We start from the raw sequence: 105,404 nt of genomic DNA on the forward strand, positions 1-105,404 counted from the left end.
CGCGGACAAGGTGCGCGAGGCGATCGCCACCGAGCTGCTGGTGCGCCAGGTCGAGGTGCCATTCTCGGTGGCCTCGAACCCCGAGTTCCTGAAGGAAGGCGATGCCGTCGCGGACTGCATGCGTCCAGACCGGATCGTCATTGGCGCATCCGAGCCGGGTGCGGTCGAGAAGCTCAAGCGCCTCTATGCGCCCTTCAACCGCAACCACGAACGCATCGTGGTCATGGACGTGCGCTCCGCGGAGCTGACCAAGTACGCGGCCAACGCGATGCTCGCGACCAAGATCAGCTTCATGAACGAGATCGCGAACATCGCAGAACGGGTCGGTGCAGACGTGGAGATGGTGAGGCAGGGCATCGGCTCGGACCCCCGGATCGGCTGGCATTTCATCTACCCCGGGGCGGGCTACGGGGGGTCCTGTTTTCCGAAGGATGTCCAGGCACTTGCCCGCACCGCCCAGCAGCATGGCATCGACCCGCGGCTGCTCAACGCCGTCGAGTCCGTCAACGAACATCAGAAAAAGCACCTGTTCGAACTGATCGAGCGCCACTACGGTGGCAAGCTCAAGGGCAGGACGTTCGCGGTATGGGGCCTCGCCTTCAAGCCGAATACCGATGACATGCGCGAGGCCTCCAGTCGCCGCCTGCTGCAGCAGCTGTGGGACGCGGGCGCGCAGGTACGCGCGTACGATCCCGAGGCACGCCACGAGGCGCAGCGCATCTTCGGCGAGCGCGACGACCTGGTGCTGTGCGAGTCGGCCAATGCCGCACTCATCGACGCCGACGCGCTGGTGGTGGTCACCGAGTGGAAGCCGTTCCGGAGCCCTGATTTCAGCCGCATCAAGCGGGCCCTCCGGGATGCGGCGATCTTCGACGGTCGCAATCTGTACTTGCCCGAGGAAGTCGAGGCCGCGGGCATTGCCTACTACGGCATCGGCCGGGGTCGCTCCGTGGCCGGCTGGAACGGATGAACCCGAGCGCGATCGACGAGCGACTGGTCGACCTGGAAACGCGTCTCGCGTTCCAGGAGCAGGCCATGCAGGAGCTGAGCGACGCGCTCGCGGCTTCGCGTGACGAGGAGGCCCGCAATGCGCTCCTGTTGCACCGCGCGCTCGATGAACTGCGACAATTGCGCTCGACCCTGTCGTCCGGCGCCGTGAATGCGGACCCGGCGCAGGAACCGCCGCCGCCCCACTACTGACCGCAAGATCCGCACCATGAGCGATACCCTGCGCAACCAGCTGCTCGGCCTGGGATTCAAGCCCGCGCCGAAACCCGCAAAGGACGCGAGGCCGCCCCATCGGGACGGCAAGGGCGTGAAGCCGCCCCGCAAGGATGGCAAGGGCGGTCGCCGCGACGCATCCTCCCGCCCGGGACGGGGTGACGCTGGCCATGCTGCCACCGGCAAGGGCCGCGGTGCAGGCGGGAAGGCGCGGTCACAAGGTGACATCGAGCTTGCCAAGGCCTACGCCATCCGCGCCCAGCGCGAGAAAGACGAGCGGATTGCCGCCGAGCGCGCCAAACAGGAGGAAGCGCGGCTGCGCCGCGAGGCGCGGGCGAGGCTTGCCATCCTGATCGAAGGCAAGGCGCTGAACAGCGACAAGGCCGACATCGCCCGGCATTTCGAGTACGGCGGCAAGATCAAGCGGATCTATGTCACCGGTGAACAGCTGAAGGCGCTCAATGCCGGCGAGCTGGGCGTGATCCAGCAGAACGGACGGTATCTGCTGGTGACCTCCGCGCTTCTCGCGGAGGCGGAAGCGACCTTCGCGCCCTGCGTGGCGCTGAAGGTCGACCCGAACGCGCCCGTGGCGGACGACCCGTATGCCGATCCGAAGTACCAGGTGCCCGACGACCTGGTCTGGTGACCATTGGCGCTAGCCGGAGGTCCCCGCAGGGCGACTGCCCCCCACGATACGGCCCACTCCTTCCTCCTGGATATCCGCGCACAGGGCCTGCCAGGTGTCGGGGGCGAGGCGGCGCGCCTGCGCCTGCCCGATGCCGATACGGAAGTGGAGTTCGCCCTCCGGGCTGCGCGAGGAGTGGATGGAGTCGAGGTTGACGCCATGTCGCTCGAAGATGCCCAGCAGCACCCTCAGTGAGCCGGGCCGGTCTTCGGGAAGGAAGACACTGAGGTACTCGGGTGCCTCGAGGTCCGCCATCAGGTAGCCCATTCGCTCGAAGGCATGGCTGCCCGCTGCCAGCGCCTTGGCACCGAAGAAGGTCGAGCTGTCGCTCAACAGGTCCCGGCGCAGGCGGGCGCGCGCATGCGGGCCACCCTCGCGCACGCAGTCGCGCAGGGCCTCGACCGAGGCGAGGAGGCGTTCCAGCATGGGCAGCACGTGCGGATTGTCGAACTGGATGTCTTCGTAGATGCCCGGATTGCCGGCGAGCATGCGCTCGGTGACGGCGAGGTCCAGCCCGAAGCCGACCGTCCTCAGCGGATGCAGGGCCGGAAGCCCGCCGATGTCGGGCGCCAGCTCGCGCAGGACGCGGGCCTGTGCCATGTGCCCCGCATGCACGAGACCCTGCACGAGTGCCATGGCACGGTCGTGGTGCGCGGGATCGACCTCGACGCATTCGGCCTGGGTGGCGGCAAGGAAGTCGTCGAGCCAGGGGCGCCAGGACGTCACCCGGGCGGGACACACCGCCATCACGCGGCCCTTCAGTGTTTCCACTTTGGGTGGGGCCGCCATCGGATGCAGGCCGGCCACGTCCGCGCGGGACCGGAGCAATGCCTCGACAGGGGCCTGCTTGATCGAGGTCACGTCCAGCCACAGCCGGCCACGCTCGATGCCATCGGCGAGGGCCACGTAGTCATCGATCACAGAGACGGTCGACCGGATGGGAGCGGCGAACAGGAGGATGTCCGCTGCTTCGATCAGTTCCCGGGCCTCCAACCGCGTGTCGCCGACCGGATCCCGCCCGACCACCTCGAGCCCCATCGTCCGTTGGAAGAAACGGCTCAGCCAGCGTCCGTACGCCCCCCGGCTGCCGACGATGCCGACGACCGGCCGACCACGCCGGGCAGGCGGGGTGGTGTTCATTCCGGATCGTAGTCGAGGTTGGAGGCCAGCCAGCGTTCGGCCTGGGAGAGGCTGGCGCCCTTCCGGCGGGCGTAGTCCTCGACCTGCTCCTTGCCCAGGCGGCCGACCACGAAGTACTGGCTGCGGGGATGGCTGAAGTAGTAGCCGGACACCGCGGCGGTCGGGTACATCGCGAAGCTTTCCGTCAGCTGGATACCGGCATTGCGTTCTGCATCGAGCAGGCGGAAAAGCGTCGCCTTCTCGCTGTGCTCGGGGCAGGCCGGGTACCCCGGGGCCGGCCGGATGCCGACGTATCGCTCGTCGATGAGGGCCTGGTTGTCGAGCGTTTCGTCGGCGGCATACCCCCAGAATTCCCGCCGCACGCGGGCGTGCAGGTACTCCGCGCAGGCTTCCGCCAGGCGGTCGGCGAGGGCCTTCAACAGGATCGCGTTGTAGTCGTCGTGCTCCGCTTCGAAACGCGCCACGTGCGGCTCGATACCGATTCCCGCGGTCACGGCGAAGGCGCCGATCCAGTCGTCGAGCCCACTCGCTTCGGGGGCGATGAAATCCGCCAGGCAGAAATCGGGGCGCTCGACCGGCTTGTCCACCTGCTGCCGCAGGAAGTGGAGGGTGACCGGTTCGCCGTCCACGTCGACGACCACGTCATCGCCTACGGACCGGGCCGGCCACAGCCCGAACACGGCTTTTGCCTGCAGCCAGCATTCCGTGACGATGCGCTCCAGCATGGCCAGGGCGTCGCGATGGAGTTCGCGCGCCTGGGCGCCCACCACCTCATCCTCGAGGATGCGGGGAAACCGGCCGGCCAGTTCCCAGGCGCCGAAGAACGGGGTCCAGTCGATGTAGTCGAGCAGGTCGCCGAGCGGCACGTCCAGCAGGTGGAGCCCCGGTTGGCGCGGAGCCGGCGGCACATGGGCGTCCCAGCCACCCTCGAACCGCTGGCCCCGCGCCTTTTCCAGGGATACCAGCCGCTTTCCTTCCCCCCGATTGCGGTGCCGCTCGCGGATCTCGGCATAGTCGGCGTCGTTCGCCGCGACGAACGGCGCGCGCAGCTCCGGGCTGATCAGCGATTGCGCCACCCCGACCGCGCGCGAGGCATCCTTCACCCATACCGTCGGTGCGCCATAGTGCGGATGGATCTTCAGCGCGGTATGCGCGCGCGAGGTGGTCGCCCCACCGATCAGCAGGGGGGTGTCGAAGCCCTGACGCGACAGTTCCCGCGCCACGTGGCTCATTTCCTCCAGGGACGGCGTGATCAGGCCGGACAGGCCGATCAGGTCGGCCTGTACCTCGCGCGCCTTGTCCAGGATCGTCTGCGCCGGCACCATCACGCCCAGGTCGACCACCTCGAAGTTGTTGCAGGCGAGCACCACGCCCACGATGTTCTTGCCGATGTCGTGCACGTCGCCCTTGACCGTGGCCATGACGATCCGCCCGTTGGACTTGCCCGCATCGCCAGTGCGTGCCTTCTCGGCCTCGATGTAGGGCAGCAGGTAGGCGACCGCCTTCTTCATCACCCGCGCGGACTTGACAACCTGCGGCAGGAACATCTTGCCGGCGCCGAAGAGGTCGCCGACCACGTTCATGCCGTCCATCAACGGTCCTTCGATGACATCGAGCGGGCGCTTCGCCTCGCTACGTGCTTCCTCGGTATCGGCCTCGATGTACTGGTCGATCCCATGGACCAGCGAGTGCGCCAGCCGCGCGCGAACCGGCTGCTCGCGCCATGCCTTGTCCTCGACCTTCTTCTCGCCCTTGCGGCCCTTGAACCGTTCGGCGATCTCCAGCAGGCGCTCGGTGCCGTCGGCCCGCCGGTTGAGCACCACGTCCTCCACCCGCTCGCGCAGCTCAGGGTCGAGTTCGTCGTACAAGGGGAGGGCGCCGGCATTGACGATCCCCATGTCCATGCCCGCGCGGATCGCGTGGTACAGGAACACCACGTGGATCGCCTGGCGCACGACCTCGTTCCCCCGGAACGAGAACGAAACGTTCGACACGCCGCCGGAGACGTGGCTGAGCGGGAAACGCCGTTTCAGCTCGCGCGTCGCTTCGATGAAGTCGACCGCGTAGTTGTCGTGCTCCTCGATGCCCGTCGCGATCGCGAACACGTTGGGATCGAAGATGATGTCCTCGGGCGGGAAGCCCACGCGCCCGGTCAGGAGCGCGTAGGCGCGCGAACAGATCTCCACTTTCCGCTCGGCCGTGTCGGCCTGGCCGACTTCGTCGAAGGCCATCACGACGACCGCCGCGCCATAGCGACGCACCAGACGTGCCTGGCGCAGGAACTCCTCCTCGCCTTCCTTCATCGAGATCGAGTTGACGATGCCCTTGCCCTGCAGGCACTTCAGCCCGGCTTCGATCACGCTCCACCTGGAGCTGTCGACCATGACCGGGATGCGTGCGATATCCGGCTCGGCCGCGATCAGGTTGAGGTAGTCGACCATCGCCTTCTCGGAGTCGAGCAGGCCCTCGTCCATGTTGACGTCGAGCACCTGCGCGCCATTCTCGACCTGCTGGCGGGCCACCTCGACGGCTTCGTCGTAGCGATCCTCCTTGACCAGCTTGCGGAACTTGGCGCTGCCGGTGACGTTGGTCCGCTCGCCGACGTTGATGAAGTTGCTCTCGGCGGTGATCTGCAGCGGTTCCAGTCCGCTCAACCGGGTGTTACGGGGCAGCAGGCTCATGCGGCCTCCAGTGCCGGGAGGGCCCGCGGGGGATACTCGCCCACGGCACGTGCGATGGCATTGATATGCGCGGGGGAGGTCCCGCAGCAGCCTCCCACGAGATTGAGAAGTCCCGCCCGGGCGAATTCGCCGAGCACCGCCGCCATGTCCTCCGGTGTTTCGTCGTAGCCGCCGAAGGCGTTGGGAAGGCCGGCGTTCGGATGGGTGCTCACGTATGCGTCGGCGATCTGGGCAAGCACGTCCACATGGACGCGCAGATCCTTGGCACCCAGCGCGCAGTTCAGTCCGATCGACAGCGGTCGCGCGTGGCGCAGCGAGTACCAGAAGGCCTCGGCCGTCTGCCCGGAAAGCGTCCGTCCGGAGGCATCCGTGATCGTGCCGGACACCATCACCGGCAGCCGGGATCCCCGGGCGTCGAATGCCTCCTCGATCGCGAACAGGGCCGCCTTGGCGTTGAGGGTATCGAACACGGTCTCGACCATCAGCAGGTCGGCGCCGCCGTCGATGAGGCCATCGGTGGCCTCGCGGTAGGCCTCACGCAGCGCATCGAACGTGATGGCGCGAAATCCAGGGCGGTTCACGTCGGGACTCAGCGACGCGGTCCGGCTGGTGGGCCCCAGCACGCCGATGACGAAACGCGGGCGTGCCGGGTCGCGTGCTTCGGCCGCGTCGCAGGCCTCGCGTGCCAGTCGCGCTCCGGCCTCGTTGAGTTCGCGGGCGAGGTGCGACAGGCCGTAGTCGGCCAGCGAGATGGTGGTCGAGTTGAAGGTGTTCGTTTCCACCAGGTCCGCGCCCGCGTCGAGGTACTGTGCGTGGATATCGCGGATGATCTCCGGGCGGGTCAGGCTCAGCAGGTCGTTGTTGCCGCGCTGGTCATGGCTGCAGCCGCAACTGGCGCCGTGGACGTGCCCGGCCTCGGGCAGGTACGCAGCGTCGAAGCCGTCGACGAAGCGTTCGCCGCGGTAATCGCCTTCGTCCAGTCCATGCTGCTGGATCATCGTGCCCATCGCGCCGTCGATGACGAGGATGCGGGCCTGCAGCGCGTCCTGCAGGCGGGCCACGCGCTGGGGATTCAACCAGGGGAGGGTGTCCACGTCAGGACTTCCTGCGGCCAGGGCGGAGGGCCTCCGCGGGCTTGCGCGCCAGCAGGGCGATCACCGCGAAATGGGGCGGCCGCCGCTCGCGGGTGACGGTGTCGCAACTGACGATGTCAAGACCGGCCTTTTCGGCAAAGCGCGCCAGGTCCTTTTCGCCAAAGCCCAGGTTGACGTGGCCATAGCTCTCCACCGTGCTCTGGTGGGCATGGCGCGCGAGGCTGGTGAGCAGCAGGCGCCCACCAGGCCGGAGCACGCGTGCGGCCTCGGAGACGGCCCGGGCGGGCTGGTCGGCGTACGTCAGGGCATGCATCAGGACCACCAGGTCGAAGGTCCCCGCCTCGAAGGGCAGCGCGTGCATGTCGCCTTCCTGGACCTCGACGTTGCGCAGCCGGCGGAGCCGTTCGCTGGCGGCATTCACCACCTTGCTGCTGGCGTCCAGGCATACGTACCGTTGCGCGTGCGGCGCCAGCAGCTCCGCAAGGACGCCATCGCCCGAGGCGATGTCGAGCACGTCCCCCGGTTCGAGCAGGGGCAGCGCGGAACGCGCCATCGCCTCCCAGGTGCGCCCTGGGGAATAATGGCGCTCCATGTCGCCGGCCACGGAGTCCGCCCAGTTCTGGTCGGCGGCGCGGGCCGCAAGCACATCGGGGAGGCGTCCGGCGTCCTGCTTCAGCAGCGGATCGTCGCTGCCGCTGCGCAGCGTATGCCACAGTGCGCGCTGTGCCGGGTCCAGCGCCTCTTCCTCGAAGCGGTAATACGCGGACACCCCCGAGCGCCGATCCCGCACCAGGCCCGCCTCCTTCAACCGGGCGAGGTGGGTGGAGACGCGCGGCTGCGCAAGTCGCGTCACGGCGGACAGCTCCGCGACGGTCAGCTCCTCCTGCTCGAGCAGGGCGAGGAGGCGTACGCGGGTGGCGTCTGCGAACACCTTCAGTCGGGACGACCAGCCTTCGAGGTCCATCGGTACTCCTGGTGCGCCGGGCGAGGCGGCGGCGCTTAATTCATCAAATTATCGCGATATAGAGATAAGTCTGATTTGCCGATCCCGCCGGGTCAAGTCCGGCGGGCGAAACCGCCGATTCAGGCTGGGGTTCGGGGGCGGGGCTGGCTACAATTGCGGGATCGGTTTGTCCATCCGGACAAAAGTAGAGGTGCAGACGTGGATTTCAGCTTTACCGAAGAGCAGTTGATGATCCAGGACGTTGCCAGGCGCATCGCCCAGGAAAAGATCGCCCCCAGCGCGGAGCACCACGACCAGACGGGCGAGTTCCCCCTGGAGAACATCCGCACCCTCGGCGAGAACGGCCTGATGGGCATCGAAGTGCCCGCCGAGTACGGTGGGGCCGGCATGGACCCCATCAGCTACGTGCTGGCAATGGTGGAGATCGCTGCCGGCGACGCCGCCCACTCCACCATCGTGTCGGTGAACAACTCGCTGTTCTGCAACGGCATCCTGAAGTTCGGTACCGAGGACCAGAAGCAGACCTACGTGCGCGCGATCGCCGAGGGCAAGGAAATCGGCGCGTTCGCGCTGACGGAACCGCAGTCCGGCTCCGACGCCACCGCCATGCGCTGCAAGGCGGTGAAGCAGGCCGACGGCAGCTTCGTCATCAATGGCAAGAAGAGCTGGATCACCTCCGGCCCGGTGGCGCGCTATATCGTGCTGTTCGCGATGACCGACCCCGACAAGGGTGCGCGCGGCATCACCGCCTTCATGGTGGACACCCAGCGCGAGGGCTTCCACCGCGGCAAGACCGAACCCAAGCTCGGCATCCGCGCGTCGGCGACCTGCGAGATCGAGTTCACCGATTACGTCGCCCGCGCCGAGGACGTGCTGGGCGACGAGGGGCACGGCTTCAAGATCGCCATGGGCGTGCTCGATGCGGGCCGCATCGGCATCGCCAGCCAGGCCATCGGCATCGCCCGTGCCGCCTACGAGGCCACCCTGGAGTACGTCCGCGAGCGCAAGGCCTTCGGCCAGCCGATCGGCGCCTTCCAGATGACCCAGGCCAAGATCGCCGACATGAAGTGCAAGCTGGACGCGGCCCTGCTGCTCACCCTGCGCGCGGCCTGGACCAAGGGCGAGACCGAGAGGAACGGTGGCCGCTTCAGCAACGAGGCCGCGATCGCCAAGCTCACCGCGTCCGAGGCGGCGATGTGGATCACCCACCAGGCCGTGCAGATCCATGGCGGCATGGGGTACTCCAAGGAAATGCCGCTGGAGCGTTACTTCCGCGACGCCAAGATCACCGAGATCTACGAGGGCACCAGCGAGATCCAGCGCCTGGTGATCGCCCGCAACGAGACCGGCCTGCGCTGACACCGCCATGGACGTCCCGACGGTCTCTGCCGCACGCCCCTCCGGGGGTGTGTGCCGCCGGCAAACCGTGCGGATGCGAATGGTCCGCGGCGAATCGCGCATCACCCGCCGTTCATCCACGCGGGCGTGCAATAGCAATGCCTTCATCCGAATCTTCCACGGCCTGCGCGCGAGCGCGGGCCTTCCTGCATTGGATCCCCTGTTTCCATGAGCACTGCAGACAAAAAGTCGTCGAAATCCCGTAAAGCGAACCGCGGCAATGCGGCAGGCCCGTCCCGCGCCGCGCGTCCCCGCAAGGCATTGAGCGCGCCCGTCGTCGGCGCGGTCTCGCATCCGGTCTCGCTGGCCCCGGTGATCGCGGAGATGCGCAAGGACCTGCCGAAGGCGCGGCACGCCGAAGTGGAGACGTTCGCGCACGCGTTCTACCAACGCATGGGCGACGATGAATTCCCGCAGCACTCGGTCGAGGGCTGGGCCGCGCTGGCGGGCGACTTCCTCGATTTCGCGCGGACCCGCAAGCCTGGGGCGGCGGGCATCCGCCTGTTCAACCCCACGGCCGGCAAGCATGGCTGGGAGTCCCCCCATACCGTCCTGCAGATCGTCAACGATGACATGCCGTTCCTGGTCGATTCGGTGACCATGCGCCTGGCCGAACTCGGCATCGGCGTGCACGTACTGGGCCATCCGGTGGTCGAATGCAGCCGCGACCGCAAGGGCAAGCTGCTGGCGATCGGCGAGGGGCAGCCGGAATCCCTGATGCACCTGGAGATCGACCGCCAGGCGGCGGACGAGATGCCCCGGGTGGAACAGGCCATCGCATCGGTGTTGGACGACGTGCGCGCGATCGTGGACGACTGGCAGGCCATGCGCGCGAAGATGCTGGATATCGCCGAGGGCTTCGACCGCCGCACGGTCCCGGCCGATCCGGCCGGGCGCGAAGAAGCGCAGGCGTTCCTGCGCTGGGCGGCGGACAATCATTTCACGCTGCTGGGCTACCGCGAGTACGAAGTGGTTCGCCAGAAGGGCGTGGAAGTGTTGCGCGCGGTCGCCGACAGCGGACTTGGCCTGCTGCGCGGCGGCGACCTGGGCAAGCCCCGCCTGCTGACATCGCTCGCTGCGCATTACATGCCGCAATCCGGTGCCGTCGATGCCCTGATCCTGACCAAGACGAATGCCCGCGCCACCGTGCACCGTCCGGGCTACATGGATTACATCGGGGTTCTGGATTTCGATGCATCCGGGAAGCCGGTACGGGAACAGCGGTTCCTGGGGCTGTACACCTCCAGTGCCTACACCAGCCGCCCGTGGACCATCCCGCTGGTGCGCGAGCGCCACGACCACGTGATGCGCCGTTCGGGCCTCGCGCCCGACAGCCACAACGGAAAGGCACTGCGCCACATCCTCGAAACCCTGCCTCGCGACGAACTGTTCCAGTCCACCGGCGACGAATTGCTGCATACCTCGATGGCGATCCTTGGCCTGCAGGAGCGCGTACGCAGCAAGCTGTTCCTGCGGCGCGATCGCTACGGCCGCTATTTCTCGGGGCTGGCCTACATCCCGCGCGATCGCTTCAACACCGAGGTGCGGCATCGCATCGAAGCCATGCTCAAGCGGATGTTGCACGGCGAGCACATCGATACCAACGTCCAGCTCAGCGAATCGCCACTGGCCCAGCTGCACATGATCGTGCGCCCGAAGTCCGGCGAGGCGATCCAGATCGACCATGCCGCGATCGAGAGCGAGCTGGCGCAGATCGTCCGCAACTGGCAGGACGACCTGCGCGACGCGCTGGTGCGCCGGCATGGCGAACAGGCCGGGCTGCACCTGGCCCAGCGGTATGGCCGTGCGCTGCCAGCCGGCTACATCGAACATTCCGGCGTGGGTGCCGCGGTGAACGATGTCGAGCACCTGGCGGGGCTGGAAGGCCCGGACGACCTCAGCCTGAGCCTGTGCCGCTCCCATCCGGGCGAGGGGGGTCTGCGCTTCAAGTTCTATCGACAGCTCGATGACATCCCGCTGTCCGACGCGCTCCCGATGATGGAGAACATGGGCCTGCGGGTGATCGCGGAGCACCCGTTCCGCATCGTTCCGGACGAAACGCCGCTGTACATCCAGGACTTTGAGGTGGAGACGCTGGCGGGCGACATCGACGTCAGTGACCTCGATGAAGCGTTCGAGGAAGCCTTCGCCCACATCTGGCGCGGCAATGCCGAGAACGACGGCTTCAACCGCCTGATCCTCGCAGCCGGCCTGTCCTGGCGGCAGGTCGCGATGCTGCGCGCTTATTGCAAGTACCTGCTGCAGGTCGGCGTGCCGTTCTCCCAGGCCTATGTCGAGCAGACCTTCGCACGCTATCCGCTGCTCGCGCGCCTGATGGTCGAACTGTTCGAAGCGCGCTTCCATCCGCATACCGGTGGCGAGAGCAAGGCCGAGATCAAGGCCGGGATGGAGCGCTTCAGGGCCCAGCTCGAACGCCTGGCCCAGGGCGATGCCGCGACGCTGACGGCGCTCGAGCCGGTGATCGACGCCCGGACGGGGAAGCGCGAGCGGCAGCTCGAGGCGACGCGCAAGGCGCTGCTGGCCCTGCTGGATCGCGTCTCCAGCCTCGACGAGGACCGGATCCTGCGCAGCTACATGGGCGTCATCGAAGCGACCCTCAGGACCAGTTACTACCAGGCGGGTGCCGGTGGGGCCGAGAAGGGCTATGTCAGCTACAAGTTCGACTCCACCCAGGTCCCGGACCTGCCCAAGCCCCGTCCGTATCGCGAGATCTTCGTCTGCGGGCCGCGCGTGGAGGGCATCCACCTGCGGTTCGGCCCCGTGGCACGCGGTGGCCTGCGCTGGTCCGACCGCCGTGAAGACTTCCGCACCGAGGTCCTGGGCCTGGTCAAGGCGCAGATGGTGAAGAACACCGTCATCGTGCCGGTGGGCTCCAAGGGCGGCTTCATCTGCAAGCGTCCGCCGCCCAATGGCGACCGCGATGCCGTGTTCGCCGAGGGCGTGGCCTGCTACAAAATGTTCATCAACGGCCTGCTGGACATCACCGACAACCTGGTCGACGGCGACGTCGTGCCGCCGGTCGACGTCGTGCGGCATGACCAGGACGATCCCTACCTGGTGGTCGCGGCGGACAAGGGCACGGCGACGTTCTCGGACATCGCCAACGGCATCGCGCGCGAGCACGGCTTCTGGCTGGACGACGCGTTCGCATCGGGCGGTTCGGTCGGTTACGACCACAAGGGCATGGGCATCACCGCCAAGGGCGCGTGGGAGTCGGTCAAGCGCCACTTCCGCGCGCTGGGCCGTGACAGCCAGAAGGACGACTTCACCGCGGTCGGCATCGGCGACATGTCGGGCGACGTGTTCGGCAACGGCATGCTGCTGTCGAAGCACATCCGCCTGGTGGCCGCGTTCGACCATCGCCACATCTTCATCGATCCGGATCCGGACGCGGCGCGTTCGTACAAGGAACGCGAGCGGATGTTCAAGCTGCCGCGCTCGAGCTGGGAGGACTACGATGCCAGCCTGATCAGCAAGGGCGGTGGCGTGTGGGCCCGAAGCGCCAAGTCGATCCCGTTGTCGAAGCAGGCGCGCGAAGCGCTCGGGATCGAAGGGGACGTTGAGGCGTTGAGTCCGCCGGAACTCATGAGCGCGATCCTCCGTGCCCCGGTGGATCTGTTGTGGAACGGTGGCATCGGCACCTACGTCAAGGGATCCGGAGAGAGCCATGCGGACGTCGGCGACCGCGCGAACAATGCGCTGCGCGTCAACGGCCGGGATCTCCGCTGCAAGGTGGTGGGCGAGGGCGGCAACCTGGGCGTGACCCAGCTCGGCCGCATCGAGGCCGCGCACCACGGGGTACTGTTGAACACGGACTTCATCGACAACTCGGCCGGCGTGGACACGTCGGACCACGAGGTCAACATCAAGATCCTGCTCAACGGCCTGGTCAAGGCGAAGAAGATGACCGTGCCCGCGCGCAACAAGCTCCTGGCCGCGATGACGGGCGAGGTGGAGACGCTGGTGCTGGTCGACAATTATCGCCAGAACCAGGCCATCAGCCTGATGGAGCGGATGAGCGTCCCGCGCCTGGGCTCCAAGCAGCATTTCATCCGGACGCTGGAATCGCAGGGCCTGCTGGACCGCCAGATCGAGTTCCTGCCCAGCGACGCCGAACTGGCCGAGCGCAAGGCCCGTGGCCAGGGCCTGACGCGCCCGGAACTGTCGGTCCTCCTGTCCTACGCGAAGCTGGTGATCTACGACCAGTTGCTGGCGTCCGACGTGCCCGAGGATCCCTACCTGTCGAAGGAACTCGTGCGCTACTTCCCGCAGCCCCTGCAGAAGAAGTACGCCGCGGCCATGGAAGACCACCGCCTCAAGCGCGAGATCATCGCCACCGCCGTGACGAACTCCATGGTCAACCGCATGGGTGCCACCTTCACCCTGCGCATGACCGAAGACACCGGTCGGAGCGCGGGCGAGGTGGCGAAGGCGTACACGATCGCGCGTGAGGTGATCGATGCGCGCGCGCTGTGGGCGGAGATCGACGCGCTCGATGGCAAGGTGTCCGAATCCGACCAGATCGACGCCCTGCAAGTGATCTGGCACCTGCTGCGGACCCTGTCGCGCTGGCTGCTCTCCCGCGCCGGTGCGATCCCGGAGATCACCGACGCCATGGCACGCTACGGCGATGGGCTCGATGCGGTTCGCGCGGCATTGCCAGCCACCCTGTCGGACGTACGCCGCGACGGCTACGAACAGCGTCGCGCGGAATGGCGTGGCAAGGGGTTCCCCGCCGCGCTGGCCGACCAGCTCGCCGCGCTCCCGCTGCTCGAGTTTGCCTGCGACATCGTCGAGATCGCCCATGCGCGCCGCATGCCGCCCGCAGAAGTGGCGCACGCCTACTTCGCGCTGGGCGCGGCGCTCGACATGCCCTGGCTGTACGAGCAGATCGATGCGCTGGAAGTCGACGGACGCTGGCAGGCCCTGGCCCGCGGCACCCTGCGCGACGAGCTTGGACAGCAACAGCGGCTGCTGGTCGGACAGATCCTGGCAGCGGGCGGGCGACGCCCGGCGCGCGAGAAGGTCGACGCCTGGCTGCAACGCGACGATCCTTCGCTGCGTTTCACCCAGGCCATGCTCGCGGAGCTGATGAACCAGAAGACGGTGGATTACCCGACCATGTCGGTCGCGGTGAGGCGCCTCGCGCAGATTGCCGGCACGGCGGGCTGACCGCCCCCGCGGTCCCGCTGCACCCCCGGGTGTGGCGGACCGCGGCGCTCGCGGCCATCGCGTTATGCTGGAGGCTGTCTCCAGGAGCCGCCCATGACCGACTCGCCCCGGATCGCTTTCCTCGCCAGTCCCGTGGACGACGCGCGCGTCGCGCTGGAGCGTCTGGTCGGGGAGCATGGGCAGGCCCAGCCGGAGGAGGCCGACATCCTCGTCGCCCTCGGCGGCGACGGTTTCATGCTCCAGACGTTGCACCGGCATGGCACCCTCGGCAAGCCGGTATACGGAATGAAGCATGGCTCGGTCGGCTTCCTGATGAACCAGTACCGGGTGGACGGCCTGCTCGAACGCCTGCATGCCGCCGAACCCGCCGTGCTGCGGCCGCTTGAGATGGTCGCGACCACCGAGTCCGGCGCCACGGTCGGGTCGCTTGCCTACAACGAGGTGTCCTTGCTGCGGCAGACGCGCCAGGCGGCCCACCTCGCGATCGAGCTCAACGGGCAGACCCGGCTCGACGAACTCATCAGCGACGGCGTCATGCTGGCCACGCCGGCCGGCAGTACCGCGTACAACTTCTCGGCCCATGGCCCCATCCTGCCGCTGGACGGCAAGGTGATCGCGCTGACGCCGATCGCCCCGTTCCGCCCCCGGCGCTGGCGCGGAGCGGTCCTGAAAGCCGACACCGAGGTCCGCTTCCGCGTGCTCGATCCCTACAAGCGCCCGGTCAGCGCGACTGCCGATTCGCATGAGGTGCGCGACGTCGTGGAGGTCACCATCCGCGAATCGCAGGACCGCACGGTGACCCTCCTGTTCGATCCCGAGCACAACCTGGAGGAGCGGATGCTGGCGGAACAGTTCACCAGCTGAAGCCGTCTCGGCCAGGGAGACGGCGTCAGGGCACAATACCCCCATGCCAGACCGTGATGCCGACCCGCTGATCGTCGCGATCTCTTCGCGCACCCTGTTCGACCTCGAGGACAGCCATGCCCTGTTCGAAGCCGAGGGGCTCGACGCCTACGCGTCGTTCCAGCGGGACCATGAGGACGACGTGCTGTCCCCCGGCATCGCATTTCCCCTGGTCCGGAAGCTGCTCGGCCTGAACGACGGGGCCCCGCCGGAGGCACCGCGGGTGGAGGTGATCCTCATCTCGCGCAACTCGGCGGACACCGGCCTGCGTATTTTCAACTCGATTGCCCACCACGGCCTGTCGATCAAGCGTGCCGCGTTCAGCAACGGCGCGGCCCCCTTTCCGTACATCCGGCCGTTCGGCGCCGACCTGTTCCTGTCCACCCATGCGGAGGACGTGCGAAGCGCGCTGGAGGCCGGCGTGGCCGCGGCCACGCTGTTGCCGGCCCGGGCGCCGATGGACCGGCACCACCAGCAGTTGCGCATCGCGTTCGACGGCGACGCGGTGATCTTCGGCGACGAAAGCGAACGCGTCTCGCGAGAGGGCGGTTTGGCGGCCTTTACCGAGCACGAGCGGGTGCGGGCAGGCGAGCCGCTTTCGGGTGGACCGTTCCGCGGCTTCCTGGATGCGCTGCATCGCCTGCAGGCGGCGTTTCCGATGGGGCAGGATGCGCCTATCCGCACGGCCCTGGTCACCGCGCGTTCCATCCCCGCGCACGAACGGGTGATCCGCACCCTGCGCGAATGGGGCATTCGCCTCGACGAAGCGCTGTTTCTCGGCGGGCGAGCAAAGGGCCCGTTCCTGGAGGCATTCGGAGCGGACATCTTCTTCGATGACTCGGCCCACAACATCGAATCGGCGCGCGGCCTCGTCGCCGCCGGCCATGTACCCCACGGGGTCGCGAATCCCCCTTGAGCGGGGATCGGGTCAGCGCGTCCGCGTGGCGTCCGTCTCGTCCAGATCGATGTCGGTCAGCTTCCAGCGGAGGCCCTGCCGCTCCAGGATCACGTTCACGGCCAACGTTCCGGAGTCTGCCTCCGGATCACCCGCGAACGTGACGCGGAACCTGGACAGGGACTCCAGCCGGTAGCGGGCATTCACGAACGGATCGGCAACCGGCTCCCCCGAGAATGGTGCGTCCAGCGACAGGCCGGACGCGGTGCCCTGGCGCCAGGCCACCCGGCCTGCCATGAGCGTCTTCACGCCCGTGGGTGTTGCCAGGGATTCGACGAGACCGCCGGCCACGCGACCGGCGACGTCCACCGCGAACGCACCGAACACGTTGCCCCGCACGCTGGCGCCTGCCCGTCGCGCCACGTAGTCCTCTGCGTGGGCCCGCAGGTTGCGCCCGAGGGCGTCGTAATCGACATGGCGCGAGAGGGCGACATCGTCGTCCTCTCGCAGCGCATCGCGGATGCCCCTCACGGCAGGCAGGGGGGAGAGGGCGTACAGCAGCCCGGCAAGCACCACCAGGACGGCCAGGATGAGCAGCGGCTTCTTCATCGATCCGGCAGGCATGCCAATGGTGGAGGAACCCACAGTCTAAAGGGGAACACCGGAGCGGTATCCGGTGTTCCCGTGGGAGGGCTCAGAAGCGTATCGCTCGGCCGCGGGATTCCAGCGGCGCCATGCGCGCCTGGTCCAGCAACTCCAGGTGACGCACCTCGAACGGTGCACGATGTCCCCTGGGCAACAGGGACTTGTCGAACACCAGGTCGAGGCGCCGATCGCCAGGCTCGAGCCAGTCGGCTGAGTGGGCTTGCACGACCGGCGCCAGCAGGCCATCCGGCCCGGTGGCATACAGGGTGCCGCGCACCTCGTAGCGTCCGGGCGACGCCACCTCGACGGGTAGCTGGACCGCGAATGCGGCCGGATCCAGCGTCCATTGGCCGGTCAAACGGGCCGTGGGGGCGACGATGGCGAACGCGGTACGCGCGTCGCGCGCGATGCGCCCGTCGTCAGACAACACCTGCAGTTCCCAAAGGCCGGGCGGCTGCCCCGATACGTCCGCAACCCGTACCCGCGCCGTTCCCTGTCCGCGGTCGTCAAGCCTCAGGGTGACGTCCCGCGTTTCGCCGTCCGGCGCGACCAGCAGGGCTTCGGCCTTGGTCGCCGCGCCGCGTCCGGCCCGTTGGAAGGCCACCTCGACCTCGAGCGTGCGCCCGGCCTGAACCACATCCGCCCGGGGACGGGCCTTGAGCACCACGTCGCTGTTGGGGTCGAAGACGTGGACCACATAGCGGCCACGTGCGCCATCGACCCTGAGCTGGTATCGCCCCGCACCGGCCGATGCAGCGAGTCCTGCGATCGCGGCGCCGGGCTCGACCTGCATCCCCGCTGCCCGCAGCGATTCGCCGTCTGCCAGGGAGCGGGCCGCGACGCGCTGTCCACCCTGGTGTATCTGCAGTGCGCCGTCACGGACCGCGGCGGCACCGGTGGCGGGGCTGACCCGCAGCAGGGCTCCTGGCGCGGTCACGTCCACGTCCACGCCACGGGCCAACGATGCGCCATCGACGGTGAACCAGTATTCCCGGCTTTCCGCCATGAAGGGTGCGGGCGTCGAGAGGGGGGCTGCAGGGTCCAGCGGCCACGCGAAGTGGACCGGGCTGCGCTCCACGCCGGCGGCGGGGGCGGGCAACCGTACGAGCCGGTCCGCTGTCCGGTCCGACGGTCCGGCGGGAAGCAGCGGCGTCGCGGCCTGGACGGACACCGCAGCGGCGGAAAGAACGAAACTCGCGAACATCCTGATAGGCAGTTCCATGGCGGTCACCTCACTGTTGCAGGTCGGCACGAAGGATCTGGTCGAGCCTGAAACAGGCCCGCCGGCTCTGGTTGTGGCTCAGCGGCTCACGACCTGCGGTGCGACTCTTGTCAACGAACCACACCGTGCCGGCCGCGGACTGGCTGCTGCATTCCAGGAACCCGTCGGAGCAGTCGTCCAGCCAGTTCTGGGTCGTCTCCAGACCCACGTTCTCGGCATAGCCGCCGCAGTAGCTGTCCGAGTCGAAGGGCGACGACTCGACGTCGCTGCCGACCACGCTGCGGAACGTCCGCGCCAGAGCCGGGCGCCCCGACGTGCCGTAGAGGTACTGCGCGTTGTAGTGCGCCATCCAGCTTTCCTGTTGCTGGCGTACCGCATCCGATTTGTAGCCGAGCAACCACCCCAGCGATTGTTCGAACACATTGCCATTCATCACGGCATCGGCGAGCGGGGTGCCGGCGGACGAAGGTGCCAGCGCATTGACCCGCACGAGTCGCTGCAGGATGGGCGGGTAACGGCTGTCCCACGTCGGGTTGGACATGATCCAGCGCATGACATTGCCGCCGTTCGAGTGCGTGACGACGACCAGTCGGGTGATGCCGCGTTGCTGGATGAAGTCGGTGAGCTGGCCGGCGAGGCAGCCCGCCGCACGGTCGTCCCACATGTACTGCTCGAAATCGCAGTTGATGACGGTGTAGTTCTGGCTGCCTTGAGGCAGGCCCTGGCGCACCGAGTCCACCATCGCCGGCTTCCAGTAGTCCTGGTAGGCGTTGGTCTGCTTGCCGGTGCCGTGGACGAACGCGACGCCAGTGACGTCGGCGAACGCGAGGGGTGGGAGGATGGCCAGGAGCAGGCCGATCACGAGCTTTCGCATGGTGTTTCCCCTTTCCTTGGAGCGGCGGGCAGCCTGCACGGCCTCCTGCCGCGGATCGAAGTGCATCGGGTGACTGCGCGCCCCCTCGCGCATCACCCCGAAGCGTACCCATGCGTACGGGTATGTCATGACGCAGCGCATCGCCCGGCCGGTCCTGCGTCACAGAAATGGAACGTCCAGTAACGGGGCTAGAACTCCAGGTCGAGCGCCGCGCAGAGGTAGTCGACGAATGGCGCGAGGGCTTGGAGGTCCTTCTCCAACGTCTGCCTGAGGCGCGGCCCCAGCACGGTGGCGTCCGTCAACGGGCGCGAGGCCACGAAGTTGCGGTGCCGCAGGTCGGCGGCGTGCACGAACTCCGGGGGGAAGCCACGCGGCATGCGGACCAGCATGTCGCTCTCGTCCAGCGGGTATCGCCGCTCGAAGGCCTTTCCATGCGCCGCGGATGCCCAGGCACCGGGGTTGTCGACGATGAACTGCCGGATCCGCCTGAGGTTGTCCGGAGACGGGTGCCAGAGTCCCGCGCCGACGAACGAGCGACCGCCCTGCACCCGGATGTAGAAACCGGGCGCCTCGACCTGGCGATTCCGCTCATGGAAGAGGCGCGCGCTCTGCCACGTTTTGTAGGGGGTCTTGTCTTTGCTGAAACGCGTGTCCCGGTGGATGCGGAACAGGGAGCCTCCAATCGCCTTCGGGTCCGCGCGGTAGTGCAGGCTCACTTCGGCCAGCGCCGGTTGCAGGTCGACCAGGAGGCGTCGGAAGGGCTCCCGGACATGGGCCTCGTACATCGGCTTGTGTGCGTGGAACCATTCCCGACTGTTGTGGCGGCCGAGTTGCTGCAGGAAGCGGAACGTCTCTTCCGTGAAGTAGCGGCTCATGCATCCTCCCCGTCGGACCCGGCCATGGGAACAGGAAGGGCGATGTCATTCCTCCATGCCTCCAGGCAGCCCAGCAGCGCCAGGCGGGACGGGTCATCCGCATGCTGCTCGCGAAGGGCGGCAAGTTCCGCATCGAAGGCGTCCAGGCCCTGCGGGCCAGCCGATCCGAACCGGGACGCGCGATAGGCCTCCCATCGGCCCGCCTCGGCCGGCGAGAGGGTGTCCGGCCAGTTCCTTGCGCGATACCTGAACAACAGTTCCCGCAAGCGCGCGTCCTCGAACGGGAAAGGACGGCTGCCCAGCTGCGCGGGCGGTGTCCCGCGGACCTCGGCGCACAGGCGCTTGTCTCCCGCGCCGATGAACCCGTCGTACAGCGCGCCATCGGCATCGACCGCCGACGCATCGCGACGGCCATCGAAAACCGTGCGCAGCTTGGCAGCCAGTGCGGGCGCATGCCGACGAAGGAGGTCGGCCCTGCGTTCCACCCGGGTGGGATCCACGCCGAGGCGATCAAAATCGGCGGGACGCAGGTGAGACCACGCGACCAGCACAGGCGAGCGGTTCAGATGCACCTCTTTGAGTGCGACCCGTGACTCCCCCTCCGGGAGGTCGCGGGTGGGCGTGTACAGACGTGCCGCGATGGCATCCGCGTCCAGCGACAGCAGCGGCTCCGGATCCTGCTCGAGGTCGAACACGATGACGCGGTTGTCGATGTGGGGATGCCGGGCGAGCGGCAGGACCGGCGCCGCGCACAGGCGTGACGCCGGGAATCGCTGTGACACATGCAGCACGGGTTGCATCGCGGCCAGGTCGAGCACGCTTGCCGCGTGGCGCTTGTCGCGGAGCTTGAGGGCGTAGTTCCACAGCCGCGGCTGGGCGACCCGGAAGCGCCGGGCCAATGCGATCAGGGCGCGGACATCGGACAAGGCTTCGTGCGCGTCGCCCTCCCGCAGCCCATTGATCCCGGCAAGGTCTTCCAGCCGGAACGATGTCGCACCGTCCGGTCGCTTCGGCCATTCGATGCCCTCCGGACGCAGCGCATGCCAGAGGCGGAAGACGTCGAGCAGATCCCAGCGGGAGTTCCCGGAACGCCACTCGCGCTCGTAGGGATCGTGGAAGTTGCGATAGAACCCGAAGCGGATGAACTCATCGTCGAAGCGCAGCGAGTTGTAGCCCAGCGTACAGGTCCGGGGGCGCGCCATTTCTTCGTGGATGCGGGCAAACGCCTCGGCCTCGGTGACGCCGTCACGCAGGGCCTGCTGGGGCGTGATGCCGGTGACCAGGGTCGCACCGGGGGAGGGCAGCAGGTCGTTCGCCGGCCGGACAAAGAAGCTGATGGGCTCATCGATGGGCTGCAGCGCCTCGTCGGTCCGGATGGCCGCGAACTGGGCGATCCGGCTGCTCCGGGGATCGGTACCAAAGGTCTCGAGGTCGTAGAACAGGAAGCTCGATTCCATCACGCGTCCTCGCGCCAGCCCTCGTCCGGGAGTGGCGGCAGGTGCGCGAGCACGGTGGCATCGACGACGTCCCAGTCGAGCGTATCGATTGATGCATGACCGCGCGTCAGCTCGACCAGCAGTTCACGCTGGCGCTTGCCGCGCTCGAATGCCATCGCATAGGGGAAGCGGTGGAAGCTGACCATCGAATACCGCGGCATGAACCGGTCCGGATGCCGCGCGGCCAACCGGTGTTCCAGCTCACGTTGCAGCAGGTAGTCGTCGTCGTCCACCCGGTCCCGCATCTCGAGATAGTTCTCAAGGGCCATCGCCTGGATGGCACGTGCGTTGGGCAGGCGCTCGGCCTGGTACGCCGAGAACGCCTCCGCGCGATCGGCCGTTGCGTCCATGCGTTCCGCGAGTGCGACACAGTCCTCGAACGCACAGTTCATGCCCTGCCCGTGGAACGGCACCATCGCATGGGCCGCATCGCCCAGCAGGACGGCACGATCTCCCAGGTGCCAGCGGTCGAGATAGAGCGTGCCCAGGATCCCGGTGGGATTGGCGTCGAAATCCCGTTCGAGCTCCGGGATCAGCGCGGACGCATCAGCGAACTCGCGTTCGAACAGGGCGCGGGCTCCCCTGCCATCGCGCACGCTGGCGAAACTGGGGCCGCGCGGCGTCCCGCCAGGTCCCGGAACGTCCTCTTTCGGCAGGAACAGGGTGACCGTGAACGTGCATTCGTCATTCGGCAGCGCAATGCACATGTAACGGCCGCGGGGCCAGATGTGCAGGGCGTTCGCCTCCATCCGGAAGCCGCCCCCGGGCGAAGGCGGGATCTCAAGCTCCTTGTAGGCGTGGTCCAGGAACTCGCTGCGTTCACCCAGGTCGCGCTCGCTGGACATGGCCTCGCGCAGGGCGGAGCCGGCGCCGTCGGCACCTACCAGGCTCTGGAACTCGAAGCGATGGGACCCGCCATCGCGCTCGTCGACCACGGTGGCGACGCGGGCATCGAAGTCCACGCCGGACAGGGTGCGATGGAAGTGGATCCGCACTCCCGCGCGTTCCGCGATGTCCAGCAGCGCGATGTTGAGTTCGCCACGATGCACGGACCAGATGACTTCGGAGTCGTCTTGGCCGTAGCGCTGCAGCGCCGTGCGGCCGTCCTCGAAATGCACCATCCGGCCGCGCATCATGACCGCCTGCGACATCACCGCCGGATCGGCGCCGGCGAGGCGGAGCGCATGCCGGCCGCGCTCGGCCAACGCCAGGTTGATCGAGCGGCCGCCCTCGTAACCCTTCAGCCGCGGGTCGCCGCGTTTCTCGTAGACGTCGACCGCCCAGCCCTTTCGCGCCAGCAGGGTCGCGAACAGCGCGCCCGCAAGACCGGCCCCGACGACGGTGATGCGGCGCTCGATCATCGCGGGATCATCGAGCGGCATCAGGCCAGGTCTCCACCGCGTGCGCGAAGCGCAGCACGTCGGCATGGGTGTTGTAGAGCGGGGCGGGAGAAATCCGGATCACATCCGGTTCGCGCCAGTCGCCCAGGACGCCGTTGCGCGCCAGGTGGTCGAACAGGGCGCGGCCCTTCTCGCGCCCACCCGCCACGCGCAGCGAAAGCTGGCATCCGCGTCGCGCGGGCTCCCCGGGCGTGATGATCTGCAGCACTTCCGACAGCCGATCGCGGATCAGCGACTCCAGATAGCCCGTCAGGCGCAGGGATTTCGCGCGCAGGGCCGGCATCCCGGCGTCGTCGAAGAGATCGAGCGAGGCGCGCAGCGGCGCCAGCCCGAGGATCGGGGGATTGCTGAGCTGCCAGCCATCGGCCCCATGCTCGGGGCGGAACTCCGGTGCCATCAGGAAGCGGGTCGAGGCCTCGTGGCCCCACCAGCCTGCGAAGCGGGGCAGGTCGGACGCGGCGTGGCGTTCATGGACGAAGCAGCCGGCGATCGCCCCGGGCCCGCTGTTGAGGTACTTGTAATGGCACCACACTGCGAAGTCGACGTTGCTGTCGTGCAGCGCCAGTTCCAGGTTGCCGACGCCGTGCGCAAGGTCGAAACCGCAACGCGCGCCCTGTGCATGTGCCAGCCGCACGATCGCCGGGAGGTCGAAGGCCTGGCCGGTCCGGTACTGCACCCCGGGCCAGAGCACCAGCGCCAGGCGCTTGCCGTGGGTCTGGATGGCGCGCTCGAGTGCGGCCATCGAGATCGTCCCGTTCGGTTCGTCCGGCGCGACTTCGATCAGGTCCGTCGCCGGATCGAAGCCATGGAATCGGATCTGCGACTCCACTGCATGCCGGTCCGAGGGGAATGCACCCGCTTCGATCAGGATCGCGGGACGCTCGACGGTCGGCCGGTAGAAGCTGACCATCATCAGGTGCAGGTTGACGGTCAGGGTATTCATCGCCACGACTTCCGAGGGCTTGGCACCCACCAGCCGTCCGAGTTGTTCGCGGACCAGGCGGTGGTAGGTCATCCACTGGGTGTCGCCGGTGAAATGGCCCTCGACCGCGATGTCCCCCCAGGTGCCCAGTACCTCGTCGACATAGCTGCGGGCCTCGCGTGGCTGCAGCCCCAGCGAGTTTCCGACGAAATAGGCCTGCTCGCCGTCGCCATGGCGCGGGACATGGAAACGGTCGCGCCGCGTCGGCAGGGGGTCGGAAGCATCGAGGCGGGCAGCGTGCCTGGGGTCGAACAGGTCGGTCATGGGGACAGGATCTCGTCGTGGTGCGTCAAGCGAAGCGGGACTGGGGCAGACCGAGCCATTCGAGCGCGGTGCCATGGTAGAGGCGGGCCTGGTCGTCGACAGGCAGGTCGAGGGCGGCGATGCCTGCGCCCGGTGCCTGCTCCCCGAGCGGAAAGGGGTAATCCGTCCCCAGCATGACCTGCGACACGCCGCAGGTCTCGAGCAGGTAGCGGAGTGCGCGCGGATCGGCGACCCAGGAATCGAAATACAGTTGCGACAGGTACTCGCGCGGATTGCGGGGGTTGTCCGTCGCGACCAGGTCCGGCCGCATGTTGAAGCCGTGCTCGATGCGACCGATGGTGTAGGGGAAGGCGCCGCCGCCGTGCGCCATGCACACCTTCAGCGACGGCAGGCGCTCGAGCACGCCGCCGAAGATCAGGCAACAGGCCGCGCGCGCCTGCTCGGCGGGCATGCCGACCAGCCAGGGCAGCCAGTACTTCGGCATGGACGGCGTCCCCATCATGTCCCACGGATGGACGAGGATCGCCGCGCCGAGTTCCGCGGCCGCCTCGAAGAACGGGAACAGCTCCGGCGCATCGAGGTTCCAGTCGCCGACATGGCTGCCGATCTGCACCCCCTGCAGGCCGAGCTGGTCGACGCAGCGCTCCAGTTCCTGCACCGCCAGGCGCGGCGACTGCATCGGTACGGTGCCGATGCCCGCGTAGTGGCGTGGGAAGTCATGGCAGGTGCGCGCCATGTGGTCGTTGAGCGACTGGTGCAGCTCCAGCGCGTGATGGGGCTTGGCCCAGTAGCTGAACATCACCGGCACCGTGCTCAGCACCTGCACCTGCACCCCATGCCGGGCGTAGTCCTCCAGTCGCTCCTGCGGGTCCCAGGTCTTGGACCAGATCTCCCGGAAGAACCTGCCGTCCTTGTAGATACGATGGCGTCCATCGTCGGTGTGGTGGATCACCGGGAACCGGTTGTCGCCGTACTTCTTGACCAGGTCCGGCCAGTCGCGGGGCAGGTAGTGCGCGTGGGTATCGATCTTCAGCATGCGGGCGTGCGCATCAGGTGATGTCCGCCAGCGAATCCGGCTCTTCGTAGCGCGCAGGCCGTGGGTTGAGATGCCCGCAGGCCGCACAGGTACGACGTTCTATGGAGCGATAGAAGCGGTCGAACACCGGCGGGAAATCCTGTTCGATGTCGCGCAGGTGGAAATACTCCTCGAACAGCAGGTGGTTGCACTGTTCGCAGTACCAGAGCAGTCCATCGTCCTCGTGCGACAGGCGCCTGCGCTCGACCACCAGGCCGACCGAACCGGCCATTCGCTGCGGGGAGTGCGGCACCCGTGGCGGAAGCAGGAAGATCTCGCCGGCGCGGATCGGGATGTCGCGCACCCGGCCGTCCTCCTGGATGCGCAGCACCATCTCGCCTTCGAGCTGGTAGAACCATTCGGGACCTTCATCCCAGTGGTAGTCGGTCCGCTGGTTGGGACCGCCCACCACCATCACGATGAAGTCGCCGTCGTAGACGCACTTGTTCCCGACCGGAGGCTTCAGCATCTCCCGGTGTTCGTCGATCCAGGCCTGGAAATTGATCGGGTTCGGCAGCATCAGGCGACTCCGGGGGCATGCGTGGGCGGGACGTGGGCCACGCACTTGAGTTCGATCGCGATGGGCGTCGGCAAGGCATCGATGCCCAGGGTCGTGCGGCAGGGCGCGACCTCGGGATCGGGGAAATACTGCGCCCAGATGGCGTTGTAGGTCGTGAAGTCACGCGCGATATCGGTCAGGTAGACGGTCACGTCGACCAGGTCCTCCCAGCGGGCACCGCTGGCGTCGAGCACGGCACGTACGTTGGCGAAGACCGCGTGGCACTGGCGCTCGATGTCGTAGGCGACCAGTCGTCCGTTCCCGTCGGTCACGTTGCCGGGTACCGCGTTCGTGGCGGCGTCACGCGGTCCGATGCCGGACAGGAACACCAGCTCGCCCACGCGCCGGGCATGGGGGTATCGTCCCACCGCCGCGGGCGCGGTGCCGGCGTGGACCGCGTCGTTCATCGCGGGGAGTCCCCCCCGGCTTCGCCCACCCGTGCCACGGCCCCTGAGTAGGCGTCCGCCAGCGCCGCCTCTCCCGGGATATCGATGCGCAGGTCGTTCACCCGGCCGTTCTTCAGGCTGTACACCCAGCCATGCACCGTCAGCGCCTGGCCGCGGCTCCACGCCTCCCGCACGATATTGGTCTGGCAGACATTCCGCACCTGGTCGATCACGTTCAGCTCGCACAGCCGGTCGTGGCGCTCGTGCTCGGCCGCCGCACCGATGCACTCGCCATGCTTCTCCGCGACGTCCGCGACGTGGCGGATCCAGTTGTCCGCCAGGCCGACCCGGGTGCCGTGCAGCGCGGCATGCACGCCACCGCAACCATAGTGGCCGACCACGAGGATGTGCTCGACCTTCAGCACATCGACCGCGAACTGGATCACCGAGAGGCAGTTCAGGTCGGTATGGACGACGACGTTGGCGATATTGCGATGGACGAACACTTCGCCCGGTGCCATGTCGACCACCTGGTTGGCGGGAACGCGGGAGTCCGAGCACCCGATCCAGAGATAGCGGGGCGCCTGCTGCCCCGAGAGGCGTTCGAAGAAGCCCGGGTCTTCGGCATTGATGCGATCGGCCCATTGCCGGTTGCGTTCGAGGAGGTCGTGGAGTCGGTTCATCGGTATTCCGCGGCGGGAGTGGAGGAGGGAATTCGGGTGCAGGGGCACGTGCACGGGTGGAGGACCGCCGGCGTCATGGGTGCATCGCCAGAGATAGCCCGACGTTGCGGGGACGGGTGAAGAACCGCATGGCCTCCATGCCTCCCTCGCTGCCCAGCCCGGACGCGCCCATGCCCCCGAAAGGGGTGCGCAGGTCACGCATCAGCCAGGTATTGACCCAGACCATGCCGGTGCGCAGGCCGTCGGCCAGGCGATGCGCACGGTCGAGGTCGCGGGTCCATATCGAGGCCGCCAGGCCGTACTCGCTGGCATTCGCCAGCGACAACGCTTCGGCTTCGTCGTCGAATGCCTGCAGCGTGACGACCGGGCCAAAGATCTCTTCCCGGTTGGTCGCGCTGTCCGGTCCCAGGCCCTCGATCACCGTGGGAGGCACGAACCAGCCCGGGCGTTCGAGTGCGTGTCCACCGCAAAGCACGGTGCCACCTTCGTCGCGTGCCCGCTGGATCGCAGCCGTCACCTTGTCGAAATGCGCCTGGGACACCAGCGGACCGATCTGGACATCGTCATCGATGGGGTCGCCCACCCTCATCGCCAGCGCGCCCTGCACGAAGGCTTCGCGGAACGCCTCGTGGATGCTGCGCTCCACCAGCAGGCGCGACCCGCACAGGCAGATCTGCCCGCTGTTCTGGAACGCGGACCGGAGCAGCGTGTCCAGTGCGTCCTGCCAGCGGCTGTCGGCGAACACGAGGGTGGGGTTCTTGCCGCCCAGCTCCAGCGAGACCTTCTTCAGCAGCGGTCCGGCAAGCCCGGCAACACGTCGTCCGGCCGCCGTGCTTCCGGTGAACGAGACGGCTTCGATACCCGGGTGGACCACCAGCGCCTCGCCTGCATCGGCGCCTTCGCCATGCAGGATATTGAGCACCCCGTCGGGCAAGCCGGCTTCACTGGCCAGTTCGGCGAAGAGCGTCGCCGTGACCGGCGTCACCTCCGAAGGCTTGGCAACGACGGTGTTGCCGGCCGCCAGCGCGGGCGCGATCTTCCAGGTCAACAGATACAGCGGGAGGTTCCATGGCGAAATGGCCGCGACCACGCCCAGCGGCGGACGCAGGGTGTAGTTCAGGCCCGCTTCGCCGTGGTGGGACTCGCTGGCGAACTGGGTCGCGGCGTGGGCGAAGAACCGCAGGTTCCTGACGGCCCGGGGTACTTCCACGTCCCGCGCGAGCGCCAGCGGCTTGCCGGCATCGCGTGCCTCTGCCCGCGCGAACGTGTCCAGGCGCCGCTCCAGGGCCGCCGCCAACCGCTCCAGGTGTCCGGCCCGCGCCGAGGCAGGCAAACGGGACCACGCAGGAAAGGCGTCGCTGGCGGCGGCTACCGCGCGGTCGGCATCCACCGCGCCGCCCGCTGCCACCTCGCCGCAACGCGCCCCGGTCGCCGGATTGGCGATGTCCAGCCATCGGCCTGTCGCGGGCTCGGTGGGGCGGCCATTGATCCAGTGGCTCAAGCGCATCGGACAAGCTTAACGCGACGCGAGGGGAGGCGAGCGCGTCATCGCCCGGGTGGAATCGCCTGCAGGTCCTGGTACTCGATGCCGATGCGATCGTCGGTCACGCGCGCGATCCGTGCCGCAACGACGGTCGCCGGGGTATCGAGCCCACTGTAGAAGAACAGTCGCACGACCTGCTCCACGTCGAGCCCGCACCCCGGCGGCGGTGCGATGCCGCAGCCGCCTTCGGAGAGGTCCAGGACCTCGGCGAACCAGGCGCGCTCGCCGTGCACGACCATCACCCGGTCACTGAAGGGCTGGCGGCCGGCGGTGCGACGATCGTCTGGAAGGGAGTCCGTCATGGCATGCAATCCTCACAGCGAACGGGTGCGTCCACCGTCCACCGGCAGGTTGATGCCGGTGATGTAGGCGGCGGCGGGGGAGCACAGGAAGGCGATCGCCGCCGCGGTCTCCCCGGGCTGGGCGAAGCGGCGCATCGGGATCGCATCGAACATGCCGGCCTTGATGTCCTCCCGGTCGCGGCCGGTCCGGGCTGCCGCGGCATCGATGATCTGCTCGATCCGCGGCGTCTGGGTGGACCCGGGCAGGACATTGTTGACGGTGATGCCCAGCGGGGCGACTTCGGTGGCCAGTGTCTTGGCCCAGCCCGCCACTGCCCACCGTGTCGAATTTGACACGCCCAAGCCGTTCAGGGGCTCTTTCACGGAGGTCGAGATCACGTTGACGATGCGGCCGTAGCCGGCGGCCTCCATGCCGGGCAGGACGGCATCGGCGAGCACATGGCATGCGACCAGGTGCTGGCGCCATGCGGCCTCGAATGCGGCGACATCGGCGCCGCGGATCGGGCCGGGCGGCGGTCCGCCACTGTTGTTGACCAGGATGTGGACCGGACGCTCGGCGACAAGGGCGTCGACTGCGCTGCGCAGCGCGTCGGTGTCGGCGGCATCCAGCGCGAGCCACGCATGGTGTTGCGATGGGTCGACGGTGGGCAGCGAAGCGGCGGCGTCCTGCAATGCGTCGGCCCGCCGGGCCATCAGGGTGACACTCGCCCCCAGTCCGGCCAGCTCCCGCGCCGCGGCGAGTCCGATGCCCTGGCTGCCGCCACTGACGAGGGCGTGTCGATGCTTCAGGTCCAGATCCACGCGCGTCCTCCCGGTGTGGGTTGGTCAGTGTCGCGAAGGCAGCTGCTGCACCATCAGTGCCTTCAGCCCCTCGTCGTCGCCCGCATGGGGCGGCACGAGCTCTTCCATCAGGAAACCGCGTGCCTCCGCGTCATCCTCGTCGAGGCCGTCGAACTCGACGAACTCGGCATCCAGCAGGGCGGCACGCGCGGTGTCCTCGCTATCGTAGGGCAGTGTGTTGCCGTCGCTGTCGAAGACTTCGGCCGTGCCGGCCTCGCGCACCCGCAGGCGCGCCCAGATCACGGTCCGGCCGAGCGTCGCCACCCACCATTGCGTATGGCCTTCGGTGCTCATCCCGTCACCTCCGCCAGCAGCCAGAGCAGGCCGGCCATGCCGAGGCCGCCGATGATCGTCAACAGCGCCACCCGCGCCGGCGTGGCGAGGCCATCGAGGTTGCGGTCACCGGTCGAGCGGTAGCCACCCGACAGCAGCCATCCCAGCGCAGCGGGGTTCAGGAACGCACCGGCACCGAAGCCCTGCATGACCGCCGGGTGGCGGTCGCGCAGGTGCACGAGGGTCAGCGGCCAGAAGATCAGCAGGGCAGTGAAGCCCGCGATGGCGACGCCAACGAAGCAGAGGGCGAAGAACAGGATCATCGTGTGCGCAGTCGCCTCCGGTCAGAACTCGGCCTGGCCCGGCGCGCGCGGGTAGGGGATCGCATCGCGGATGTTGGCCAGTCCGCACACGTACACGACCAGGCGCTCGAAGCCCAGCCCGAACCCCGCATGCGGCACGGTGCCGTAGCGGCGGAAGTCGCGGTACCAGCCGTAGTGCTCGGGGTCGAGGCCAAACTGCGCCATGCGCGCGTCCAGCACGTCGAGTCGTTCCTCGCGCTGGCTGCCGCCGATGATCTCGCCGATGCCCGGGGCCAGCACGTCCATCGCGGCCACGGTCTTCCCGTCGTCGTTGAGTCGCATGTAGAACGCCTTGATGTGCTCGGGGTAGTTGGTCACCACCACCGGGCGGCCGACGTGCTGCTCGGTCAGCCAGCGCTCGTGCTCGGTCTGCAGGTCCAGGCCCCACTCGACCGGGAACTCGAACTTCTGCCCCGACTTCTGCAGCAGCGCGACCGCGTCGGTGTAGTCGATGCGCTCGAACGGCGCGTTGACGAAGGCTTCGAGCCGGGTGACCGCGTCCTTCTGAACGCGCTCGGCGATGAAGGCCATGTCGTCGGCACGCTCGTCCAGCACCGCGCGGAACAGGTACTTGAGGAAATCCTCGGCGACGCGCGCGTCCTCGGCCAGGTCGGCGAAGGCGATCTCCGGCTCGACCATCCAGAACTCGGCCAGGTGGCGGGTCGTGTTGCTGTTCTCGGCGCGGAAGGTCGGGCCGAAGGTATAGACCTTGCTCAGCGCCAGGCAGTAGCCCTCGACGTTGAGCTGGCCGGACACCGTCAGGAAGGCCTCCTTGCCGAAGAAGTCGCGGCTGAAGTCGACGTTCCCCGCCTTGTCGCGCGGCAGGTTCGCCATGTCCAGCGTCGACACGCGGAACATCTGCCCGGCGCCTTCGGCGTCGGACGTGGTCACGATCGGCGTGCTGATCCAGTAGTAGCCATTCTGGTGGAAGTACCGGTGCACGGCCTGCGCCAGGCAATGGCGGATGCGGGTCACCGCGCCGAACAGGTTGGTGCGCGGGCGCAGGTGCGCGACCTCCCGAAGGAACTCGAGCGAATGCGGCTTGGGCTGGATCGGGTAGGTTTCCGGGTCATCCACCCAGCCGACCACCTCGATCTCGCGTGCCTGGATCTCGAAGCCCTGGCCCTTGCCCTGCGACGCGACCAGTTCGCCGCGGGCCACGACGGCACAACCGGCGCTGAGGTGCTTGACCTCGGTGTCGTAGTTCGGGAGCTCGGCGGTCGCAACGACCTGGATCGGCGCGAAGCAGGAGCCGTCGCTGACATTGACGAAGCTCAGCCCGGCCTTGGAGTCGCGCCGGGTCCGCACCCAGCCGCGGACGGTGACCTCGCCGCCGGCCGGCACCTTGCCCGCGAGCGCCTGTTCAACGCTGATGATCGTCATGGGACACGCACCGCCATGGCTTGATTCCTGCCCGTTCCGGACCGATATGGGGAAGCACCGCAGTTTAGCGGGTGTGCATCGCCGCCGGCGACACCCCCGCTATAATCGATCCGTCCGAGTGGAGTCACCGATGGCCGTCACGCTTGCCCCCGCCGCCCTTGCCCGCGTCCAGCGATTCCTCGCCAGCGACGGCTCGGCGCTGGGCCTGCGTTTCGGCGTGACCCGCACGGGGTGTTCGGGCTGGCAGCATTTTGCCGACCTGGCGCACGACCAGCGCGAGGGCGACACCGTCTTCGAGCAGGACGGCGTACGGATCTTCGTCGACGCCGCCAGCCTGCCGATCGTCGACGGCACCCGCATCGAGGTCGAGAAGCAGCGCCTCGGCGAGCAGTTCGTGTTCCACAACCCCAACGCCGCCGATGCCTGCGGCTGCGGGGAGAGCTTCACGACCGAGCTGCTGCCCCAGCTCTGAGGCGGGCGGCTCGGGGTCAGCCCCTCCTGAACGCGCGAATCCGGCCGTATTGCAAGCGGATTGCACGCCAGCCCCCGATGCTGCGATAATTGCCGGCTCCCTTGGCCCGCTGGCCGGGGAGACCCTTGCTCCACCGCGCCGGTCGCACGTCGGCTGCGCGTCGGGGGGCTGATCCGGCCGGGCGACCGCACGGCCATCATCCACAAGGAAAACACCATGCGTCATTACGAAGTCGTGTTCCTGGTCCATCCGGACCAGAGCGAGCAGGTCCCGGCCATGATCGAGCGCTACAAGTCGCTGATCGAAGCCGGCGAGGGGACGATCCACCGCCTGGAAGACTGGGGCCGCCGCCAGTTGGCCTATCCGATCCAGAACCTGGTGAAGGCCCACTACGTGCTGCTCAACATCGAATGCTCCCAGGCCGCCCTGAACGAGCTGGTCGATGGTTTCCGTTTCAACGACGCCGTGCTGCGCCACCTGGTCATGAAGCGCGACGAGGCCGACACCGAGCAGTCGCTGATCATGAAGTTCAAGGACGAGAAGGGCGACAAGCCGGAGCGTTCCGAGCGCCGTCGCCGCGATGACGACAGCAGCAACGACGACAGCGAAAGCAAGGACGCGGAGAAGTCCGATACGTCCGACGACAACGCTGAAACCGCCTGATCACGCCCTCTAGGAGCAGCGCACCATGTCCAAGTTCTTTCGCCGCCGCAAGTTCTGCAAGTTCACCGCCGAGGGCGTGAAGGAGATCGATTACAAGGATCTCAACACCCTCCGCCAGTACCTCACCGAGACCGGCAAGATCGTTCCGAGCCGCGTCACGGGCACCAAGTCGAAGTACCAGCGCCAGCTGGCCACCGCCGTCAAGCGCGCGCGGTTCCTGGCCCTGATCCCGTATACCGACAACCACAACGCCTGAGGGTCGACGCCGGCCCGGCAGATGGCCCCGTGGCCTCCTGCCGGCCGCCGCCCCCCGCGTCTCGTCTTCGGACAGCCCCTGCTGCGGGACCATGCCCGCTAACGAATACGGAGCAACACCATGCAACTGATCCTCCTGCAGAACGTGCAGAACCTCGGCCGACTGGGTGACAAGGTCACCGTGAAGCCGGGCTACGGCCGCAATTTCCTGGTCCCCCAGGGCAAGGCCGTGCCGGCGACCGAGGCCAACCTGGCCGAGTTCGAGGCGCGCCGCGCTGAATACGAAGCCAAGGCGCAGGCCGTCCTCGAGGGCGCCCAGTCCCGCCAGGCCAAGCTGGACGGCGCCGTCGTCAGCATCAAGGCCAATGCCGCCACCGAGGGCAAGCTGTACGGCTCGATCACCAACCGCGACATCGCCGAGGCGCTGACCCAGCAGATCGGCACCCCGGTCGAGAAGTCCGAGGTCGTGATGGGCGAAGGCTCGATCCGCCACATCGGCGAGTACGACGTGGTCGTGCACCTGCACGCCGATATCGACGTCGCGGTCAAGGTTGTCGTGGAGCCGGAAGCGATCGGCTGATCGCCGCCCCCGGTGTCCACCCGACAGGCGCCTCCGGGCGCCTGTTCTGTTTGGAACGCGGCATCTCGCCGGCAGGAGATCTCACCCTGTAAGACCCGTGGGTGCTATCCCGGGGGTGTCAGGCAAGGTTATCCACACCTGTCCACCTGTTACCCACAGGGTTGTCTGCAACCGCCTGCCGTCCCGCAGGGCTAGGATGCCCCACCTGCCATCCCGTGCGTCGCTCCCGTCGACGCCACCCTGCCTGGAGTGGACCCGCCACATGAATGCACGCCCCGGTTTCCGCAATGAGTCGCGTGGAGAAGGGCGCGGCGACAGGGGCCTGGATGCACGCGTCGACCAGCTGCGCGTCCCGCCACAGTCGATCGAAGCCGAACAGTCGGTCCTCGGCGGCCTGATGCTGGCGCCGGATGCCTACGATCGCGTCATCGACCACATCACGGAGAGCGACTTCTACCGGCGCGACCACCAGCTGATCTTCCGCGCCATTAATGAGCTGGCGAAGAAAGGCAAGCCCTACGATGCCGTGACGCTGGGCGAGTGGTTCGATTCCATGGGCATGGGCGAGCAGGTCGCCGGCGGGGCCTATCTGATCGAACTCGCCAGCACCACGCCTTCCGCCGCCAACATCCGTGCCTACGCCGAGATCGTCCGGGACAAGGCGATCCTGCGCCAGTTGATCGATGTCGGCACCGGCATCGTCAACGACGGCTACCAGCCCGATGGACGCGACAGCAGCGAGATCCTCGACGAGGCCGAGCGGCAGGTGCTGGCCATCGCGCAAGCCAACAGCAGCGGCAAGGACGATTTCACCAGCGTCCACCAGGCCCTGACCGCCGCGTTCGACGAACTGCAGACGCGCTATGCCAATGGCGGCGGCATTACCGGGCTGCCGACCGGCTACACCGAATTCGACGAACTCACCGCTGGACTGCAGAAGACCGACCTGGTGATCCTGGCCGCGCGCCCGGCGATGGGCAAGACCACCCTGGCACTGAACATGGCCGAGTACGCCGCGTTCCGCAGCAAGCTGCCGGTGGCGGTGTTCTCGATGGAAATGTCGGCCAGCCAGCTGGCGATGCGCCTGATCTCCTCGGTGGGCCGCGTCAACGCCCAGCGCCTGCGGACGGGCCAGCTCGAGGACGAAGACTGGAGCCGGGTCACCAGCGCGATCCGCCAGCTGCGCGAGGTCAAGATCTTCATCGACGACGAGCCCGGCCTGTCGCCGACCAAGCTCGCCGCCAAGGCACGCCGCCTCAAGCGCGAGCACGGCCTGGGCCTGATCGTCATCGACTACCTGCAGCTGATGTCGGTGCCCGGGAACAGCGAGAACCGCGCCACCGAGATCTCCGAGATCTCGCGCTCGCTGAAGGGCCTTGCAAAGGAACTCGAAGTACCGGTCATCGCGCTCTCGCAGCTGAACCGCTCGCTGGAGACGCGGACCGACAAGCGCCCGGTGATGGCCGACCTGCGCGAGTCGGGCGCCATCGAGCAGGACGCCGACATGATCGTCTTCATCTACCGCGACGAGTACTACAACAAGGAAAACTCGCCGGACAAGGGCCTCGCCGAAGTCATCATCGGCAAGCAGCGAAGCGGCCCGACGGGTTCGGTGAAGCTGAAGTTCTTCGGCGAGTACACCCGTTTCGACAACCTCGCTCACGACTCGATCGGCAGCTTCGAGTGACCCGGCGCGGTACCGCCTGACGTAGCATAGGCGGCGATGCGATCCCCGTTGCCACCGGACCTCGAGACGCCCGCCGCGGAGACGATGTCCCGTGCGCTGGAGGATCGTCCGACGCGCATCCGCGTCGACCTCGACGCGCTTTCCCACAACCTCGACCGCATCCGCCGGCATGTCGGCGTGCCGGTCATGGGCATCGTCAAGGCCAATGGCTATGGGCATGGCCTGCTGCGGACCGCGCTTCACCTGCAGGCGCAGGGTATCGAACAACTGGGCGTGGCCTTCGTGGAGGAGGGTGTCGCGCTGCGGCGAGCCGGCATCACGGTGCCGATCCTGGTGCTGGGCGGCATCTTCGGCGACCAAGTCACCCAGTTCCTCGCCCACGACCTCGAGATCACCGTGTCGTCGGTGGACAAGCTCGGGCAGGTCGAGGCGACCGCGGCGGCCATGGGCCGTCCGGCCACGGTGCACCTCAAGATCGACACCGGAATGGAGCGCATTGGCGTGCACAGTTACTCCGCCGGCCCGTTCATCGAGGCTGCGGTGGCGTCCCGCTGGTGCCGGATCAAGGGCGTCTACTCCCACCTGGCGTGTGCGGACGACCCCGATTCGCCGATGACGACGCTGCAGCTGGAGCGCTTCCTCGACGCCTGTCGGCACTTCGAACGCCTGGGCGCGCCGATGCCCATCCGCCACATCGCCAACTCCGGTGGCGTCCTGCATTTCCGCGATACCTGGCTGGACATGGTGCGCCCCGGAATCCTGATGTACGGCGTGCGGCCGGACGTGACCGCGCTCGCGACGGTGGACGTCCGGCCCGCCATGTCGCTCCTGTCCAAGGTGATCTATTTCAAGGTGGTCAAAGCCGGCAATCCCGTCAGCTATGGCGCGACCTGGGCACCCGAGTACGACACGCGCGTGGTCACGATCCCCATCGGCTATGGCGACGGGTACCCGCGCGCACTTTCCTCACGGGGTGAAGTGCTGGTGCGGGGCCGGCGATTCCCGATCGTCGGGCGCGTCTGCATGGACCAGCTCATGGTCGACATCGGCGGGTACAGCGCCTGGAATGAAGACGAGGCGGTGCTGGTCGGCACCCAGGGGGCGGAACGGATCAGCATGGAAGCGTTGGCCGCACGCGCGGGCATGATTCCCTACGAGCTGCTGGTCGGCCTTACCGATCGCATTCCGCGTACCTACGTCGGCGGTCGATCGCGTTCTTGACCCCACGTTGGCAGGCACGGCTCCAGACTGCCGGCTCCTCCTTTCCGGAAACACGATGAATCCCTCCTCGAGACCGCCTGTCGCCGTGGTGTGGTTCCGTAACGACCTGAGGCTGGCGGACAATCCCGCGCTCGCGGCCGCGGTGGACGCGGGCTATGCCGTCGTACCGGTGTATGTCCACGCCCCCGAGGAAGAAGGTGCCGGCGCCCCCGGCGCAGCCTCCGATGCGTGGCGCACCCGGTCCCTGCAACAGCTGGCCGGGAGCCTGGCACGGCGAGGAACCCCGTTGCGCATCTTCAAGGGCCCCGCGCTGGCCACGTTGAGGGCCGTGGTGGCGTCCACGGGGGCCAGCGCGATGTTCTGGAATCGGCGTTACGAGCCCGCGGTCGAGGCGCGGGATGCAAGGGTCAAACTGGCGCTGCGTGAGGACGGGCTCACGGTACGCAGTTTCAACGGCAGCCTGATGGTCGAACCCTGGAGCGTCGAGACCGGGCAGGGCACGCCTTATCGCGTCTTTACCCCTTATTGGCGATCGGCCCGGCCTCGGTGGCGCGAGCGTGAGCCGTGGCATGTGCCGGACCGCCTGCTCGCCTGCGACGAGGGCCCCTCGGGCATTCCCGTCGCGGCGCTCGGACTGCAACCCTCGCCCCGCTGGGACCGTACGTTCTGGGATGCATGGAATCCCGGCGAGGCAGGGGCCCACGAAGCCCTCGAGATCTTCCTCGAGGGGACACTGGATGGCTATGCCGACGGCCGCGACCGCCCGGCGCAGACGTCGACCTCCCGGCTCTCGCCCCACCTGCATTTCGGCGAGATCGCACCGTGGCGCATCCATGCTGCGGTGCATGCCGCCCGCTCGACGGCGCGCGAGCGTCACGTCGATACCTTCGCGAAGGAACTTGGATGGCGCGAGTTCGCCCACCACCTGTTGCACCACTTCCCAGAAACCGTGTCGGCCAACTTCAATAAGCGTTTCGACGGCTTCCCCTGGCAGACACCCTCGTCGGAACAGTGGCGGCGCGTCGAGGAGGGACGCACCGGCATCCCCCTCGTCGATGCCGGACTTCGTGAGCTCTGGCACACCGGCTGGATGCACAATCGCGTGCGGATGGTCGTGGGCAGCTGCCTGACGAAGCATCTGCGCTGGCACTGGCAACACGGGGCGCGCTGGTTCTGGGACACGCTCGTCGACGCAGACCTCGCCAACAATACGCTCGGATGGCAGTGGGTCGCGGGGACCGGCGCCGATGCCGCACCGTATTTCCGGATTTTCAACCCTGCGACACAAGCCGCGCGTTTCGATCCCGACGGCATCTACATCGCCCGCTGGGTCCCCGAACTGGCGGGCATTCCGGCCAAGGCACGTTTCGCTCCGTGGCAGCATCCCGACCTGCTGGACGAGCGATCCCGGACGTACCCGGCGCCGCTGGTGTCCTTGGCGGAAGGCAGGGAAGCCGCACTGGCCGCACTCGCAGCAAGCGCCCGCCGGAACCGCCCGTCCCGAAGCTGAACAGGGTGCATGGCCGTCACCCCTCGAAGACGCGAAGCGGGGTAGCGTGTCGGCCATTCATCCAGCCACCCGTGAGGTTCGACGCATGAAGACCCCGTTTCGACTCGTTCTTGCCGCGGCCGTCGCCAGCAGCCTGGTGGCGGGCTGCGCGACCGGCGGAGGCTACAACGACCCGTACGGCCAGTACGGCCAGCCGCAGCAGCAGGACCCGCAGGGCATGAGCAACACCCAGAAGGGCGCCCTGATCGGTGCGCTCGCCGGCGTGGCCGCAGGCCTGCTCAGCGGCGACGATGCCACCGAACGCCGCCAGCGCGCGCTGGTGGGCCTGGGCGTGGGCGGCCTTGCCGGCGGTGCGATCGGCAATTACCAGGACCGGCAGGAGCGCGAACTGCGCGAGAGCATGCAGGGCACGGGCGTCGACGTGGTCCGCCAGGGCGACAACATCACGTTGAACATGCCGAGCAACATCACCTTCGACTTCGACAAGTCCGATCTCAAGCCGGCGTTCTACCCGGTCCTCGACCAGGTCGCCGAGACCTTGAAAGAGTACGACCAGACGATCATCGAAGTCGCGGGCCACACGGACAGCGTCGGCAGCGATGCCTACAACCAGCAACTCTCGGAGCGTCGTGCCCGTTCCGTGGGGGACTATCTGATGCAGGATGGCATCATGCGCGACCGCTTCATCCTTGTCGGTGCCGGCGAGGGACACCCGGTGGCCAGCAACGACACCGACGCCGGCCGCGCCCAGAACCGCCGCGTGGAGATCACACTGGTTCCAGTGCGTTCCTGAGGATCGAGGAACGCGTACGCACCTGGCAAGGAGCGACGCACGGGAAGGCCGCGCCCACGGACGCGGCCTTTTTCGTTTCAGCGCTCCAGCACGCGCAGGACGGTCAACACCACCAGGGTCAGCACTGTCGCTGCGATCGCCACCAGGTACACGCCCAGGCCCGTCGCCACCCCCAGCACCGCGACCATCAACAGGGAGGCGGCGGTGGTGATGCCCGCGATGGCGCCGTCGCCACGGCGCGAGAAGATGGTTCCGGCGCCGATGAATGCGACGCCCGCCACCACCGCCTCGATCAGCCTGAGGGGGTCGATCTGCAGGCGCTCGCCGCCCCCATCGAATCCCCCCGACGTGATGGCCAGGCGACCTATGCCCACCAGCAGCGCCGATGCGCCGGCGACCAGCATGTGGGTACGGAAGCCCGCAGGCCGGTCCTTGAGCTCACGCTCGTATCCGACCGCTCCGCCCAGGAGCATCGCCAGTGCCACCTGGCCGACGACAAGCCATTGTGCGTTCCATTCCATGCGCGCAGGTTGAATGAAGCCAGGTAGAGACGCGGTCAAGATGCGTCGCGCACGGGGGGACAGCCGGGGCGAGGCGGGTATGATGAACCGACCGATCCATACCGATACCGCGTACGCCATGTCCGATCCGCGCCATCATGACTGCCACGCCCGATCCGCTCCGGCCCCGTCCCACCCCGGATCCCTGCGTCGCGGATGAACGGCATGCATGGACCCACGGACGCCGCCGCCCGTGACACGCCGGGACCCGGCAATACGTTGATTGCCGCGGACGTGGGGGGCACCCATGCCCGGCTCGCATGGGTCGATGCGCGCGGAGGCGAGGTCCTGCTGCACGGCTATCGTCGCTATGCCTGCGCGGAGTTCCCCAGTCTGGCGGCGATCCTCTCCGAGTTCATCGCCGAGCGGGAAGGGGCCGGGCCGACGCCCGAGGCCAGCATTGCGATCGCCGGGATGCTCGTGGGAGACGTCCTTGTCCACGCCAACCTGCCGTGGCCGGTCTCCGTCAGCGCGACCGCGGCCGAGGCGGGCCTCGCCAAACTGCGCCTCATCAACGATTTCGAAGCGATGGCCTGGGCCATTCCCAGCATCGACGTCCGCCAGGCGCGACGCATCTGCGGTCCGGAGATCGCGGTGCAACCCGGGCCGGCATTGATGATCGGGCCGGGGACGGGGTTCGGCGCCGCATTGCGGGTCCCCGGCAATCCACCCGTCGTGGTCGCCACGGAAGCGGGCCATGCCGGCCTGTCCGTGCGTGAGCCCCGCGAGATCGAGGTGCTGGCGGTCCTGATGGCACGCTGGACCCACGTGGGCAACGAGCGCCTGCTATCGGGACCCGGGCTGGTCAATGCCTACGAGGCCCTGTGCGAGATCGAGGGGCGATGCCCGTCGCTTGCGTCCCCCGCCGCCATCAGCCATGCAGCCGAGCAGGGCAACGACCCGCTCGCGGCGGAAGCCCTCTCCATGTTCTGCAACGTGCTGGCCAGCGTCGCCGGCGATCTTGCACTCACCTTCGGCGCCACGTCCGTGTATCTCGCCGGGGGCATCCCCGCGCAGATCGCGGACTACCTGCTGCGCGGCGACTTCGCCCATCGCTTCAGCGACAAGGGCGTGATGCGGGAAGTGCTGGCGCGCGTGCCGGTCTACCTGGTGGAGCATGGGCAACTGGGGTTGCAGGGTGCGGCGACCTGGTACCAGCAGCAGCGCTCGCTGGCCGCCTCCGGCTGACGAACCGTCCGGCGATGCCGGCACGCCCGCCATGAAGAACGCCCCGGCCCGTGAGGGTCGGGGCGTTCGGTTTTGGTGGAGGTGGGCGGAATCGAACCGCCGTCCGAAGGCACTCCATCCCCGGCTCTACATGTTTAGTGCTCCGTTAGATCTCGTCCACTGACAGCACGGCGCACAAAGCGCATCGGCGGACCAGCCTGTTTTGGGTTAACCAGGTGCTGACAGGCAGCCATACCCGGCGATTCCGTGATGATGACCCTACGCAGCGAGCACGGACACAAGCTGTTTCGGGGCTTAGGCCTTAAGCGGCCAGAGCGTAGTTGTCGTCGTTGGCAACTATGAGTTTTGCAGCTGGATTTACGAGGAAAGCTACCCCCTCGACATGCACCAGGCGACTTTGCGACCCCCGTCGAAGCCAATGCACCCCCGGGAAAGCCAGGCAATCACCTAGGACATCAGTATAGGGCGGGATATCGCGAACTCAATGGGCGGGCACCGCCTGGGACGGCCCCGGAGAGCGGGCATTCACCTGCGCATCTTGAACGGCACGCGGTATGCTTGGCCGGTGACAGACGCCAACGACACGCCGCGAACGCCCGCCCTGGGCCCGCCACCGCAGCGACGTGGCCTGGCGCTCGCAAGCGGCGTGCTGGTCTTCACCCTGCTGTTGACCTTCGTCGGCTGGCGATATGCCAGCGACAAGGAGACCGCCACCGCGCAGGCACGCTTCATCGGCCAGGGCGAGGAGGCCGTCAGCCTGCTCCGCGAGCGCATGGGCAACCAGGAAATCGTGCTCCGGGGGGCAGCCTCCCTGTTCGCCAGCGTGCAGCGGCCGACGCCTTACCAGTGGCAGGCGTACGCGGACGGCATGCGCCTGCAACGCCAGTTTCCGGCCATGGTCGGCCTGGGGTATGCCGCCTATGTCGAACAGGCGCGACTGCCCACATTGCAACTGGAGTGGAAGGCCCTGGGATACGGGCAGCTGGACGTCGTGCCGCACGGCCCCCGTCCCGATTACGGCCCCATCATGATGCTGGAACCGCGCACGCCACAGAACGTCGCGGCGATCGGCTACGACATGTATTCGCAGCCCGTGCGACGCGCTGCGATGGAAGCGGCCATGCAGACCGGACAGGTCCGCATGAGCGGCCCGGTGCAACTGGTCCAGGACGGCAACACGCCCTCCACATCGGCCCTGTTGTACCTGCCCCTGTATCGCAATGGTGCGCAGCCCAATACGGTCCCGGCGCGGCGCGAGGCGATGCTCGGCTGGGTTTACACGCCATTCCGGTTCGACGAGTTCGTGCATTCCACGCTGGGCGAACGCCTGGACGGCATGCAGTTCACCCTGACGGACATCACCGACGAACCGGGGCAGCGGCTCTACGGGTCCGGCGATGCGTCGCCCGATGCGCGTTTCCGTTTCCAGACCCAGTTGGCGGTGCACGGCCGCCGCTGGCTGCTGGAGTTCGCCTCGACAAGCCCTGAAGATGCCCAACCGGTGGACTCGATGCTGTGGGGCGGCGTGCTGTTCGGGGTGATCTCGTCGTTGCTGCTGGCGACGATCGTGTTCACGCTCGTGCGCACGGAGCGTCGCGCCATGAAGATGGCCCTGCGCATGAGCGAAGAATACCGGCGCAGCGAAGAGCGCTTCCGGACGACCATGCTGCATTCGGGCATCGGCAAGGCCTTGCTGGACAGCGAAGGCTGCGTGGTGGAGTGCAACCCGGCCCTGGGCCGCATCGTCGGACTGTCACCCGCCGCGCTCTCCGGGGTGGAGTTCGAGTCCCTGTTCGAAGACGAAGGCCCCGACCTGGGTGAGTGGCTCAAACAGGACGACCTGGAGGCCGCGCCGGTCATCCGCATCACCCGGCGCCTGCATCGCGCGGGCGACCTGGCCCGCCATGCGCAACTGACCTACGCGCGGGTGCCGGGCGGGGTGGGGCAGGACGTGATCGGCCTGGTCCAGGCCGAGGATGTCACTGAACGGATCCTCGCCGAAGCCCGTGTCCACGCCCTCAACCGCACGCTCGAGGCACGCGTGGCGGCGCGGACCCGGGAGCTCAGCCAGGCCAACCAGGAACTCGAATCGTTTGCCTACAGCATTTCGCACGACCTGCGCGCGCCGTTGCGGGCGATCGACGGATTCAGTCGCATCATCGCGGACAAGTATCGGGAAGCGCTCGATGCGACCGCGAACGGCTACCTGTCGCGGATCCGCGCGGCCGCCACCCGCATGGACGAGCTCATCGACGCGCTGCTGAAGATGTCCCGGGTCACGCGGACTGAAGTGAATCCCCGGGCGATCGACCTGAGCCAGATGGCATCCGAGCTGGTGGAAGAGTTCAGGGCCGGTGATCCCGAGCATCGCCCGCGGGTGGACATCGCCCCGCAGCTGCGCGCCTGGGGCGATCCGGTCCTGATGCGCAACCTGCTCGCGAACCTGCTGGGCAATGCCTGGAAGTTCACCCGCGGAAAGCCGGACCCGTGGATCGAATTTGGTGCCCATCGCCTGCCTACGGGCACATTCGAATTCCATGTCCGGGACAACGGTGCCGGATTCCCCCAGCAGCACGTGGAAAAGTTGTTCCGGCCTTTCCAGCGGCTGCATGGCCAGGAAGAGTTCGCCGGACATGGCATCGGCCTGGCGTCGGTCAAGCGGATCATCGAGCGCCACGGCGGCACCATCCGTGCCGAAGGCGTGGTGGGGGAGGGTGCGGCGTTCTACTTCGCCCTGCCCGACGCCACGGAGGGCGGCGCCGCGGTCTGACGCGCGATTCAGGCGTCCTTGTTGTGCTGGCGCATCAGGCGCTGCTTGTCGCGCGCCCAGTCCCGGTCCTTCTCCGCTGCGCGCTTGTCATGCGACTGCTTGCCCTTGGCCAGGGCCAGTTCGGCCTTGACCTTGTTTCCCTTCCAGTAGAGCGCGGTGGGAATGAGGGTGTAACCGTCGCGTTCGACCTTGCCGATCAGGGTGTCGATTTCATGCCGGTGCAGCAGCAGCTTGCGCGTGCGGCGTTCATCGCTGACCACGTGGGTGGAAGCCGAGATGAGCGGCGTCATCTGCGCCCCGAACAGGAACATCTCGCCATTGCGGATGATCGCGTAGCTCTCGCCGATCTGGGCGCGGCCCGCCCGTATGGATTTCAGCTCCCAGCCCTGCAGCGCCAACCCCGCCTCGAACCGCTGTTCCAGGTGGTACTCGTGGCGTGCACGCTTGTTCAGCGCGATGGTGCCGCCACCCGCGCCCTTTCCTTTATCCTTGCCGCTCTTGTTGTCCGATTTCTTAGCCATCGCGCCATTGTCCCCGAAACCGGCCGTCCGGTGCAGGGGGCCCGAATGCCGAGACCCGATGCCCACTGTCCGCCGCTCCGCACTGGTCGAACACGCCGCCGCGCGCATGTTCGCGCTTGTCAACGACATCGAAGCCTATCCGCGCCGCTTCGCCTGGTGCGAACAGGCCCAGGTGATCGCCGAGGAAGAAGGGCGCATGGTGGCACGGCTCGATCTGGGCCTCGGCGCACTGCGTACGTGGTTCACCACCGAGAACACGTTGGCGCCGCCCCACCACATCGACCTGCGACTGGTGGATGGACCGTTCCGGAAACTCCTCGGACGCTGGGAGTTCCATGCCCTCGACGAGTCCGCGTGCAAGGTCACCCTGACGCTGGACTTCGAGCCGTCGATGCGCCTGCTGGGGCCCGCGTTCACGCTCGGGTTCCAGGGGCTTGCCGACCGCATGGTGGACGACTTCGTGCGGGTGGCCGATCGCGAGGATGCCACTTGACGGCCCGGGCATGCGCGTCGAAGTCCTGATGGCCTGGCCGGGCCGCCACGAAAGCCGCTGGGCCGACGTGGAAGAGGGCGCCCGTGTCGCGGACGCCCTGGCTTGCGTGGGTTGGCTGGAGGCACCCGACGTGGTTGGACTGGCCCTGCACGGTCGCCGCGTCGAGAGCGATGCGCTGCTCAGCGAAGGCGACAGGATCGAGCTGCTGAGGCCGCTGGAAATCGATCCGAAGGAGGCGCGTCGGCGACGTGCGGCGGAACGCGACCCGAAGGCCGCCAGGGGCCGCGGCTGACCGGTCCCCGTTCGGGGGTCAGCGGCGCTTGTCCTTTTCCTTGGCCAGGTTCGGGCCGAACTGCTGCACGGTATCGCGGGCCAGTGCCTCGTCCTGCTCGGGGAAATAGTCGCCCTCCCAGCGGGTCACCGTGTCGCCTTCGAACCATACGGTAAAGGTCTTGAACTCGGTGTGGGCACGGCGTCCGACGCGCTGGCTGGCGGTGTAGTCCCAGCGATCGGCATTGAACGGGTCCTGGATGGACGGCGTACCCAGCAGCGCCTGGACCTGCTGCTTGTTCATCCCGGCTTCCAGTTGCTCCACGGCAGCGCTTTCGAGCAGGTTGCCCTGGTAGATGGGCTGTCGATACATCACGCCGCAGCCGGTGGCGAGCAGGACGACGAGGAGGAGGGGGAGCAACTTGCGCATCGGGAATTCAGGTCTGGCGGGCATCGTCCCGATGATACACTGATGGCCCCGTCGCGAGGGGGTGCCGCCGACGCGTTCATGCAGGGTTGGGCACCGCACCGATGCGAGCGACCCCGGCCCACGCCAGGAACAGGAGCCACGATGGAATCCCAAGAGTTGCGCAATGCCGGCCTCAAGGTGACGCACCCCCGCCTGCGTATTCTCGACCTGCTGGAAAGTGCCAAGCCGCGACACATGACCGCGGAGGACATCTACCGGCACCTGCTCGACAAGGGCGAGGACATCGGGCTGGCGACCGTGTACCGCGTCCTGACCCAGTTCGAGGCGGCGGGCCTGGTGCTCAAGCACAACTTCGAGTCCGGCCAGTCGGTCTATGAGCTCGATCGCGGCCAGCACCACGACCACATGGTCGACATCGACACCGGCAAGATCATCGAGTTCGAAAGCGAGGAGATCGAGACCCTGCAGCGGCAGATCGCCGAAGCGCACGGCTACGACATCGAGGAGCACTCGCTGGTGCTCTACGTGCGCAAGAAGCGCTAGTCGACAAGCGCTAGTCGACGTCCTGCAGGAGGCGCCGTGCGGCGGCGCGGGCCTCGCGGGTCAGCTCGGCACCTCCCAGCATCCTCGCCAGCTCGTCGCGACGCGCATCCGCGTCAAGCCGGACGACCGCGCTCTGGGTGAGCCCCTCGGCCGACGCCTTGCTGACGCGATAGTGCGCGTGGCCCTGTGCGGCCACCTGCGGCAGGTGGGTGACGCACAGCACCTGCCGGTGCCGCCCCAGTTCGCGCAGCTTGCGGCCCACGACGTCCGCCACCGCACCACCGATGCCCGAGTCGACCTCGTCGAAGACCATGGTGGAGACGGCATCCAGCCCCAGCGCGGCCACTTCGATCGCCAGCGACACGCGGGACAGCTCACCGCCAGAGGCGACCTTGCGCAGCGGCCTCGCGGGCTGGCCGGGGTTGGCCGCGACCATGAATTCCACCCGTTCCGCTCCCTGCGGGTCCGGCCGGATTTCATCCAGGGGTTCGATGCGAATCTCGAAGCGGCCGCCTGCCATCCCCAGCTCCGCGATCAGCTCACTCGTGGCCGAGGAGAGTGCAGCGGCGGCCTGGCGGCGACGGTCGCCCAGCGCCGCGGCCGCCTCCCGCCACGCATCACGCGCGGCTTCGATCTCCACGTCCAGCGCCGAGAGCCGCGCGCCGGCGCCCTCGAGCGCCTGCAGTTCCGCGGCGATGGCGTCCCGTTTGCCCTCCAGCTCGTCCGGCGCGACGCGATGCTTGCGGGCCAGCTCGTGCAGGCGGCCAATGCGCTGCTCGATGGCCTCGAACGCGCTGGGGTCGATGTCGAGATCGCTCCGGATCCGGTCGAGCAGGCTGAGGGCTTCGTCCACCTGGATGGCCGCCGCATCGAGCATCCCGTCGACCTCGCCCAACCGGGGCTCGTGCTCACGCACCCGGCCCAGCTCGGTCCTCACCTGGTCGAGGCTGCCGCTGAGCGAGCTGTCTTCCTCGCCCGACAGGCGGCGGAACGCACTGTCGCAGGCCTCGATCAAGGCAGAGGCGTGGGCCTGCCTGCGATGGTCGGCATCGAGCTGCGCCAGTGACGCCGGCTCCAGCGTTTCGTTGTCGAGTTCGGCGAACTGGTGGGCCAGCCAGTCGATGCGCTCGGATACGTCGCCCCGCCCGGACAGCTGCTGGCGTTCCTCGACCAGGACGGCCCAGTGGCGAGCACGGGTCGCCACCCCGGCCAGGGCCTCCTCGTTGCGGGCAAACGCATCGAGCAGGGCCAACTGGCTGGGGCGCGACAACAAGGCCTGGTGTTCGTGCTGGCCGTGGATCTCCACGAGCCGGTTGGCGAGCTCCGCCAGTTGCCCGGCCGTGGCGGGCCGGCCATTGATCCAGGCGCGGGAACCGCCGTCGGCACGGATCACCCGGCGCACCTGGCATGCGTCGTCCTCGTCCATGGCGTTTTCGCGCAACCAGGCGGCCGCCAATGGCGCGTCCTGGAGCTCGAACGCAGCCACCAGTTCCGCGCGCTCCGCCCCGTACCGGACCACGCCGCTGTCGGCCCGCGAGCCCGACAGCAGACCCAGCGCGTCCACCAGCAGCGACTTGCCTGCCCCCGTTTCACCGGAGATCACGGTCAGCCCCGGGCCGAATTCCAGCTCGGCGGAGGCCACGACGGCAAACTGCTTGATGGAGAGGTAGGTGAGCATGGCGCGGGAAGCTAGCACGCGGTCCGGGCGGCGCCAACACGTGTCGCACCCCTTGTGGGCGCGGCCCGACGGCTGTTATCTAGGGGACAGCACGATAGCCCATGCGCGTCGCACCAGATGAGCCGTGAAACGGGCCAGGAACGGGGGAAGTCAGGTGAACCGGAGGACGGACAGGGCAGGCATCCACCCGGCGCGCGCGACGGAGCTCGCGGAAGACCCCCGGGCGCGCCAGCTCCTGCGCACGCTGATCGGCCGTTACATCCGGGATGGCGAGCCGGTCGGCTCACAGACCCTCTCCCGGCACGCTGGCCTGGACATCAGCCCCGCGACCATTCGCAAGATCCTGGGCGACCTGGAAGAGGCCGGCCTGCTGGCCGCACCCCACACGTCGGCCGGGCGAGTCCCCACCGCGCAGGGCTACCGCCTGTTCGTGGACTCCCTGCTCCAGGTCAAGCCCCTGCCCAAGGACGAGATGGCGCGCCTGCGGGGCGAGCTGCCCGCGGGCCATGGCACGCAGGCCCTGCTGGGCAACACCTCCGAGCTGCTGTCGGCGATGACCCGTTTCGTGGGCGTGGTGAGCCTGCCCCGACGGGAGCAGTTCGCCTTCCGGCGCATCGATTTCGTGGCGCTCGATGCCCGGCGCGTCATGGCGATCCTGGTGTTCGCCGACAACGAGGTCCAGAACCGCATCGTCCAGGTACGTCGACCCTACGATGGCGGTGAACTCGAGCAACTCGCCAATTACCTGAACAGCCACCATGCCGGCCGACCACTGGCCGATATCCGGCAACGGCTGCTGGAAGCCCTCCGCGACGACCGCTCCGAGATGGAGGCGCTGCTCGCGCGCTCGCTTGAGCTCGCCGAGCAGGTGCTCGCGCCCGATGGCGAGGACATGCTGCTCAGCGGCCAGACCCGCCTGATGGGCGTCCAGGACCTGACCGACATCGACCGCCTCCGCGACCTGTTCGAGGCGTTCGCGCGCAAGCGCGAGATACTCCAGTTGCTGGAACGCACCATCCAGGCCCCCGGTGTCCGGATCTTCATCGGCGAGGAGACCGGGCTGGCGCCCCTGGAGGGCATGTCGCTGGTGTCCGCGCCGTACGGGATGGGCGGGCAAGTGCTGGGCGTGCTCGGGGTGATCGGCCCCAGCCGCATGGCCTACGAGCGCGTCATCCCGGTGGTGCAGGCGACCGCCGACATACTGGGCGAGGCGTTCGCGGGGGAGCCGCACTGATACAGGCGGTGGCGGACCGCTTGAATCGCGGGGCGGCGACCCCAATTGCAGCGGTGTTGCGCACCCGTGCGCTCCGTTCCCAAGTCACCGCCCACGGATCGAGCCCCATGAACCATACCCCGAACCCGGACGACACCGTCCCGACTTCCGACATCGATGAAGCTGCCGCCCCGCCGATCGAGGTGGAGCTGGAGGCCGTCAAGGCCGAGCTGGCCAGCCTCAAGGAGGACGCCCTGCGTGAGCGCGCGGACCTCGAGAACCAGCGCAAGCGCCTGTCCCGCGAGATCGAGACCGCCCGCCGCTTCGCCAACGAGCGCCTGCTCGGCGAGCTGCTGCCCGTCATCGACAGCCTTGAGGCAGGTCTCGGCAATGCCGACGGCGACGCCTCGCCCCTGCGTGAGGGCATGGAACTGACCCTGCGCCAGTTGCTCAAGGTCGGCGCGGACAACGGCCTGGTCCCGGTCGACCCCGTTGGCCAGCCCTTCAATCCGGATCACCACCAGGCCATGAGCATGGTCGACAGCCCGGACCATGCGCCCAACCACGTGGTGCAGGTGTACCAGAAGGGGTGGCTGCTGAACGACCGCCTGCTGCGCCCGGCACTGGTGGTGGTCTGCCAGGGCACGTGAGCCGCGCGGCCCTTGAACCGGCGCCCGGCAGCCCCAGATAGCAGACATTGGCGGCTTGCGGGCCGTCCGGCTGGGCCGGAAGACCGCGCCGCACGTCCAGATTCGCAACAGTCAAAGCATCCAGAGGAAACACCACCATGGGCAAGATCATCGGCATCGATCTCGGCACGACCAACTCGTGCGTGGCGATCATGGAAGGCGGCAACGCCAAGGTCATCGAGAACGCCGAAGGCGATCGCACCACGCCTTCCATCGTCGCGTATACCAAGGACAACGAAGTGCTGGTCGGCGCCTCGGCCAAGCGCCAGGCCGTCACCAACCCCAAGAACACCTTCTTCGCGGTGAAGCGCCTGATCGGCCGCAAGTTCAAGGACGCCGAGGTCCAGAAGGACATCGGCCTGGTCCCGTACGACATCATCGAGCACGAAAACGGCGATGCCTGGGTCGCGACCCAGGACGGCAACCGGATGGCCCCCCAGCAGATCTCGGCCGAAGTGCTGGCCAAGATGAAGAAGACCGCCGAGGCCTACCTGGGCGAGACCGTCACCGAGGCCGTGATCACCGTGCCGGCGTACTTCAACGACAGCCAGCGCCAGGCCACCAAGGACGCCGGCAAGATCGCCGGCCTCGAGGTCAAGCGCATCATCAACGAGCCGACCGCGGCCGCGCTGGCCTATGGCATGGACAAGAAGGGCGGCGACCGCAAGGTCGCGGTCTACGACCTGGGCGGCGGCACCTTCGACGTGTCGATCATCGAGATCGCCTCGGTCGACGAGGAAATGCAGGTCGAGGTGCTGGCCACCAACGGCGACACCTTCCTCGGTGGCGAGGACTTCGACAAGCGCGTCATCGACTACCTGGTCGACGAGTTCCAGAAGGACCAGGGCATCGACCTGCGCAAGGATCCGCTCGCCCTGCAGCGGCTGAAGGACGCCGCCGAGCGTGCCAAGATCGAGCTGTCGTCCGCGCAGCAGACGGAAGTCAACCTGCCGTACGTCACCGCCGACGCCTCCGGGCCGAAGCACCTGAACATCAAGCTGACCCGCGCCAAGCTCGAGTCGCTGGTGGAGGACCTGGTCAAGAAGTCGATCGAGCCCTGCCGGATCGCGCTGAACGACGCGGGCTTGCGTGCCAGCGACATCAGCGAGGTCATCCTGGTCGGTGGCCAGACCCGCATGCCCAAGGTCCAGCAGGCCGTTGCCGAATTCTTCGGCAAGGAGCCCCGCAAGGACGTCAATCCGGACGAGGCGGTGGCCGTGGGCGCCGCGATCCAGGGCGGCGTGCTGGCCGGCGACGTCAAGGACGTGCTGCTGCTCGACGTGACCCCGCTGAGCCTGGGTATCGAGACCCTGGGCGGCGTCTTCACCAAGATCATCGAGAAGAACACCACGGTGCCGACCAAGGCCTCGCAGACCTTCTCGACCGCCGAGGACAACCAGTCCGCGGTGACCGTGCACGTCCTCCAGGGCGAGCGCGAACAGGCCCGCTTCAACAAGTCGCTGGCCCGCTTCGACCTGACCGGCATCGACGCCGCGCCGCGTGGCATGCCGCAGATCGAGGTGTCGTTCGACATCGACGCCAATGGCATCGTCCACGTGACGGCCAAGGACAAGAAGACGGGCAAGGAGCAGAAGGTCGAGATCAAGGCCGGCTCGGGCCTGTCCGAGGACGAGATCGCGAAGATGGTCGCCGACGCCGAGGCCAACCGCGAGGAGGACCGGAAGTTCCAGGAGCTGGTCCAGGCCCGCAACCAGGCGGACGGCCTGGTCCACACGGTGCGCAGCACCATCAAGGACCAGGGCGACAAGCTGCCGGGCGAGGCCATCGCCAGCGCCGAGGCCGCCATCGCTGACGTCGAGACCGCGATGAAGGGCGACGACAAGGGCCAGATCGAGGCCAAGTCGAAGGCACTGGAAGAAGCCGCGCAGGCGCTGTTCGCGGCCGTCCAGGCCCAGGCCAGCGCCGAGGCCGGCGCAGGCGAGGGCGGCGAGCAGGCCCGTCCGGCCGATGACGTCGTCGACGCCGAGTTCACCGAGGTCAAGGACGACGAGAAGAAGTAAGCCGGCACGCCCCGGCCGCCACGCGCGGTCCGGGGCAGGCCACGGGGTTCGGGATCGTCCTGCGGTTTCGGACCCTTGTCGCATCAACAGCCCGGCCCGGCATCCGCCGGCGGGCCGGGGAACCTGCAACAACGATGAGCAAGCGCGATTACTACGACGTCCTGGGCGTGGCCCGCACCGCGAACGACGAGGAGCTGAAAAAAGCCTACCGTCGTTGCGCGATGAAGCACCATCCTGACCGCAACCCCGGCAACGCCGAGGCGGAAATCGCGTTCAAGGAGTGCAAGGAAGCGTACGAGGTCCTGTCGGACGCCAACAAGCGCCGCGCCTACGACCAGCACGGCCATGCGGCCTTCGAGCATGGCATGGGCGGGGGCGCGGGTGGCCCCGGCTACGCCGACATGGGCGACATCTTCGGCGACATCTTCGGCAACATCTTTGGCGGTGGCGCGGGTGGCCCGCGCGGTCCGCGACGGGGTGCCGACATCGGCTACGTCATGGAGCTCAACCTCGAGGAAGCGGTCGGCGGCATCGACCGGCAGATCGAGATCCCGACCCTGGACGAATGCGGCACCTGCAGCGGCAGCGGCTCGGCGGACGGCAAGACCGAGTCCTGCGAGACCTGCGGTGGCCGCGGCCAGGTGCGCTTCCAGCGCGGGATCTTCTCGATGCAGCAGGCCTGCCCGCACTGCGGCGGTCGTGGCCAGACCATTGCCAACCCGTGTGGCGACTGCCACGGACAGGGCCGCGTGGAACGCAACAAGACCCTGCAGGTGAAGATCCCCGCCGGCGTCGACACCGGCGACCGGATCCGGCTCTCGGGCGAAGGCGAGGCCGGACCGCCCGGCGTGCCGCCCGGCGACCTGTATGTCGAAGTGCGGGTGAAGCCGCACGAAGTCTTCCAGCGCGACGGCGACGACCTGCACTGCGAAGTGCCGATCCGCATTTCCCAGGCGGCACTGGGCGACACCATCCGCGTGCCGACACTCGAGGGCGACGTAGAACTGCGCATTCCGGCCGAGACCCAGACCGGCAAGATGTTCCGCCTGCGCGACAAGGGCGTGAAGTCCGTCCGCAGCCGCCGTCCCGGCGACCTGTACTGCCGCGCCGTGGTGGAGACACCGATCAACCTGACACCCGAACAGCGCGAGATCCTCGAGCAGTTCGAAGCGACCTTCGTCGGTGACGGCGCACGCCGCCACTCGCCCCGGTCCTCGACCTTCCTCGATGGGGTGAAGGGCTTCTGGGAGCGGATGAAGTCCTGATCGCGGAGGGGGACGCTTGTCGACGACGACCGTCGGCTTTAGCCTCTTCGCCATGACGGACACCCCACATCCTTGCCGTGTACTGATCCACGGCGCATCCGGCCGCATGGGCCAGGCCCTGCTGCGCCTGGCCGGCGAGCGTGACGATCTGACCGTCGTCGCCGCCATCGATCGCTCGACGCCCTCGCAGCGCGTGGTCGACGGCATCCCGCATTTCTCGGCGGACGAACTGGGCGGCGTGCCCGCGTTCGACGTGGCGATCGACTTCAGCCTGCCGGCCGGATTCGACCGGATCCTGGCCCTGTGCGTCTCCCGCGGACGGCCGCTCGTCTCGGGCACGACCGGGATCGACGAGGGGCAGCGCGAGGCGCTCGCCCGGGCCGCGGCCACGATCCCGCTGGCCTGGGCGACCAATTTCAGCCTGGGCGTGGCGATCCTCAACGAGCTGGTCGAGCGCGCCGCCCAAGCCTTGCCGGGCTGGGACTGCGACATCGTCGAATCGCACCACGTCCACAAGCTGGATGCCCCGTCCGGCACCGCGCTGACCCTGGGCGAATGCGCCGGGCAGGGCGGGGCAACGCCGCGCTATGCCTCGTTGCGCGCCGGCGACATCGTTGGCGAGCACACGGTGCAATTCACCGGGTTGGGCGAACGCGTGGAGCTCGTGCACCGCGCCACCAACCGGGACATCTTTGCCCGCGGGGCGCTGCACGTGGCTTCGCGCCTGGTGGCACGACCGCCGGGGCAGTACCGGGTACGCGACCTGCTGGACTGAGGGTCGACATGAACAGCGGGGCGCCATCGCCCGGTCGACGCTCCGATGAGGCTGGCGCGATCCTGCGCCAGCCGCTAGAATTCTCGCTCGCCTGAACCTCCCGAGCCGGACCGGTCCCCACCGCGTCCGCGCTTTGCTGCAACCTGGATTCATGGGTCTGCGCGAAGCCGGGCAGGTCGGCATTTCCCGGCTTCCAAGGCGACCCCCGTGACCCAACCCGCACTCCTTGCACTCGAAGACGGCACCCTCTTCGAGGGCATTTCAGTAGGCGCGCCCGGCCTTTCGGTCGGCGAAGTGGTGTTCAACACCGCGATGACCGGCTACCAGGAAATCCTGACCGATCCGTCCTACGCCCGTCAGCTGGTGACGCTGACTTACCCGCACATCGGCAACACCGGTTGCACCGACCAGGACGACGAGGCCCGCCAGACATGGGCGTCGGGCCTGATCGTGCGCGACGTGCCACGTCGCCCGAGCAACTGGCGCAGCCAAGTGGCGCTGCCGGAGTGGCTGGCCGCGCGCGGCATCGTCGGCATCGCCGGCATCGACACCCGCAAGCTGACCCGCCTGCTGCGCGACACGGGCGCGCAGGGCGGGGCGCTGATGGCCGGCGAGGGCATCGATGCCGACAAGGCGCTGGAGGCCGCGCGCAAGTTCCCGGGCCTGAAGGGCATGGACCTGGCGAAGGAGGTCAGCACCGCCGAGCGCTATGCCTGGACGGACGGCCAGCTCGACCTGGACCGCAACGCCTTCGTGACCGCCGCGCCGCGCTTCAAGGTCGTGGCCTACGATTTCGGCGTCAAGCACAACATCCTGCGCATGCTCGCCGAACGCGGCTGCGAGCTGACCGTGGTGCCCGCGCAGACGCCGGCCGCCGAGGTCCTGGCGCTCAAGCCCGACGGCGTCTTTCTCTCCAACGGCCCCGGCGATCCGGAACCCTGTGACTACGCGATCGCCGCGATCCGCGAGTTCATCGCCGCGCGTGTGCCGACCTTCGGCATCTGCCTGGGCCACCAGCTGCTCGGCCTCGCCGCCGGCGCCCGCACGATGAAGATGAAGTTCGGCCACCACGGCGCGAACCACCCCGTCCAGGACCTCGATGACGGGCGCGTCATGATCACCTCGCAGAACCACGGCTTCGCGATCGACGAGTCGACCCTGCCCTCGAACGTCCGCGTGACCCACCGCTCGCTGTTCGATGGCTCCAACCAGGGCATCGAACTGACCGACGCGCCGGCTTTCAGCTTCCAGGGCCACCCGGAAGCCAGCCCCGGCCCGCACGACGTTGCGCCCCTTTTCGACCGATTCGTTGCGCTCATGGAGGCCAACTGACATGCCGAAGCGCACCGACATCAAGACCGTCATGATCATCGGCGCCGGTCCGATCGTGATCGGCCAGGCCTGTGAGTTCGACTACTCCGGCGCGCAGGCGTGCAAGGCGCTGCGCGACGAGGGCTACCGGGTGGTGCTGGTCAACAGCAACCCGGCGACCATCATGACCGACCCGGAGATGGCCGACGCCGTCTACATCGAGCCGATCAACTGGCAGACCGTCGAGAAGATCATCGCCAAGGAGAAGCCCGACGCACTGCTGCCGACCATGGGTGGGCAGACCGCGCTGAACTGCGCGCTGGACCTGGCCGACAACGGCGTGCTCGAGAAGCACGGCGTCGAGCTGATCGGCGCCTCGCGCGAGGCCATCCGCATGGCCGAGGACCGCGAGCTGTTCCGCGTGGCGATGGACGAGATCGGGCTGGAATGCCCGCGCGCCGCGGTCGCCCGCACCTATGAGCAGGCGGTGGAGATCCAGACCACCGTCGGCTACCCGACCATCATTCGTCCAAGCTTCACCCTCGGCGGCAGCGGTGGCGGCATCGCCTACAACAAGGAAGAGTTCGAGGAGATCGTGAAGCGCGGCCTCGAACTGTCGCCGACCAACGAAGTGTTGATCGAGGAGTCGGTGCTGGGCTGGAAGGAGTTCGAGATGGAGGTGGTCCGCGACACGGCGGACAACTGCATCATCGTCTGCTCCATCGAGAACTTCGATCCGATGGGCGTGCACACCGGCGACTCGATCACCGTCGCCCCCGCGCAGACGCTGACCGACAAGGAGTACCAGCGCCTGCGCGATGCGTCGATCGCCGTGCTGCGCAAGATCGGCGTCGACACCGGCGGCTCGAACGTGCAGTTCGGCATCAACGCGCAGAACGGCCGCGTGGTCGTCATCGAGATGAACCCGCGCGTCTCGCGTTCCTCGGCGCTGGCATCGAAGGCGACCGGCTTTCCGATCGCCAAGGTCGCGGCCAAGCTGGCCGTTGGCTACACGCTGGACGAGCTGCGCAACGAGATCACCGGCGGCGCGACCCCGGCTTCGTTCGAGCCGACCATCGACTACGTGGTCACCAAGATCCCGCGCTTCGCGTTCGAGAAGTTCCCGCAGGCCGAGGCCCGCCTGACCACCCAGATGAAGTCGGTGGGCGAGGTCATGGCGATGGGCCGCAGCTTCCAGGAGTCGCTGCAGAAGGCGCTGCGCGGCCTTGAGACCGGCAAGGCCGGCCTCGACCCGACCGAGCTCGACCTGTCCAGCGAAACCGACCTCGCGACCCTGCGCCGCGAAGTGAAGGAGCCTGGCCCGGAGCGCATGTTCTACATCGGCGACGCCTTCCGCGCGGGCATGAGCGTGGAAGAGGTGCACGCCCTGTCCTTCGTCGACCCGTGGTTCCTCGACCAGATCGAGGAGATCATCGCCGAGGAGAAGGCGGTGGCGACCTCCGGCCTGGCCGCCCTCGACGAGCCGCGCATGCGCGCGCTCAAGCGCCTGGGCTTCTCCGACGCACGCCTGGCCGCGCTGACCGGCACCGACGAGGCCGCGGTCCGCACCCTGCGCCACGCCTTCGGCGTGCGTCCGGTCTACAAGCGCGTGGATTCCTGCGCCGCCGAGTTCGCCACCACCACCGCCTACATGTACTCGACCTACGAGGACGAGTGCGAGGCGGCGCCGACCGACCGCGAGAAGATCATCGTCCTCGGCGGTGGCCCGAACCGCATCGGCCAGGGCATCGAGTTCGACTACTGCTGCGTCCATGCCGCCCTTGCCCTGCGCGAGGATGGCTACGAGACGATCATGGTCAACTGCAACCCGGAGACGGTGTCGACCGACTACGACACCTCCGACCGCCTGTACTTCGAGCCGCTGACGCTCGAGGACGTGCTGGAGATCGCGGAACTCGAGAAGCCCAAGGGGGTCATCGTCCAGTACGGCGGCCAGACCCCGCTGAAGCTGGCGCGTGCGCTCGAGGCCGCGGGCGTGCCGATCATCGGCACCAGCCCCGACAGCATCGACCTCGCCGAGGACCGCGAGCGCTTCCAGAAGCTGGTCGAGTCCCTGCAGCTCGCGCAGCCGCTGAACCGCACGGCGCGCAATCCCGACGAGGCCCTGCTGCTGGCCTCGCAGATCGGCTACCCGCTGGTCGTGCGTCCGAGCTACGTGCTCGGCGGCCGTGCCATGGAGATCGTCTACGGCGATGCCGACCTGACCCGCTACATCCGCGACGCGGTCAAGGTGTCGAACGATTCGCCGGTGCTGCTCGACCGCTTCCTCGACAACGCGGTCGAGGTCGATGTCGACGTGATCGCCGACAAGGACGGCAACGTGCTGATCGGCGGCGTGATGGAGCACATTGAGGAGGCCGGCGTGCACTCCGGCGACTCGTCCTGCTCGCTGCCGCCGTACTCGCTGACGCCGGCCGTCCAGGACAAGCTGCGCGAGCAGGTCAAGGCGCTGGCAAAGTCGCTGAACGTCATCGGCCTGATGAACACCCAGTTCGCGGTGACCTTCGACGAGGCGGGCAACGACACGGTCTACCTGATCGAGGTCAATCCGCGCGCCTCGCGCACCGTGCCCTTCGTGTCCAAGGCCACCGGCCTGCCGCTGGCCAAGATCGCGGCGCGTTGCATGGCCGGTTTCACGCTGGAAGAGCAGGGCGCCACCCGCGAGATCATCCCGGACTACTACTCGGTGAAGGAGGCGATCTTCCCGTTCGCCAAGTTCCAGGGCGTCGACCCGATCCTCGGGCCGGAGATGCGCTCGACCGGCGAGGTGATGGGCGTGGGCCGCAGCTTCGGCGCGGCGATGGCGCGGGCCCAGGAGGCCGGTGGCATCAAGGCGCTGCCGGGCGAGGGCAAGGTGTTCGTCTCGGTCCGCGACCCGGACAAGCAGCGCGTGCTGCCGGTCGCACGTGACCTCGTCGCCAAGGGCTATGCCTTGGTGGCGACGTCAGGGACGCATGCGTTCCTCGCCGAGAACGGCCTGGACTGCGAGCGCATCAACAAGGTGGTCGAGGGCCGGCCGCACATCGTCGACCTGATCAAGAACGGCGAGGTGGCCTACATCATCAACACCACCGAGGGTCGCCAGGCGATCAACGATTCGTTCTCGATCCGCCGCGAGGCCCTGCAGCAGCGCGTGACCTATTCGACCACGGTATCCGGGGCCCGGGCCCTGGTGAACTCGCTGGAATTCCGCGGCACCGGCCCGGTCTGGTCGCTGCAGGAGCTTCATGCAGAAATGGTCGGCCGGGCTTGACCCGGCGGGCCTGAACCCGCGCCCGGGGCCGCTTCCAGCGCCCCGGGCATCCTGATAGCCTGTCCCGGAAGGTCGCGAAGGGGTGGTGGAACGCGCTGGCGAATGCCGGCGGATTCCGCTGCCTTCTTTGTTTGTCGCGGCACCCGGTCAAAGGAAGCATTCCCCATGAGAGCACCGATCACGGTGAAGGGCGCGCAACGCCTGCGCGCCGAGCTTGAAGAACTGAAGTCGGTCCAGCGTCCCGCGGTGATCAACGCGATTGCCGAGGCCCGGGCGCACGGCGACCTGAAGGAGAACGCCGAATACCACGCCGCCCGCGAGCAGCAGGGCTTCATCGAAGGCCGCATCAAGCAGCTCGAAGCCGAGCTGTCGCATGCCCAGGTGATCGACGTCGCCTCGCTCAACGCGGGCGACCGCGTGGTGTTCGGCGCCATCGTGGAACTGGCCGACGTCGACACGGATGCCAGTACCACGTACCAGATCGTGGGTGACCTGGAAGCCGACATCAAGCAGGGCCTGATTGCGATTTCCTCGCCGGTGGCGCGTGCCCTGATCGGCAAGAACGAGGGTGACAGCGTCACCATCGAAGCGCCCGGCGGTACCCGCGAATACGAGATCGTCGCCGTCCGCTACGACGGCTGACGCTGACCGATGAGCCGCGCGAGGCTCCTGCTGCCGGCTGCATCCCGCTTTGGTGGCCAGCGCCTGCTTGAGCCTGTCGCGAAGGCGCTCGGCCGGGCCAACGCCGTGGCCGGCGCATCGCTGGCCCACTGTTTCGAGGTCGTGCCCGCGGGATGGCCCGCCGCGGCCGTGACCCGCCAGGCCGACCGGGGCGACGCCGCGGACGCTGCCTGGTTGCGGGCGGATCCCGTGCATATCCGTCCCGACCTCACGGGCGCGCGCCTGCTGGCGCATGGCCGTGCGATGCAGGTGGAAGCCACCGACGTCGACGCGATCCTGCCCGCCCTCAAACCCCTCTTCGGCGATGCGGGCTTTCAACTCGACGCACCCACACCTGCACGCTGGTATCTGCGGCTGCCGGCAGGTACGCAGTTGCCCGCCTTCAGCCCGCCCGATGCGGCGTTGGGCGCCGAGTTGCTCGAGCACCTGCCTGGAGGCGAAAGCGACAGCCCGGAGGCGCGGCGCTGGCGCTCCCTGCTGAGCGAAGTCCAGGTGGTACTGCACAACCATCCGCGCAACGCGGAGCGCCTCGCGCAGGGTCGGCCGTCCATCAACTCGCTCTGGTTCTGGGGCGCCGGCCGATTGCCGACCCAGGTCCTCAGCGCCTGCCGCGAAGTCCTGAGCGACGATGACACGGTGCTCGCGTTCGCCCGGTTCGCGGGCGTCCGGAGCGGCGCGCTGCCCACCCGTTGCCCGGATCGCATGGACGGCATCCTGGTGGACCTGCGCGACGCACGTGACCTGGCCCGGGTGCAGGCGGACTGGTTCGTGCCCTTGATTGAAGCACTGCACACGGGTTCGCTTCGCGAACTCCGGATCGATTGCGAGAGCGGGGACGGGTATCGAGTGACCGCGAGCCAGCGCTGGCGGTTCTGGCGCAAGCCCCGTACCGGGCTTGGCGCATGAACCCGCAGGTGTCTGTACGGCGACGCGTGGCCGCGCAGGCCGGTGACTGGACCGACGCCACGCCACCGCTGCTGCGCCGGGTCTACGCCGCCCGCAACGCGCTCGACGAAGCCCAGGCACGCCCACGCCTGGCGCACCTGTTGCCACCCGACGGGATGCTTGGCCTGGAGGCCGCCGCGACCCTGCTCGCCGCGGCGATCACCGGCAATCGGCACATCGTCGTCGTCGGCGACTTCGACTGCGATGGCGCCACCGCCTGCGCGCTGGGGGTGCGCGGCCTGCGCCAGCTCGGCGCGCGTCGCGTTTCGCACGCCGTCCCGAACCGCATCACCCACGGCTACGGGCTCTCTCCCTCGCTGGTGGAGGAACTGGCCACGCTCGAACCCGACCTGCTGGTCACCGTCGACCATGGCATCGCCTGCAACGCAGGCGTTGCCGCCGCCCGCGCACGCGGCTGGCAGGTGCTGGTCACCGACCACCACCTGCCCGGCGAAGCACTGCCGGACGCGGACGTAATCGTCGATCCGAACCAGCCCGGCGACCGCTTTCCGAGCAAGGTGCTCGCCGGTGTGGGGGTGATGTTCTACGTCCTGCTCGCGTTGCGCCGCCACCTGCGCGCGCAAGGCGCTTTCGCCGATGCCGTGCCCGACCTGGGCGTGCTGCTCGACCTGGTCGCGGTCGGCACCGTCGCCGACCTCGTGCCGCTGGACGCGAACAACCGGGCGCTGGTCGCCGCCGGATTGCGCCGACTGCGCGCGGGGCAGGGCTGCGCGGGCCTGAATGCACTGGCGGAGGTGTCGCGGCGCGCGCCCGGGCGCCTGACGGCCGCCGACATCGGCTATGCGATCGCCCCCCGGCTCAATGCGGCGGGTCGCCTGGAGGACATGGCGCTGGGCATCGAATGCCTGCTGACCGACGATGCCGGCCAGGCCCGCGAAATCGCCGCGACGCTGGACGCGATCAACAGCGAGCGTCGCGCCGTCCAGCAGCAGATGATCGATGAGGCCGAAGCCGCTATCGAGCGCGTCGCGCTGGGCGAGGCCGTGCCCGTGGGCCTGTGCCTGCACGATCCGGACTGGCACCCCGGCGTGGTCGGCCTGGTCGCGTCCAAGATGAAGGAACGCCTGCATCGCCCGGTGATCGCCTTCGCCCCGTCCGAGCCCGGCAGCGACAGCCTGCGCGGCTCCGCGCGCTCCATTCCCGGTTTCCACATCCGCGATGCGCTCGCCGACGTCGCGGCCCGCCACCCGGGCCTGGTCGAACGCTTTGGCGGCCATGCGATGGCGGCCGGGCTTTCGTTGCACGCCGATCGCTTCGACGCGTTCCGCGACGCGTTCCAGGCCGCGGTCGCTGCGACCCTGCCGCCGGAGCTGCTCGCCGCGGAAGTCCTGAGCGACGGCGCGCTGGAGGCCGACGACTTCGTCCGCGCCAACGCCGAAGCCCTGCGGGATGGCGGCCCCTGGGGACAGGGCTTTCCCGAGCCGCAGTTCGACGGCGAGTTCGACGTGCTGGGCTGGCGCGTGTTGGGCGAACGCCACCTCAAGCTTGAGCTCGGGGGTCCTGGCATGCGACTCAACGCCATCCACTTCGGCGGCTGGGACGGCACGCAACCGCCTCCCCGCGTCCGGATTGCCTACCGGCTCGAGCCGGACGACTACCGCGGCGGCGATGCCATCCAGCTCGTCGTCGTCCATCGCGAACCTGTCTGAGCGCGTTCCGCCGCGGGCGGGGGCACCCCATAGCCTGCTAGAATCGACGGTCTTTATCAGGTGGTGGTGACCGTTCATGATCGAACTGAATCCCGTCCGCCAGCGCATCGCCGACCTGCGGGAACGGCTGGATGCGCTGAGGGGGTACCTTTGACTTCGATGCCAAGGTCGAACGTCTCGAGGAAGTAACCCGGGAGCTCGAGCACCCGGACGTCTGGAACGATGCCGAGCGCGCGCAGGGACTGGGCCGGGAACGGGCCTCCCTCGAAAAGGTCGTGCTGGGCAGCCGCCGCCTCGACGAGGGGCTGGACGGGGCGGTCGAGCTGCTAGAGCTGGCCGAAATGGAAGACGACGAGGAGACGGCGTTGGCCGTCGTCGCGGACGTGGACGGCTACCAGCGCGATGTCGAAACGCTTGAGTTCCAGCGCATGTTCAGCGGCAAGATGGACGCCGCCGCCGCGTTCGTCGACATCCAGGCTGGCGCCGGCGGCACCGAAGCGCAGGACTGGGCCGAGATGCTGTTGCGCATGTACCTGCGCTGGGCCGAGTCGCGCGGGTGGAAGGCCGAACTGATGGAAGCCTCCGGCGGCGAAGTCGCCGGCATCAAGTCGGCCACCTTCAGGGTCGAAGGCGATTTCGCGTATGGCTGGCTGAAGACCGAGACCGGCGTGCACCGCCTCGTGCGCAAGTCGCCGTTCGACTCCGACAACCGCCGCCACACCAGCTTCACCTCGGTGTTCGTCTCGCCCGAAGTCGACGACAACATCGACATCGAGATCAACCCCGCCGACCTGAGGACCGACGTCTACCGCTCCTCGGGCGCCGGTGGGCAGCACGTCAACAAGACCGAGTCTGCGGTCCGCATCACCCACGTGCCGAGCGGCATCGTGGTGGCCTGCCAGAACGGGCGCAGCCAGCACCAGAACCGCGACACCGCGATGAAGATGCTCGCCGCCAAGCTGTACGAGCTGGAACTGCAGAAGCGCAACGCCGAGCGGGATGCGGTCGAGGCGACCAAGGCCGACATCGGCTGGGGCAGCCAGATCCGCAACTACGTGCTTGACCAGAGCCGCATCAAGGACCTGCGCACCGGCATCGAGCGCAGCGATACCCAGAAGGTGCTCGATGGCGACCTGGACGAGTTCGTCGAGGCGAGCCTGAAGGCCGGCCTCGAGGTCGGCGCCAAACGGGCGGACGCCGTCTGAGCCCGCCGTGACGACCGCGCCGCGTCCCCACACGGGCGCGGCGGACTTCCCCCAGAACCGAACCCAGCCGACCATGACCGAAGCCACCCCCGCGCCCACGCCTGCCGACGAGAACTTCCTGATCGCCGAGCGCCGCGGCAAACTCGCTGCCCTCCGCGAGCAGGGCGGGGCGTTCCCCAACGACTTCCGCCGCACCGACTTCGCCGGCGACCTGCAGGCCGAGTACGCCGATGCCGAACGCTTCGACGCCGAGGCCCTTGAGGCCACTGGCCGACAGGTCGCGATGGCTGGGCGGATCATGCTCAAGCGGGTCATGGGCAAGGCGAGCTTCGTCCAGATCCAGGACGAATCGGGCCGCATCCAGCTGTTCCTGCAGGCCAACGCGCTGGGCGACACCTATGCCGCGTTCAAGGGCTGGGACGTGGGCGACATCGTCGCCGTCGAGGGCGGGCTGACGCGCACCCGCACCGGCGAGCTTTCGGTCAAGGCCTCCGCGCTCCGCCTGCTCACCAAGTCGCTGCGGCCGCTGCCGGACAAGTTCCACGGCCTGGCCGACGTCGAGCAGCGCTACCGCCAGCGCTATGTCGACCTGATCGTTTCGCCCGAGGCGCGGGAGGTGTTCATCAAGCGCTCGCAGATCATCCGTGCGATCCGCGAATGGCTCGACACGCGCCGCTTCCTGGAAGTCGAGACGCCGATGATGCATTACATCCCCGGCGGCGCGACGGCCAAGCCCTTCGTGACCCACCACAACGCGCTCGACCTGGAACTGTTCCTGCGCGTCGCGCCGGAGCTGTACCTCAAGCGACTCGTCGTCGGCGGCCTGGAGCGGGTCTACGAGATCAACCGCAACTTCCGCAACGAGGGCGTGTCGACCCGGCACAATCCCGAGTTCACCATGCTCGAACTGTACGAGGCCTACGCCACCTACAACGAGATCATGGACCTGACCGAGAACCTGATCCGCGATGTCGCCGGCCGGGTGCTCGGCACGACCGTCATGGAGTGGGACGGCGCGAAGATCGACGTGGGCCCGGCCTTCCGCCGCTGGCGGCTGGACGAATCGGTGCGCGAGAAGAACCCCGGGATCAGCGTCGAGGATTGCCGCGACCGCGAGGCCCTGGCCCGCCACTGCGAGCGCCTGCAGATCCCGGTCAAGCCCGGGCAGGGCTGGGGCAAGCTGCTGCTGGAGATCTTCGAAAAGACGGTCGAGGGCCAGCTGGAGCAACCGACCTTCATCACCCATTACCCGGTCGAGGTCTCGCCGCTGGCCCGCGAAAGCGACAGCGAGCCGGGCATCACCGACCGCTTCGAGCTGTTCGTGAACGGCAAGGAGCTCGCCAACGGCTTCTCGGAGCTGAACGACCCCGAGGACCAGGCGGCGCGCTTCAAGGCACAGGTCGAGCAGAAGGAGGGCGGCGACGACGAGGCCATGCATTTCGACGCCGACTACATCCGTGCCCTGGAAGTGGGCCTGCCGCCGACCGGCGGGCTGGGGATCGGCATCGACCGCCTGGTCATGCTGATGACCGGCTCGGCCTCGATCCGCGACGTCCTGCTGTTCCCGTACATGCGCCAGTCGGTGGCCGGCTGAGCCCGCTCCGGCCGTTGCAGCCATGGAGTGCGCCGGTGCGCACGGGCCGGGGCTGCGACGGAGGCCGGCCCGCGGTATCCTCGACCTGATGCCTCCCAGGAGGGGAGGCGACTGACGCGGGACTGAGCGTGAACGTTGTAATCGTCGACGACCAGACATCGGCCCGCACGATGCTGCGGCACATCATCGAGGACATCGCGCCCGAGCTGAAGGTGCATGACTTCGGTGAGTCGGAGAGCGGGCTCGCGTGGTGCGAGTCCAACCATCCGGACCTGTTGCTGCTCGATTACCGCATGCCGGGGATCGATGGCCTGGAGTTCGCGCGCCGTTTCCGGCGACGCCCGTTGCACCGCGACATCCCGATCATCCTGGTCACCGTCGTGGGCGACGAGCCGATCCGCCAGGCCGCGCTGGAAGCCGGGGTGATCGACTTCCTCGTCAAGCCGGTCCGCCCCCGCGAGCTGAGGGCGCGCTGCCGCAACCTGCTGCAACTCCGCCAGCAGAGCGAGACCGTCAAGCAGCGAGCGCTCTCGCTGGAACAGCGGCTGCTGGCCAGCATGCACGAGGTCGAGGAACGCGAGCGCGAGACCCTCCAGCGGCTGGCGCGGGCCATCGAGTACCGCGACACCGGCACCAGCGTCTACCTGGAACGGATGTCCCACGTCGCCGGGCTGATCGCCGAGCAGCTGGACATGTTCGAGGACGAGGTGCGGATGATCGAGATGGCCGCGCCCCTGCACGACATCGGCAAGATCGCCATTCCCGACTCGGTCCTGCTCAAGCCCGGTCCCTTGAAGGACGACGAAGTCGACATCATGCGCCGTCACCCGGTGATCGGCCATGAGCTGCTCAGCGGCAGCCAGAACCGGTTCATTCAGACCGCGGCGACGATTGCGCTGCGCCACCACGAGCGATTCGACGGCAGCGGATATCCCGGCGCGCTCAAGGGGGACGAGATCCCGATCGAAGCCCGCATCGTCGCCGTCGCCGATGTGTTCGACGCACTCATATCACCGCGGCCGTACAAGGAAGCCTGGGACATCGAGGCCGCACTGGGCTACCTCACCGAGCAGAGGGGCATCCTGTTCGACCCCCTCTGCGTGGACGCGCTGTTGCGCAACCGCAACCGGCTGGACGAGATCTGCACGCGTTATGCGGCCGGCTCCGTCCGGCCGGGCATGGGCTGACACCCGATGCTCGCCCTGATCAGGCGTCGCCTGGCCCAGCGCCCGGATTCGGAGCACGCCCAGGCCACGGTCCGCATGGTGATCGCCTGCATCATCGTGGGCTACCTGCTGTTCCTGCGCGAGAGCTCCGGCGACGCCGCGCTGTACACCCTGATGCTGGTCGTCATGCTGGCCGAGGCGACGATCGGCGGCCTGCTGCTGGCGGCCATCGTGCTGCGTCCGGGTGTCTCGCACGTCCGGCGCTGGATCGGCATGCTCGCCGACTACTCGACCCTCGCGGTCCTGATGACACTGTCGCCCCATGCCCTGGCACCCCTGTACGTGATCATCATGTGGGTCACGATCGGCAACGGCCTGCGCTACGGCACCCGCTACCTGTACTCCGCGGCGGCGCTCGGCGTCGCGGCGTTCCTGGTACCCGTGCTCGGCTCGGACTACTGGCGCTCGCAGCCTTATCTCGCGGGCGGCCTGCTGCTCGGCCTGCTGGTCATTCCCGCGTACCTGTCTTCGCTGCTCGCCAACCTTCACCGTGCGACCGCGGAAGCCCGGCGGGCGAACGAGGCGAAGAGCCGCTTCCTCGCCAACATGAGCCACGAGCTGCGTTCACCGCTGAATGGCATCATCGGCATGGCCGAGCTGCTGCATGGCACGCGGCTGGCGCCCGAACAGCGCGAGTACGCGGATGTGATCCACACCTCCGCGCAATCGCTGCTCCTGCTGGTCAACGACGTGCTGGACATCTCGGCGATCGAGGCAGGCAAGCTGGAGCGTCGTGACAGCGACTTCAACCTGCAGGACATGGTCCACCGCATGCAGAAGATGCTGCAGCCCATGGCGGCCGCCAAGGGACTGTCGCTGCGCATGGACATCGAGGGGGACGTGCCGGTACGCCTGCATGGCGATGTCGCGCACCTGACCCAGATCCTGCTCAACCTGCTGCACAACGCCATCAAGTTCACCGAAGAGGGCGGGGTGGCCCTGCGCGTGGCCCGGCGTGAAGCGGCCGATGCAGGGACGGTCCAGCTCCGCTTCTCCGTGGCCGACACCGGCATCGGCATCCCGGAGGAGGACGCCCAACGCATCTTCCAGGCCTTCGAACAGGTGGACACCGGGCATACCCGGCGCTTCGGCGGCACCGGCTTGGGCACGACCATCGCCAAGACGCTGACGCAACTGCTCGGAGGTGAAATCGGCCTGGAGCCGAATCCGGACGGGGGCAGCACGTTCTGGGTGGACCTGCCGTTCGAGCTGCAGGCGCCCGGCGCCGCCATCGAGGTGCAGGGCGCGGGCGATGGCGACAAGGTGATCTCCTTCGACGACCCGTTCATCCGCCACCGGATGCGGGTACGGGGCCTGAAGATACTCATTGCCGACGACCAGTCGGCCAACCGCGTCGTGCTGGCCCGCATCCTTGAACGCGCCGGGCACCGGGTGCAGATCGCCAACAACGGCGAACAGGCGCTGGACGCCCTCGAGGACAACCGTTTTGAGCTGCTGGTGCTGGACATGCACATGCCCGACCTCAGCGGCCTGGATGTCATCCGCCAGCTTCGTTTCATGGAAGCAAGGTCAACGCATCGCACGCCTTCGATCATCCTGAGCGCGGATGCCACGCTGCAGGCCTCCGAAGCCGCGAGCGATGCCGGGGCCCGGGCGTTCCTCACCAAGCCGATCGTCGTGGACCGCCTGTTGCAGACGATCGCCGAGGTCGTGGATTCGGAGAACCTTCCGGTCGTGCGCGCGATCAGCGACGTCAGCAGTCCGCTGACCAACCCGGACGTGCTCGAGGAACTGGCGGACATGGGGCTCGGCGAGGCCTTCCTGCGGGATTTCGTCGAGCAGTGCCTGAAGGATGCGGAGGGTTGCCAGGCCTCGCTGGCCAAGGCTGGACAGGACAAGGACTGGACTGCTTTCAGGGAGGTCGCGCATGCCTACAAGGGCATCGCGGAAAACCTCGGCGCACTCTCCATCGCGGAGCGGTGTTCCCAGGCGATGGGGGCCAAGGATGCCGCGCTGGCGCGGGAAGCGGCGCGCATGGTGACCGAACTGGCGGGCCAGCTGGCCTCGGTCGACCGGATCAGTCGCGACGAGGTCGCGCGTCTGACGCGTCCCGGGCGGAACAAGGACATCCCCGAAGCACCTTGATGCCCGCGTTCCGCCGGTCGCTTCTCCCCCTCGTACGGCCCCTCAACCCAGGACCGTCGAAGCCGCCGGCTGCGTGCCCGGCGCCGCCGCGCGTCGCTGCTGCGCACGGATGAGGCGTTCCATGGTGCGCAGGGCGCGGTCATCCAGGCGCAAGGCCGCGTCCACCCATTCCGTGGTGATCTCCAGCAACTCGTCGAGGCGGACCGGATTGCACGCGTGGCGGATGGTGTTCAGCGCCTGCAGGGCGTTGCGCATCCGGCCATGGCGCTTGATGAGCGCCTGCGCGGCGAGGCGGCCTTCGCCCTTCGGCACCACCATGTCGACGATGCCCATTGCCGCCAGTTCTTCGACCGGGTAGACGCGCGCGTCCAGCATCATCCGCTCGGCCTGGACCGCGCTCACCCGGCGGGTCAGGAAGGTATAGGCGCCCATTCCCGGGAAGAGGTCGAACAGCACTTCCGGGAATCCCATCCCGGTCCCTTCCTCGGCAATGATGGTGTGGCAGCACAACGCGGCCTCGAAACCGCCGCCCAGCGCATCGCCTTCGATCACCGCGATGCTGTGCACGCGATCCTCGCAGAGGCGGTGGAAGTTGTAGGCGACCTCCACGCACAGGCGGGCGTAGTCGAGCAGCGCGGCACGGTTGCCGGTGCGTATCAGGCGGGCGAACAGCGAAAGGTCGCCGCCCAGGTTGAATACGTCGCTCTCGGACGTCAGCACCAGGTGCTGGAGGCCGGCCGGCGACGACGCGACCTCGTGGCGGATCTCCTCCTGGACCCGCTTCAGGTCGCGAAGCAGGCGGGGCGAGAAACAGGGGTGGTAGAACTCGGGCGCTCCCGCATGCATCTGGCACCAGTGCGTGCCGCGCTCGGGTTCCGCTGCGTGACGCACCAGCGAGGGGACCTGGTCTGCGTGGATACGGATGGGCATGTTCATGGCTTGACTCCGGAGGAATACGCAGGCAGGGGCACCTGCGACTCGATGCTACACCCGCGGAATCAAGAACCCCCTCACGTGGAGGGGGTCGGTCGGAAGCTCGCTGGGAAGGGCTGGGCCTTCAGGCGGCGGTCTCGTCCCTCAGCTCGCGCCTCAGGATCTTGCCCACGTTGGTCTTCGGGAGCTCGGTCCGGAACTCGACCACCCGCGGGTGCTTGTAGCCCGTCAGGTTCTCGCGGGCGAAGGCTTTCACCTGCTCGGCGGTCAGGCTGGGATCCTTCTTGACGATCACCACCTTGACGACCTCGCCGGACTTCTCGTCCGGCACGCCGACCGCGGCGACTTCCAGCACCTGCGGCATCTCGGCGATCACGTCCTCGATCTCGTTCGGATACACGTTGAAGCCGGACACCAGGATCATGTCCTTCTTGCGGTCGACGATGTAGAAGTAGCCGTTCTCGTCCATCCGCGCCATGTCGCCGGTATGCAGCCAACCGTCGGCATCGAGCACCTTGTCGGTCTCCTCGGGGCGGTTCCAGTACCCCTTCATCACCTGCGGACCGCGGATGCAGAGTTCGCCGACTTCACCCACCGGGAGCAGGCGCCCGTCCTCGTCCTTCACGCAGGCATCCGTGGAGGGGATCGGCAGGCCGATCGAACCGTTGTAATCCTTCAGGTCCATCGGGTTGATGCAGGCGGCGGGCGAGGTCTCGGTCAGCCCGTAGGCTTCCACGAGGGTCACGCCCGTGGCCTTTTTCCAGCGCTCGGCGACGGCGCGCTGCACCGCCATGCCGCCGCCAAGGGTCAGGTGCAGGCGCGAGAAATCCACTTCGTCGAACCCGGGGGTGTTGAGCAGTCCGTTGAAGAGCGTGTTCACGCCGGTGATGGCCGTGAACGGCACCTTCTTCAGCTCCTTCACGAAGCCCGGCATGTCGCGCGGGTTGGTGATCATGTGGTTCAGGCCGCCGAACTTCATGAAGACCAGGCCGTTCGCCGTCAATGCGAAGATGTGGTACAGCGGCAGCGCGGTGATGATCACTTCCTCGCCCGGCTTGACGTTGGTACCCACCCACGCCGACGCCTGCTGCATGTTCGCGACCAGGTTGCGGTGGGTGAGCATCGCCCCCTTCGCCACGCCGGTGGTACCGCCCGTGTACTGCAGGAAGGCGATATCCGAGGGGCCGATCTCCACCCCGGGCAGGCTGTGGGACTCGCCCCGCTTGAGGACCTCGTTGAAGCGGACCGCGCCGGGGATCCGGTACTCCGGCACCATCTTCTTGATGTACTTCAGCACGAAGTTGACGAGGCGCCCCTTGGGGAAGCCCAACAGGTCGCCCAGCCCGGTGGTGATGACCTGCCTGACCTGCGTGTCGCCGATGACCTCCTGCACGGTGTGGCCGAAGTTGTCGAGGACCAGCACCACGCTGGCACCGGAGTCGACGAGCTGGTGCTTCAGTTCGCGCGCGGTGTACATGGGGTTCGTGTTGACGACCGTCAGTCCCGCGCGAAGCACGCCGAACGTGGCGATCGGATACTGCAGGCAGTTGGGCAGCATGATCGCCACCCGATCCCCTTTCTTGAGCTTCAGTTCGCCCAGCAGGTAGGCCGCGAACCGCCGGCTCAGTGCGTCGATCTCACCGTAAGTGAGGGACTTGCCCATGTTCGCGAACGCCGGCCGCTCCTTGTAAAGCTCGATCGCGCTCTCCAGCACCGATACCACCGACGGGAATTCGTCGACATCGATCTCATGCGGAATGCCTTCCGGATATTGCTGGAGCCACGGCCGTTCAGAACTCATCGACAATCCCCCGATTCCTGTGTGTGTCCGCCTGCGCGGACGGCGGCATCCGTGGATGCGCCTGCGTACGTTTGGGCGTCGATTGGAGCACACCCCCCATGGGGTGGCAAGGTAGAGTGCAGCAATCCCGAGCACTCTCCAACGGAGGGCACCGATGCCTGCTTCATCCCGTCTTTTCGCCCTCGTCCTGCTGTGCCTGGTGGCGGCCGGCTGTACCCGCGAAGGGCCCGAGGCGCGCCTCCGGGCGGCGGTCGATGCATTGGGCGCCGCGATCGAAGCGCGGGACGCCGGCGACATCGAGGATGCGCTTGCGACCGACTTCATCGGCCCCGATGCAATGGACCGGGAAGGGGCACGCCGACTCGCCGCCCTGACCTTCATGCGCTACCGGGATGTCGGGGTCACGCTGGGCCCCGCGCGTGTCGAAATGGGCGAGGGCCATGCCACCGTGGCGTTCGAGGCCCTGCTGACCGGCGGCTCGGGCGCGGTCCTGCCCCAGAGCGCACGCGCTTATCGCGTCAAGACCGGCTGGACGGTCGAAGACGGGGAGTGGAAGGTCCAGAGCGTCGACTGGGACAGCGCGGGCCCTTGAAGCGGGGCGAACACGACCGGCACCGCCCCCGGAACGGACGCGGTGCCGTGGCCTCAGGCAGCCTGTCGGGACGCCAGCTGGCGCAGCACGTAATGCAGGATGCCGCCGTGCCTGAAGTACTCGACTTCCTTTGGCGTCAGCAGCAACACCTTCACCTTGAACGCCACCTCGCTTCCATCCGTACGGCGCGCCGTGACGTCCGCGGTCCGGGCCGCACCGTCGTCCAGTCCGGTGATGCTGTAGGTTTCGGTCCCGTCCAGGCCGAGGGCCTCGATGCTGTCGCCCGCCTCGAACCGCAATGGCAACACGCCCATGCCGACCAGGTTGGAGCGGTGAATCCGCTCGAAACTCTCCGCGATGACCGCCTTGACCCCAAGCAGGTTGGTGCCCTTGGCCGCCCAGTCGCGTGACGAACCCGTGCCGTATTCCTTGCCGGCCAGCACCACCAGCGGAACGCCGTCGGCCTTGTACTTCATCGCGGCGTCGTAGATCGCCATCTTTTCCGGTTCGCCGTCGCCGAAATACAACGTGTTGCCACCTTCCTCGCCGCCGAAGAACAGGTTCTTGATGCGGATGTTGGCGAAGGTGCCGCGCACCATCACGTCGTCGTTGCCGCGGCGCGAGCCGTAGCTGTTGAAGTCGGCCGGCTGCACGCCGCGCCCGACCAGGTAGCGCCCGGCCGGCGAATCCTTCTTGATGTTGCCGGCCGGGGAGATGTGGTCGGTGGTGATCGAATCGCCGAACAGGCCGAGCGCCCGCGCACCGGTGATGTCCTCGATCGAGCCCACCTCCATCGTCATGCCGTCGAAGTAGGGCGGGTTCTTGATATAAGTGGACCCGTCGTCCCACTCGAACGACTCGCCGTCGGGGGAGGCGATCTGGTTCCAGCGCGTGTCGCCCTTGAACACGTCGGCGTAGTTCTGCGCGAACAGTTCGGGGCCCACGGTCTCGGCGATCATGTCGCCGATTTCCTTGTTGGTCGGCCAGATGTCGCGCAGGTACACGGCGTTGCCATCCTGGTCGTGACCGATCGGATCGGTGGTCAGGTCGAGATCGATCGTGCCGGCGATCGCGTACGCCACCACCAGTGGCGGGGACGCGAGGTAGTTCATCTTCACCTCGGAATGCACGCGGCCCTCGAAGTTCCGGTTGCCGGAGAGCACGGACGCAACCACCAGGTCGTTCTCGGCGATGCCCTTCGAGACCGGGTCGGGCAGGGGGCCGGAGTTGCCGATGCAGGTGGTGCAGCCGTAGCCCACCACGTAGAAGCCCAGGGCCTCCAGGTCGTCGAGCAGGCCGGCTTTCTCCAGGTAGTCGGTGACCACCAGCGAGCCCGGGCCCAGGGAGGTCTTGACCCACGGCTTGGCCTTCAGCCCAAGCCTGGCGGCGTTGCGCGCCAGCAGGCCGGCGCCGATCATGACCGCGGGATTCGACGTATTCGTGCAGGAAGTGATCGCGGCGATCACCACCGAACCGTCGCGCAGCTCGGCTTCCTGGTCCTGCACGGTGATGCGCGAGACCGGGAGCGCGGCGAGGTGGTCCGCCTGCTCCTGGTGCCCGCCCTCGGCATCCATCCGTGCTTCGCCCCCCTTCGGTTCCCGGTGTGCGATCAGGCCGGTCAGGTTCTCACGGAAATTCACCTGCATGTCGCTCAGCAGCACGCGGTCCTGCGGGCGCTTGGGGCCCGCCAGCGACGGCTTGACGTCGCCCATGTCGAGTTCGAGCGTCGCCGAATAGGTAGCCTCCGGTGCACCCGGCTCGTGCCACAGTCCCTGCGCCTTGGCATAGGCCTCGACCAGCGCCACCTGGGCATCGCTGCGACCCGAAAGCCTCAGGTAGTTCAGCGCCTCCGCGTCGATCGGGAAGATGCCGCAGGTCGCACCGTACTCCGGCGCCATGTTGGCGATGGTCGCCCGATCCGCCAGCGGGAGGTGCTGGAGGCCATCGCCGAAGAACTCGACGAATTTCCCGACCACGCCCAGCGAGCGGAGCATCTGCGTGACCGTCAGCACCAGGTCGGTGGCCGTCGCGCCTTCGGGCAGCTTGCCGGTCAGTTTGAAGCCGACCACCTGCGGAATGAGCATGGACGAGGGCTGGCCGAGCATCGCCGCTTCAGCCTCGATGCCACCGACGCCCCAACCCAGCACGCCGATGCCGTTGATCATCGTGGTATGGCTGTCGGTGCCGAACACGGTGTCTGGAAAGGCGAGCCGTTCGCCGTCCACTTCACGCTCGACCACGACACGGGCGAGGTTCTCCAGGTTGACCTGGTGGACGATGCCGGTGTTGGGTGGCACCACCTTGAAATTCTCGAAGGCCTTCTGGCCCCAGCGCAGGAAGCTGTAGCGCTCCTTGTTGCGCTCGAACTCGATCTTGCCGTTGAGGTCCAGCGCATCCGGGCGACCGAATACATCGACCTGGACCGAGTGGTCGATCACCAGTTCGGACGGAATCTGCGGGTTGATCTGCCCCGGGCGTCCACCCAGCCTGCTCACCGCGTCACGCATCGCCGCGAAGTCGACCACGCAGGGCACGCCGGTGAAATCCTGCAAGACCACGCGCGCGGGCATGAAGGCGATCTCGGTGTCCGGCTCCTTCGTCGCATCCCATTGCGCCACCGCCTCGATGTGTTCCGTGCCGACGGTCTGGCCACCGTCCTCGTTGCGGAGCAGGTTCTCCAGCAGGATCTTCATCGAGTAGGGCAGGTGGGCGAGGTCGAAATGCCTGGCCAGCGCCGGCAGGCTGAAGTAGGCGTATGAAGTGCCGTTGACATCCAGTCGGGCGCGGGTGGCGAAGGAATCGCTCATCGAAAGGGCTCCTTTTTTGGCGAGGGCAGGGGCGACCGCGGGCCGACCCGGGCGGTCCGGTATCGCGGCGATGGCGGCCGCCCATGCACGTTTGGCTGCCGTCATGTTAACGGTGGCGATGTGACGATCCGTTGAGTATGCAGGAACAAGTACGTATAATTGATGCATACCTGAAGAGGGCCCGCCATGGACGCCACCGTTGCCGAACGCGGCCAGATCACCTTGCCCAAAGCCGTGCGGGATGCCTTGGGATTGACCAAGGGCACGGTCCTGAAAGTCGAGCTGGAGGGCAGCCGTATCGTTCTGCGCAAGAGCGTGGACGATGCCGTGTCCAGGGCCCGTGGCCGCTTCAAGCTGGACGGCTTCGCCTCCACCGAAGAGGCCATGCACGCGCTTCGCGGGCGGGTACCCGGTGGGTCCGCCGGCGGCGACGGCCCGACATGATCGCACTCGACTCGCCCGTCCTCATCGACCTCCTGGCCGACGGGCCGCAAGCCGACGCCGCGGAGGCATGCCTGCGGCAGTGCCTGAGCGCGGGCCCCGTGGTGGTCAGCGAGGTGGCACTCGCCGAAGTCTGCTGCGCGCTGCAGGACGGCGCCGAAGCACTGGCGGTCCTCGAGGAAATGAGCATCCGCTTCAGCGCCATCGAAGCCAAGGCCGCGTTGCGCGCCGGCGAGATGCAGCGCCGCCATCGCCAGCGCGGCGGCGCTTCCGCTGGCACCCGCGCCGCACCCGACTTCCTGATCGGCGCCCACGCACTCCTGCAGTGCAACGGCCTGATCACCCGTGACGATGCCTTTTACCGCGACTACTTCAAGGGCCTGAAGCTGATCGTTCCCAAGCCCCCCCAGGCCTGAACCCGTTACCGCCTTACCTCCCCATCCCTCATTCCGCCGGAGTCACCATGTTGGAAGCCTACCGCCACCACGCATCCGAGCGCGCCGCACTGGGGATACCCCCGCTGCCGCTCACCGCCCAGCAGACCGCCGAGGTCATCGAACTGCTGAAGGCGCCCCCGGCCGGCGAGGAGGCCTTCCTGCTCGACCTGATCAGCAACCGCGTGCCCGCTGGCGTGGACGAGGCGGCCAGCGTCAAGGCCAGCTACCTCGCCGCGGTCGCCTTCGGTACCGAGGCCTGCCCGCTGATCAGCCGCGAGGAGGCGACCCGCCTGCTCGGTACGATGCTGGGCGGCTACAACATCCAGCCCCTGGTCGACCTGCTCGACGACGCCGCACTGGGCACGATCGCCGCGGACGCGCTGAAGCACACCCTGCTGATGTTCGATGCCTTCCACGACGTCAAGGAAAAGGCCGACCAGGGCAACGCCAATGCCAAGTCGGTCCTGCAGAGCTGGGCCGACGCGGAATGGTTCACCAGCAAGCCGGAAGTGCCGGAGAGCCTGACCATCACCGTCTTCAAGGTGCCGGGCGAGACCAACACCGACGACCTGTCGCCGGCCCCGGACGCCACGACGCGCCCCGACATCCCCATGCATGCGCTGGCGATGCTCAAGAACAAGCGCGACGGCGCGCCCTTCGAGCCGGAAGAAGACGGCAAGCGCGGTCCGATCGCCTTCATCCAGTCGCTGAAGGACAAGGGCCATCCGGTCGCCTACGTCGGCGACGTGGTCGGCACCGGCTCCAGCCGCAAGTCCGCCACCAATTCCGTGCTGTGGTGGACCGGCCATGACCAGGCCCACATCCCGAACAAGCGCTTCGGCGGCGTGTGCCTGGGCGGCAAGATCGCGCCGATCTTCTACAACACCATGGAGGACGCCGGCGCGCTGCCGATCGAGCTCGACGTCTCCGCCATGGAGATGGGCGACGTGGTCGAGCTGCGTCCCTACGAGGGCAAGGCGCTGAAGGACGGCCAGGTCGTCTCGGCGTTCGAGGTCAAGTCGCCGGTGCTGTTCGACGAGGTCCGTGCCGGTGGCCGCATCCCGCTGATCATCGGCCGGGGCCTGACCGCCAAGGCGCGCGAGGCACTGGGCCTGCCGGCCTCCGACCTGTTCCGCCTGCCGCAGCAGCCTGCCGACACCGGCAAGGGCTTCACCCTGGCGCAGAAGATGGTGGGACGCGCCTGTGGCCTGCCGGAAGGCGAGGGCATGCGCCCGGGCACCTACTGCGAGCCGCGCATGACCTCGGTCGGCAGCCAGGACACCACCGGCCCGATGACCCGCGACGAGCTGAAGGACCTGGCCTGCCTGGGCTTCTCCGCCGACCTGGTGATGCAGTCGTTCTGCCACACCGCGGCCTATCCGAAGCCGGTCGACGTCAAGACCCACCATGAGCTGCCGGCCTTCATCAGCAACCGCGGCGGCATCTCGCTGCGCCCGGGCGACGGTGTCATCCACAGCTGGCTCAACCGCATGCTGCTGCCGGACACCGTCGGTACCGGCGGTGACTCGCACACGCGCTTCCCGGTCGGCATCTCGTTCCCGGCCGGCTCGGGCCTGGTGGCCTTCGCCGCGGCGACGGGCGTGATGCCGCTGGACATGCCGGAGTCGGTGCTGGTCCGTTTCAAGGGCGAGATGCAGCCGGGCGTGACCCTGCGTGACCTGGTCAACGCGATCCCGCTCTACGCCATCAAGCAGGACCTGCTGACCGTGGCCAAGGCCGGCAAGAAGAACATCTTCTCTGGCCGGATCCTCGAGATCGAGGGCCTGCCGGACCTGAAGGTCGAGCAGGCGTTCGAACTGTCCGATGCCTCGGCCGAGCGTTCGGCCGCCGGTTGCACGGTGCGCCTGAACGAAGCGCCGATCATCGAGTACCTCAACTCCAACATCACCCTGCTCAAGTGGATGATCGCCGAGGGCTACGAAGATGCCCGCAGCCTGCAGCGCCGCATCGAGGCCATGCAGGCCTGGGTGGCGAACCCGCAGCTGCTGGAGCCGGACGCCGACGCCGAGTACGCGGCGGTGATCGAGATCGACCTGGCCGACGTGCACGAGCCGATCGTCGCCTGTCCGAATGACCCGGACGACGTAAAGACGCTGTCCGACGTCGCCGGCGCGACCATCGACGAGGTGTTCATCGGCTCGTGCATGACCAACATCGGCCACTTCCGCGCTGCCGCGCGCCTGCTGGAAGGCAAGCGTGACATCCCGACCCGCCTGTGGGTGGCGCCGCCGACCAAGATGGACGCCTCGGAACTCACCAAGGAGGGCGTCTATGGCACCTTCGGTACCGCGGGCGCGCGCATGGAGATGCCGGGCTGCTCGCTGTGCATGGGCAACCAGGCGCAGGTGAAGGAGGGCGCCACGGTGTTCTCGACCAGCACCCGCAACTTCCCGAACCGCCTCGGCAAGAACTCCAACGTCTACCTCGGCTCGGCCGAGATGGCGGCGATCTGCTCGCGCCTGGGCCGCATCCCGACCAAGGCCGAGTACATGGCCGACATCGGCGTGATCAACGAGAAGGGTGCGGAGATCTACCGCTACATGAACTTCGACCAGATCGAGGAGTACCGGCAGGTCGCCGACGGCGTTGCCGCCTGACGCACCGCGCGCCTGGAAGACGAAAAAGCCCGGCCAGTGCCGGGCTTTTTCATGGGCCGGACGTCGGGTTCAGCGCAGCGCCTGCTCCGCCGCCTGCCGCATCGCGCCCTTGCTGAACGCGAAGTCCCAGTAGCTGCCCCCCAACTGCCGCCACAGCACCGCCGAACGCACGGCCGCCAACAGCACCGCCCGCACCTCGGCCACGACCGAGGCTTGCCCCAGGTAATGCGGATTGCCCTGCACCAGCACGCGTGGGCGCAGGTGGCTGAGCGTCTCCGAATACAGGTTGCCCAGCGCGGACAGGACCTCCGGATGGCTGCTGCTGCCCTGGCGTTCCGCCATCGCGCGGATCTCGGCGATCCGATCGCGCACCCGCTGTCCCATCTCGGCCTCGCGTACGAAGCGACGCTCCAGTTGCAGGACCGAAAGCGCCAGGCGCGGCATCTGGTCGTCGCTGGCCCGGCCCTCGAAGCGGTCGCGCAGCAATGTCAGCCCCGGCCGGAGGGAGGCGATGCCGCCGTAGACGTCGGCCGGTGTCGCCGCGTCGATGCGGAACACCGAGTCGAGCGACGTCGCCAGGATCGCGTCATGCGCCTGGCCGGTATCGGCGATGCGACGCACCTGCGCGAGGGCCTGGGCGAGGCCTGCAAGGGCCAGGACCCGGTCGGAGATGGCGTTGGAACGGTCGTCGGTCATGCGGCGTGGTTCTGGAGTCGTTGTTCGAGGGGTGCATCCGTGCTGTCGATGACGGCACCGCCCAGGCAATCGTCGCCGTCGTAGAACACGACGGACTGGCCCGGCGTGACGGCACGCTGGGCCTCCTGGAACTGGACCGCGAGACATCCGTCGTCGCCGACGTGTACCTCGCAGGCCTGGTCCGGCTGACGGTAACGCGTCTGCGCCGTGCACTGGAAGCGGCGTGCCGGGGGGGTGTCCGCAATCCAGTGCGCCGTTCCGGAGCGCAAGGTGCGGGACTGGAGCCAGAGGGTATCGTGCCCCTGGTCGACGTACAGGACGTTGGACGCGACGTCCTTCCCGACCACGTACCAGGGTGCCGCTTCGAAACCACGCACGCCGCCGATGTTCAGGCCCTCGCGCTGGCCGAGCGTGAAATAGAACACCCCGGCGTGCCCGCCGATGTCCCGTCCGTCCGGCGTCCGGATGCGCCCCGGGCGCGCCGGCAGGTACGTCGACAGGAACTCGCGGAAATCACGCTCGCCGATGAAACAGATGCCCGTGGAATCCTTCTTGGCCGCGGTCGGCAGGCCGGCTTCGGCGGCGATGCGGCGGACTTCCGGCTTGGGCAGGTCGCCGAGCGGGAACACGGTTGCCGCCAATTGCGCCTGGCCGAGCTGGTGCAGGAAGTAGCTCTGGTCCTTGCCCCGGTCCCGGCCACGCAGCAGGTGGCTGCGGCCGCCTTCATGCACGACCCGGGCATAGTGGCCCGTCGCGATGCGCTCCGCCCCGAGTTCGCGGGCAGCATCGAGGAAATGCTTGAACTTGATCTCGCGGTTGCACAGCACGTCCGGATTCGGCGTGCGGCCCGCTGCGTATTCCGCGAGGAAGTGCTCGAAGACGCCCGCCCAGTATTCGGACGAGAAGTCGCGGAAATGGATCGGGATGCCCAGGCGGCCGCAGACCGCCACCGCGTCGCGGCGATCGTCTTCCGCCCGGCATTCGCCGGTGCCGTCGTCCGCCCAGTTCTGCATGAACAGCCCGGCGATCGATTCCCCCGAATCGCGCAGCCGCAGCGCGGCCACCGACGAATCCACGCCGCCCGACATGCCGACGATGGTCCGCGCAGTGCTCACGCCAAGGCCTGCACCAGCTCCAATGGATACCTGCGACCGGCCAGGTAGTCCGCGGCTGCCTGCCACACCAGCGGGCTGCGGTGCCGCGCAGCGCACGCCTGGAGCTCGCCCGGGCTCATCCAGAGGGCCCGGATGATGCCATCGTCGAGGGCCCGGTCCGGGTCGTGCGCCACCGGCTCGGCCGCGAACGCGAAGCGGAGGAAGTGACGTCCGCCACTTCCGTCCGCCGCGACCGGCGCCTTCCACTGGTACGCCCCCACGAAGGCCGACACCCGGACATCCCAGCCGGTCTCCTCGAGGGTTTCGCGGCGCGCGGCGGCCACCAGGCTTTCATCCGGCTCGAGATGGCCGGCCGGCTGGTTCAGGACCGCCTGGCCGCCGACGGTTTCCTCGACCATCAGCAGGCGACCGTCCGCGACCACCACGGTCGCGACGGTCACGTCGGGTTGCCAGAAACGCCCCTCTCGATAGCTCACGCCAGGCCCATCCTCAGAACTCGTCCTCGCCGTCGGTCAGCACGACCTCCATGCGGTCGGCGATTTCCGCGGCGAAGCGGATGGCGTCGCCCAGTTCGTCGGCCGATGCGTCAGCGGGCAACTTGACCACGTACATGGCCATGTCGCCGTGCTTCGCCCATGCGCCCATCTTGTTCTCCCACGTATCGGACAGCAGCTCGTTGGCCACCAGGGCCGAGAACGAGTCGCCCGGTGCGCGATACGCCGGCGCCCAGATCTCGCGCACCTTGTGGGAGTGGTACGTCTGGATGCTGGAGATCACCAGCACGAGCTGGGTACGGCCGGCATCGAGCTCGTGGATGACCCGGAAGTCGCCATCGTCGTCGACCTGGGCATCGATGCCCAACTGCGCCAGTTGGCGCTCGACGTTGGCATCCTGGGCGAATGCGGCCATCGGTACCAGCAGACCCAGCGCCAGCACGGCGGCCATGGACAGAATACGCATACGCTCCCCCTGCGGTTGTATGGAGCCTGCATTGTGCGTGTGAACGCCCGGGGCGTCCATCGCAGGGCCGCGAGGGAAGGGCATGCAGGTGGGCGCCCCTTTATAATCGACCCCATGTCGAAACGCCCTGACCACGAACGCGACCACGGCACGCTTCTGGAAGCCAGCCGGCCTGAAGTGGCCCGCCCACCGCTGTATTCCGTCCTGCTCCTGAACGATGACTACACCCCGATGGATTTCGTCGTCGACGTCCTGATGCGCTTCTTCCCGATGAATATCGAGAAGGCCACCCAGATCATGCTGCATGTCCACACCCGTGGGCGGGGTGTGTGCGGGGTGTTCACCCGCGAGGTGGCAGAGTCGAAGGTGGCCCAGGTGAACGAATACGCGCGGCTCAACCAGCACCCCTTGCTGTGCACGATGGAAAAGGCCTAAAACAGTCGTGGATGCCGTAGTCAGGGAAGGAAGGAGGTAGCGCGGGGACGGGCCGCGACGGACGGACACAGCATCCCGTGCCCGGGACATGGAAAAGACGGGCAAGTGCCCATACACAGGACAGCAGACGTTCTTCAGGAGGTCGCCTCCCCATGTTCAGCAAGGATCTCGAGTTCAGCATTGGCCAGTGCTACAAGCGCGCCCGCGAGGCGCGCCACGAGTACATGACCGTTGAACACCTGCTGCTGGCCCTGCTCGACAACCCCTCCGCGGAGGAGGTGCTGAAGGCCTGCGGCGTGGATTTCCACCGCCTGCGTTCCGACCTGGAACAGGCGATCGCCACCTCGGTTTCGGTCCTTCCCGAGGACATCGACCGCGATACGCAGCCCACCCTCGGCTTCCAGCGCGTGCTGCAGCGCGCGGTCTACCACGTGCAGTCCTCAGGCAAGAAGGAAGTCACCGGCGCCAACGTCCTGGTGGCCATCTTCGGCGAAAAGGACTCCCACGCCGTCTACTACCTCGGCCAGCAGGATGTCGCCCGGCTGGATGTCGTCAATTACATCTCCCATGGCATCGCCCGGCGCGGCGAGGAGGTCGAGGGCAGCCCCTCCCAGACGGGTGAGGAGGGCGGCGGCGAGGGCGCGGAAGGCGAAGGGAAGGCCGAGCCGCTGGACGAGTTCGCGGTCAACCTGAACAAGCGCGCCGCCGAGGGCCGGATCGACATCCTCGTGGGTCGCTCGGAGGAGATCGAACGGACCATCCAGGTGCTGTGCCGCCGGCGCAAGAACAACCCGCTCTATGTCGGCGAGGCCGGCGTGGGCAAGACCGCGATCGCCGAGGGGCTGGCCCTGCGCATCGTCGACGGCGAAGTCCCGGACGTGCTCAAGAATGCGACCATCTATGCGCTGGACCTCGGCGCGCTGGTGGCCGGCACCAAGTACCGGGGCGACTTCGAGAAGCGCCTCAAGGGCGTGCTGCGGCAGATCCGGAAGGAGCCGGAGGCGATCCTCTTCATCGACGAGATCCACACCATCATCGGCGCGGGTTCCGCCAGTGGCGGCACGATGGACGCCAGCAACCTGATCAAGCCGGCCCTGGCCTCGGGAGAGCTGCGCTGCATCGGCTCGACGACCTTCCAGGAATACCGCGGCGTCTTCGAGAAGGACCGGGCGCTGGCGCGCCGCTTCCAGAAGATCGACATCGTCGAACCGACCGTGGCCGAGACCTTCGAGATCCTCAAGGGGCTCCGGCCGCGCTACCAGGAGCACCACGACGTGCTCTACACCGACGATGCGCTGCAGGCCGCCGTGGACCTCTCGGTCAAGCACATCGGTGACCGGCTGCTGCCGGACAAGGCCATCGACGTCATCGACGAGGCCGGGGCACTCCAGCAGCTGATGTCCGACGAAGAGCGGCACACCCTCATCGACGTGGACACCATCGAGCTGATCGTCGCGCGCATGGCACGCATCCCGGCCAAGCAGGTGAGCGCGACCGACAAGGACGTGCTCCGCAACCTGGAGCGCAACCTGAAGATGGTGATCTTCGGGCAGGACCCGGCGATCGAGACCCTGACCTCGGCGATCAAGCTGGCCCGTTCCGGCTTGGCCAACCCCGACAAGCCGATCGGCAACTTCCTGTTCGCCGGCCCGACCGGCGTCGGCAAGACTGAAGTCACCCGCCAGCTGGCCTTGCAGCTGGGCATCGAACTCGTGCGCTTCGACATGTCCGAGTACATGGAGCCGCACTCGGTCTCGCGCCTGATTGGCGCCCCCCCGGGTTATGTGGGGTTCGACCAGGGCGGCCTGCTGACCGAGAAGATCGTCAAGACCCCGCACTGCGTCCTGTTGCTGGACGAGATCGAGAAGGCGCACCCGGACATCTTCAACATCCTGTTGCAGGTCATGGACCGGGGGGTGCTGACCGACACCAATGGCCGCGAGGCGAACTTCCGCAATGTGATCGTGGTGATGACGACCAACGCCGGTGCCGCGCAGGCCTCGCGCCGGACCATCGGGTTCACCCGCCAGGACCACTCCACGGATGCCATGGAGGCGATCCGCAAAGGCTTCACGCCGGAGTTCCGGAACCGCCTGGACGCGGTGGTGCAGTTCCAGGCACTGGCGATGGAGCACATCCTCCGCGTGGTGGACAAGTTCCTGATCGAACTGGAGTCCCAACTGCACGAGAAGGGCGTGGTCCTTTCCGCGACACCGGAAGCACGGGATTGGCTCGCCCAGCATGGGTTCGACCCGCTGATGGGTGCCCGTCCCATGACCCGCGTGATCCAGGACCGCATCAAGCGGCCGCTGGCGGACGAACTGCTGTTCGGCAAGCTGGTGGACGGCGGTCGCGTCATGGTGGACGTGAAGGAGGGCGAGCTGGAACTGGACGTCCAGCCGGAGCCCGAAAAGCTCCTGCCCGCGACCGTGGAATGACGGACTTCCACGGACGGCAAAAAGGCGGCCATTGGCCGCCTTTTCCTTGCCCTGCAATGACTTGCCGGGATTACTTCATGCGATAGGTGATGCGACCCTTGGTCAGGTCGTAAGGGGTCATTTCCACCTTCACGCGGTCTCCGGTCAGGATGCGGATGTAGTGCTTGCGCATGCGTCCGGAGATATGGGCGATGATCTCGTGCCCGTTTTCGAGGCGCACGCGGAACATGGTGTTCGGAAGGGTTTCCGATACCGTGCCCTCGAATTCGATCACGTCGTCTTTGGCCATGTGGTTCCTGGTGTCCTGGGGCGAAAATGCGGCGACAGGCCCGCTCGGGCCTCGCATCAACCGCGAAGCCGGTCATTTTGCCATGTAAGGCGCTCCGACGCAAAGAAACGACTTGACATCGGCGGGATCAACCGTCCGCCGCGAGCGCCCCGGCTTCGATTCCACCAAATGCGGCCTGCCAGCTCCCGGGCATCCCGGGCTGGAGCACCTGGCGTGCCAGCACGCCCAGGAAGCGGTCACGCGGCCAGGCTTCGGCCCCCATGCGCAGGAGGTGCGGGTTGCCGACCTGCGCATCGAACACCGGCCAGCCCCAGCGCGAGAGCCGCCAGCCAAGCGCGGCCAGCGCGACCTTGGAGGCACCGGACACGGCACTGAACATGCTTTCGCCGAAGAACATGCGCCCGACCGAAACCCCATACAGCCCACCGACCAGGCGATCCCCGGCCATCACTTCGACGGAGTGCGCATGACCCGCCCGGTGGAGCCGCTCGTAGGCGAGGATCATGTCATCGGTAATCCAGGTCCCCCGCTGACCGGGCCGCGGTGCCCCGGCGCAGGCGCGTATCACCTGGCCGAACCGATGGTCGGCCCGGACCCTCCAGTCTAGGCCGCGCAACTGGCGCTTGAACCGCCGCGACAGGTGGACGCCCTCGCTGCGAAAGACCACGCGTGGATCGGGGGACCACCAGAGCACGGGCTGGTCGTCTGCGTACCACGGGAAGATCCCGCTGCGGTAGGCATTGAGCAGGCGGGGAACGGAGAGGTCCCCACCGACGGCCAGCAAGCCGTTGGGGTGCGCCAGCGCCGTCGCCGGAGGGGGGAACGGGGCCAACGGATCAGCCGGCAGCAGGGGCGGGAAGCGGCTCACCCCTTGATGATCCGTCACCCCGGCGGCGGATGCCAAGGTTCGCCGCCGGGATCCTTGAACGGGGTGCGCGCGCCCATCCGGCGGGCGTGAAGAGCGGTCAGATCGACTTCGTGCCGACACCAGTCCGCCAGCGCCTCGCGAAAGCGCCCGTCGGCGACCCAGTGGCGGCTGTGGACCGGGGTGGGCAGGAAGCCGCGCGCAAGCTTGTGTTCGCCCTGGGCACCCGGCTCGAACACGGCCAATCCTTCCCGCAGGCAGTACGCAATGCCCTGGTAGTAGCAGGTCTCGAAATGGAGGCCCGGGAGGCGGACATGGCTGCCCCAGTAGCGACCGTAAAGCGTATCGGTCCCCCGCATGCAGAGCGCCCCTGCCACGGTGTCGCCCTCGAGGTCCGCCAGCACCAGCACCAGCGACCTCGGCATCGTCTTCGCCAGGTGGTGCAGGAAGGGCAGGGTCAGCGCCGGCGCGTTGCCGTACTCGGCGAAGGTCTGGAGGTAGAAGCCATGCATGGCGACGAGATCCGCCTCGGTGGCTTCATCCCCGTGCAGGATCCGGAAGCGCACGCCACTCCCGGCCACCCGCGCGCGCTCCTGCCGGATGTTCTTGCGATGCTTGTGGTCCATCGCAGCGAGGAAGCCGTCGAAGTCGCCCCATCCCTGCGTGTTCCGCCAGTGGTATTGCACGTCCATACGAGGCAGCCACTCCGGTCCGAACGCGGGCAGGCCCGCCGCCTCGATGAAGTTGACGTGGCAGGAGGACCAGCCCGCATCCCGGCACGCCCCGGGCAGGGACGCCAGCAACTGGCGGCGTGCGCCTTCGTCGACCGCCAACAGTCGCGGTCCGGTCACGGGAGAGTAGGGCACCCCACACAGCCATTTCGGGAAGTAGTCCAGGCCTGCGCGCGCATACGCGTGGGCCCAGGCGTGGTCGAACACGAACTCCCCGTGCGAGTTGTGCTTGATGTACCCCGGCGCCGCGGCGACCAGACGGTCGCCCTCCAGCACCACCGGATGCCGGGGCGTCCATCCCCAGTCCCCGCGCAGGCAACCGTGGCGCTCCAGCCCGGCAAGGAAGGCATGCCGCACGAAGGGATTGCGGCCGTCATGCAATGCATCCCAGTCCTCCGCCGGCACCCGGTCCAGCGCATCCAGCCAGGCGACACGTCGCGTCATGCCTCGTCCGGGCCCGTGTCGACCAGCTTCGGACGCGCGGCACCGGCGACCGCGGCCCGGTCGGGCTCGAACGGCAGGGCATCCATGGCGCGGGACAGGGCTTCGCGCGCATGGCGCCGCAACGGATCCTCGAAGTTCACGCAATCCAGGTCGTCCAGCGCGGCGAAGGCCTTCTGCAGCCGGATGCCGACTTCGCGGAGCGCGGCACCGTCGCGTGCGATCGACGGGAACACGTCGTCGAACATGTCGGCCTCGCGCAGAGCCGGGACGAAGATGCGGGGGTGCGCGATCGCCACCTCGTCCTGCTTCGACTCGCGTCCCCGGGCCCATCCGGTGAACAGGCGAACCACGGTGCCGATGACGTCGATCGCCGTACCCGGGTCGTTGATGCCGGGCGAGAGCGCCCTGACCGCGACCTCGGTCAGCACCACCAGTCCGTAACGCGGGTCGTGTTCGTAGGTGCGCGCATCGCCGATGACGAACGCCTCGCGGATGCCTTCGAGCGCGGACGCATCCAGTCCCTCACCCGCCACGTGCGCGAGTGGCCGGCCCGGCGCCGCGAAGGTTCCCGGCAACACGTTCAGGTGGAGATCGAAATCGTGCTCGATCGAAAGTCGGCCCAGGTGTTCGACATCGATGTACTCCACGTAGCCCACCGCGTCGGCGGCGACCGGCATCGCCGTGGCGGGTGGCGAGCGGAACGGAGCGCCGCCCAGCCACGGCTCCCGGGCGCGGTGCTGCATCGCCTTGCGGGTCGCCGACTCCACCAGGTTGATGGTCTCCGCGACGCGGCCAAAGCGCGACAGCTGCTCGATCCAGCGAAGCAGGGTGACCGTGATCAGCACGATCACGGCGATGGTGACCACCAGCAGCAGCACCCGGCCGCTGTCGCCATAGGCACCCGCGCTCAGCGCGATCAACCCAACAATGGAGTACAGGAAGGCACCGATGAACGTCGCCAGCGCGCTCTGCGCGGTGGTGTCCTCGATCAGCAACTGGGCGGCGCGCGGCGTGGCGGTGGTCGAGGCCGTGCCATACGCGGAGACCATGGTGGCCAGCGAGAACGTGGTGACGGCCAGCATCGACGTCGCGAGGATACCGAGGATGTTGCCGACCGATCCCGCGCCGATCGATCCGGCCAGCCCGGGCGGGATCAACGAGCGCGCCGCCGCGCCCAGCAGCGCAGTGAGAATCCCCAGCGCGCCGTACAACGCCGCGCGGAACCACATCCGCCGCGAATAGCGCGACAGCACGAACAGCCATTTGTCGGTCAGGGCCACGGCACGCCTCTTACGGGTCGGACCGTCAGTATGTCCAACCCCAGGTGAGTGTCGCCTGCAGGCGGCATCGCCGGGCGCGGCACGCCCCCGGGCAAAGCCGGCCTGGCTTACTGCTCCAGGAAGCGCTCGGCGTCCAGGGCGGCCATGCAGCCGAAGCCCGCGGAGGTGATGGCCTGGCGGTAGACCTGGTCAGCCACGTCACCGGCGGCGAACACGCCCGGCACGCTGGTCGCGGTGGCCTCGCCGTCCAGCCCGGTCTTGATCGTGATGTAGCCGTTCTTCATGTCCAGCTGGCCTTCGAACAGCCCCGTGTTCGGCGTATGACCGATCGCGACGAAGAAACCATGCACGTCGATGTCGCGGGTCGAGCCATCGACCACCGACTTCACCCGCATGCCGGTGACGCCGGCATCGTTGCCGAGGACTTCGTCGACGACGTGGTGCCACACCGGCTCGATCTTGCCCGCCTCGATCTTCGCGAACAGCTTGTCCTGCATGATCTTCTCGGCACGAAGGGTGTCGCGGCGATGCACCAGGTAGACCTTGCGCGCGATGTTCGACAGGTACAGGGCCTCTTCCACGGCCGTGTTGCCTCCGCCAATGACGGCGACGTCCTGATCCTTGTAGAAGAAGCCGTCGCAGGTCGCGCAGGCCGAGACGCCGCGCCCCTTGAAGGCTTCCTCGGACGGGAGGCCCAGGTATTTCGCGGTCGCGCCGGTGGAGATGATCAGCGCGTCGCAGGTGTACTCGCCGTTGTCGCCGACCAGCTTGAAGGGTCGCGCGGACAGGTCCGCGGTGTGGATGTGGTCGAACACGGTCTCGGTGTCGAAACGCTCCGCATGCGCCTGCATGCGCGCCATCAGGTCCGGCCCCATGAGTCCGTGGGCGTCGCCCGGCCAGTTGTCGACCTCGGTCGTGGTCATCAGCTGTCCGCCCATCTGCAGCCCGGTGATGACGACCGGCTTCAGGTTGGCGCGGGCCGCGTAGACCGCGGAGGTCCAGCCGGCCGGGCCGGAACCGAGGATGACGAGACGGGCGTGCTTCGGAGGGGTCATGGGTATGATGTCGCCTGTTGGGGCGCTGGGTGCGCATGGACGGTCGGCGGGCGGGCCGCTCGAGAGCTGCATAGCTTGGAGGCGGCCCGGGGGCAAAACAAGGCAGGTGCCATGATGCTGTGTTTCGGCGCCGCCCACCGCGTTCGCGGTCGGCCGTCAGCCGTACTGCAGCGGCGATGACCGCGGTGGCGGGACAGCGGCGGGGGCCCGATGGCACCATGACGCCGTCCGCGAAGGTACCGGCCCGCCTGTTTTTTCTGTATCTTCAAACACTAACGAGACCAACCTAAGGCAGAGCATCACGGTGGCGTCCGCAGCAAGCCGCAAGAAATCCAAATCCGCCGACGCCAAGCGCCCGCCGTCGCCACGCCGACAGCGGCTGATGCGCGACATCGCGCTGATCCTGATCGCGCCGTTCCTGCTGTACCTGCTGGTCAGCCTCTTCACCTATGCACCCACCGACCCGGGCTGGTCCCAGTCGGGCAGTGTCACCGCGCCGCTGCACAATGCCGGCGGCCGGGTGGGCGCCTGGATTGCGGACGTACTGCTCTACCTGACGGGATACGTGGCCTTCCTGTTGCCGGTGGTGCTGGGGGCGGTCGCATGGATCGCGCTGTTCGGGATGGATCGCGAAGGCGAAGAAGCCGACCTCGGGCCCGCGCTTCGACTGATCGGCATCGTCGGTTTCCTGGTCTCGGCGACCGGCTTCCTGCACCTGCGTGTCGCCGCGCCCCCGCACTTCTCCGCCGGTAGTGGTGGCATCCTCGGCCAACTCGTCGGCAAGTCCCTGTATGCCGGCTTCGGCCCGGTGGGCGGCAATCTGTTCGTGGTCGCATTGCTGCTGACCTCCATCACGCTGGCCACCGGCATTTCGTGGCTGGCGGTGATGGACCGTATCGGACAGTGGGTACTGTCGGCGGGCCCGTGGCTCAGGCAGGTGTTCCAGCGGAGCAGCAAGCAGGCCAGCCAGTGGCAGCAGACCCGCGCGCTGCGCGAGGAACGCGAGGAAAGCCGCAAGGTCGAAACCGAGAAGCGGGCCCGGCGCGAGCCGGTCAGGATCGAACCGCCACCGGCACCGGTGGTGGAGAAGAGCGAGCGCGCCAAGCGTGAAACGCAGATTCCACTGTTCCGCGGTGGCGATGGCTCGGGCATACCGCCACTGGCGCTCCTGGATGACCCGAGGCCGCAGCCCAAGGGCTACGACGAGCAGACCCTCGAGACGCTCTCGCGGCAGATCGAGTTCAAGCTCAAGGACTTCCGGATCGACACGCAGGTGGTGGGGGCCTACCCGGGCCCGGTCATCACGCGCTTCGAGGTCGAGCCGGCACCCGGCGTCAAGGTCAGCCAGATCAGCTCGCTGGACAAGGACATCGCGCGCGGCCTGTCGGTGAAGTCGGTGCGCGTGGTGGACGTGATCCCCGGCAAGACCGTGATCGGCCTGGAGATCCCCAACACCACGCGGGAAATGATCTTCCTCTCGGAACTCCTGCGCTCCAAGGAGTACGACAAGTCGGCGAGTCCGTTGACGCTGGCGCTCGGCAAGGACATCGCCGGGCGGCCCACGGTGGCCGACCTGGCGCGGATGCCGCACCTGCTGGTCGCCGGCACCACCGGTTCGGGCAAGTCGGTTGCGGTCAATGCGATGGTGCTCAGCCTGCTCTACAAGGCGTCTTCGAAGGACCTGAAGATGCTGATGATCGACCCGAAGATGCTCGAGCTGAGCGTCTACGAGGGCATCCCGCACCTGCTGGCCCCGGTCGTCACCGACATGAAGGAGGCCGCCAACGGTCTGCGCTGGTGCGTGGCCGAGATGGAGCGCCGCTACAAGCTGATGTCGGCGGTGGGCGTGCGCAACCTGGCCGGCTTCAACAAGAAGGTGCGCGACGCGCAGGAAGCGGGGCAGCCACTGGTCGACCCGCTGTTCAAGCCGAACCCGGACATCGAGGAGGCGCCGCCGACGCTGGAGCCGCTGCCCTTCATCGTGGTGTTCATCGACGAATTCGCCGACATGATGATGATCGTCGGCAAGAAGGTCGAGGAGCTCATCGCGCGCCTGGCGCAGAAGGCCCGCGCCGCCGGCATCCACCTGATCCTCGCCACCCAGCGCCCCTCGGTGGACGTGATCACCGGCCTGATCAAGGCGAACATCCCGACCCGGATCGCGTTCCAGGTGTCGAGCAAGATCGATTCGCGCACGATTCTCGACCAGGGCGGCGCGGAAACCCTGCTGGGCAACGGCGACATGCTCTACCTGCCGCCGGGCACCGCCATGCCCGAGCGTGTCCACGGCGCCTTCGTGTCCGACGACGAGGTGCATCGCGTGGTCGAGCACCTCAAGGCAGAGGGCGGGCCCGATTACATCGATGGCGTGCTCGACGAAGTGCAGACCATGGGCGACGGCACCGTCGTCGGCGCCACCGGCCTGCCGGAATCCGGTGGGGGCGGGGGCGACGAGTCCGACCCGCTGTATGACGAAGCCGTGCGCATCGTCACCGAGACCCGGCGCGCGTCGATCTCCGGCGTGCAGCGCCGGCTGAAGATCGGCTACAACCGGGCGGCGCGCCTGGTCGAGGCGATGGAGGCGGCAGGCGTGGTCAGTCCACAGGAAAGCAATGGCGACCGCAGCGTGCTGGCACCGCCGCCCCCCAAGGACTGACCCTGCACCCCGCCGTACGCTGAACGGCGCTGCGCGCCTCTACGCACCATTCAGTCCTTTTTCGTGACACTTGGCCCCATACGCCCTCTGGAGTGACGCCCGCATGACCCAGCACTTCCCCTCGACCCGTCGACTGGCCTCGGTCTCCCTGGCCATCGCGGGAATGCTGCTGTCGGCCAGCGCGATCGCCGGCGCGCGCGATCAGCTGGACACCTTCACGCAAGGGCTCGAAGGGCTGGACGGCAACTTTTCCCAACAGGTGTTCGACACCAACGGAAAAGTGAAGGAGGCATCGAACGGGACGCTCGCGCTGGAAGCCCCCCGTCACTTCCGCTGGGAATACGTAAAGCCGTACCCGCAGATCATCGTCGCGGACGGGCAGACCGTGTGGATCTACGAGCCGGACCTCGACCAGGTGACGCGCCGACCGCAGGGCGTGGAGGAACAGAACAGCCCGCTGGCCGTGCTGATCGATCCCTCGCGGCTGGAGAGCCGGTTCAAGGTCGAGGAGGGGGGCACCGCCGACGGCCTCGAATGGCTCGTGCTGGCGCCCAAGGATCCCAACGACGCAAGTTTCAGTTCTGCGCGCCTCGGGTTCCGGGACGATGCGCTGGTTCGCATGCAGGTGACGGACACGCTGGGGCAGGCCACGCGGATCGACTTCGGGGCGTGGCGCAAGAACCCGGCGTTCGGCCCCGGCACGTTCGAGTTCTCGCCCCCCGAGGGCACCGACGTGATCGGCGAGGGGTGAGGCCCCCCGGGAGCCGGGCTGCTATCGTGGGCGGCCCCTCCCGCCCGACTGCCCCGTGGTCCGCCCGCGCACGCCCCCGTCCCTGGAAGCCAACGATCTTCTGAGCGTCGATCGCGATGCGCTGCGGCCCCTGGCCGAGCGCATGCGGCCGGCCAGCCTGGATGACATGGTCGGCCAGCGGCGCCTGCTCGCCGAGGGCAGTGCGTTGCGCCGGGCCATCGCATCGGGCCATGTCCATTCGATGATCCTGTGGGGCCCGCCCGGCTGTGGCAAGACCACGCTCGCCCTGCTGCTCGCCCGCTATGCCGAGGCGGAATATCGCGCCATTTCCGCCGTCCTGTCTGGATTGCCGGATGTTCGCAAGGTCCTCGCCGAGGCCGATCACCGTTTCGCGGAAGGCCGCCGGACGGTCCTGTTCGTCGACGAAGTGCACCGTTTCAACAAGGCCCAACAGGATGCGTTCCTGCCCCATATCGAACGGGGCACCATCCTGTTCGTGGGGGCCACCACCGAGAACCCCTCGTTCGAGTTGAACTCAGCCCTGCTGTCGCGGTGCCGGGTGCATGTGCTCGAAGCCGTCTCTGCCGACGACATCCAGGTGGCGCTGCGCCGCGCCCTGCAGGACAGCGAGCGTGGCCTGGGCGCGCAGTCGGTCGAGGCCAGCGATTCCGCGCTCTCGGAGATCGCGCACGCCGCTGACGGCGACGTGCGTCGGGCCCTGACCTTGCTGGAAATCGCCGCCGAGCTGGCAGTGGAGGAGGGGGGCACGATCTCCGACAGCACGCTGATGCAGGTGCTCGCGGACCGGACGCGGCGTTTCGACAAGGGCGGGGAACAGTTCTACGACCAGATTTCCGCCCTGCACAAGTCCGTCCGGAGCTCGAACCCGGATGCGGCGCTGTACTGGCTCGTACGCATGCTGGACGGCGGCTGCGACCCGATCTACCTGGCCCGGCGCCTCACGCGGATGGCGGTGGAGGACATCGGCCTCGCCGACCCGCGGGCCCTCCAGATGGCCACCGACGCGTGGGATGCCTACGACCGGCTGGGGAGCCCGGAAGGCGAGCTCGCCCTCGCACAGGTCACGATCTACCTGGCCAGCACGGCGAAATCGAACGCGGCCTACAACGCATACAAGGCGGCCCGGCGCGACGTAGCGGAACATGGCACGCAGGAGGTGCCCCTGCACCTGCGCAATGCGCCGACCCGGCTCATGAAGTCACTGGGCTATGGACGGGACTACCAGTACGACCACGATGCCGAGGGCGGGATCGCGCTGGATCAGACCGGGTTCCCCGATGCCATGGGCGAGCAGGTCTACTACAGGCCGGTGGAGCGCGGGATGGAAATCAAGTTGAAGCAGAAGCTGGATCACCTGCGTGCGGCGCGTACCGACGCACGGGAGCGGCACGGCGGTGGCTTGCCGGACTGAGGCACGTGCATCCGCTCACCCGGTCGGGGCAAGCATCCAGCGCATCGCCACCAGCCCCAGCCACGTGGCCAGCAATGCCCCGGCCAGGTGCGACGCGATCGTCAGCAACGCCCATCCGGCTTCGCCCCGCATGAACTGCAGGACCGTCTCCGCGGAGAACGTGGAGAAGGTCGTCATGCCGCCGAGGAAACCGGTCACGACCGCCAGGCGCAGGAGCGGTGAAAGCGCGTCGTAGTGTCCTGAAAGCCCTAACGCGAGGCCGATCAACAGCCCGCCCAGCGTGTTGGCGGCGAGGGTCCCCAGGGGCAGGTCGGCGCACAGCGGATTCAGCGCAAGCGCCAATCCCCAACGCACCAGTGCGCCCAGCCCTGCGCCGATGAATACGGCCAACGCCGACATGAAATCCACGCGATGCGACCCCCGAGCCTGATTCGAGGATGGTAGCCGATGCACAGGGCGGGCGCCGGAGGCCCCGTCGGCGCAGCCTGTCGGCTGTTTCAGGATTTCCCGGTTCACCTGACAAGCGGCTGTCAATTAACCGGGATTTAACCTTGGTGTATATGAGCGCCTAACAATTAAGTTGAAAACTTGATCCCTGTCACTTTTTAACGCCTCCCCCCTTGTGGCGTTGAAGCGACGCAAAAAGGAGATCAATCATGCGCATTCGTAGAACTCTGATTGCATCGGCAGTCCTGCTGGGACTGGGATTCAGCGGACAGTTGTTCGCCCAGGCGACGAACAACGAGAACGGTCCGGGCCAGAACCTGCAGGTGGCCGTCGATGTCGACCTCGACGACAATTCCGACAACAGTGACAACAGCACCGGCAACAACCGCGACAACGCGGGCGCAGCGGGCGCAGCCGGTATCGGCACCGCCGCGGCGAACAACGGCGGCAACGCCAGCACCAGCCTCAACAATTCCTTCAACACCTCCACCGCCGTCGCTGAAACCAACCTCAACGGGACGGTCTCCGGCGTGCAGGTCTGGGGCATCGGCAATGTCGCCAACAACAGCGGCAACGCCAACGGCGGCAACGGCGGCAACGGCGGCCATGGCCTCGGTGGCATCGCGGTGGGCGGCACCGGCAACGGCGCGGACGGCGGCGATGGCGGTGGCGCGGCGGCCGGCAGCGGGGGTGGCGGGGACGCCACCAGCGGCAGCGGCGATGCAGGCGCGGCCAACCTCGCCGGTGGCGGAATCGGCCTGGGCGTCGGGGTAGGCGGCAGCGCCGCCGGCGCGGAAGGTGGAGATGGCGGCGACAGCGGCGCAGGTGGCAGCGCGGCAGGCCTCGGGCTTGGCCTGGGACTCGGCGCCGGCCTGGCCAACGGCCCCGGGGGTGACTCCGCCTCCGGCACCGGCTCGGGGTCGGGTTCCGGCACGGGCACCGCAGGCGACTCCGGCAATGCCGGCGCCGGTGGCGACGGAGGCTCGAGCGGCGACGGCATCGGCCAGGGCACCGCAACGGCCGGCGGCGGCACCAATGGCGATGCAACCGCCAGCAGCGGCAACAGCGCCGCAAACGGCGGCGACGGTGGCAACGCGACCGCGAATGCCGGAGACGGCGGCAATGGCGGCGACGGCACCGGTGGCGCCGGCATGGGCGGCGCGGGATCGGGTGGCGCAGGGGCTGCAGGCGGCAACGGCGGCTCGGTCGCCAACAGTGCCGGAGCGTTCAACACCTCGAACGTGATGACGGGCGTCGGCCAGAACGCCGCCGGCATCATGGTCGCGGCGCAGAACAGCGGCATGGCCTCGCTGATCCAGCAGGGCATCACCGTGCAGGCCAACCTTACGGTCGGCCCATGACGTGAGCGCTCCACGGCATGCCGACCGCTGGCCGGCATGCCGTTTCCGGCCCGGAGGCCTCCCCCGTCGTTCGTCGGCGGGGGACAGGGGCCCTGGCCACGGACGTATTCGGACCCGCCGCTCAAGGAATGCACGCCATGCAGTCTCCATCGTCCCTTACAACGCTTCATCAGCCGCGCCGATTCCCGGTGTCGCCCCCGCTGGTCCTGGCCGTGTTGCTGGGGCTGGCACCGACACTGTGGGCGTCGCCGCCGCAAGGCCCCCTCGAGGCGCCCCCGTCGCTTGAACCCCAGGCCCGCGCAGAACGCGATGGATGGCAGGCGGTCACGAGCGAGCGCCTCGATGCGCTGCGCGGAGGCGACAATTCGCAAAGCAACGTGCTGATCGACGGGCGGGTGGACAACAACACCGCCGACCACGTCGTCAGCGGCGACAACGTCGTGGCCAACGGTGCGTTCGGCCACGCAGCCGGCATCAACACCGTGGTGCAGAATAGCGGGAGCAACGTGCTCATCCAGGCGGGCACGGCCGTCAGCGTGCAGTTCGCGGATCCGACTCCATGAGACCCGCACGTGCCACGGCATGCCTGCTCGCGGGCATGTTGACGATGGCCTCCGCGACGAGCGCGGCCAGCGTCAATGAGGTCCGCGTGCCACCGGGCGGCAGCTACCAGGTGCGGATCACCAGCCTCAAGGAGGCGCGCTACCGGACCACCATCCCGCAGCAGTACGACTTCAGCTGCGGATCCGCCGCGACGGCGACGCTGCTGAGCTTCCAGTACGGCCACCCGGTCAGCGAGGAAGACGTCTTCGTTCGCATGTACAACCAGGGCGACCAGGCGAAGATCCAGCGGGAAGGCTTCTCGATGCTCGACATGCGGCGGTACCTCGCGTCGATGGGGTACGACGCCGACGGCTTCGAACTTCCGCTCGAAAAGCTGGCGGAGGAGGGGGTGCCTGCGATCGTCCTGCTCAATGATCGGGGCTACCGCCACTTCGTGGTCGTGAAGGGGCTGCTGAACGGGCGCGTGCTGCTCGGCGATCCTGCGCGAGGCACGCGGGCCATGCCGCGCTCGCGGTTCGAGGCCTTGTGGGACAACCGCGTCCTGTTCGTGATCCACAGCCACCGTTCGCTCGCGCGTTTCAACCAGGGCAGTGATTGGCGCACGGCGCCGCCGGCGCCGCTGTCGATGGGCATCCAGCGCGACGGTCTGCGCGGCATCACCGTCCCGCGACGGGGACCGGGGGATATCTAGGCCATGGTCAAGCGCATGCCAACCGCCCTGCGCGTACTCGTCCTCGCGCTTGCGCTGGGCGCCCTCGCACCGGCCTGGGCGGCCGGGCCGCCTTCCCGCGAGCTGGGGGAGGCCTGGGTCCCCGTCGACCCGCAGCGTCTGGACGACATCCGCGGCGGCTTCCAGCTACCCGGTGGTCCGCTCATCTCGTTCGGCATCGAGCGGCTGGTCCATGTCAACGGACATCTCGTCGCCCATGTGTCCGTGCAGATCCCCGACCTGGTGCGCATCACCCCCGAACAGGCCCTGGCCTTGGCCGAGTTCCAGCGCGGCACGGTCGTACAGATCGGCGATGGCAACGTCGTGATGCCGGGCAGCGGGGCAGGGGGGCTGGTGATCCAGAACACGCGCGACAACCAGGCCATCAGCGGCCTGACCCGCCTCAACGTGTCGGTGGACACCTTGGGGCTTTATAAGTCGATCAATCTCAACGACACCCTGAGCGGCGCGATGATCGGTGCCCTGCGCCCCTGACGCCTGGCCACGGATGAATCCATTGGACACAAGGAGCCCCGAATGAGTCGATGCCCGCTGCAGCCCCCACGGCAGCTACTCAGCCTCACGCTCCTGCTCGTGCTCTGCACGGCGTGGCCGACGCGGGCCGCTGGCGCCGACGACGGCGCGCGCGAGCAACGCCTGCAAGCGTTGCAGGAACAGATCAACGCCGAGCGCCGCCAGCTCAACGACATGCGCGCGACGCTGGCCGAGCGCCAGCAGCACCTCGACCAGCTCCAGCGGGCCCTCGATGACGAGATACTGGCCGGGGCGACAGGGCGTGGGCCCGCGCTTACGGCCTACGCACCCCAGCAGTCCGCCGCACCCGCGGAGCAGGCCGCGCCCGCCGTCGCGACGGCGGGCATGCAGGCAGACCCACCGCAGCCGGTCGGACAGGCGCCCGAATCCGATACCCGGCCCCCGGAAGTGGCGCAGATCTTCGATCAGCCCGGCGTGCTGACGCCGGCACGCCGCTTCGTGCTGGAACCCAGCCTGCAGTACGGCTATTACGGCAACAACCGGGTCGCCCTCGTGGGATACACCGTGATCCCGGCCATCCTGATCGGCCTGATTGACGTGCGACAGGTCAAGATCAACACCACCACGGCCACCCTGACCGCGCGCTACGGCATCAACAACCGGATGGAGATCGAAGGGAAGGTGCCGTACGTCTATGTGCACAGCGACACCGTCAGCCGCGAGATCTTCACCGGGTCGGCACAGGACAACGTGTTCAACGCGCGCGGCAAGGGCCTGGGCGACATCGAGGCGACGTTCCGCTACCAACTCAACCAGGGCGGGCTCGACAAGCCGTTCTACATCGGCTGGTTGCGCTACAAGAGCCGCAGCGGTCGCGGGCCGTTCGAGGTCATCACCGATTGCGTGACCCGGTGCGTGGCCAACGCCACCGGTACCGGGCTGCCGCTGGACATGCCGACGGGCAGCGGTTTCGAAGCCATCCAGCCGGGCGTGACATGGCTGTTTCCTTCGGATCCCGTGGTGTTCTTCGGCACCGTCAGCTACCTGCACAACATCGAACGCACCAACGTCACCCGGCGCGTGCTGGGCGGCGAAGAAGAGTTCATCGGTGACATTTCAGGCGGTGACGTGCTGGGCCTCAACCTCGGGCTGGGGCTCGCACTGAACGAGAAGGCGGCCATCAGCATCGGGTACGACCACAACGTGATCGATCGCATCAAGCACAATGGGGAAGACGTTCCCGGTTCCGTCCGCTTGAACCTCGGTACGCTGCTGCTCGGCGGAACCTACCGGTTCAACGACCACGTCTCGTTGAATGTCGCCATCGGCGCCGGCCTGACCGAAGACACCCCGGACCTGAGCCTCACGACGCGGGTCCCGATCACGTTCTAGGCCGCGCCGCAGGCTTCAGCAACGGCCGTCTTCCACCCACGCATTGCCTTGCTTGCGATACAGCACGCCGCCGATACAGCGCCCACCCGATTGTTGGCGCGCCGCGCGCTCCTGGTCGGCACGGGCACGCGCTTCGCGTTCAAGCCGGGCCGCCTCGATGCGCTTGGCCCGGATCTCCGCCAGTCGCGATTCGCGTTCCGCCGGCGTCAACGTGGTCTGCGGCGGAGCGGCTTGCTGGACCACGGGCGCGGCCATCACGGGCACCACCGGCTCCTGCTGATCCGCACAACCCGCCGCCAGCAACAGCAGCAAGACCGGCAGCACCGGGATTGCACGCGCCTCGCGTCTGGCCCGCGGGGCCCGGAAAGCCCGTGGGGCCGAATTCTTCGTGTCGTACATCCTGCCTCCCAATGGCTGCGCCGCGCATCCCAGTGCGCGTCCATGTTAGGGCGCAGTCGGGTCGGGGGGCATGCCGCCGATGCATCTTCCTGTGGCCACCTGTCCGATAGGCAGGCGATGACTGATGCAGGAGGGACGGGGCCGATGCGCTGGCTGAGCTGGAAGGAGCGTAAGGAGAGTTGGTGAATGCACCTTCCTTAACTTCGCATAATGCATATTATGTAAACTCAAAACCGGTGCTGCCCGAAGGCGCGCCGGAAAGAGTCGACACTGTCCGGCCATCCCAAATTTGTATCCCTTTTCGCCCCAATACGTATCCTTTTCCGCAGCAATGATGTATCCCAAGTTGCGAGAGCCTCTCGATACAGAACCGATGCTGCGAGACCGCGTTCGGGCGCCGACCAACCGGTAGCGCCCAATCTTTAACCTTTGGCATATGCGAGCTGGCGAGCGCTAGACCGCACTTGGGTATGCTTAGTTTCCCGGTGTTGCTCACAAGGTTCGGGGTATATGGCGGACTGGGTCGATCGGCTTCTAACCGAGCAAACGATGGCGCCACGGACAATAGCGCAGTATGCCGCCGGCCTGCGCTACTGGGATACGTGGCACCGACTCCGTTACGGCATGCCCCTGCCCTTGGCCGCCGCGCCGCCCGTTGCGGTCAGTTCGGACACGGTGATGGAATTCATAGATGACCACCTCGCCTTGGCAGTTGGGGGGAGGCTGCGGATGCGCATGGCCCTCGCCATTTTCGATGGCCTGCGCGAGGCTGGGTACAACGCCCGCGTCGACTGCGTTGCTCCCGCGACCTCAGATTGGCGCCTGCAGGTGCTCCAAATTGCCCATCGTGTATTGAACCTGCGCTTTGATCGCGAATTGGTACGTCGCCGAAAATCAGAAATCTATGCGGCTTGGGAAGCCGAACGCGCGGCGCTCGGTATTCCGATGGCGTTGCCCATGTCTGCGAACAACACTGTGAAGGCGTTACTCGGTGCGTGCAACGACAATCGCGAAGGCACTATGGACGTAGCGCTCATCATCTTCCTGTGCCGGCTGACTTCGACACAGGTCGCCAAGTTGCGCTTCAGTCAATTGACCCCAGGCACCGTCGTCCAGGAAGGTGAAGAACTAGATGCCGTAGAGCTCACAATTCGTGATCCCATCGGGCAGTTGCAGACGTCCCAACCTAAGATCCGCTTCGTAGGTGACGAAGCGACCCTGATTAAAGCTTGGGGAGCGCTACGTGAGGATGAGCTGATTCAAGGGGGAGAGGACTGGTTTTTCGCGCGCAAGGCGCGTCGCAATACCTCAACTGAGCTCAATCATACCTGGATCGCAAGAAGGATCCGCCTGCTGGCGCAACGTGCAGGTGTGGCTGATGCCAGCGGCCGGAGTCGAGTCTCTCCGCAATGGCTGCGGAAGGCCTACGAACGCGAGTGGCTCGAGCATTCCGGTTTGGTCAAAGCCGCCCGTGCGGCCAAGGTCGGCACGCGGTCCATTCTTCGAATGACACGCCGGCCCGAAGCCTGATTCTCCCGTCCCGTTTCAGAATTTTACGAGGCTGGCATGTTGGACTGGATTCAACAGCTCCTCGACCAATCAATTTGCCGGCGAGCTGTCGATGGACGCTAGAGGCCGATCGACCTTATATCGCCTAATGCCATCCGCAAGGTGTTCGAGCTCGAGTTCCTGATGCAGCCTAGCGCGGAGACATGCGCGCGCAGACGCGAGCTGGGCACGGCCGCCTTGCTTCGATATAGGAGGCTGGACATCAGTAAGGCCCATTCCGGTGCGTGACGTGAATGATGCCATTAGCCATCTCTGCTGGTTCGCGAAAATCACGCCAATTGCTGCGCGATTCGTCATCGCCTCGGGTGCGGCCTGTCACACGCCAATACCCAGTCGTCGTACGCACGATGGCCTCGAAAGTCTCCGCGACGGTGACGTGCGGTGACGGTTCCTCCAGCGCATCCAGAGCAATACGCCGCAGACGAGCGTGCTCGAACAGCTCGATTAGCACCTGCTGGTAGTGAGCACACGCTAATCGGGGGTCGCCACCACGGGCGAGCAGACGCCGCAAACCAGTGAGTTCGTTGTTTGTGACCAGATATGAAGGCAGCACGAAGGTGGCACAGAGGCTACCTTCCTCCACTACACCGCCGTGCCAACGGCCGTGAACGGATTCACTGGCGACCAGCCAATGCTCAAAGGTCACCCGATTGACCAAAGGCACATGCGTACGGTACGCCCCACGTCGAAAGGCACGGCGATAGCCCTCCACTTGATCATCGTTGCATATCTCGGCTGAGCTCCGGACCCATGGCTGTACGGTCAACGTCCAACGCCCGTGTGATTGCTCGTGATACGGCGCGAAGGCTGGTAGCGCCAAGCCCGTGTCCTGCAACACATGCAGCAGCGCGGGGAGCAGCCCCTTAGAGGGGAGCGGAGGCATGCGCAAGGGCGCGACCCCGAGATACGGCGGATAGGCGATATGCACCGGTCCGGACACGAATTCGACGGCCTGGCGCACCGCTTGGTTCCAGGCGCAGTGCTCCTGCAGTGCTACCGTGATTTGACCTTCGTGCGGCACGTGCAAACCACAGTGAATGCCTTCCAGCAATAGACAGCCGGCCGGGCAGTGAAAGGCGCTGAGGCCTGGACTGCGGGCTTGCCACAACAATTGGGTATCGCAATGCGGGCACCGGTGGACCAGTGCTTCGTTGTGCACCGGGCACCGTGCGATCAAATCGCCCTGCAACGCATAACTATGGTATCCGGCCTGCAGACACTTCGGACAGCCCCGCAAGCATTCGTGCGGTGTGCTAGACAGTTCTGGAAATGGCTGCCAGGCAACGGGTCGAAGCTTCAGCTGCAGGTCCGTCAATTCCTCGATATAGGGGCCGGGGACGGCCAAGTCGCTGGTCTGCACGTCATATGGCGCGAAAGCCCACCGCACCCAATCAGAGGGCAACTGGTTGCGAATGTCTATGTCGTTGAGCAGATTGGCGCGAATCAATCGACTGACGAACGCATACCACGATTCCAGCGGGCGACGGAGGGTGCCGAACCCGATGAGCTGTTCCAACTGCATGCGATCAGGGTCGTCGTTCGCGTTCATGACGATCGTCGGTCTCTGCGCTGGTTGTAGCTGATTCCCAACGAGACGCGCCGGACATGACTATCAATCCGCCGTTGGCCGAAGGAGTGCCGCCGACGACAGAGTAGTGCAGTGCGTCTCCGCCGCCAATTTACTGCCCTCCAACTCGACTGTCGGAATCAAAACTGGTGATCCTTCCCGAACTCCTCTCTCGCGGCCGCCAGAACGCGCTCGGGATCGTGAGGAAGTATCTCAGCAGGCGAACTGCCTTCGAGCAGTACATGCGGTGCGTAGAGCCACTCGACCTCTAGCCACCCGGCTTGATTCGCCTCGTCAGTCAGGCCGTTCGGGCCACGCAACAAATGCAGGAGCGGCTTCATTTGGGGGATCGGTTGTCGATCCAGATTGAACTGGAAGCCCGGATACCTATGTTCGCCTTTTTCGCGTACCCAAACGGCCAAGACTCGACCGTCACACGCTAGCGTTTCGAGGTCCGGTAGCTCCTGAATGATGGTTTCGGCGGATTCCCAAGTTTCGTAGAGGCTACGGCGCCGGGCCGAGGAGGCGGGTGTATCCAAGGGAAGTTGTAAGCTCATGTGGCCACATCGCTATTTTCCGCTGGCAATCTTAGACCGCTTCTTCGGGGTGAGGCCCCCTTCGCCTCGACCCCTGCTCTGCCCCCGCGATGTTTCGGCACGACGGATTGCGGCTTCCACGGCATCCGATACTTCCTGCAGCTGGCCGAGTCGGCTCTCCGCCGTCACTGCTCGCGATCGCTGAAGCTCTAGCTCTCGTTGGACCTCTTTGGACTCAGCTTTCGCCTGATCTAACAGTTTTCGCGCCGCCTTCTCGGCCGCGGCATGTATTTGTCTCAGGTCCTTTAGCTGAGCCTTTAGGTCCTTCATTTCCAGTCGCGTACGATCGATCTCGGCATTGGCTCGTTCCTCAACGGCTCGAATGTGCTGCAGGAGCTCCTGGCGTTCGGAGTCAACGCTTACTTGAAACGATTGGAATCGATGTTCAAGTGCTTGCCGGGAGGCTTCGACTTCAGCCTCTCGCGTGCCAGCCGCGTCACGCTGCCCCAAGAGCTCTTTCACCTGCGCCTCGAGCCGAGTGACGAGTCTAGCTAGCTCAGTCGATTGCGCCTCGGCGAGTCGCCTGGCCGCCAACGCAGTTTCACAGTCAGAGCGGACCCTTACCGCTTCCGCATCCAATGCCTCGCGAGCTTTCAGCAGGGCATCCCGATCGGCCTGCAGGGCCGCGCGCTCGACCGAAAGCCCCGCCTCAAGACTGGATTTGGCCGCCTCGAGTGCGATGGCCCACCACTGCCCCGCCGCGCGAGCGACTGCTTCAGGGGCGTCAGGCACGGCCAATTGCGTCTGATGCATATTCAGACGTCTGCCCAAGCCCTGCCACCAGGACTCCAGCCAGCGGGTCACCGTGTTGGGTGAGCCGGTGCCCAGATGTGCGCGAATGCGCTCAACGGTAGGCCGTTCGCCGGCGGCGACGATCGCATCCGCAGCGGTGTGTACGTCCGATTCGGTGATGCCTCGCGCCATGGAACTGCCTCCTACGCTGCCGCCCTACCCCGTTGATCCTATACTCGCGATAAGTGATGATTATCGTTAGTAGACGCCCTATTTCATAACGTACATTACATAGTATGAATCGAAATAGCACATTATCGACCAGCCCCGCGATGGCCACCCACCTGGCGTTGCCCGAGCAGTTGGCCCAGCAAGCCGCGGACGCCGTGCGCGAATTGCTCGCGGAAGCGGCTGCGGCTAACACCACCCGCAGCTACGCCACCGCCCTGCGCTACTGGGCCGGCTGGCACCAAGGCCGCTACGGTGTTGATCTGAGCCTGCCGGTCAGCGAGGCTGTGGTGATCCAGTTCCTGGTCGACCACATCCAGCGCAAGAACAAGACCGGCCTGGTCAGCGAACTACCGCCGGCGCTGGATCAGGCGTTGGTTGCGGCCGGTCTCAAGGCCAGGGTTGGACCGCTCAAGCTCTCTACCGTGGTGCAGCGCGTGGCCGTGCTGTCCACCGCCCATAAGCTCAAGCGCCTGACCAACCCCTGCGAGTTGCCCAGTGTCCGGACGCTGCTCAGTCGCGCACGACGCGCTGCGGTCAAACGCGGCGAGCGGCCGACCAAGAAGACGGCGATTACCCGGCCTGAGCTCGAGGCAATGCTCGCGACCTGCGACAACAGCCTGGAAGGTCTGCGCGATCGCGCCCTGCTCTGCTTCGGGTTTGCCAGTGGTGGCCGCCGCCGTAGCGAGATCGCGGCCGCGGATATGCGAGACCTGCGCAAGGTCGGCGACGACGGCTACATCTACCGACTGGAGTATTCGAAAACCCAGCAAGCGGGGGTCAAGGCGGATTCCACGCCGGACAAGCCGATCCTGGGGCGTAGTGCTCAAGTACTCACGGACTGGCTCGATGCAGCGGATATACGCGAAGGGGCAATCTTCCGGCGCATCTGGAAAGGACGAGTTGGCCCTGCCCTCCTCCCGGGATCGGTGGCCTCTATCGTGAAGCGCCGGGCGCGCTTGGCTGAGTTGGAGGGAGACTTTGGCGCGCACAGCCTCAGGTCAGGGTTTGTGACCGAAGCGGGTAAGCAAGGGGTGCCGCTGCCGGCTGTAATGGCGATGACCGAGCATCGATCTGTTGCGAGCGTGATTGGCTACTTTCAGGCAGGAGCTGCAGAAGACAATCCTGCCGCTCGCCTGCTGAAGTGATATGAATTCCGTTGAGGTTTGCTATTGGCCTCACCACCCGCTTCCGGCCACAGTTTTCACTCCCAGATCGGCCAAGTCGCCGACAACGAAAGCGACACTGAACCTTGCACGCGTCACGGCCACGTAGAGCCGTTCCGGAGCTTTCAGTTTCGTCGGGTCCCGTTTCTTGAGGTATTCGACCATGGGTTTGGTCGGGAAGATCATGACCCTGTTGAAGGTACTTCCCTTTGACACGCCGATGTTCATCGCCGGCAGGCCCAAGGTGTCGGCTCTCTTGCTGTCCCTCAGCACGGTCACGTCGCGGTATTCGTCAAGATACTCTGCCACCCGCTTAGGCGATAAGTAGAAGATGCCGTCATGCCCCGTTTCACCGACTTCAGACGACCTCGTCTTGGGCATGTCCGGGTAGATCGCGTCCGCAAAGTCGCAGATCGTTTGGTTGCATCGGTAGCTGATGTCCCGGGTCTGCAGATCACAGGCGCCGCTCCGTTCCGCGAACCAATCTTTGATCCCCGATCCGCGGTACTTCTTATTTCTCGGGCCGATATTGGTCGATAGCGTGTGCTGTCTCGGATCCCCGACCAGCGTCAGCCTGACCGTCGAAGCCAGTAGCATGTCCAGCACATCAAGATCGTAACCGACAAGGTCTTGGACCTCGTCAATGAGGATGTGCGCGTATATGCTTTCGAGCCTTCGGATCACCGCGCCGTTCGTGTCGCTGTTGAGCGTGACGACGAAATCTGAGACGCCGTCCCTGTATAGATCATTGTTGCTGTCCAGGAAGTATCGGTTCTCCGATTTCCTGGCGAACCTATTCCTGCTTCCCTTGAAGTTCAATCCGTTGATCAGCAGGGGTTCGCCGATCCTTGCCTGCTGATAGGGCTTGGCACAGTGCGCTATTAGGAACGAGAACCACCCGATGACGGAGATGTGCGGCGGCATCGTTCCGACTTTCTGCTCGATGCGCTGGACAATCTGCCGCTGGTTTTCGTTGGTATAGGTGGTGATCAAGACACGGCCATCCGTCACCGCCAGTGCGGTATCGACGATGTATTCCGTCTTGCGTGAACCAGCAGCGGCCAGGATCGCCGTATTACTAGGCGCCAACGACATCGGCCAGATACTCCGGCATCTTGATCGTGGTATTGGACTCGAAAATGGCTAGGGCGGCACCGGTCTTGTCAGCGATCATCGCCGCTACCGCCTCTTCCTTTGAGGTATAGGATTTCCCGAGTGCCGCATTCAGGGTGGTCAACTCGTTGGCCGCCACGATCTGAGGCTCCAATGTCCGCTGTTCCGGATCATTGCCGGTGTGCACCGACACGAAATCGTATTCGGCGTACTCGGCGAAGCGCTGCTTGACCTGGTCGGAAGTCTTGCCGTCGTTGTCGGTCACCACCCATACCCGGCGCTTGAGCCTGACCGCCAGGTCAAGGAAGCGCTTATGCGAAAGACCAACGCTGATGACGTCGATCCCGTCGTCTATTGGCAACTTACCCTTCGTATCCAAATAACCGCGCTGGACGATCAACTCGTCGGATGGCCCCTCGACCAGGATTGCGCCTCTCGCGAGCACAAGCCTGAGCGTATCGAACCCGGCCAACTTCTTGAAATACTCGACCGTGGCTTCGGGCACATCGGTAATGCGCGTATGCGCACAGTCCTCGCCAAGCAGAATCATGTTCTGCAAGCCCAACTTGTTCAGCACAAAGTTGCTGTGTGTCGCGACGATCACCTGCTTCCCTTCACACTGGGCCTCAATGCGCTTCATCAACGCCCGCAGGTGAGCAAACGAAAGGTGCGCCTCCGGCTCCTCGATTAGCACGACTTGCGCGCCGTCAGCCTTCCTTCCCACAGCCAGGACCGTCTTCAGAGCGCTCTGCTCGCCCTTGCTGACGAACTGAAAGGGCAGATCGTCCAGGTGAGCAACCAGACCACTCTCCCATGTGTATCGCTGAGATATGTCGATGGCCAGACTCAGCGCCCGTTGCGTCAGTGATTCGCTGTCCCCTTTCAGCTTTTCGTTGATCGCCTTCACTGCATCCTGCTCACTGAAAGCCTGGCGCAGGCACCGGTACTGCCGCGACAGTTCGACACGCTCCTTTGGGTCCAAGTGCGTCCGGATGATCTGCTGCATGTGATGGTCGACGCCGGACTGGAGTCGAACGGATGCCGGATCAACGACCGAGGCCGTGGCCGGCACGCTACGCACAGTCACGGCGCTGCCGGAGAACCCAAGCCAGTCCACGCGGTAATACTCGATGGGGACCAGACGGATGCTGCCTGGGTTGGCGGCAAAGCTGCGGTACTCCTCCTCGAAGTCTGGCGAAAGCTTGGCTTGGATGCGCGACGCCCCCCCACCTCCAGTAGCGGAGCTCTTTAGAGTCCGGGTTTCATCGTAGCGGCTTTGGCCGCCAACTGTTCGGCATATTCGGTCGGGGTCAGGCCGCCCAAGACCTTCTTCGGTCGCTCCT

94 protein-coding genes and 1 other RNA gene (1 of these 95 cut by a window edge) are annotated in these 105,404 nt (G+C 67.3%); 50 read left to right on the forward strand and 45 right to left on the reverse strand.

Annotated features, from left to right (window positions below; genetic code table 11):
• The 3 genes in view from H4F99_RS12085 to H4F99_RS12095 are tightly spaced (at most 16 nt apart) and all read left to right on the forward strand, a layout consistent with a single transcriptional unit that may run on beyond the window.
• Nucleotides 1-970, forward strand: the 3' portion of a protein-coding gene (locus H4F99_RS12085; RefSeq protein WP_182669995.1) for a UDP-glucose dehydrogenase family protein. The gene continues 377 nt to the left of window position 1, outside the view; the window shows 970 of its 1,347 coding nt (coding positions 378-1,347); its start codon lies beyond the left edge, outside the window; the stop codon is at nucleotides 968-970.
• Nucleotides 967-1,200, forward strand: coding sequence for a SlyX family protein (locus tag H4F99_RS12090; RefSeq protein WP_182669996.1), 234 nt, complete (start codon nucleotides 967-969; stop codon nucleotides 1,198-1,200). Before H4F99_RS12085 ends, H4F99_RS12090 begins: the two co-directional genes overlap by 4 nt.
• Nucleotides 1,201-1,216: 16 nt before the next feature.
• Entirely contained in the window at nucleotides 1,217-1,867 is a 651-nt protein-coding gene (locus H4F99_RS12095) for a DUF2058 domain-containing protein (RefSeq protein ID WP_182669997.1), read from the forward strand.
• Nucleotides 1,868-1,876: 9 nt separating this feature from the next.
• Here the strand turns inward: H4F99_RS12095 and H4F99_RS12100 are convergent, their stop codons facing one another.
• The 4 genes from H4F99_RS12100 to H4F99_RS12115 are packed head-to-tail and all read right to left on the reverse strand — an operon-like array spanning nucleotide 1,877 to nucleotide 7,785.
• The gene (locus H4F99_RS12100) at nucleotides 1,877-3,046 is read right to left on the reverse strand and encodes a prephenate dehydrogenase (protein ID WP_182669998.1); all 1,170 of its coding nucleotides are present in this window, start codon (nucleotides 3,044-3,046) and stop codon (nucleotides 1,877-1,879) included.
• Nucleotides 3,043-5,727 carry a methionine synthase gene (metH, locus tag H4F99_RS12105; protein ID WP_182669999.1) on the reverse strand — a complete coding sequence of 895 codons (2,685 nt, stop codon included), beginning with the start codon at nucleotides 5,725-5,727 and terminating at the stop codon, nucleotides 3,043-3,045. The genes H4F99_RS12100 and metH overlap by 4 nt, the downstream gene beginning before the upstream one ends.
• The gene (locus tag H4F99_RS12110; protein WP_425488026.1) at nucleotides 5,724-6,842 is read right to left on the reverse strand and encodes a homocysteine S-methyltransferase family protein; all 1,119 of its coding nucleotides are present in this window, start codon (nucleotides 6,840-6,842) and stop codon (nucleotides 5,724-5,726) included. Before H4F99_RS12110 ends, metH begins: the two co-directional genes overlap by 4 nt.
• A complete protein-coding gene (locus H4F99_RS12115; RefSeq protein WP_182670001.1) occupies nucleotides 6,823-7,785 on the reverse strand; it encodes an ArsR/SmtB family transcription factor in 963 nt (320 codons plus the stop codon). Before H4F99_RS12115 ends, H4F99_RS12110 begins: the two co-directional genes overlap by 20 nt.
• A 153-nt stretch (nucleotides 7,786-7,938) precedes the next feature.
• On the opposite strand from H4F99_RS12115, the gene H4F99_RS12120 reads away from it, so the two are divergent.
• The 4 genes from H4F99_RS12120 (at nucleotide 7,939) to H4F99_RS12135 (ending at nucleotide 16,195) form a co-directional block, all read left to right on the forward strand.
• Nucleotides 7,939-9,144, forward strand: coding sequence for an acyl-CoA dehydrogenase family protein (locus H4F99_RS12120; RefSeq protein ID WP_281369254.1), 1,206 nt, complete (start codon nucleotides 7,939-7,941; stop codon nucleotides 9,142-9,144).
• A gap of 207 nt (nucleotides 9,145-9,351) precedes the next feature.
• Nucleotides 9,352-14,376 (forward strand): NAD-glutamate dehydrogenase, encoded by a 5,025-nt coding sequence (locus H4F99_RS12125; protein ID WP_182670003.1) that lies wholly within the window; start codon nucleotides 9,352-9,354, stop codon nucleotides 14,374-14,376.
• 93 nt (nucleotides 14,377-14,469) lie between these two features.
• The gene (locus H4F99_RS12130; protein ID WP_182670004.1) at nucleotides 14,470-15,240 is read left to right on the forward strand and encodes an NAD kinase; all 771 of its coding nucleotides are present in this window, start codon (nucleotides 14,470-14,472) and stop codon (nucleotides 15,238-15,240) included.
• A 43-nt stretch (nucleotides 15,241-15,283) separates the two neighbouring features.
• Nucleotides 15,284-16,195: a 5'-nucleotidase gene (locus H4F99_RS12135; RefSeq protein WP_182670005.1), complete on the forward strand. Its 912-nt coding sequence runs from the start codon at nucleotides 15,284-15,286 to the stop codon at nucleotides 16,193-16,195.
• A 12-nt stretch (nucleotides 16,196-16,207) separates the two neighbouring features.
• Here the strand turns inward: H4F99_RS12135 and H4F99_RS12140 are convergent, their stop codons facing one another.
• The 17 genes from H4F99_RS12140 to asnS form a co-directional block, all read right to left on the reverse strand.
• Nucleotides 16,208-16,783 carry a DUF2939 domain-containing protein gene (locus H4F99_RS12140; protein ID WP_182670006.1) on the reverse strand — a complete coding sequence of 192 codons (576 nt, stop codon included), beginning with the start codon at nucleotides 16,781-16,783 and terminating at the stop codon, nucleotides 16,208-16,210.
• Nucleotides 16,784-16,868: 85 nt separating this feature from the next.
• A complete protein-coding gene (locus tag H4F99_RS12145; RefSeq protein WP_182670007.1) occupies nucleotides 16,869-18,041 on the reverse strand; it encodes a DUF4785 domain-containing protein in 1,173 nt (390 codons plus the stop codon).
• 10 nt (nucleotides 18,042-18,051) lie between these two features.
• The gene (locus H4F99_RS12150; RefSeq protein ID WP_182670008.1) at nucleotides 18,052-18,915 is read right to left on the reverse strand and encodes an alpha/beta hydrolase; all 864 of its coding nucleotides are present in this window, start codon (nucleotides 18,913-18,915) and stop codon (nucleotides 18,052-18,054) included.
• A gap of 188 nt (nucleotides 18,916-19,103) precedes the next feature.
• Nucleotides 19,104-19,790: a DUF2461 domain-containing protein gene (locus H4F99_RS12155; RefSeq protein ID WP_182670009.1), complete on the reverse strand. Its 687-nt coding sequence runs from the start codon at nucleotides 19,788-19,790 to the stop codon at nucleotides 19,104-19,106.
• Nucleotides 19,787-21,247: an exodeoxyribonuclease I gene (sbcB, locus tag H4F99_RS12160; RefSeq protein WP_182670010.1), complete on the reverse strand. Its 1,461-nt coding sequence runs from the start codon at nucleotides 21,245-21,247 to the stop codon at nucleotides 19,787-19,789. The genes H4F99_RS12155 and sbcB overlap by 4 nt, the downstream gene beginning before the upstream one ends.
• A complete protein-coding gene (locus H4F99_RS12165) occupies nucleotides 21,247-22,668 on the reverse strand; it encodes an FAD-dependent oxidoreductase (RefSeq protein WP_246371981.1) in 1,422 nt (473 codons plus the stop codon). The genes sbcB and H4F99_RS12165 overlap by 1 nt, the downstream gene beginning before the upstream one ends.
• A complete protein-coding gene (gene kynU, locus H4F99_RS12170; RefSeq protein WP_182670011.1) occupies nucleotides 22,655-23,932 on the reverse strand; it encodes a kynureninase in 1,278 nt (425 codons plus the stop codon). The genes H4F99_RS12165 and kynU overlap by 14 nt, the downstream gene beginning before the upstream one ends.
• A gap of 25 nt (nucleotides 23,933-23,957) precedes the next feature.
• Nucleotides 23,958-24,968, reverse strand: a complete 1,011-nt coding sequence (locus H4F99_RS12175) for an amidohydrolase family protein (RefSeq protein ID WP_182670012.1) — start codon at nucleotides 24,966-24,968, stop codon at nucleotides 23,958-23,960.
• Nucleotides 24,969-24,981: 13 nt separating this feature from the next.
• Nucleotides 24,982-25,527 carry a 3-hydroxyanthranilate 3,4-dioxygenase gene (locus H4F99_RS12180; RefSeq protein ID WP_182670013.1) on the reverse strand — a complete coding sequence of 182 codons (546 nt, stop codon included), beginning with the start codon at nucleotides 25,525-25,527 and terminating at the stop codon, nucleotides 24,982-24,984.
• Nucleotides 25,527-25,973: a RidA family protein gene (locus H4F99_RS12185; RefSeq protein WP_182670014.1), complete on the reverse strand. Its 447-nt coding sequence runs from the start codon at nucleotides 25,971-25,973 to the stop codon at nucleotides 25,527-25,529. The genes H4F99_RS12180 and H4F99_RS12185 overlap by 1 nt, the downstream gene beginning before the upstream one ends.
• Nucleotides 25,970-26,635: a carbonate dehydratase gene (gene can / locus H4F99_RS12190; RefSeq protein ID WP_182670015.1), complete on the reverse strand. Its 666-nt coding sequence runs from the start codon at nucleotides 26,633-26,635 to the stop codon at nucleotides 25,970-25,972. The genes H4F99_RS12185 and can overlap by 4 nt, the downstream gene beginning before the upstream one ends.
• A 73-nt stretch (nucleotides 26,636-26,708) precedes the next feature.
• The gene (locus H4F99_RS12195; RefSeq protein ID WP_182670016.1) at nucleotides 26,709-28,142 is read right to left on the reverse strand and encodes an aldehyde dehydrogenase; all 1,434 of its coding nucleotides are present in this window, start codon (nucleotides 28,140-28,142) and stop codon (nucleotides 26,709-26,711) included.
• A gap of 38 nt (nucleotides 28,143-28,180) precedes the next feature.
• The gene (locus H4F99_RS12200; protein ID WP_182670017.1) at nucleotides 28,181-28,480 is read right to left on the reverse strand and encodes a PilZ domain-containing protein; all 300 of its coding nucleotides are present in this window, start codon (nucleotides 28,478-28,480) and stop codon (nucleotides 28,181-28,183) included.
• A 12-nt stretch (nucleotides 28,481-28,492) separates the two neighbouring features.
• Nucleotides 28,493-29,281: an SDR family oxidoreductase gene (locus H4F99_RS12205; RefSeq protein ID WP_182670018.1), complete on the reverse strand. Its 789-nt coding sequence runs from the start codon at nucleotides 29,279-29,281 to the stop codon at nucleotides 28,493-28,495.
• A 24-nt stretch (nucleotides 29,282-29,305) separates the two neighbouring features.
• Complete coding sequence (locus tag H4F99_RS12210) at nucleotides 29,306-29,614, reverse strand: hypothetical protein (RefSeq protein WP_182670019.1); 309 nt, start codon at nucleotides 29,612-29,614, stop codon at nucleotides 29,306-29,308.
• Nucleotides 29,611-29,916 (reverse strand): hypothetical protein, encoded by a 306-nt coding sequence (locus tag H4F99_RS12215; RefSeq protein WP_182670020.1) that lies wholly within the window; start codon nucleotides 29,914-29,916, stop codon nucleotides 29,611-29,613. Before H4F99_RS12215 ends, H4F99_RS12210 begins: the two co-directional genes overlap by 4 nt.
• Nucleotides 29,917-29,937: 21 nt before the next feature.
• Complete coding sequence (gene asnS / locus H4F99_RS12220) at nucleotides 29,938-31,338, reverse strand: asparagine--tRNA ligase (RefSeq protein WP_182670021.1); 1,401 nt, start codon at nucleotides 31,336-31,338, stop codon at nucleotides 29,938-29,940.
• A 130-nt stretch (nucleotides 31,339-31,468) separates the two neighbouring features.
• Between asnS and H4F99_RS12225 the strand changes: the two genes are divergently transcribed.
• The 8 genes from H4F99_RS12225 to H4F99_RS12260 all read left to right on the forward strand — a co-directional run bounded on the left by H4F99_RS12225 (nucleotide 31,469) and on the right by H4F99_RS12260 (nucleotide 38,519).
• Nucleotides 31,469-31,810 carry a HesB/IscA family protein gene (locus H4F99_RS12225; protein WP_182670022.1) on the forward strand — a complete coding sequence of 114 codons (342 nt, stop codon included), beginning with the start codon at nucleotides 31,469-31,471 and terminating at the stop codon, nucleotides 31,808-31,810.
• Between the two features lie 216 nt (nucleotides 31,811-32,026).
• Complete coding sequence (rpsF, locus tag H4F99_RS12230) at nucleotides 32,027-32,473, forward strand: 30S ribosomal protein S6 (protein ID WP_182670023.1); 447 nt, start codon at nucleotides 32,027-32,029, stop codon at nucleotides 32,471-32,473.
• 25 nt (nucleotides 32,474-32,498) lie between these two features.
• Complete coding sequence (gene rpsR / locus H4F99_RS12235; RefSeq protein ID WP_031372470.1) at nucleotides 32,499-32,729, forward strand: 30S ribosomal protein S18; 231 nt, start codon at nucleotides 32,499-32,501, stop codon at nucleotides 32,727-32,729.
• Nucleotides 32,730-32,849: 120 nt separating this feature from the next.
• The gene (gene rplI, locus H4F99_RS12240; RefSeq protein WP_182670024.1) at nucleotides 32,850-33,308 is read left to right on the forward strand and encodes a 50S ribosomal protein L9; all 459 of its coding nucleotides are present in this window, start codon (nucleotides 32,850-32,852) and stop codon (nucleotides 33,306-33,308) included.
• 262 nt (nucleotides 33,309-33,570) lie between these two features.
• On the forward strand, nucleotides 33,571-34,995 hold the full coding sequence (locus tag H4F99_RS12245) for a replicative DNA helicase (RefSeq protein ID WP_182670025.1): 1,425 nt from the start codon (nucleotides 33,571-33,573) through the stop codon (nucleotides 34,993-34,995).
• A gap of 36 nt (nucleotides 34,996-35,031) precedes the next feature.
• A complete protein-coding gene (alr, locus tag H4F99_RS12250; protein WP_182670026.1) occupies nucleotides 35,032-36,216 on the forward strand; it encodes an alanine racemase in 1,185 nt (394 codons plus the stop codon).
• 55 nt (nucleotides 36,217-36,271) lie between these two features.
• Nucleotides 36,272-37,726, forward strand: a complete 1,455-nt coding sequence (locus tag H4F99_RS12255) for a cryptochrome/photolyase family protein (protein WP_182670027.1) — start codon at nucleotides 36,272-36,274, stop codon at nucleotides 37,724-37,726.
• Nucleotides 37,727-37,811: 85 nt separating this feature from the next.
• Nucleotides 37,812-38,519 (forward strand): YiaD family glycine zipper/OmpA-like lipoprotein, encoded by a 708-nt coding sequence (locus H4F99_RS12260; RefSeq protein WP_182670028.1) that lies wholly within the window; start codon nucleotides 37,812-37,814, stop codon nucleotides 38,517-38,519.
• Nucleotides 38,520-38,596: 77 nt separating this feature from the next.
• Here H4F99_RS12260 and H4F99_RS12265 read toward each other — a convergent pair whose 3' ends face one another.
• Nucleotides 38,597-39,040, reverse strand: a complete 444-nt coding sequence (locus H4F99_RS12265; RefSeq protein WP_182670029.1) for an MgtC/SapB family protein — start codon at nucleotides 39,038-39,040, stop codon at nucleotides 38,597-38,599.
• A gap of 204 nt (nucleotides 39,041-39,244) precedes the next feature.
• On the opposite strand from H4F99_RS12265, the gene H4F99_RS12270 reads away from it, so the two are divergent.
• Nucleotides 39,245-40,267: a glucokinase gene (locus H4F99_RS12270; RefSeq protein WP_182670030.1), complete on the forward strand. Its 1,023-nt coding sequence runs from the start codon at nucleotides 39,245-39,247 to the stop codon at nucleotides 40,265-40,267.
• Nucleotides 40,268-40,340: 73 nt separating this feature from the next.
• Here H4F99_RS12270 and ssrA read toward each other — a convergent pair.
• Nucleotides 40,341-40,695: a transfer-messenger RNA gene (ssrA, locus tag H4F99_RS12275) on the reverse strand.
• 137 nt (nucleotides 40,696-40,832) lie between these two features.
• Here ssrA and H4F99_RS12280 point away from each other — a divergent pair.
• On the forward strand, nucleotides 40,833-43,037 hold the full coding sequence (locus H4F99_RS12280) for a CHASE domain-containing protein (RefSeq protein WP_182670031.1): 2,205 nt from the start codon (nucleotides 40,833-40,835) through the stop codon (nucleotides 43,035-43,037).
• Between the two features lie 8 nt (nucleotides 43,038-43,045).
• Here H4F99_RS12280 and smpB read toward each other — a convergent pair whose 3' ends face one another.
• Complete coding sequence (gene smpB / locus H4F99_RS12285) at nucleotides 43,046-43,558, reverse strand: SsrA-binding protein SmpB (RefSeq protein ID WP_182670032.1); 513 nt, start codon at nucleotides 43,556-43,558, stop codon at nucleotides 43,046-43,048.
• Between the two features lie 58 nt (nucleotides 43,559-43,616).
• On the opposite strand from smpB, the gene H4F99_RS12290 reads away from it, so the two are divergent.
• Both H4F99_RS12290 and H4F99_RS12295 read left to right on the forward strand, forming a co-directional pair.
• Entirely contained in the window at nucleotides 43,617-44,051 is a 435-nt protein-coding gene (locus H4F99_RS12290; protein ID WP_182670033.1) for a type II toxin-antitoxin system RatA family toxin, read from the forward strand.
• A 10-nt stretch (nucleotides 44,052-44,061) separates the two neighbouring features.
• On the forward strand, nucleotides 44,062-44,343 hold the full coding sequence (locus H4F99_RS12295) for an RnfH family protein (protein WP_182670089.1): 282 nt from the start codon (nucleotides 44,062-44,064) through the stop codon (nucleotides 44,341-44,343).
• Between the two features lie 18 nt (nucleotides 44,344-44,361).
• Here H4F99_RS12295 and H4F99_RS12300 read toward each other — a convergent pair whose 3' ends face one another.
• A complete protein-coding gene (locus H4F99_RS12300) occupies nucleotides 44,362-44,751 on the reverse strand; it encodes an outer membrane protein assembly factor BamE (protein ID WP_182670034.1) in 390 nt (129 codons plus the stop codon).
• Nucleotides 44,752-44,892: 141 nt separating this feature from the next.
• Between H4F99_RS12300 and fur the strand changes: the two genes are divergently transcribed.
• Complete coding sequence (gene fur / locus H4F99_RS12305; RefSeq protein WP_182670035.1) at nucleotides 44,893-45,294, forward strand: ferric iron uptake transcriptional regulator; 402 nt, start codon at nucleotides 44,893-44,895, stop codon at nucleotides 45,292-45,294.
• Nucleotides 45,295-45,304: 10 nt separating this feature from the next.
• On the opposite strand, the gene recN is transcribed toward fur, so the two are convergent.
• Nucleotides 45,305-46,972: a DNA repair protein RecN gene (gene recN / locus H4F99_RS12310; RefSeq protein ID WP_182670090.1), complete on the reverse strand. Its 1,668-nt coding sequence runs from the start codon at nucleotides 46,970-46,972 to the stop codon at nucleotides 45,305-45,307.
• A 181-nt stretch (nucleotides 46,973-47,153) separates the two neighbouring features.
• On the opposite strand from recN, the gene hrcA reads away from it, so the two are divergent.
• From hrcA to H4F99_RS12380, 14 genes are all read left to right on the forward strand, one after another.
• Nucleotides 47,154-48,206 (forward strand): heat-inducible transcriptional repressor HrcA, encoded by a 1,053-nt coding sequence (hrcA, locus tag H4F99_RS12315; protein WP_182670091.1) that lies wholly within the window; start codon nucleotides 47,154-47,156, stop codon nucleotides 48,204-48,206.
• 107 nt (nucleotides 48,207-48,313) lie between these two features.
• The gene (grpE, locus tag H4F99_RS12320) at nucleotides 48,314-48,835 is read left to right on the forward strand and encodes a nucleotide exchange factor GrpE (RefSeq protein WP_182670036.1); all 522 of its coding nucleotides are present in this window, start codon (nucleotides 48,314-48,316) and stop codon (nucleotides 48,833-48,835) included.
• A gap of 137 nt (nucleotides 48,836-48,972) precedes the next feature.
• Complete coding sequence (dnaK, locus tag H4F99_RS12325) at nucleotides 48,973-50,895, forward strand: molecular chaperone DnaK (RefSeq protein WP_182670037.1); 1,923 nt, start codon at nucleotides 48,973-48,975, stop codon at nucleotides 50,893-50,895.
• A 134-nt stretch (nucleotides 50,896-51,029) separates the two neighbouring features.
• Nucleotides 51,030-52,160, forward strand: coding sequence for a molecular chaperone DnaJ (gene dnaJ, locus H4F99_RS12330; protein WP_182670038.1), 1,131 nt, complete (start codon nucleotides 51,030-51,032; stop codon nucleotides 52,158-52,160).
• Nucleotides 52,161-52,212: 52 nt separating this feature from the next.
• Nucleotides 52,213-52,935, forward strand: coding sequence for a 4-hydroxy-tetrahydrodipicolinate reductase (gene dapB / locus H4F99_RS12335; RefSeq protein WP_182670039.1), 723 nt, complete (start codon nucleotides 52,213-52,215; stop codon nucleotides 52,933-52,935).
• A 207-nt stretch (nucleotides 52,936-53,142) separates the two neighbouring features.
• Entirely contained in the window at nucleotides 53,143-54,267 is a 1,125-nt protein-coding gene (gene carA / locus H4F99_RS12340; RefSeq protein ID WP_182670040.1) for a glutamine-hydrolyzing carbamoyl-phosphate synthase small subunit, read from the forward strand.
• A gap of 1 nt (nucleotide 54,268) precedes the next feature.
• Entirely contained in the window at nucleotides 54,269-57,520 is a 3,252-nt protein-coding gene (gene carB / locus H4F99_RS12345; protein ID WP_182670041.1) for a carbamoyl-phosphate synthase large subunit, read from the forward strand.
• A 165-nt stretch (nucleotides 57,521-57,685) separates the two neighbouring features.
• Nucleotides 57,686-58,162 (forward strand): transcription elongation factor GreA, encoded by a 477-nt coding sequence (greA, locus tag H4F99_RS12350; RefSeq protein WP_182670042.1) that lies wholly within the window; start codon nucleotides 57,686-57,688, stop codon nucleotides 58,160-58,162.
• A gap of 9 nt (nucleotides 58,163-58,171) precedes the next feature.
• Nucleotides 58,172-59,107 carry a phosphoglycerate mutase gene (locus tag H4F99_RS12355; protein WP_182670043.1) on the forward strand — a complete coding sequence of 312 codons (936 nt, stop codon included), beginning with the start codon at nucleotides 58,172-58,174 and terminating at the stop codon, nucleotides 59,105-59,107.
• Entirely contained in the window at nucleotides 59,104-60,816 is a 1,713-nt protein-coding gene (recJ, locus tag H4F99_RS12360; protein ID WP_182670044.1) for a single-stranded-DNA-specific exonuclease RecJ, read from the forward strand. Before H4F99_RS12355 ends, recJ begins: the two co-directional genes overlap by 4 nt.
• A gap of 76 nt (nucleotides 60,817-60,892) precedes the next feature.
• Nucleotides 60,893-62,021, forward strand: a protein-coding gene (gene prfB / locus H4F99_RS12365; RefSeq protein ID WP_182670045.1) for a peptide chain release factor 2 whose coding sequence is annotated in 2 segments (ribosomal slippage) — nucleotides 60,893-60,967 and nucleotides 60,969-62,021 — 1,128 coding nt in all. Because the reading frame shifts where the segments join, the coding sequence is not laid out codon by codon here.
• Between the two features lie 73 nt (nucleotides 62,022-62,094).
• The gene (gene lysS, locus H4F99_RS12370; RefSeq protein ID WP_182670046.1) at nucleotides 62,095-63,615 is read left to right on the forward strand and encodes a lysine--tRNA ligase; all 1,521 of its coding nucleotides are present in this window, start codon (nucleotides 62,095-62,097) and stop codon (nucleotides 63,613-63,615) included.
• A 128-nt stretch (nucleotides 63,616-63,743) separates the two neighbouring features.
• A complete protein-coding gene (locus H4F99_RS12375; protein ID WP_182670047.1) occupies nucleotides 63,744-64,802 on the forward strand; it encodes an HD domain-containing phosphohydrolase in 1,059 nt (352 codons plus the stop codon).
• 6 nt (nucleotides 64,803-64,808) lie between these two features.
• Nucleotides 64,809-66,947: an ATP-binding protein gene (locus H4F99_RS12380; RefSeq protein WP_182670048.1), complete on the forward strand. Its 2,139-nt coding sequence runs from the start codon at nucleotides 64,809-64,811 to the stop codon at nucleotides 66,945-66,947.
• A gap of 42 nt (nucleotides 66,948-66,989) precedes the next feature.
• On the opposite strand, the gene H4F99_RS12385 is transcribed toward H4F99_RS12380, so the two are convergent.
• Both H4F99_RS12385 and H4F99_RS12390 read right to left on the reverse strand, forming a co-directional pair.
• Nucleotides 66,990-67,883, reverse strand: a complete 894-nt coding sequence (locus H4F99_RS12385; RefSeq protein WP_182670049.1) for a crotonase/enoyl-CoA hydratase family protein — start codon at nucleotides 67,881-67,883, stop codon at nucleotides 66,990-66,992.
• 121 nt (nucleotides 67,884-68,004) lie between these two features.
• Nucleotides 68,005-69,681 (reverse strand): long-chain fatty acid--CoA ligase, encoded by a 1,677-nt coding sequence (locus H4F99_RS12390; RefSeq protein ID WP_182670050.1) that lies wholly within the window; start codon nucleotides 69,679-69,681, stop codon nucleotides 68,005-68,007.
• A 154-nt stretch (nucleotides 69,682-69,835) separates the two neighbouring features.
• Here H4F99_RS12390 and H4F99_RS12395 point away from each other — a divergent pair, with 154 nt between their 5' ends.
• Nucleotides 69,836-70,273, forward strand: coding sequence for a nuclear transport factor 2 family protein (locus H4F99_RS12395; protein WP_182670051.1), 438 nt, complete (start codon nucleotides 69,836-69,838; stop codon nucleotides 70,271-70,273).
• Between the two features lie 53 nt (nucleotides 70,274-70,326).
• Here H4F99_RS12395 and acnA read toward each other — a convergent pair whose 3' ends face one another.
• The gene (gene acnA / locus H4F99_RS12400; protein ID WP_425488025.1) at nucleotides 70,327-73,248 is read right to left on the reverse strand and encodes an aconitate hydratase AcnA; all 2,922 of its coding nucleotides are present in this window, start codon (nucleotides 73,246-73,248) and stop codon (nucleotides 70,327-70,329) included.
• Nucleotides 73,249-73,266: 18 nt separating this feature from the next.
• Here acnA and H4F99_RS12405 point away from each other — a divergent pair, with 18 nt between their 5' ends.
• The 3 genes from H4F99_RS12405 to acnB are packed head-to-tail and all read left to right on the forward strand — an operon-like array spanning nucleotide 73,267 to nucleotide 76,576.
• Nucleotides 73,267-73,524, forward strand: coding sequence for an AbrB/MazE/SpoVT family DNA-binding domain-containing protein (locus tag H4F99_RS12405; RefSeq protein WP_182670053.1), 258 nt, complete (start codon nucleotides 73,267-73,269; stop codon nucleotides 73,522-73,524).
• Nucleotides 73,521-73,937, forward strand: a complete 417-nt coding sequence (locus H4F99_RS12410; RefSeq protein ID WP_182670054.1) for a type II toxin-antitoxin system VapC family toxin — start codon at nucleotides 73,521-73,523, stop codon at nucleotides 73,935-73,937. Before H4F99_RS12405 ends, H4F99_RS12410 begins: the two co-directional genes overlap by 4 nt.
• 47 nt (nucleotides 73,938-73,984) lie before the next feature.
• Nucleotides 73,985-76,576, forward strand: coding sequence for a bifunctional aconitate hydratase 2/2-methylisocitrate dehydratase (gene acnB, locus H4F99_RS12415; protein WP_182670055.1), 2,592 nt, complete (start codon nucleotides 73,985-73,987; stop codon nucleotides 76,574-76,576).
• A 69-nt stretch (nucleotides 76,577-76,645) separates the two neighbouring features.
• Here the strand turns inward: acnB and hflD are convergent, their stop codons facing one another.
• From hflD to H4F99_RS12435, 4 genes are read right to left on the reverse strand one after another with little or no spacing between them, the layout of a single operon-like run.
• Nucleotides 76,646-77,272: a high frequency lysogenization protein HflD gene (gene hflD / locus H4F99_RS12420; RefSeq protein ID WP_182670056.1), complete on the reverse strand. Its 627-nt coding sequence runs from the start codon at nucleotides 77,270-77,272 to the stop codon at nucleotides 76,646-76,648.
• A complete protein-coding gene (gene mnmA / locus H4F99_RS12425) occupies nucleotides 77,269-78,387 on the reverse strand; it encodes a tRNA 2-thiouridine(34) synthase MnmA (protein WP_182670057.1) in 1,119 nt (372 codons plus the stop codon). The genes hflD and mnmA overlap by 4 nt, the downstream gene beginning before the upstream one ends.
• On the reverse strand, nucleotides 78,384-78,863 hold the full coding sequence (locus tag H4F99_RS14635) for an NUDIX domain-containing protein (RefSeq protein ID WP_182670058.1): 480 nt from the start codon (nucleotides 78,861-78,863) through the stop codon (nucleotides 78,384-78,386). The genes mnmA and H4F99_RS14635 overlap by 4 nt, the downstream gene beginning before the upstream one ends.
• Nucleotides 78,864-78,876: 13 nt before the next feature.
• Complete coding sequence (locus H4F99_RS12435) at nucleotides 78,877-79,347, reverse strand: hypothetical protein (protein WP_182670059.1); 471 nt, start codon at nucleotides 79,345-79,347, stop codon at nucleotides 78,877-78,879.
• 114 nt (nucleotides 79,348-79,461) lie between these two features.
• Here H4F99_RS12435 and clpS point away from each other — a divergent pair, with 114 nt between their 5' ends.
• Together clpS and clpA are read left to right on the forward strand one after the other, a co-directional pair.
• Entirely contained in the window at nucleotides 79,462-79,782 is a 321-nt protein-coding gene (gene clpS, locus H4F99_RS12440) for an ATP-dependent Clp protease adapter ClpS (protein ID WP_182670060.1), read from the forward strand.
• 152 nt (nucleotides 79,783-79,934) lie between these two features.
• Nucleotides 79,935-82,220: an ATP-dependent Clp protease ATP-binding subunit ClpA gene (clpA, locus tag H4F99_RS12445; RefSeq protein ID WP_182670061.1), complete on the forward strand. Its 2,286-nt coding sequence runs from the start codon at nucleotides 79,935-79,937 to the stop codon at nucleotides 82,218-82,220.
• A 70-nt stretch (nucleotides 82,221-82,290) separates the two neighbouring features.
• Here clpA and infA read toward each other — a convergent pair whose 3' ends face one another.
• The 5 genes from infA to trxB all read right to left on the reverse strand — a co-directional run bounded on the left by infA (nucleotide 82,291) and on the right by trxB (nucleotide 86,884).
• Nucleotides 82,291-82,509, reverse strand: coding sequence for a translation initiation factor IF-1 (gene infA / locus H4F99_RS12450; RefSeq protein WP_027068842.1), 219 nt, complete (start codon nucleotides 82,507-82,509; stop codon nucleotides 82,291-82,293).
• A gap of 127 nt (nucleotides 82,510-82,636) precedes the next feature.
• The gene (aat, locus tag H4F99_RS12455) at nucleotides 82,637-83,377 is read right to left on the reverse strand and encodes a leucyl/phenylalanyl-tRNA--protein transferase (protein WP_182670062.1); all 741 of its coding nucleotides are present in this window, start codon (nucleotides 83,375-83,377) and stop codon (nucleotides 82,637-82,639) included.
• Nucleotides 83,378-83,391: 14 nt separating this feature from the next.
• Complete coding sequence (locus tag H4F99_RS12460; RefSeq protein ID WP_182670063.1) at nucleotides 83,392-84,549, reverse strand: GNAT family N-acetyltransferase; 1,158 nt, start codon at nucleotides 84,547-84,549, stop codon at nucleotides 83,392-83,394.
• Nucleotides 84,546-85,829, reverse strand: coding sequence for a DUF2254 domain-containing protein (locus tag H4F99_RS12465; protein ID WP_343064212.1), 1,284 nt, complete (start codon nucleotides 85,827-85,829; stop codon nucleotides 84,546-84,548). The genes H4F99_RS12460 and H4F99_RS12465 overlap by 4 nt, the downstream gene beginning before the upstream one ends.
• A gap of 107 nt (nucleotides 85,830-85,936) precedes the next feature.
• Nucleotides 85,937-86,884 carry a thioredoxin-disulfide reductase gene (trxB, locus tag H4F99_RS12470; protein ID WP_182670064.1) on the reverse strand — a complete coding sequence of 316 codons (948 nt, stop codon included), beginning with the start codon at nucleotides 86,882-86,884 and terminating at the stop codon, nucleotides 85,937-85,939.
• A 304-nt stretch (nucleotides 86,885-87,188) separates the two neighbouring features.
• Between trxB and H4F99_RS12475 the strand changes: the two genes are divergently transcribed.
• From H4F99_RS12475 to H4F99_RS12485, 3 genes are all read left to right on the forward strand, one after another.
• Nucleotides 87,189-89,540: a DNA translocase FtsK gene (locus tag H4F99_RS12475; RefSeq protein ID WP_343064213.1), complete on the forward strand. Its 2,352-nt coding sequence runs from the start codon at nucleotides 87,189-87,191 to the stop codon at nucleotides 89,538-89,540.
• 103 nt (nucleotides 89,541-89,643) lie between these two features.
• Entirely contained in the window at nucleotides 89,644-90,291 is a 648-nt protein-coding gene (lolA, locus tag H4F99_RS12480) for an outer membrane lipoprotein periplasmic chaperone LolA (protein ID WP_182670065.1), read from the forward strand.
• Nucleotides 90,292-90,433: 142 nt separating this feature from the next.
• On the forward strand, nucleotides 90,434-91,723 hold the full coding sequence (locus tag H4F99_RS12485) for a replication-associated recombination protein A (RefSeq protein ID WP_182670094.1): 1,290 nt from the start codon (nucleotides 90,434-90,436) through the stop codon (nucleotides 91,721-91,723).
• Nucleotides 91,724-91,738: 15 nt separating this feature from the next.
• On the opposite strand, the gene crcB is transcribed toward H4F99_RS12485, so the two are convergent.
• Entirely contained in the window at nucleotides 91,739-92,122 is a 384-nt protein-coding gene (crcB, locus tag H4F99_RS12490) for a fluoride efflux transporter CrcB (RefSeq protein ID WP_182670066.1), read from the reverse strand.
• 257 nt (nucleotides 92,123-92,379) lie between these two features.
• Between crcB and H4F99_RS12495 the strand changes: the two genes are divergently transcribed.
• The 5 genes from H4F99_RS12495 (at nucleotide 92,380) to H4F99_RS12515 (ending at nucleotide 96,691) form a co-directional block, all read left to right on the forward strand.
• Complete coding sequence (locus H4F99_RS12495; RefSeq protein ID WP_220481156.1) at nucleotides 92,380-93,531, forward strand: hypothetical protein; 1,152 nt, start codon at nucleotides 92,380-92,382, stop codon at nucleotides 93,529-93,531.
• A gap of 188 nt (nucleotides 93,532-93,719) precedes the next feature.
• Nucleotides 93,720-94,094, forward strand: coding sequence for a hypothetical protein (locus H4F99_RS14515; protein WP_246371985.1), 375 nt, complete (start codon nucleotides 93,720-93,722; stop codon nucleotides 94,092-94,094).
• On the forward strand, nucleotides 94,091-94,786 hold the full coding sequence (locus H4F99_RS12505; RefSeq protein WP_182670067.1) for a C39 family peptidase: 696 nt from the start codon (nucleotides 94,091-94,093) through the stop codon (nucleotides 94,784-94,786). Before H4F99_RS14515 ends, H4F99_RS12505 begins: the two co-directional genes overlap by 4 nt.
• Before the next feature lie 15 nt (nucleotides 94,787-94,801).
• Entirely contained in the window at nucleotides 94,802-95,299 is a 498-nt protein-coding gene (locus H4F99_RS12510; protein WP_182670068.1) for a hypothetical protein, read from the forward strand.
• A gap of 42 nt (nucleotides 95,300-95,341) precedes the next feature.
• Complete coding sequence (locus tag H4F99_RS12515; RefSeq protein WP_182670069.1) at nucleotides 95,342-96,691, forward strand: acetate kinase; 1,350 nt, start codon at nucleotides 95,342-95,344, stop codon at nucleotides 96,689-96,691.
• 15 nt (nucleotides 96,692-96,706) lie between these two features.
• On the opposite strand, the gene H4F99_RS12520 is transcribed toward H4F99_RS12515, so the two are convergent.
• Entirely contained in the window at nucleotides 96,707-97,003 is a 297-nt protein-coding gene (locus H4F99_RS12520; RefSeq protein ID WP_182670070.1) for a hypothetical protein, read from the reverse strand.
• A 597-nt stretch (nucleotides 97,004-97,600) separates the two neighbouring features.
• Here H4F99_RS12520 and H4F99_RS12525 point away from each other — a divergent pair.
• The gene (locus tag H4F99_RS12525; RefSeq protein WP_182670071.1) at nucleotides 97,601-98,620 is read left to right on the forward strand and encodes a hypothetical protein; all 1,020 of its coding nucleotides are present in this window, start codon (nucleotides 97,601-97,603) and stop codon (nucleotides 98,618-98,620) included.
• Nucleotides 98,621-98,861: 241 nt separating this feature from the next.
• Here H4F99_RS12525 and H4F99_RS12530 read toward each other — a convergent pair whose 3' ends face one another.
• The 3 genes from H4F99_RS12530 to H4F99_RS12540 all read right to left on the reverse strand — a co-directional run bounded on the left by H4F99_RS12530 (nucleotide 98,862) and on the right by H4F99_RS12540 (nucleotide 101,746).
• Nucleotides 98,862-100,208 carry a hypothetical protein gene (locus H4F99_RS12530; RefSeq protein ID WP_182670072.1) on the reverse strand — a complete coding sequence of 449 codons (1,347 nt, stop codon included), beginning with the start codon at nucleotides 100,206-100,208 and terminating at the stop codon, nucleotides 98,862-98,864.
• 158 nt (nucleotides 100,209-100,366) lie between these two features.
• The gene (locus H4F99_RS12535; protein WP_182670073.1) at nucleotides 100,367-100,783 is read right to left on the reverse strand and encodes a hypothetical protein; all 417 of its coding nucleotides are present in this window, start codon (nucleotides 100,781-100,783) and stop codon (nucleotides 100,367-100,369) included.
• A gap of 12 nt (nucleotides 100,784-100,795) precedes the next feature.
• On the reverse strand, nucleotides 100,796-101,746 hold the full coding sequence (locus H4F99_RS12540; protein WP_182670074.1) for a DNA-binding protein: 951 nt from the start codon (nucleotides 101,744-101,746) through the stop codon (nucleotides 100,796-100,798).
• Between the two features lie 140 nt (nucleotides 101,747-101,886).
• Here H4F99_RS12540 and H4F99_RS12545 point away from each other — a divergent pair, with 140 nt between their 5' ends.
• Nucleotides 101,887-102,930, forward strand: a complete 1,044-nt coding sequence (locus H4F99_RS12545) for a site-specific integrase (protein ID WP_182670075.1) — start codon at nucleotides 101,887-101,889, stop codon at nucleotides 102,928-102,930.
• Nucleotides 102,931-102,960: 30 nt separating this feature from the next.
• Here H4F99_RS12545 and H4F99_RS12550 read toward each other — a convergent pair whose 3' ends face one another.
• Both H4F99_RS12550 and H4F99_RS12555 read right to left on the reverse strand, forming a co-directional pair.
• Nucleotides 102,961-104,043, reverse strand: coding sequence for a UvrD-helicase domain-containing protein (locus H4F99_RS12550; RefSeq protein WP_182670076.1), 1,083 nt, complete (start codon nucleotides 104,041-104,043; stop codon nucleotides 102,961-102,963).
• The coding region (locus H4F99_RS12555) for an ATP-dependent nuclease (protein ID WP_182670077.1) at nucleotides 104,027-105,404 on the reverse strand (1,378 nt) is incomplete at its 5' end. The genes H4F99_RS12555 and H4F99_RS12550, both read right to left, overlap by 17 nt.

Origin of the sequence: Marilutibacter penaei (genome assembly GCF_014145395.1) — a bacterium.
GTDB classification, from domain to species: domain Bacteria; phylum Pseudomonadota; class Gammaproteobacteria; order Xanthomonadales; family Xanthomonadaceae; genus Marilutibacter; species Marilutibacter penaei.

Coding starts and splice junctions, on each gene's coding strand:
- H4F99_RS12505 (WP_182670067.1), top strand. CDS start 94,091: ATGAGACCCGCACGTGCCACGGCATGCCTGCTCGCGGGCATGTTGACG.
- kynU (WP_182670011.1), bottom strand. CDS start 23,932: ATGACCGACCTGTTCGACCCCAGGCACGCTGCCCGCCTCGATGCTTCC.
- sbcB (WP_182670010.1), bottom strand. CDS start 21,247: ATGGAATCGAGCTTCCTGTTCTACGACCTCGAGACCTTTGGTACCGAT.
- H4F99_RS12245 (WP_182670025.1), top strand. CDS start 33,571: ATGAATGCACGCCCCGGTTTCCGCAATGAGTCGCGTGGAGAAGGGCGC.
- H4F99_RS12410 (WP_182670054.1), top strand. CDS start 73,521: ATGATCGCACTCGACTCGCCCGTCCTCATCGACCTCCTGGCCGACGGG.
- carB (WP_182670041.1), top strand. CDS start 54,269: ATGCCGAAGCGCACCGACATCAAGACCGTCATGATCATCGGCGCCGGT.
- H4F99_RS12150 (WP_182670008.1), bottom strand. CDS start 18,915: ATGCGAAAGCTCGTGATCGGCCTGCTCCTGGCCATCCTCCCACCCCTC.
- infA (WP_027068842.1), bottom strand. CDS start 82,509: ATGGCCAAAGACGACGTGATCGAATTCGAGGGCACGGTATCGGAAACC.
- can (WP_182670015.1), bottom strand. CDS start 26,635: ATGAACCGACTCCACGACCTCCTCGAACGCAACCGGCAATGGGCCGAT.
- H4F99_RS12380 (WP_182670048.1), top strand. CDS start 64,809: ATGCTCGCCCTGATCAGGCGTCGCCTGGCCCAGCGCCCGGATTCGGAG.
- H4F99_RS12090 (WP_182669996.1), top strand. CDS start 967: ATGAACCCGAGCGCGATCGACGAGCGACTGGTCGACCTGGAAACGCGT.
- H4F99_RS12270 (WP_182670030.1), top strand. CDS start 39,245: ATGCATGGACCCACGGACGCCGCCGCCCGTGACACGCCGGGACCCGGC.
- H4F99_RS12100 (WP_182669998.1), bottom strand. CDS start 3,046: ATGAACACCACCCCGCCTGCCCGGCGTGGTCGGCCGGTCGTCGGCATC.
- H4F99_RS12390 (WP_182670050.1), bottom strand. CDS start 69,681: ATGAGTTCTGAACGGCCGTGGCTCCAGCAATATCCGGAAGGCATTCCG.
- alr (WP_182670026.1), top strand. CDS start 35,032: ATGCGATCCCCGTTGCCACCGGACCTCGAGACGCCCGCCGCGGAGACG.
- H4F99_RS12395 (WP_182670051.1), top strand. CDS start 69,836: ATGCCTGCTTCATCCCGTCTTTTCGCCCTCGTCCTGCTGTGCCTGGTG.
- H4F99_RS12355 (WP_182670043.1), top strand. CDS start 58,172: ATGAGCCGCGCGAGGCTCCTGCTGCCGGCTGCATCCCGCTTTGGTGGC.
- greA (WP_182670042.1), top strand. CDS start 57,686: ATGAGAGCACCGATCACGGTGAAGGGCGCGCAACGCCTGCGCGCCGAG.
- H4F99_RS12435 (WP_182670059.1), bottom strand. CDS start 79,347: ATGCGTATTCTGTCCATGGCCGCCGTGCTGGCGCTGGGTCTGCTGGTA.
- H4F99_RS12460 (WP_182670063.1), bottom strand. CDS start 84,549: ATGACGCGACGTGTCGCCTGGCTGGATGCGCTGGACCGGGTGCCGGCG.
- H4F99_RS12115 (WP_182670001.1), bottom strand. CDS start 7,785: ATGGACCTCGAAGGCTGGTCGTCCCGACTGAAGGTGTTCGCAGACGCC.
- H4F99_RS12225 (WP_182670022.1), top strand. CDS start 31,469: ATGGCCGTCACGCTTGCCCCCGCCGCCCTTGCCCGCGTCCAGCGATTC.
- acnA (WP_425488025.1), bottom strand. CDS start 73,248: ATGCATCAATTATACGTACTTGTTCCTGCATACTCAACGGATCGTCAC.
- H4F99_RS12145 (WP_182670007.1), bottom strand. CDS start 18,041: ATGGAACTGCCTATCAGGATGTTCGCGAGTTTCGTTCTTTCCGCCGCT.
- crcB (WP_182670066.1), bottom strand. CDS start 92,122: ATGTCGGCGTTGGCCGTATTCATCGGCGCAGGGCTGGGCGCACTGGTG.
- H4F99_RS12155 (WP_182670009.1), bottom strand. CDS start 19,790: ATGAGCCGCTACTTCACGGAAGAGACGTTCCGCTTCCTGCAGCAACTC.
- H4F99_RS12255 (WP_182670027.1), top strand. CDS start 36,272: ATGAATCCCTCCTCGAGACCGCCTGTCGCCGTGGTGTGGTTCCGTAAC.
- H4F99_RS12540 (WP_182670074.1), bottom strand. CDS start 101,746: ATGGCGCGAGGCATCACCGAATCGGACGTACACACCGCTGCGGATGCG.
- H4F99_RS12125 (WP_182670003.1), top strand. CDS start 9,352: ATGAGCACTGCAGACAAAAAGTCGTCGAAATCCCGTAAAGCGAACCGC.
- H4F99_RS12195 (WP_182670016.1), bottom strand. CDS start 28,142: ATGCGCTTGAGCCACTGGATCAATGGCCGCCCCACCGAGCCCGCGACA.
- H4F99_RS12545 (WP_182670075.1), top strand. CDS start 101,887: ATGGCCACCCACCTGGCGTTGCCCGAGCAGTTGGCCCAGCAAGCCGCG.
- rplI (WP_182670024.1), top strand. CDS start 32,850: ATGCAACTGATCCTCCTGCAGAACGTGCAGAACCTCGGCCGACTGGGT.
- dapB (WP_182670039.1), top strand. CDS start 52,213: ATGACGGACACCCCACATCCTTGCCGTGTACTGATCCACGGCGCATCC.
- H4F99_RS12200 (WP_182670017.1), bottom strand. CDS start 28,480: ATGACGGACTCCCTTCCAGACGATCGTCGCACCGCCGGCCGCCAGCCC.
- fur (WP_182670035.1), top strand. CDS start 44,893: ATGGAATCCCAAGAGTTGCGCAATGCCGGCCTCAAGGTGACGCACCCC.
- dnaJ (WP_182670038.1), top strand. CDS start 51,030: ATGAGCAAGCGCGATTACTACGACGTCCTGGGCGTGGCCCGCACCGCG.
- dnaK (WP_182670037.1), top strand. CDS start 48,973: ATGGGCAAGATCATCGGCATCGATCTCGGCACGACCAACTCGTGCGTG.
- H4F99_RS12260 (WP_182670028.1), top strand. CDS start 37,812: ATGAAGACCCCGTTTCGACTCGTTCTTGCCGCGGCCGTCGCCAGCAGC.
- H4F99_RS12495 (WP_220481156.1), top strand. CDS start 92,380: ATGCGCATTCGTAGAACTCTGATTGCATCGGCAGTCCTGCTGGGACTG.
- rpsR (WP_031372470.1), top strand. CDS start 32,499: ATGTCCAAGTTCTTTCGCCGCCGCAAGTTCTGCAAGTTCACCGCCGAG.
- smpB (WP_182670032.1), bottom strand. CDS start 43,558: ATGGCTAAGAAATCGGACAACAAGAGCGGCAAGGATAAAGGAAAGGGC.
- clpS (WP_182670060.1), top strand. CDS start 79,462: ATGTCGAAACGCCCTGACCACGAACGCGACCACGGCACGCTTCTGGAA.
- acnB (WP_182670055.1), top strand. CDS start 73,985: ATGTTGGAAGCCTACCGCCACCACGCATCCGAGCGCGCCGCACTGGGG.
- asnS (WP_182670021.1), bottom strand. CDS start 31,338: ATGACGATCATCAGCGTTGAACAGGCGCTCGCGGGCAAGGTGCCGGCC.
- H4F99_RS12485 (WP_182670094.1), top strand. CDS start 90,434: ATGCGGCCGGCCAGCCTGGATGACATGGTCGGCCAGCGGCGCCTGCTC.
- H4F99_RS12095 (WP_182669997.1), top strand. CDS start 1,217: ATGAGCGATACCCTGCGCAACCAGCTGCTCGGCCTGGGATTCAAGCCC.
- H4F99_RS12165 (WP_246371981.1), bottom strand. CDS start 22,668: ATGCCGCTCGATGATCCCGCGATGATCGAGCGCCGCATCACCGTCGTC.
- H4F99_RS12515 (WP_182670069.1), top strand. CDS start 95,342: ATGAGTCGATGCCCGCTGCAGCCCCCACGGCAGCTACTCAGCCTCACG.
- H4F99_RS12140 (WP_182670006.1), bottom strand. CDS start 16,783: ATGAAGAAGCCGCTGCTCATCCTGGCCGTCCTGGTGGTGCTTGCCGGG.
- H4F99_RS12535 (WP_182670073.1), bottom strand. CDS start 100,783: ATGAGCTTACAACTTCCCTTGGATACACCCGCCTCCTCGGCCCGGCGC.
- lysS (WP_182670046.1), top strand. CDS start 62,095: ATGACCGAAGCCACCCCCGCGCCCACGCCTGCCGACGAGAACTTCCTG.
- H4F99_RS12130 (WP_182670004.1), top strand. CDS start 14,470: ATGACCGACTCGCCCCGGATCGCTTTCCTCGCCAGTCCCGTGGACGAC.
- clpA (WP_182670061.1), top strand. CDS start 79,935: ATGTTCAGCAAGGATCTCGAGTTCAGCATTGGCCAGTGCTACAAGCGC.
- metH (WP_182669999.1), bottom strand. CDS start 5,727: ATGAGCCTGCTGCCCCGTAACACCCGGTTGAGCGGACTGGAACCGCTG.
- H4F99_RS12135 (WP_182670005.1), top strand. CDS start 15,284: ATGCCAGACCGTGATGCCGACCCGCTGATCGTCGCGATCTCTTCGCGC.
- H4F99_RS12290 (WP_182670033.1), top strand. CDS start 43,617: ATGCCCACTGTCCGCCGCTCCGCACTGGTCGAACACGCCGCCGCGCGC.
- recJ (WP_182670044.1), top strand. CDS start 59,104: ATGAACCCGCAGGTGTCTGTACGGCGACGCGTGGCCGCGCAGGCCGGT.
- H4F99_RS12295 (WP_182670089.1), top strand. CDS start 44,062: ATGCGCGTCGAAGTCCTGATGGCCTGGCCGGGCCGCCACGAAAGCCGC.
- H4F99_RS12265 (WP_182670029.1), bottom strand. CDS start 39,040: ATGGAATGGAACGCACAATGGCTTGTCGTCGGCCAGGTGGCACTGGCG.
- lolA (WP_182670065.1), top strand. CDS start 89,644: ATGACCCAGCACTTCCCCTCGACCCGTCGACTGGCCTCGGTCTCCCTG.
- grpE (WP_182670036.1), top strand. CDS start 48,314: ATGAACCATACCCCGAACCCGGACGACACCGTCCCGACTTCCGACATC.
- H4F99_RS12215 (WP_182670020.1), bottom strand. CDS start 29,916: ATGATCCTGTTCTTCGCCCTCTGCTTCGTTGGCGTCGCCATCGCGGGC.
- hflD (WP_182670056.1), bottom strand. CDS start 77,272: ATGACCGACGACCGTTCCAACGCCATCTCCGACCGGGTCCTGGCCCTT.
- H4F99_RS12405 (WP_182670053.1), top strand. CDS start 73,267: ATGGACGCCACCGTTGCCGAACGCGGCCAGATCACCTTGCCCAAAGCC.
- H4F99_RS12175 (WP_182670012.1), bottom strand. CDS start 24,968: ATGCTGAAGATCGATACCCACGCGCACTACCTGCCCCGCGACTGGCCG.
- H4F99_RS12300 (WP_182670034.1), bottom strand. CDS start 44,751: ATGCGCAAGTTGCTCCCCCTCCTCCTCGTCGTCCTGCTCGCCACCGGC.
- H4F99_RS12385 (WP_182670049.1), bottom strand. CDS start 67,883: ATGAACATGCCCATCCGTATCCACGCAGACCAGGTCCCCTCGCTGGTG.
- H4F99_RS12210 (WP_182670019.1), bottom strand. CDS start 29,614: ATGAGCACCGAAGGCCATACGCAATGGTGGGTGGCGACGCTCGGCCGG.
- H4F99_RS12525 (WP_182670071.1), top strand. CDS start 97,601: ATGGCGGACTGGGTCGATCGGCTTCTAACCGAGCAAACGATGGCGCCA.
- H4F99_RS12510 (WP_182670068.1), top strand. CDS start 94,802: ATGCCAACCGCCCTGCGCGTACTCGTCCTCGCGCTTGCGCTGGGCGCC.
- H4F99_RS12550 (WP_182670076.1), bottom strand. CDS start 104,043: ATGTCGTTGGCGCCTAGTAATACGGCGATCCTGGCCGCTGCTGGTTCA.
- trxB (WP_182670064.1), bottom strand. CDS start 86,884: ATGACCCCTCCGAAGCACGCCCGTCTCGTCATCCTCGGTTCCGGCCCG.
- H4F99_RS12180 (WP_182670013.1), bottom strand. CDS start 25,527: ATGCTGCCGAACCCGATCAATTTCCAGGCCTGGATCGACGAACACCGG.
- H4F99_RS12530 (WP_182670072.1), bottom strand. CDS start 100,208: ATGAACGCGAACGACGACCCTGATCGCATGCAGTTGGAACAGCTCATC.
- recN (WP_182670090.1), bottom strand. CDS start 46,972: ATGCTCACCTACCTCTCCATCAAGCAGTTTGCCGTCGTGGCCTCCGCC.
- rpsF (WP_182670023.1), top strand. CDS start 32,027: ATGCGTCATTACGAAGTCGTGTTCCTGGTCCATCCGGACCAGAGCGAG.
- H4F99_RS12185 (WP_182670014.1), bottom strand. CDS start 25,973: ATGAACGACGCGGTCCACGCCGGCACCGCGCCCGCGGCGGTGGGACGA.